This is a genomic window from Herbaspirillum sp. 1173 (assembly GCF_031455335.1).
Classification (GTDB): Bacteria; Pseudomonadota; Gammaproteobacteria; order Burkholderiales; family Burkholderiaceae_D; genus Herbaspirillum; species Herbaspirillum huttiense.
Window position 1 is genome coordinate 1 of record NZ_JAVDSP010000001.1, and the last position, 111,992, is coordinate 111,992.

Below are 111,992 nucleotides of genomic sequence, written 5' to 3' on the forward strand. Positions count from 1 at the left end.
GCAAAGCGCGCAGGCGCTTTGCTCGTGGACCCCAAAATACAAAAGGCCGACTGACTTTCGTCAATCGACCTTTTCTATTTTGGTGCCCACGGAGGACCTCGGTCACGTCCCGCGACCCCGTCCGGCCTTGCAAGGCCGGACTTTCTCGTCCCTCCCGCAAAGCGCGCAGGCGCTTTGCTCGTGGACCCCAAAATACAAAAGGCCGACTGACTTTCGTCAATCGACCTTTTCTATTTTGGTGCCCACGGAGGGACTCGAACCCCCACACCTCGCGGCACATGGACCTGAACCATGCGCGTCTACCAATTCCGCCACGTGGGCTGCGCTGTAAAGCGAAGACCGTGATTATAGACGGTCTAAAAGCGCTGTCAACAACTTTTTCGCTTCCATGGCATCATTTTCGTTGCAATACGATGCTTCACCCCTGTTTTACCCCCGTATTGCGGTTAGGTAAATGGCCGCAACTCCGTTACACTAGGCACATCCGTCCGCCTGGGCGAGCTTCGCCTTGGCATTTATAACAATTGCGCGAAACGAAACTTTTGAGCCAATTCCCCTATTCCATTCCCAGCCGGGAAGAGATCCTCGGCATCCTGCGTACTTCCTCGGGCGCGCAAAACGCTGCCGCCCTGGCCGCCGCGCTCGGCGTCAAGCCGGAAGAAATGGACGGCCTGACGCGCCGCCTCAACGCCATGGAACGCGACGGCCAGATCAAGCCGGATCGCGCCGGCAACTACAAGCTGACCCACTCGCCCGACTTCATCCTGGGCCGCGTCTCCGCCCATCGCGATGGCTTCGGTTTCCTGCTGCCCGATGAAGGGGCTGATGACCTGTTCCTGCCCGAGAAGGAAATGCAGAAGGTCATGCACGGCGACCGCGTGCAGGCCCGCATCACCGGCACCGACCGCCGTGGCCGTCCGGAAGGCACCATCGTCGAAGTGGTGGAACGCGCCAACACCCACGTGATCGGCCGTCTGCTCAATGAGAACGGCGTCTGGGTGGTCGCCCCCGAAGACAAGCGCATCGGCCACGACGTGCTGCTGGCCGGCCCCCCGGGCAAGGCCAAGGCCGGGCAGGTGGTCAGCGTGGAACTGACCGAACATCCTTCCCGCTACACGCAACCCGTGGGCAAGATCGTCGAGATCCTGGGCGATATCGACGACCCCGGCATGGAAATCGAAATCGCCGTGCGCAAGTACGGCGTGCCGCACGAATTCTCGGAAGCCGCCAAGAAGCTGGCTTCCAAGCTGCCCAGCGAAGTCAAGGCGGCCGACCTCAAGGACCGCGTCGACCTGCGTGACGTGCCGCTGGTCACCATCGATGGTGAAGACGCGCGCGACTTCGATGACGCGGTCTACTGCGAACCGGTCAAGATCGGCCGCACCAAGGGCTATCGCCTGATCGTCGCGATTGCCGACGTGAGCCACTACGTCAAGCCCAACGACGCCTTGGACGTGGACGCGCTGGAGCGCAGCACCTCGGTGTATTTCCCGCGCCGCGTGATCCCGATGCTGCCGGAAAAGCTCTCCAACGGCCTGTGCTCGCTGAACCCGGACGTGGACCGCCTGACCCTGGTGTGCGATGCCGTCATCACCGCCAAGGGCGAGATCAAGGCCTACCAGTTCTATCCGGCCGTGATCCACTCCGCAGCTCGCCTGACCTATACCGAAGTGGCTTCGATCCTGGCCAATACCAAGGGCCCGGAAGCAGCGCGCCGCATCGGCCTGGTGCCGCACCTGACGCACCTCTACGAAGTCTTCCAGGCGCTGCTGACGGCCCGCCAGGCACGCGGTGCCATCGACTTCGAGACCACCGAGACCTACATCGTCTGCAACGCCGCCGGCAAGATCGAGAAAATCCTGCCGCGCACCCGCAACGATGCGCACCGCCTGATCGAGGAATGCATGCTGGCCGCCAACGTCTGCGCGGCCGACCTGTTGAAGCGCCACGATCACCCGGCGCTCTACCGCATCCACGCCGGTCCGACCAAGGAAAAGCTGACGCAGCTGCGCACCTTCCTCAAACAGATCGGCCTGACCCTGGGCGGTGGCGACACCCCCAGCGCCTCCGATTACGCCGAGCTCATGCCCAAGGTCAAGGCACGTCCGGATGCGGTGCTGATCCAGACCATGCTGCTGCGCTCGATGCAGCAGGCGGTCTACAGCCCGGACAACATCGGTCACTTCGGCCTGTCCTATGAATCCTATGCGCACTTCACCAGCCCGATCCGCCGCTATCCCGACCTGCTGACGCACCGTGCCATCAAGGCCGTGCTGCAAGGCAAGCGCTACGAGCCCAAGGGTATCGACAGCACTGCGCTCAATACCTCGATCTCGCCCGCCGCCCGCAAGGCGCAGGCGTTGCAGCGCGCCACCGACAAGGCGGCCGGCAAGAAGCCGCGCGGCGAGAGCGCACTGGCGATCTGGGAAGCGCTGGGTCTGCACTGTTCGGCCAATGAGCGCCGTGCCGATGAGGCCTCGCGCGATGTGGAAGCCTGGCTCAAGTGCTACTTCATCCGCGACAAGCTGGGCGAGGAATTCACCGGCACCATCGCCGGCGTGGCCACCTTCGGCATCTTCGTCCAACTGGATGCGCTCTACATCGAAGGCCTGGTGCACGTCACCGAGCTGGGTGCGGATTACTTCCAGTACGACGAAGCGCGCCACGAACTGCGCGGCGAACGTACCGGCATCCGCTACCAGCTGACCGACCGCGTCACCGTGCAGGTCAGCCGCGTGGACCTGGATGCACGCAAGATCGACCTGGCACTGGTCAACGAGCCGGGCATCCGTACCCTCATCAAGAACGAAGCCAAGCGCGCTGAAAACGCCGCGCGCGGCAAGTCCGGTGGCGGCAGGCAGAGTGCCGATGAAGCTCAGCCGGCAGCCCGTGGCAAGAGGGGTGCGGCCAAGCCAGCTGCCGCTGCAGCGGGCAGCAAGCCCAAGGGTGGCGCCAAGGCCAAGGCCGGTGCCGCGCGCACCGCCACGGCACGCCCCGGCGAAGCTGACCGCAAGCGCACTGCATCCAAGGGCTACACCAAGGGCAAGAAGAAGCGATGAGCATGTCCCCGGACCTGCGCAATGCGCAGGCCGGGTTTGATGGAACGCGGGGCAGTTGCCCCGAGCAAGACGAAAGACACAAGCAGGATCTATGAAGAGCAAAATGATTTTCGGCTTCCATGCCGTGACCTCCCGCATCCGCCACGAGGCTTCCTCGGTGGAAGAGATTTACGTGGATGCCGAGCGCCGCGACCGCCGCATGCTGGATTTGCTGCATGCCGCCAAGGAAGCCAATGTGCGCATCATCCAGGCCGACGACCAGCGCCTGGCCGCCATGGTCGGCACGCGCCGTCACCAGGGTGTGGTGGCCAAGGCCGCGGCGCTGTCGCTGGCGCGCACCCTCGATGAACTGCTGGATGCCGTGGTCGGTCCGCCGCTGCTGCTGATCCTCGACGGCATCACCGATCCGCACAACCTCGGCGCCTGCCTGCGTGTGGCCGATGGTGCCGGCGCGCATGCCGTGATCGCCCCCAAGGATCGCGCCGTGGGCTTGAATGCCACGGCCATGAAGGTCTCCAGCGGTGCGTCCGACACCGTGCCCTACATCACCGTCACCAACCTGGCCCGCACCATGCGCGACCTGAAGGAGCGCGGCGTGTGGATCATCGGCACCTCCGATGATGCCGAGAAGGGCCTCTACGAAGGCGACTTCACTGGCCCCACCGCACTGGTGATGGGCTCCGAAGGCGAAGGCATGCGCCGTCTCACCCGCGAGACCTGCGACGTGCTGGTCAACATCCCCATGTTCGGTTCGGTCGAGAGCCTCAACGTCTCCGTGGCTTCCGGCGTCTGTCTGTACGAGGCGCGACGCCAGCGCTTGCCCAAGTAAGTCCGGTCATCCCGCATGACACCATCGCCGGACTTCGCGTCCGGCGATTTTTTTTGCCGTTCCATTCTTGGATCACTTCAATTTCACTTCAGTAGCCGTTTTCATTCAACGTTTCAGGAAACACACCATGTTCAGCCGACTCAGAGAAGACATCGCCAGCATCCGTGAGCGCGACCCCGCCGCGCGCAACAGCTGGGAGGTGCTGACCTGTTACCCGGGCCTGCATGCGGTGATCCTGCATCGCTGGGCCCAGGCTTGCTGGAAGGCCGAGATGAAGTGGCTGGGACGCTTCATCTCGCAGCTGGGCCGTACCCTCACCGGCATCGAGATTCATCCCGGTGCCACCATCGGCCGCCGTGTCTTCATTGATCACGGCATGGGCGTGGTGATCGGCGAGACCGCCATCGTCGGCGACGATTCCACCATCTACCAGGGCGTGACCTTGGGCGGCACTTCGCTGGCCAAGGGAGCCAAGCGCCATCCGACACTGGGGCGCGGCGTCATCATCGGTGCCGGGGCCAAGGTGCTGGGCGGCTTTACGGTCGGGGACGGGGCCAAGGTCGGTTCCAATGCGGTGGTCACCAAGGAAGTGCCGGCCGGCGCCACCGCCGTGGGCAACCCGGCGCGCATCGTCGAGCGCAATGCCGTGACGTCCGGGCGTGACCAGGCGGCGGCGCGCCTGTTTGCGGCCTACGGCGTCATGCCCAATGGCGATGATCCGCTGTCCAAGGCGCTGCACGGACTGATCAACCAGGTGGCCACCCAGGAGCAGCAACTGGAAGCCGTGCTGGCCGCCTTGCAGGGTGCGGGGATAGGGTGTCGACGCCTTGAAGAGGCCGGGCACTTCGACGCCGCGCAACTGAACCGGCTGGTCGATTGAGGAGAAGGGGCGCAGCCGGGTTCAGGCCGGCTGCGTAGTTCGCCACGGCCTGTGCCGCAGCGATGAAGCGATGAAGCGATGAAGCAGTGTACTGGGCGAGATCAGGCGATCTCGTCACCGTTCACATCATGCCGGTGCAGCGCACCGTCGGCCGTCAGGCTGATCCAGCCGCCGCGCGGCGTTTCTACGTCGTATTCCCAATCCGGCAGCACATAGCGCAACTTGCCGCCGTCCAGGCGATGCAGGGCAGGGCGGTGCGTATGCCCGTGGATGAGGACATCGGTGCCGGTCTGCGCAAAGAGCGCATCGATGGCGCCGGCATTGACGTCCATGATCGCCATGTCCTTGCTCTGGTTGGCGTCCTGGCTGTTCTTGCGGATGCCTTCGATGATGGCCTTGCGCTGGGCCAGCGGCATGGCCAGGAACTGCTGCTGGTAAGCCGGTTGCCGCACCTGGGCGCGGAAGGCCATGTAGGCCTGGTCATCGGTGCATTGCGCATCGCCATGGGCCAGTGCCAGCGTGCGGCCGGCAGCGGTGATGACGTGCGGGTCGTCGAGCAGCGTCAGCCCGGCGGCATCGGCAAACTCTTGGCCCACCAGGAAATCGCGGTTGCCTGCCATCCAGTACAGTTGCACACCTTGCCCCTGTACAGTTCGCAGTGCGTCAGCAATCAGTTGGTTGTAGGGAGCAGTACGGTCGTCGTCACCGGCCCAGTACTCGAACACGTCACCCAGCAAGTACAGTTGCTGCGTCTGTACTGCATGGCTCTGCAGGAAGGACAGAAAAGCCTCGGTGGTACGGGGCAGGGCGGCCTGCAAATGGAGGTCGGAAACAAAAAGCGCAACCGTCGGTTGCGCTTTCTGCATGAACTGGAAATCAGTCATGGTCGGTGAAGTCAGCGGTCCAGATCAGGCTCAGACCACTTCTGCCTTCTCGATCACCACATCTTCCGCAGGCACGTCGGCGAACATGCCGGCGCGGGTGGTCTTGACGCCCTTGATCTTGTCGACCACTTCAGTGCCTTCGACGACCTTGCCGAAGACACAGTAGCCCCAGCCGTCCTGGCCCGGGTAGTCCAGGAAGCTGTTGTTCTTGACGTTGATGAAGAACTGCGCCGAGGCCGAGTGCGGAGCGGCGGTGCGGGCCATGGCCAGGGTGTAGGGCTCGTTCTTGAGGCCGTTCTTGGCTTCGTTCTCGATCGGCTCGCGGGTTTCCTTCTGCTTCATGCCGGGTTCGAAGCCGCCGCCCTGGATCATGAAACCGTCGATGACGCGGTGGAAGATGGTGCCGTTGTAATGGCCGGCGTTGACGTAGGCCAGGAAGTTCTCAACGGTCTTGGGGGCCTTCTCGGCATCCAGTTCGATCTTGATGGCGCCGTGGTTGGTGGTGAGCAGAACTGCCATGATGAATCCTTTGCTTGTGGGGGAATGAAAAAAACCGGCGGGCGACTTGGGCCCGCCTTGGCTGCGTGACGGCAGGCCGGCCTTACTTGACCAGGGTGGCCGATTCGATCACCACCGGCGTGGCCGGCACGTCGCCGGCACCGGTGCGCACTTGCTTGATCTTGTCGACCACGTCAGCACCGGCGATGACCCGGCCGAAGACGGCATAGCCCCAGCCGTCCTGGCCGGGGTAGTTCAGGAAGCGGTTGTCCGCCACGTTGATGAAGAACTGGGCCGTTGCCGAATGCGGTGCCGACGTGCGCGCCATCGCCACAGTATAAACCTCGTTCTTCAAACCGTTATTGGCCTCGTTCTTGATGGGCGCGTCGGTGGTCTTCTCGCGCATGTTCTGGTCGTAGCCGCCGCCCTGGATCATGAAGCCGTTGATGACGCGGTGGAAGACGGTGCCGTTGTACTGGCCCTTCTTGACGTATTTCAGGAAATTGTCGACCGAGACCGGAGCCTTTTCGGGATTGAGTTCCAGGGTGATGTCACCCATGCTGGTCTTGAGCAGCACGCGCGGTGCATCGGCCGCCAGGACGGGTGCAGCCAGCGTGGCCGAGAGAGAGAATGCTGCGGCCATGCGCAGCAGATGACGACGGGAGAGGATCATGCGTTGCCTTCGTAAATGATTTTCCATTGCGATCCTTCACGCACCCAGTACTGGCGCTTGCGGATCGCGTTCTTGCTTTTGCCGACCGCACTTTCCTGGGTGAAAGTGCTGACGATCATGTCTTCCGGTGTGCCGGGATAGCGGAACAGGCTGACATCGCGCAGTTTGACACTGGTATAGCGCGCGCCGTTCAGGCTCTTCTGCTGGCGGCCGAACCAGGTGGCCAGGTTCTCGCCTTGGGCCGAGCGGAATTCCGGCGAGTAATACGCCAGCATCTTGTCGGCATCCGCATTCTCCAGCGACTGGCCCCATTGCTCCAGCATGGCCGAGGCGGCGTCGCGCTGTTTGGCCCATTCGCTCTTGTCGACGAACTGCACGTGCTGGCTGATCACCACCACGGTCTTGCCGACTTCGGCGGTGGAATACAGGCTCTGCAGGTCCGGATTGGCCAGCACCACGCAGCCATCCGAGGACAGGGGCGGGCGGCTGAAGTTGTCCGAGGGCGTGCCGTGCAGCCAGATACCGTAGCCACTGCGGCCATTGCGCTTGTCCCACTCATTGGGATAGGACAGCGGCAGCGCGCCTGTGCCATAGAAATCGGGCAGCTTGGGGCCGGGGATGCGGTTGTTGACGTAATACACGCCGATGGGCGTGCGCTGGTCGCCCGACTTGGTCTTGTTGGCACCGAAGCGGCCTTGCGAGACGTAGTAGTCGGTCATGTATTTCAGCTCGCCGCCCTGGTTCTCGTAGACGTACAGGCGCGAGCGCGTGGTATCGACCACCAGCACGTTCTTCTGGTCCTCGCCGACTTGCAGCACGGCCTTGGGGATCAGCTTGGGATCCGGTTTTTCCTGCAGGGAACGGATGCGCACCATGGCTTCGTCGCGCAATTCCTTGAGCTTGTCGCCGGGTCCGTCGGCCATCGCGCCGAAGTTGCGCACCGGGCGGGCATGCATCAGCAGCAGGTCGCCGCGCACCAGATGGCCGAGGCGGAAGGTCGGATAGGCCGCGACCAGGGCGTCGGCCTTGGCCTGGGCTTCGCGCAGGCGGTTGGCACCTAGGTCCTTGTAGATATCAATGAGCAGGGCTTCCGGATCCGGCTTGGCAGCGGGTGCGCCGGCCGTATTGCCTTGCGGCGGAATGGAAGAAGAGGATGCCTCGCTGCCCATCGCAGGCAGGCCCGCCAGGCACAACATCAGCAGGCGTCCCAGCATGCGCGCGGGACGCCCTTGCAAAGCGCTAGCCACCAATTACCCTCCCGATCGTTCCTGTTTGATCAGCCATCGATTGCCCTGTTTGACGAAGATCAGGGTCTTGCGGCTGTCCACCGTCAGCCGATCCGAATTATATATCTGGCGATAGCGCACGGTCGCGATGTTGCCATTGATGCTCACCGTGGCATTGCTGACCTTGACACTGATGCGGCCCTTGTCCTCGATGCGGGCGCGGCGCTCTTCGGCCCATTCCTTGCGGGAGGCGCCACGGGGCGTCTCGAAGTCGCTGGCGTAATGGCCGAGGTAGCTGCGCACGTCCTTGTCGCTCCAGGCCTTGGCCCAGCCATTCAATGCTGCCAGCACGACCGCCTTGTCCTGTTCGGCGCTGGCCTCGGCCTTGGCCTTTTCCTTGTCGGCACGGGCCTTGTCGGCACGGGCCTTCTCGGCCGCGGCCAGTTTCTCGGCCTTGGCCTTTTCTGCGGCGGCCAGTTTCTCCGCCTTGGCCTTCTCGGCCGCAGCCAGCTTCTCGGCTTGCGCCTTCTCGGCGGCAGCCTGGGCGGCCTTGTCCTTCTCGGCGCGGGCGGCTTGTTCGCGGGCCAGTTTGTCGGCTTGCTCCTTGTCCCTCTGCGCCTGCAGTTCCTTCTGCTTCTGCTCGGCGGCAGCCTTGTCGGCTGCGGCCTTCTGGGCGCGCGCCTGTTCGGCGGCCAGTTGCTCGGCGCGTGCCTTCTCGGCCTTGGCACGTTCGGCGGCGGCCCGGTCTGCTGCTGCCTTCTCTGCTGCGGCCTTGTCTGCGGCGGCCTTGTCGGCAGCGGCTTTCTCGGCTGCGGCTTTTTCCTTCTCGCTGGTGGCCTTGGAGATGGCGGTCTTCTCCGCTTCGGCCTTGTCGGCGGCTGCCTGCTGCGCCAGTTTCTCGGCCGCCAGGGCACGATTGCGTTCCTGCTGTTCGGCCGCTGCCGCTTCGGCCTTGGCCCTGGCGTCGCGCTGGGCCGATGCGGCCGACGCCAGGCGCGGCACCGTGCCACCGGTAGTGTTGCCGTTGAGCGAGCGCAGCAAGGTCAGCTTGGGCTGCGGCACGTTGGCACCCGGATCGATCTGCAGCGCCTTGTCATAGGCCTGGCTGGCCAGCTTGGCATAGACGTCGCCCAGGTTTTCCAGTGCCGTGGCATAGGTCGGGTTGGTGCGCATGGCCATGTCCAGCGCCGCGCGCGCCTTGTCGTACTGGCCGTCGGCTGCATACAGCACGGCCAGGTTGTTGTACGGCTCGGGCAGGTCGGGGAAGTCTTCGGTCAGCTTGCTGAACACCGCGATGGCCTCGGCAGAACGGTTTTGTTCTGCTAAGATCAGCCCCTTCGTGAAACGCAGTTGCGCATCGCGCGGGTGTTTCGCCAGCACGGCATCGGTCTTGGTCAGTGCATCGGCATACTGTCCGGCCCGCATCAGCTTGTTGATGTCAGACATTTCGCTGGCATGCGCAAGCGTGGCGGGCACCCCGAACAGGGCAGCCACCAGGCTGGACAACACTGCCGTCTTGTGGGCAGTCTTGCTGATCAAACCGCGCAAACCATGAATGGATGTCTGTTCTTGTGATTCTGGGGCCATGGTTTTATCGATGCTATACTCGAAGAAATTCGAAGAAAGCTGGCATTTTATATCAAACAAGTAAGACAAAAAGAGGTTTGGCTACCGTGACCCGTTCATGTTGCAACTGCTGCTAGAACAATGAAACCCGGCAGGGGCCTGCCAGCGCCACGCTTGTTCACGGTGCCGGCCCCAGGTAGTGCATGAACCCGTCGCCCGCAGCGGCAACGCCAACCCCAGAATTCCCATCCCATGAGCGAGCTCAAGATTTACAACACGCTGGCGCGTGACAAGCAGACCTTTACCCCGATCGAACCCGGCAAGGTGCGCTTGTACGTGTGCGGCATGACCGTGTATGACTACTGCCATATCGGCCATGCGCGCGTGCTGGTGGTGTTCGACATGGTGCAGCGCTGGCTGCGCGCCTCCGGCTACGCCGTGACCTATGTGCGCAACATCACCGACATCGACGACAAGATCATCCATCGCGCCGCCGAGAACGGCGAGACCATCGCCCAGCTGACCAATCGCTTCATCGATGCCATGAACGAGGATGCCGCCGCCCTGGGCGTGCAGCGTCCCGATCATGAACCGCGTGCGACCAAGTACGTGCCGAAGATGCTGGACCTGATCGGCAAGCTGGAAAAGCACGGCCTGGCCTACAAGGCCAGCGATGGCGACGTCAATTACTCCGTGCGCGATTTCCCCGGCTACGGCAAGCTCTCCGGCAAGTCGCTGGACGACCTGCGCGCCGGCGAGCGGGTGGATGTGAACACCGGCAAGCGCGATCCGCTGGACTTCGTGCTCTGGAAGGCGGCCAAGCCCAGCGAGCCGGACGAAGCCAAGTGGGACTCGCCCTGGGGCTGTGGCCGTCCGGGCTGGCACATCGAGTGCTCGGCCATGTCCAGCGACCTGCTGGGCGACCATTTCGATATTCACGGCGGTGGCCAGGATCTTCAGTTCCCGCACCATGAAAATGAAATCGCCCAGTCCGAAGGCGCGCACCAGCACACCTTCGTGAATTACTGGATGCACAACGGTTTCGTGCGCATCGACAACGAGAAGATGTCCAAGTCTCTGGGCAACTTCTTTACGATTCGCGACGTGCTCAAGAAGTACGACCCGGAAGTGTTGCGTTTCTTCATCTTGCGCGCCCACTACCGCAGCCCGCTGAACTACTCGGATGCCCATCTGGACGATGCCCGGCAGGCGCTCACCCGCCTGTACACGGCCTTGAAGGATGTGCCGCCGGAAGCCGGCGCTCTGGTGGCCGATGAAGCGCATGCACAAAGGTTCACAGAGGCCCTGAACGACGACTTCAACACGCCGGTCGCGATCTCGGTGCTGTTCGAACTGGCCAATGAGGTCAACCGTGACCGTTCGCCGGCACAGGCGCGCCAGTTGAAGGCGCTGGCCGGCATCCTCGGCCTGCTGCAGCGCGAGCCGGCGGAGTACCTCAAGGGCGGCGTGGCAGCAGCAGACGGTCTGGGCGAAGCCGAGATCGAAGCCCTGATTGAAGCACGCAAGGCGGCCAAGGCGGGCAAGAACTTCGCCGAAGCCGACCGGGTCCGTGCCGAGCTGACCGCAGCCGGCATCATTCTGGAAGACAAACCGGGCGGCCTGACCGAGTGGCGGAGAGCTTGATTTGAATACCAACCGAAAAGCCAGCGAAGCCGATCCCAGCCTGATCGTGCCGGCCTACTGGGAAGAGGCCAAGGCCGAGCTGATGAAGCGTGACCGCATCATGCGCAAGATCATCCCGCATTTCGGGGATCTGCAGCTGACGGTGCGCGGCGACGCCTTCACCACGCTGGCGCGTTCGGTGATCGGCCAGCAAATCTCGACCAAGGCCGCCAATGCGGTCTGGCAGCGCTTCCTGGAAGCCTGTCCGCGCTGCACGCCGGGCCAGGTGATGCGCACCGGTCCGGAAGGGCTGGCGGCGTGCGGCCTGTCCAAGCGCAAGGCCGAATACATCCTCGATCTGGCGGCCCACTTCAAGGCCAAGACGGTACATCCCGACAAATGGGCGGAGATGGAAGACGAAGCCGTCATTGCGGAGATGATCCAGATCCGCGGGATTGGCCGCTGGACAGCCGAGATGTTTTTGATATTTAATCTGCTGCGCCCGAACGTGCTGCCGCTGGATGACCTGGGATTGCTCAAGGGCATCAGCATCAGCTATTTCTCGGGCGAGCCCGTCTCGCGCAGTGATGCGCGGGAAGTCGCCGCGAATTGGGAACCGTGGCGCACCGTGGCGACCTGGTACCTGTGGCGCAGCCTGGATCCGCTGCCGTCCGATTATTGATCCAAGAGGAAGAGGGTGCGCCCGGCGCTGCTGCGCCGGGGCCGTGCTGGTGTATACTCCGCACCTCCCAAGATTTGAAGGCAAACCGATGCAACCGGGGATCATCGCGCCGCAACCCGCACCGGGCCGGCATTGTCAGCGATTCTCGCCACATCATCGGACTTGTTGAAAAAGGAACACAATGAGTAAATCGACAACGACTTTTCTGGGCTTCGAGCAGGCCATCGCCGAGCTGGATGCCAAGATTGAAGAGTTGCGTTTTGTACAGGATGACTCGGCCGTCGACATCTCCGAAGAGATCGAGCGCCTGGTCAAGAAGAGCCAGCAGCTGACCAAGGACATCTACGCCAAGCTCACGCCCTGGCAGGTCTCGCAGATTGCGCGCCATCCGCAGCGTCCCTACACCATGGACTACGTGCGCGAGATCTTCACCGATTTCCACGAACTGCATGGCGACCGCACCTTCGCGGACGACCAGTCCATCGTCGGCGGCCTGGCCCGTTTCAACGGCCAGGCGTGCATGGTGATCGGCCACCAGAAGGGGCGCGACACCAAGGAACGCGCCATGCGCAACTTCGGCATGCCCAAGCCGGAAGGCTATCGCAAGGCGATGCGCCTGATGAAGGTGGCCGAGAAGTTTGGTTTGCCGATTTTTACCTTTGTCGATACCCCGGGCGCATTCCCCGGCATCGATGCCGAAGAGCGCGGCCAGTCCGAAGCCATCGGCCACAACCTGTACGTGATGGCCGAACTGAAGGTGCCGCTGATCGCCACCATCATCGGTGAAGGCGGTTCCGGCGGCGCGCTGGCGATCGCCGTGGGTGATTCGGTGCTGATGCTGCAATATGCGACCTACTCGGTGATCTCGCCGGAAGGCTGCGCTTCCATCCTGTGGAAGACCGCCGACCGCGCCGCGGATGCGGCTGAAGCGCTGGGCCTGACCGCTCATCGCCTCAAGGCCATCGGCCTGATCGACAAGATCGTCAACGAACCGCTGGGCGGTGCCCATCGCGATCCCAAGCAGATGGCCGGTTTGCTCAAGCGCGCACTGTCGGATTCGCTGCGCCAGTTCCAAGGCATGAAGACCAAGGACCTGCTGGCTGCGCGTCACGAAAAGCTGATGGCTTATGGCAAGTTCAAGGAACTGAATTCGGCCGAATAATTTTCGGTTCGCATTTTCTTCTTCCCGGACGCCAGCGATTGCTTCGCTGGCGTTTGTCTTTTCTGGTGCCGGTTTCCCATGTCCGATCATTCCTCTTCTTCTCCTTCCTCCGGCAAGATCACCGGCAAGCTGTTGCAGGCATTGCACGCCACGCTGGCCGCGACTGCTTTCGATCCCGCGCAGGACACGCTGGCTGTGGCCTTCAGCGGTGGGCTCGATTCCACGATGCTGCTGGAAGCGGCCGCGCAGTGGCAGCGTGAAACCGGCGGGCGCGTGGTGGCCCTGCATGTGCATCATGGACTCTCGCCCAATGCGGATGCTTGGCTGGCCCATGCCGAGCAGGAGTGCGCGCAGCGCGGCATTACCTGCGCGCACGAGCGCGTGCAACTGGAACGGGTGGCCGACAGCGGTGTGGAAGAAGCGGCACGGCTGGCGCGTTATGCCGCACTGGGGCGGCTGTGCCGCGCCCATGGTGCGCGCCTGCTGCTGACGGCCCATCATCTCGACGACCAGGCCGAAACGGTGCTGCTGCAACTGCTGCGTGGCAGCGGGCTGGCGGGCCTGTCCGGCATGGATCAATGCAATGCCGCGCCTGGTTTGCTGGGCGATGCGGACACGCTGATCGCACGGCCTTTCCTGGCCATCCCGCGTGCGCAGCTGGAAGAGGGCGCACGCGCCTGGTCGCTCGCCTGGATCGAGGATGAATCCAACAGCGATCCGCGCTACACGCGCAACGCTTTGCGCCATCAGGTGATGCCGGCATTGGGCCAGGTTTTCCCCGGCTACCAGCAGCGTCTGGCGCGTGCGGCCGGGCATGCGCAGGGTGCGCAGGATTTGCTGCACGAAGTGGCCGAACAGGATCTGGCGCAATGCGGTGAAGGCGATCACCTGCGCATGCCTGCGCTGCGTGCCCTGAGCGAACAGCGCTTCCTGAACCTGATGCGTCACTGGTTCGGACTGCGCGGCATGCGCATGCCGTCATCGGCGTGGATGCAGGAGATGCGCGCCCAACTGCTGGAGGCCGATGTGGAAGCGCAGCTGTGCGTCTCTCACCCTGACGGCGAAGTCCATCGTTACCGCGAGCGCGTCTTCCTGGCGCCGCGCCGCCGCCTGCCCGATGAGGGCGCCTCACTGTCGCTGCGCTGGAGCGGGCAGGCGCAGGTCCATGTGCCGGTCTTCCACGGCACCCTGCAGTTCGAGCCCATTCCCGCTGGCGATGCGCGGCCGGGCTTCGATGCCGCTTGGCTGCGTGCGCAATCGCTGCTGGTGTGTGGACGCAGCGGGGGAGAGCGTATCAAGCTGGCGCAGAATCGTCCGGCGCGCAGCCTCAAGCAGCAGTACCAGAGCGCCGATGTCCCTGCGTGGGAGCGGCCTTATCTGCCGCTGGTGTGGGCGGGTGAGGATCTGCTGTTCGCGGCGGGCGTAGGCATGGACTGCGCGCATTTTGCGGCGGCGGGGGAACGCATTGCCCTGCGGTGGCAGCAGGATTGATCTGCATCGGGCGTGTCGGCGTGAGTGGACAGCCGAAGCTAAGCAAACCATTTAAATGATATAAAAAATATCGCCCCCGGACCTGACGGTGCGGGGGCGATATCCCTGTCATCCCTGACATGTCCGGGCTTCAGACGGATCCGATGCCCGGGGTGCTGCTCCTTGCGGACGCCTTACTTGGCGGCGGCGTCAGCGGCCGGCTTGGCTTCAGTACCGGCAGCGGCCTTCTTCTCGCTCTTGCCTTCCGCCTTCTTTTCCGACTTCTTGTGCTTGGCGTGATGTTCCGCCTTGGCCTTCGGCGCGGTCTCGGTCTTGGCGGCTTCAGCCTTGGCCGGAGCAGCCGGGGCGGCAGCGGCGCCGGTCTGGGCGAACACCGGCAGGGTCAGGGCCGACAGCAGGGAAGCAACGATGATGGTCTTGGTCTTCATGGTGATGTCCTTTCAACGACTAGTGTCTGGTCAGTGTCAGTAGTACTGTGTGCACGGTGTGTGCTGTGTGTCTGCTATGTGTTTGCTACGTGTACCGGGCGCTGGCCCGGTACGGTCTTGCCTGGATTACTTGGTCTTGGCAGCGGTGTCGGTGGCGGCCGTCTTGGTGTCCGCAGTGCCGGCATCCTTCTTTTCAGCCTTGGCTTCAGTCTTGGTATCGGCCTTCTTCTCCGATTTTTCGGACTTCTTGTGCTTGGCGTGATGCGTGGCCTTGGCCTTCGGTGCGGTCTCGGTCTTGGCGGCTTCCGCCTTGGCCGGGGCGGCGGTGGTGGCAGCCGGGGCGGCAGGAGCGGCGGCTGCACCGGTCTGGGCGAACACCGGCAGGGTCAGGGCCGACAGCAGGGAGGCAACGATGATGGTCTTGGTATTCATGGTGATGTCCTTTCAGAGACAAGTGTCTGTTTGCGTCAGTAGTACGGTGCGTACGGTGTGTGCTGCGTGTCTGCTACGTTACTGCTTTGTATCTGCTATCTGTACCGGGACTGGCCCGGTACGGTCTTACTTGGTCTTGGTCGCTGTATCGGTAGCGGCCTTGGTGTCGGCCTTGGCTTCGCTCTTGGCGTCAGCCTTCTTCTCTGCCTTTTCCGCCTTTTCCGACTTTTCGGACTTCTTGTGCTTGGCGTGATGGGTGGTCTTGGCCTTGGGCGCGGTGTCGGTCTTGCCGGCTTCCGCCTTGGCCGTGGCTGCTGCTGGCGCGGCCGGCGCAGCGCTGCCGGTCTGTGCGAACACCGGCAGGGCCAGTGCGGTCAGCAGGGAAGCGACGATGACGGATTTGGTTTTCATGGCAATTTCCTTTAGAAAGTGGTTGTTACGCTCGGCGCTTGATTTTGCGTAATCGCTTCATCATGTCGTGTCGCCTTGCTTCCTATAACGAGCCGCCGACGTGAAAGACGACGTGAAAGTGTTTCAATTCATCGTGTATTTGTAAGCATTCGTTGCTGCTTTGCTTATAATGGTCAACACGTTGGTGCAGCCTTGTTTCAGCGCTGTTTCCGGGCTTCGCCGCTGCACTGCGTGCCTTGCCGGTGGTCTTGCCGTTTCTTCTTTCCTGTTGCCTCATCGAGTTTTCTCATGGCCTATCAAACCTGGTTTGCATTTTTCCTCGCCGCCTGTGTCATCGCCATCTCGCCCGGATCGGGCGCGGTGCTCTCCATGAGCCACGGCCTCAATTACGGCCTGCGCCGTACCACGGCCACCATCCTTGGCCTGGAAATCGCGCTGGTGGTGGTTCTCATCATCGCCGGAGCCGGTGTGGGTTCGCTGCTGGTGGCCTCCGAAACCGCCTTCAATGTGGTCAAGATCGCCGGTGCCCTGTACCTGATCTACCTGGGCTTCTCGCAGTGGCGCGCCCGCGTGCCCTCGGAGCAGGAAGGCGAAGCCCTCGACAACGCCAATGCCGTGGCACGCGCGCAGCGTGGCCAGCACTGGTGGCAGCGTTGCATGACGGGCTTCCTCACCAATGCCACCAACCCCAAGGGCATCGTCTTCATGGTGGCGGTGCTGCCGCAATTCATCGATCACGAACGGCCGCTGTGGCTGCAGCTGCTGGTGCTGGCCGTGACCATGGTGGCGGTGGACCTGGTGGTGATGCACGGCTACGCCTTTGCGGCCAGCCGCCTGCAACGCTTCTTCCGCAGCCAGAAGGCGATCAAGGCGCAGAACCGTTTCTTCGGTGGCGTGCTGATGCTGGTGGGCGCCGGGCTGTTCTTCTTCAAGCGCACGCAGCACTGATTGCAGCACCGCCCAGACAACAAAAAACCCGCAAGGCAGCTTGCGGGTTTTTTGTTGGGCGTCCCGGCCGGGTTGGCGGGGACGTGAAGGAAAATTACTTGTCCTTCTTCAGGCAGGACGACATGAAGGCTTTGCGCTCATCGCCCTTCTTGCCGGCGGCATCGGCGTTACATTGCTTCATCTTGTCCTGCTGGGTGGCCGGCTTGGGCTGTTCCTTCTTCAGGCAGGAGGACATGAAGGCCTTGCGTTCATCGCCTTTCTTGCCGGCGGCGTCGGCGTTGCATTGCTTCATCTTGTCCTGCTGGGCATTCTGCGCCATGGCGGGGGAACCCAGCAGCAGCGGGGCGGCCAGTGCGAACGAGGTCATGGCGAAGAGCATTTTTTTCATGAGAGACTCCCTGGGGCAAGGTGGATTCGTGGGTCTGATCGCGTCTGATTCTTCAGACGCGAGCATTACAGCATGAAAGATAATGTTCTGACTAGCGCACGCAGTTGAGATCGCCTTCCTGGCAGCCTGCCAGATTCTTCAGTTCGTCCGCACGCTGGCGGGTCTTGTCGGCCAGGCAGGTTTGCAGCGCAAGTGAAGCTGCAGACCCGCCGGCGCTGGCCGAGCTCTCAAAGCGGCAGGACAGGTCGCGATACTTCAGCCAGGCCAGCTGCACCTCGCGCAACTGGTTCTGTTGCGCCTTGTTGAGCTTGTCGCGATAGGCCATGTAGGTGGCGTTGAGATCGGCATCGTTCTGGGTCAGGGTCTGCGAAGCGCAGGCATTCATCTCGGCCTGGGTGGCGGCCTTGGTGCAATCGGCAGCGAAGGCACTGCCGGCACACAGCAGCAGGGCGGCTGCCAGCAGGGACAAGGGGGCTTTCATGGGACTGGACTCCTGTTTCTCAGGGGACGAGGCTGCATGGCCTCCGGTGGGCAAGGTCGTTCTGGCGACCTTGGGAAGGCTTGCAGCTTGTCGGGATAAAATGACATTTTGCCTGTCTTAGAAGAAGACAGAGCAGGCCGGTTCGCCCGTTTCTGCAACGAAATTGCAACAAGCCGTATCTGATTTACCTTATCCAAATCTTTTTCAGGAGTAGCGCAGATGGGATTGAGCTGGCTGTCCGCCATCAAACTGATTCCCTGGGGCGACGTGGTCCAGGCCACCCCCGGCATCGTCAAGGGCGCGCGTGACCTGTGGTCGCGCACCCGCAAGGCCAAGACCGCAGTCGATGCCGCGCCGCCCGCGCCGGTCACCGGCGACGTCGGCCAGCTGGCCCAGCGTATCGTCCAGCTGGAAGCCGAGCAGCTCGAAGCCAGTCAGTTGATCAACACCCTGGCCGAGCAGAATGCGCAACTGGTCGCCACCATGGATGCCATGCGCCGCCGCCTGCGCATGCTGGGCGCTTTCTGCGTGCTGCTGGCGGTGGGCGTGGTGGCGGTGTGGCTGCGCTGACGCTTTCTTGCATTTTTCTGAACCCTGATTCCTTGACGACTGGCCCTGCATGTTCCAACAAGCATTGCGCATGACCCTGCGCGACTGGCGCACCGGTGAACTCCGTTTCCTGCTGATCGCCTTGATCGTGGCGGTGGCGGCACTGTCCTCGGTCGGTTTCTTCGTCGACCGCATACGCGCCGGCATGACGCGCGATGCGCACCAGTTGCTGGGGGCCGATCTGCTGGTGGCGGCCGATCAGCCACTGTCACCGCAATGGCTGCAGCAGGCCGCCACGCAAGGCTTGCAGCAGGCGCAGACCCAGGTCTTCCCCAGCATGGCGCAAGCCGGGGAGGGGGATGCGGCCCGCTCGGTACTCTCATCCATCAAGGCCGTCACGGCGGGCTATCCCTTGCGCGGCCAGTTGCGGCTGCAGGGCAGCGATGGCCGCGACCGGCCTGCCGACGGGATTCCGCAGCCGGGGACCATCTGGGTGGATCCGCAGATCCTGTCCCAGCTCGACGTGAAGGTCGGCGATACCCTCAGGCTGGGTGATCTGGCGCTGAAGATCGCCGCCGTGATCGCGATCGAACCGGATCGCGGCAGCGCTTTCGTCAACTTCGCGCCGCGCGTGATGCTCAATGAGGCCGACCTGGCCGCCACGCACCTGGTGCAGGTCGGGTCGCGCGTGACCTATCGCCTGTTGATCGCCGGACCGCCCGAGGCCGTGCAGCGCTACCAGCAGCAGATCGAACGCCAGATCGAGGCCGACAGGCTGCGCGGCGTGCGCCTCGAATCGCTGGAAAACGGCCGCCCGGAAATGCGCGCCACGCTGGACCGCGCCGAGCAATTCCTGTCGCTGGTCGGGCTGCTGTCGGCCATGCTGGCCGCGCTCGCCGTGGCTATGGTGGCGCGCCGCTTCATGCTGCGCCATCTGGATGCCTGCGCCATGCTGCGCTGTTTCGGCATGACGCAGGCGCAGGTGACCACGCTCTATCTCACCGAATTCATTCTCATCGGGCTGGCAGCCAGCTTCATCGGCATGCTGGTCGGCTTTGCCGCCCACTTCGCGCTGCTGCAATGGCTGGGCAATTTCCTGCCGACCGCCTTGCCGCCACCGGGTTGGGCACCGGCGCTGCAGGGCGTGGCCACCGGTTTGTTGCTGCTGGTCGGGTTTGCCTTGCCGCCCATCCTGCAATTGCGCAACGTGCCGCACAACCGCGTGATCCGGCGCGACCAGGGCGCACCGCAGGCGCTGACGGTCGGGACCTATGTGCTGGGCACGCTGGTGTTTTCCGGCTTGCTGCTGTGGCAGGCGGGCGATCTCAAGCTGGGGCTGCTGACCATCGCCGGTTTCCTCGGCGGCTTCGGTCTCTTCGCACTGGTGGCCTGGCTGTGCCTGCGCGCGCTGCGTTCGCTGCGCGGGCTGGTGGATCGCCAGAGCTGGCGCTTCGCCATCGACGGCTTGCAGCGTCGTCCGGCGGCGGCCGTGATGCAGGTGGTGGCGCTGGGCCTGGGGCTGATGGCGCTGCTGCTGCTGACCGTGATCCGTGGCGATCTGGTCGGTGCGTGGCGGCAAGCCACGCCGGCGGATGCGCCCAACCGCTTCATCATCAACATCCAGCCGGATCAGCGTGAGGCCGTGCAGCAGGCGCTGCGCCAGGGCGGGGTGCAGGATGCGGCGCTGTATCCGATGATTCGCGGGCGGCTGGTGCAGATCAACGGGCGCGCGGTCAATCCCTCGGACTATCAGGAAGACCGCGCCAAGCGCCTGGTGGACCGCGAATTCAATCTCTCGACCATGCGCGACATCCCGCCCGGCAATGGCATCGTGGGCGGCCGCTGGTACGACGACAGCCACCCGGAAGCCTCGGTGGAACGCGGGCTGGCGCAGACCCTGGGCATCAAGCTGGGGGACAAGCTGCAATTCGACATCGCCGGCCAACTGGTGGAAGCCCCCGTAACCAGCCTGCGCAAGCTGGAGTGGGGATCACTGCGGGTGAATTTCTTCGTCATCCTCAACCCGACGCTCATGCGCGATACGCCGCAAAGCTGGATCACGGCGGTACACCTGACGCCGCAGCAGGAGGCCTTGGGCAACACGCTGGCGCGTGACTTCCCCAATCTCACCGTTGTGGACATAGGAAGTGTACTGGCACAGATTCAGGAAGTGGTCGGTCAAGTGATTGCAGCTGTAGAGTTCCTGTTCCTGTTCACTTTGTGTTCAGGTGTACTGGTACTGTACGCTGCACTGGCAGGGTCCCAGGATGAACGTGTACGGGAAGCTGGCCTGTTGCGTGCGCTCGGTGCGACCCGGCAGGAGCTCTCCCGCGCCCAGCGCATCGAGGTGCTGCTGGTGGGTTCGCTGGCAGGGCTGCTGGCCGCCAGCGGCGCGGCCGGCATTGGCTGGGCGCTGGCGCATTACGTCTTCAATTTCGACTGGAGTTTCAGCCCGCTGGTGTGGGTGGCCGGCATGGGGCTGGGCGCGGCTTGCTCGGCGCTGGGCGGCTGGGCCGGATTGCGTCACGTGCTGCGCCGTCCGCCGCTGCAGACCTTGCGCGAGGCCTGATCCGATACAGGTCAAACAACGCTGGCAATCACAGCCGGGCGGCCCGACGCGGCCGTCCGGCTGCGGTATCATGGCGGTCTTATGCAAATCGAAGATCCCAACCAACCGACCACGTTCGAACTCATTGGCGGCGCAGAGAAGCTGCGCGAGATGGTCGACCGTTTCTATGACCTGATGGACCTGGAGCCGGAGTTCGCCGGCATTCGCGCGCTGCATCCGCCTTCGCTGGACGGTTCGCGCGAGAAGACTTACATGTTCCTTTCCGGCTGGACCGGCGGTCCCAGCCTGTACATGGAAAAATTCGGCCATCCGCGCCTGCGGGCGCGCCACCTGCCTTTCCCCATCGGCATCTCCGAGCGCGACCAGTGGCTGCGCTGCATGACCTGGGCCATGCAGGACGTCGGCCTGCCGGAAGACCTGATGAAGCGCCTGCTGGCGGCGCTCTACCAGACCGCCGACTGGATGCGCAACAAGCCCGAGTAACACGCACTGGATTGGTCCCATGTCCCTTTTTGAAATGATCCTTACCGGCCTGGTCGTGGTCGGCGTCGTGCTGCAAGTGCTGATCCTGCTGCGCGGTAGCCAGCGGCAGGAGGACGACACTGCGCTGGTGATCGAAGACGCGCTGCTGCAGGTCAAGCAGGACCTGCAACGCCATCAGCAGGAGACCGGCGAGCGCATCGAGCGCGAGCTGCGTAGCCAGGTGCAGGCCAGTGCCCAGAGCACGCGCCAGGAACTGGGCGCGAACTTTGCCCATCTGCAGCAGACGCTGGCCACGCAGCTGACGAGCGTGGCGGGTTTGCAGAACCAGCAGATCGATGGCTTCGCGCAGCAACTGGTCAAGCTCAACGAAAGCAATACGCAGCAGCTGGAAAGCATGCGCCAGTCCATCACGCTGCAGGCCCAGGTGAACCGCGAAGAGCAGGCGGTTTCGCTCAAGCGCTTCGGCGATACGCTGAATCAGCAATTGTCGGCGCTGACCGAATCCAACGCCCAACGCATGGCCGAAGTGCGCGCCACGCTGGAAGCCAAGATCAAGGACCTGCAGAACGACAATGCGCAAAAGCTGGAAGAGATGCGCAAGACCGTGGACGAAAAACTGCATGCCACGCTGGAGCAGCGGCTCGGTGAATCCTTCAAGCTGGTCTCGGACCGGCTGGACAAGGTGCACCAGGGCCTGGGCGAAATGCAGCAGCTGGCCACCGGCGTGGGCGACCTGAAGCGCGTGCTGACCAACGTCAAGACGCGCGGCACCTGGGGCGAAGTGCAGCTGGAAATCCTGCTGGAGCAGATGCTCACCCCCGACCAGTACGCCAAGAACGTGGAGACCGTCCCGGCCAGCGGCGAGCGGGTGGAATTCGCCATCCGCCTGCCGGGCGCCAAGGAAGACGCGGGCCAGGTCTGGATGCCCATCGACGCCAAATTCCCCAAGGAACAGTACGAACGCCTGGTCGATGCCGCCGAGCGCGCCGATGCCGACGGTGTGGCCACGGCCGGCCGCGAGCTGGAGCGGGCAGTGCGCGGCGAGGCCAAGACGATTGCCGAGAAATACCTGTCGCCACCGCTGACGACCGACTTCGCCATCCTCTTCCTGCCCACCGAAGGACTGTATGCGGAAGTGATGCGCCGGCCCGGCTTGTCGGATGAATTGCAGCGCACCTGCCGGGTCACCATTGCGGGGCCGTCGACCTTGTCGGCGCTGCTCAACAGCCTGCAGATGGGCTTCCGTACGCTGGCACTGGAAAAGCGTTCGTCGGAGGTGTGGCAGGTGCTGGGCGCGGTCAAGACCGAGTTCGGCAAGTTCGGCGAAGTGCTGGCCGCCACCAAGACGGCGCTGGAGCGCGCGGCCAAGAACATCGACCAGGCCGAGACCCGCACCCGCCAGATGACGCGCAAGCTCAAGTCGGTGGAGGCACTGCCGGTGGAGAATGCGCAGAAGCTGCTGGGGACCGGGGAGCTGGATTTGGGCGAGGATGCCGAGGGCGTCTGATTTGCTTCTTCCTTCACCTGCAGAGGTGGCTCAAGCGGCTGGAAAACAGAAGGGACGGCTTGCCGTCCCTTTTTCTTCATCTGCGCCTGAAAGCCGTCATACCAAGCCGTCGAACAGCACCACCGTCACCTCTTCACCTGCAGCGACCTCACCGCGTTCGTGTTCCAGTTCGATGATGCAGTTGGCGTCTGACATCGAGCGCAGGATGCCGGAACCCTGCATGCCGGTCAGCCGCACTTGCCACTGACCGTTCACGTCCGGGGACAGGATGCCGCGCTGGTATTCAGTGCGGCCGGCCTTCTTGCGAATGGCGGTGGCTGTCTTCACGCGCAGGCGCGGTAGCGGATTGGCTTCGGCTCCGGCCAGGCGCAGCAGCGCATCGCGCACGAAGAAGGAAAAACTCACCTGCACCGCCACCGGATTGCCCGGCAAACCGAACAGATAAGCCTCCCGTCCGCGCGAGCGGATGCGGCCGAAGGCCAGCGGGCGGCCGGGGCGCATGGCGATCTTCCAGAACGTCATCTCGCCCAGGCTGGCCATGATCTGCTTGGTGTAATCGGCCGCACCGACCGACACGCCTCCCGAGGTGATGACCGCATCGGCCTCTTCGCAGGCACTGCGGAACGCCGCGTCCAGGGCGGCCGGATCGTCCGGTACCACGCCCATGTCCAGCACTTCGCAACCGAGGCGCGTGAGCATGCCGTGCAGGGTGTAGCGATTGGAGTCATAGACGCAGCCGGCATCGAGCGGTTCGCCGACCGAACGCAACTCGTCGCCGGTGGAGAAGAAGGCCACACGCAGACGGCGCTGCACCGGTACTTCGGCAATGCCCAGCGAGGCCAGCAGGCCGATGTCGGAGGGCCGCAACACGCGGCCGCGCGGCAGGGCCACGCTGCCCAGGGCCAGGTCTTCGCCACGCAGGCGGCGATTGTCGCCGGGACGCACGCGGCCGGCAGGCAGGGTCACGCCGTGCGCGTCGGCGTCGGCGGTCAGTTCCTGCGGGATCACGGTGTCGCAGCCCTCGGGCATGGGTGCGCCGGTCATGATGCGCACGCACTGGCCGGGGCCGATGCTGCCGGCAAATTGTTCACCCGCGTGTACCGCGCCGATGATCTGCAGGCGCACTTGCTGGCCCTCGGCCACGTCCTCGCCACGCAGGGCATAGCCGTCCATGGCCGAGTTGTCGTGCGCCGGGACGTCGATGCGGGAAATGATGTCGCGCGCCAGCACGCGCGAGAGGGCGCTGCGGATGGCCAGCTTTTCGACGGCCTCGATGGGCGTGATGAATTCCTGGATCACGGCTTGCGCGCGTGCCACCGTCATGGCGTTGGGGTCATAGCCGCTGATGCAGCTGACGATGTCGTGGAGTGTGGCGGTGTGGGTCTCGGTCATTGTTCTGCTTCGAGCTGTTGCAAATCCAGCCCGGTGTTGATGTTGCTGAAGGCGCGCTCGTCAGGGAAATCCACTTCGACGCAATCAAGGCTGGCAAACCAGTGGTCCATCTTGCGTTCGCCCGCCGCCAGGAAGGCGTCCAGCGAGGCGCGAGTGCTGGTCTGCAGCAGCGAGCATACAGGATGCCGCTGGCGCCCGTGTACGCCCTCGGTGACCGCGATGGCGGCCTGTGCACCGCTGGCGGTGAGGGCATCGTACAGGTGCGCTACCAGGTCATAGGGGATCAGCGGCGAGTCGCACGGGGCAGTGGCCAGCAGCGGCGTGTGGCAATGGGCCAGGCCGCATTGCAGACCCGCCAGCGGGCCGGGGAAATCCCCCTGCAGGTCATGCCAGACCGGGTAGCCGAAACGGGCGTACTCCAGCTGGGAGCGGTTGGCGTTGATCGCCAGCGTACCGACCTGCGGTGCCAGGCGTTCCAGCACATGCTGCACCAGCGGCTTGCCGTGCAGGACTTGCAGGCCTTTGTCCACGCCGCCCATGCGCGTGCCACGGCCACCGGAGAGGACCAGGCCGGTGATGTGACTGGCGGCGGTGGCGGGGGAAGACATGGTACGGAAAAGTAAGGAGCAGGGCAGGCGTACCGGATCAGCCGCCGATGTAGGACATCTCGACCTTGCGCGCCGGAGTCGCCTGCATGGCGCTGCGCAGCTCGGAATAACGGTCGCCGCGCTGGCCCCAGAGGGCGGCGATGGCACCGGCAATCTCGGCATCGCTGCTGCCATTGCGCACCAGGCTGCGCAGGTCGTGGCCTTCGCTGGCGAAGAGGCAGGTGTAGACCTTGCCTTCGGTAGAGAGGCGCGCGCGTGAACAGTCCTGGCAGAAGGCCTGGGTCACGCTGGAGATCACGCCGATCTCGCCGCTGCCATCCACATAGCGCCAGCGCTCGGCGGTCTCGCCGGTGTAGTTGGGGTCGGCCACTTCCAATGGCATCTCGTCAGCGATGCGGCGGACCACTTCGCGCGAGGGCAGCACTTCGTCCATGCGCCAGCCGTTGGAAGAGCCCACGTCCATGTATTCGATGAAGCGCAGGATGGCCGGGCTGCCCTTGAAGTAGCGCGCCATCGGCAGGATCTGGTCGTCGTTGACGCCCTTCTTGACCACCATGTTGATCTTGATCGGACCGAGTCCGGCGGCGTGTGCCGCTTCGATGCCTTCCAGCACGCGCGCCACCGGGAAATCGACGTCGTTCATGCGGCGGAAGCTCTCGTCATCCAGCGAATCCAGCGATACCGTCACGCGCCTGAGCCCGGCCGCCTTGAGCGCCTGGGCCTTTTGCTTCAGCAGCGTGCCGTTGGTGGTGAGGGTCAGGTCGATTTCTTCGCCCTCCGGGGTGCGCAGGGCGGCCAGCATGGCGATCAGGGTCTCGATGTTCTTGCGCAGCAGCGGCTCGCCGCCGGTCAGGCGGATCTTGCGCACGCCATGCGCCACGAACTGGGCTGCCACGCGGGTCAGCTCCTCGAAGGTCAGCAGGTCCGAGTGCGGAAGGAACTGGTATTGCTTGTCGAAGACATCCTTGGGCATGCAATAGACACAGCGGAAATTGCAGCGGTCAGTCACCGAAATGCGCAGGTCGTGCAGCGGACGTCCCAGACTGTCGCCCAGCCAGCCGGTCGGCTCGACCGCAACCGGCGTCAGCAGGCCGGCCGCACTGGCGATCGGGGCTTGCCGGACATCGACGATGGGGATGACGCGCTTGTTCATACGATCTGACGATAAAAGGTGTGTAACGATAGCACGCCTGAGGCCGCCGCGCAGATGCACAATCATGCATATAGTGTATGCGCGCAACTGCATCTCGCGCCTGCCGCCGCCCGCCGTGCGGGACTGCTGGCATCAGGCTTGCAGCGTCATCGCATGCTGCCGTGACTGTATCGTGACGGCGAGCGGGCAACTGTCACCAAATAGGAGGTCGTTTGCCGATGGGCGGTGAAGGCAAAGGCTTCATTTGGAAACCGATAGACATGAAAAAGGGAGCCGAAGCTCCCTTGTTCATTGCCGATTTTTACTGCCTCCGGGCCACCCTGCGGCAGGGTGGCCGGAACCCTACTTAACGGCGGGTTTCGACCTGCACCAGCGGTTCGGTCGACTGCGGCGGCAGCGGCTTGCGCTCGCGCGGCACGTGCGGTGCCGGGACGAAGGCAGCAGCGGCTTCCTGGGCCGCGCGCAGCTTGACCGGGTCCGTGGTGGCCAGGGTCAGGCCGGCTTGCGACAGCATCTGCTCCAGCGACTCCGAACGGGCAGCGTTGCCGGTGCTGGCCGCCACTGCGGGGGCAGGGGCAGCAGGGGAAGCCGGTGCGGCCTCAGCCACCACCGGAGCCAGTTCGACGGCTACCGGTGCCGGGCTGGCTTCGACGGCGTCCAGCAGGCTGATCTGTTGCGGCACGGCCGGGGCTGCGGGCGCAGCGTGCACCACCTCGACCGGGGCTTCCGATGCGGCCGGAGCAGCAACGGGGGCCTGCACCGGCTCGAAGGCCGGGGTCGGGGCGAAGCTGGCATCGATCGACGGGGCCGCCGGTTCGATGGCCGGCTGGTTCGAGAACACGGCCTGGGTCGCTTCGGCAGCGGCAGCGGCGACGGCTTCCACCGAGTTCACACCGCTTTCCACGTGCACGGCAGCTTCAGCCGGGGCTTGTTCCGGGACCGGGGAGGCGGCGAACGAAGCTTGCGCCACAGCGGCTTGGGCCACTTCCACCGGAGCCGCCGAAGTCTCGGCAGCAACGGTCTCGACGTTCACGCCGGTAGCAGCGGCGCTGGCCACGACTACGGTGTCGACGCCTTCGGCGGCTTCGGATTGCTCCGATCCTTCACCTTCGCCGTTGTCGATCACGTTACCGTTTTCATCACGTTCGCGACGATGACGGTTGCGGCCACCACGGCGACGACGACGACGCGGCTCGGTGCCGCCTTCGGCAGCTTCCGCACCGTCGACGCCATCAGCGCCTTCGGAACCTTCGACTTGAGCAGCTTCCACCTTGGCGGCTTGCTCGTCATTGGACAGGGCCACGGCACCAGCAGCAACCGCTACGCCTGCGGTGGCTGCACCGGCAGCCAGAGCGGCTTCCAGCGGCAGGCCTTCCTCGGCCTTGGGGTCCTTGCGTTCACCACGCGGGGCGCGCGGTTCACGCGGCTGGCGCGGTTCACGGCCTTCACGACCCTCGCGCGGCTCGCGGCCTTCGCGCGGTTCGCGGGGCTCACGGGCTTCACGCGGTTCGTTGCGGCGGGCTTCCTTCGGTTCCTGGCCTTCGCGGGCTTCGCGCGGCTCACGGCCCTCGCGCACCTCACGGCCTTCACGCGGTTCGCGACCTTCCTTGGGTTCGCGCGGACCACGAGGCGGGCGAGCCTGCTTGGCTTCCGCAGCATCGCCGGTCTTCAGTTCGACGGCGGCCGGGCCGCGGGGTGCGCGCTGCTCTGCATTGCGCTCGCCACGTTCGGCGCGATCGCCACGCTCACCGCGTTCACCACGGTTGCGGTTGCGGCCATTGCGGTCGCCGCCACGGCCATTGCGATCACCTTCGCGCTTGGCCGGCGCCTTGGCTTCGACCGGGGCCGGCACTTCCACCGGAGCAACCGGCTTCTTGCGGAAGAAGGCGAAGATCTTGCCCAGCAGACCCGATTCCGGCGCCAGGGTCGGCGGCGGCACGGGGGCAGCCACCGGTTCCGGTGCCTTGCGTTCGACGATCGGGGCCGGTTGGTCGGGGGTGATGCCCTTGACCACGGCTTCCTGGCGCGGACGTTCTTCTTCCTTCTGGCGCTTGCTGTAGCCGATGTCGGTATCGGCCTGCTCGGCCATGGTGTAGCTGGCTTGGGCGTCGTCCAGGCGCGGATCGTCGTGCTTGATCCGTTCCATCTTGTAGTGCGGGGTTTCCAGGTGCTTGTTGGGGATCATGATGACGGTGACGCGATGGCGCGTCTCGATCTTCAGGATTTCGCCCCGTTTTTCATTGAGCAGGAAGGCGGCCACGTCCACCGGCGCTTGCACGTGGATGGCGGCTGAATTTTCCTTCATCGCCTCTTCCTGGATGATGCGCAGCACCTGCAGGGCGGAGGATTCGGTATCGCGGATGTGGCCGGTGCCGTTGCAACGCGGGCAGGTCACGTGGCTGCCTTCGGAGAGCGACGGACGCAGGCGCTGGCGCGACAGTTCCATCAGGCCGAAGCGGGAGATCTTGCCCATCTGAACGCGGGCGCGGTCGTGGTGCAGGGCGTCCTTCAGACGGCCTTCCACTTCGCGCTGGTTCTTGGAGTTCTCCATGTCGATGAAGTCGATCACGATCAGGCCGCCCAGGTCGCGCAGGCGCAACTGGCGGGCCACTTCATCGGCGGCTTCGAGGTTGGTGTTGAAGGCGGTGGTCTCGATGTCGCTGCCACGGGTGGCGCGCGCCGAGTTCACGTCCACCGACACCAGGGCTTCGGTGTGGTCGATGACGATGGCGCCGCCGGAAGGCAGCGGGACCGTACGCGAGTAGGCGGTCTCGATCTGGTGTTCGATCTGGAAGCGCGAGAACAGCGGCACGTCGTCGCGGTAGCGCTTGACGCGGTGAACCATGTCCGGCATCACGTGGGCCATGAACTGCTGGGCCTGGTCGTGGATGTCGTCGGTATCGATCAGGATTTCGCCGATGTCGGGCTGGAAGTAGTCGCGGATGGCGCGGATGACCAGTGACGATTCCTGGTAGATCAGGAAGGCGCCCGAGCCGGACTGACCGGCGCCTTCGATGGCGCGCCAGAGTTGCATCAGGTAGTTCAGGTCCCACTGCAGTTCATCGACGTTGCGGCCGATGCCGGCGGTGCGGGCGATGACGGACATGCCGTTGGGCAGGTCCAGCTTGTCCATGGTTTCGCGCAGTTCCTGGCGGTCTTCGCCTTCGACACGGCGCGACACGCCGCCACCGCGCGGGTTGTTGGGCATGAGCACCAGGTAGCGGCCGGCCAGGGAGATGAACGAGGTCAGGGCAGCGCCCTTGTTGCCGCGTTCTTCCTTCTCGACCTGGACGATGATTTCCTGGCCTTCGCGCAGCGCTTCCTTGATGCTGGCGTTGCGGACGTCAATGCCTTCCTTGAAATAGGTGCGGGCCACTTCCTTGAAGGGCAGGAAGCCGTGGCGTTCTTCGCCGTAGTTGACGAAGCAGGCTTCCAGCGAGGGCTCGATGCGGGTGATGACGCCCTTGTAGATGTTGGACTTGCGCTGCTCGCGTCCGGTGGTTTCGATGTCGATGTCGATCAGTTTCTGACCGTCAACGATCGCTACGCGCAGTTCTTCCTGCTGCGTGGCGTTGAACAACATACGTTTCATGTTTTCACTCCGGGATCCGAAGATCCTTCAAATGGCCCGTCCGTATGTGGTAGCGGGCCAAAAGTACAGGGGATGTACGCGAGAACGAAGTGATTGGGGAGGGAATTGCCTTGATTGTGTGAGTGCGCCTTAGCGGGCGCTCCAGCACAAGGGGGCGCGGATGCGGCAGACGGGAACGCCGGGCAGCACCGTATCCGCGCCGCGCGCTCCGCCATAGGCGGTCGCGCAGGCAACTGCGGACGGTAAGCTGGTCTGTGGAGCCAAACGTAACATGGTGATGGGTTGGCGACGGCGATCGGGTTCTGTTGCATCAACCGGCAAGCTTCGCGATGCTTCGGCCAGGACTGCGGCATGGCCCGGGCAATGCGCTGCATGAGGGGCGGGCGGATGAGCCTGCCGCCGGATGCGCTGCAAGATACTGCTTTGCCGGGGGCTGTGCGCTGCGGACCTGAACCGGAACACCGGATGCGAGTCTTGCCAGACTTTTATCCTGATGATCCAAACAATTCTGTTCCACTTCCAGGCGCGCTGTCCGATTGCAACTGCGGTGCAAACTGGAATCGCGCAGGGAAGGTGCGTACTCGTTTCGAGGCCTTTACGTGGACCAGGCAAGCGGCATGATCGGCTGTATTGTCAACCGTTGCAGCGCTTTTATTGCGTCTGCGATGCCGCGCGTCGTGGTTTTCGGGGCCCCCTCCGTCTATTTTGCAAATGAGCGAGGCTGACGAAGTCTCCTCTTGTGTAGAATGTTCCTTTTTATTCTACTGACGCTGATTTTTTGTTCAGCGTCGAACGATTATATATTCAAAATGAAGGACTTAGCGAGATTTTCTAGGGGGGCTTCTGAAAGCGCCGCAACCGCGCCTGCCTCCCGGAGCGAAGCCGCCTCGCAGAACCTTCCCCAGGTGCAGTTGCTGACCATTTCCGACGAAGAAGCCGGGCAGCGGATTGACAATTTCCTGCTGCGTATCTGCAAGGGTGTTCCCAAGAGCCATATCTACCGTGTCCTGCGTTCGGGCGAGGTGCGCGTCAACAAGGGCCGCATCGACCAGACCTATCGACTGGCCGAAGGGGACGTGGTGCGCGTGCCGCCAATACGAGTTGCCGAGAAACAAGAACAGGTGGTCCCGGGCGCGGAATTCCGCATCCTGCTGGAAGACAGCCACATGCTGGTCATCGACAAGCCGGCCGGCGTGGCCGTGCACGGCGGCTCGGGCGTGAGTTATGGCGTGATCGAACAGCTGCGTGCGGCGCGGCCGCAGGCCAAGTTCCTGGAACTGGTGCACCGCCTGGACCGCGATACCTCGGGCGTGCTGCTGATCGCCAAGAAGCGTTCGGCCCTGACCAACCTGCACGACCAGATGCGCGAAGGCACCACCGACAAGCGGTATTTCACCCTGGTGCAGGGCGACTGGAAGAATGCCCGCCAGCACGTGAAGTTGCCGCTCTTCAAGTACAGCACCCCGGACGGCGAGCGCCGCGTGCGGGTGCAGGCCGATGGCCAGCCTTCGCACACCATCTTTTCGCTCTTGCGCCGCTTCGGTGAATTTGCCCTGCTGGAAGCTGAACTGAAAACCGGCCGCACCCATCAGATCCGGGTGCACCTGTCGTCCAGCGGTTTCCCCATCGTGGGCGATGACAAGTACGGCGATTTCACCCTCAACAAGTCGCTGCAGAAGGCCGATGGCAATCGCGTGGCCTTCAAGCGCATGTTCCTGCATGCCTGGCGCATCAGTTTTCGCCATCCGGAAAGCGGCGAGACAGTCACCCTCAAGGCCGGCCTGCCCGAGGAATGCGCGCGCTTCCTGCGCAGCCTCGAAGGCGGCGCCGAGGGCGACCTGCTGCCCCACAACATGCTGGCCGGAACCGAAGAGTGAAGGGATGCGCGCAGACGGCCGGGATGTGATACTTTCTGCCCGGCATTAACAGAAACGCATGCTCATCTGGCAATTGCCACAATGGCAACCGAGTCGGAAGCATGCCAGCGGAAAGAGCTCAGCACATGGCAAGAAAGCAATTCGACCTGATCGTCTTCGACTGGGACGGCACCCTGATGGACAGCACCTCGACCATCGTGCGCTGCATCCAGGCGGCCGCGCGCGACCTGGGGCTGCCCATTCCCGACAAGAGCGCGGCCTCCTACGTGATCGGCCTGGGCTTGCAGGACGCGATGCAGGCCGCCATTCCGGATGTGGACCCGAAGTACTATCCACGCATCGTGGAGCGCTATCGCCATCACTATCTCGGGCAGGACAAGGACCTCACGCTCTTCGAGGGCGTGCCCGAGATGCTGGCCGACCTGTCGCAGCAGGGCTATTTCCTGGCCGTGGCCACCGGCAAGAGCCGGGTGGGGCTGAACCGGGCCATGAACAGTACCGGCCTGCTCTCCAAGTTCGATGCCACGCGCTGCGCCGATGAAACCTTCTCCAAGCCGCATCCGGCCATGCTGCAGGAACTGACCCGCGAACTGGGCCAGGACATGCACCGTACCGTCATGATCGGCGACACCACCCACGACCTGCAGATGGCCATCAACGCCGGAGCCAAGGGGGTGGCGGTGGAGTTCGGCGCGCATCCGCCGCAGCAGCTGCAGACTTTGGCGCCTCTTTATTCAGCCCGCTCCATCCGCGAGCTGCATCAATGGCTCAATGACCACGCCTGAAGCGGCTTGCCATGACGACGCCTGAAGAAATCTTCATTTGCCCCTCAAGCGCCCTCCAGGAAGGCGGCCTGGGCAAGCGCTTCCCGGTGCAGGTACACGGGGATGAGACCACCGGCTTCGTGGTGCGCTACGGCGGCGTGGTGTATGGCTACCTGAATCGTTGCGCCCATGTGCCCGTCGAACTGGATTGGGCCGAGGGCGAATTCTTTGAATCCAGCGGCCTGTATCTCATGTGCGCAACACATGGCGCGGTTTATGCGCCCGATACCGGAAAATGCGCAGGCGGACCTTGTACCGGTGCGCATTTGCGTAAGATCATGGCGGTGGAACGCGACGGCCAGGTGTTCTGGCGTCCGGATGACATCGTCCAGCCCGTCGAGGCATGAGCTTCGCGGAAAAAACCAGTGCAGCGCGATGGCGCTGCCCAGAGTGAGCCTATGAGCAACAACGAATCTGACAACCCGCAAGACCGCCCCCCTCAGTCTTCTTCGTCTTCCCCGGCCTCCCCGCCGCCTGCTGCACCGTCTTCTTCCATCCCCGCCAGCGTGCGCGAGGACAAGAAGAGCGGGTGGGAGCGCGACGTCCTGGAAAAGCTGGCCCTGTTCGCCGTCAAGGAGCAGCGCGCCCGCCGCCGCTGGGGCATCTTCTTCCGCATCGCCATCCTGGTGGTGATCGTGCTGGGCGGCTGGATGGCCTTCACCTACAACAAGATCGAGAGCGAGCCGCTGGGCACCCATACTGCCCTGGTCGAGATTCGCGGCACCATCGAATCCGAAGGGCAGGGCTCGGCCGGCGTGGTCATTCCGGCGCTCGACAAAGCCTTTGCGGCCAGCGACTCGGTGGGCGTGATCCTGAAGATCAACAGCCCCGGCGGCAGCCCCGTGCAGGCCGGCATGATCAACGACGAGATCACCCGCCTGCGCAAGGCCTATCCCAAGAAGCCGATCTATGTGGTGGTGGAAGAGATGTGCGCTTCCGGCGGCTATTACATCGCGGTGGCGGCCGACAAGATCTACGTCAACAAGGCCAGCCTGATCGGTTCGGTGGGCGTGCTGATGGATGGTTTCGGCTTCACCGGCCTGATGGACAAGCTGGGCGTGGAGCGCCGCCTGCTGACGGCGGGCGAGAACAAGAGCTTCCTCGACCCCTTCAGCCCGCAAAGCCCCAAGCAGCGTGAATATGCGCAATCGATGCTGCAGGAGATCCACCAGCAGTTCATCGAAGTGGTGCGCCAGGGTCGTGGCACGCGCCTGAAGGAAACGCCGGATACCTTCTCGGGCCTGGTGTGGACCGGCTCCAAGGCCGTCGAACTGGGTCTGGCCGATGGCTATGGCACGGTCGACAGCGTGGCGCGCGATGTGATCAAGGCCGAAGATGTAGTCGATTACACCCAGACAGAGAATCTCTCCGAACGCGTGCTCAAGAAATTCGGTGTGGCCTTCGGTGCGGGCTTTGCCAAGACCCTGATGTCGGCACCATTGTCGCAGTTGCGCTGAGCGACTCCGCAGCATCCAAGCAAAAGGCCGGTTGCTGATGCAACCGGCCTTTGTTTTTTTGTGATGCCTATTCCGCCAGCAGCAGGAACACCGTCGGCTTCTTGTGGAAGTCCGGCGCCTTGTTGGCAGCCAGCGCCGCCTTCCATTGCGTGGCGGTCTGCGTGCGTACCGTTTCGGTGGGCAGCGAAAGATCGGTCGCCACACAGATCAGCGTGCCCGGCTGGCAGGACTGCGCCAGCGCTTCCAGCATGGCACCGTTGCGATAGGGCGTTTCGATCAGCAGCTGGGTCTGCTTCTCCTTGCGGGAACGATCCTCCAGCTGGCGGATGCGCTTGCTGCGCGCCTCGGCGTCGGTGGGCAGGTAGCCGTTGAAGGCGAAGCTCTGGCCGTTCAGGCCGCTGGCCATCACCGCCAGCAACAGGGACGACGGCCCGACCAGCGGCCGCACCTGGATGCCGTGCTGATGCGCCAGGCGCACCAGGTTGGCACCGGGGTCGGCTACGGCCGGCACACCGGCTTCCGAGATCAGACCACCGTCGCGGCCTTCCAGCAGCGGTGCCAGCAAGGCGGGCAGGGCGGCGGAAGGCGTGTTGACGTTCAGTTCGCTGATCTGGATTTCCTGGATGGGCTTGGCCAGTGCGGTGCTGCTGCCCAGAAGCTTGAGGAAGGCGCGTGTGGTCTTGGCGTTCTCGGCCACGAAATAATCCAGGCGCGCCGCGATGGCCTGCACCTGGCGCGGGATGATGGACTCCAGCGGATGCAATGCGTCAGTGTCGGCGGGAAGCTCGGTCGTTCCCAGCGTGTTGGGAACCAGGTAAAGAATGCCGGGCATGGAAGGGAAAATGGGATAAATTGTATAAAATAATATGTGCAACGCAGCACGACTTCGCTGAGCCGCCATTCTACAGGGTGCAAGCTGTCATCAAAGTGTAATGCGCGGCCATTATCTTGTCGGCTGGGAGACAGGATGCGGTTTAAATTATTTAGCAATTGCTGCGTGCCGCCCGGCCCGGAGCCTTTGCGAAAGGAAATGCATGTTTGCTGCGGTAGATCTCGGTTCCAACAGTTTTCGCTTGCACATCGGCAAGTACGAGGACGACAGCATACGCGTCATCAAGAGCGCGCGTGACCCCATCCGCCTGGCGGCGGGCATCGACAAGAGCGGCAACCTCACGCCGCAGGCCTGTCAGAGCGCCATCGATTCGCTGACCCGTTTTCGCTCCGTCCTGCGCGACTATCCGCTGACCGCCGTGCGGGTGGTGGCCACCAATACCTTGCGCGTGGCCAGGAATGCCGCCGAGTTGTTGCCGGAACTGGAGCGCGCCATCGGTTATCCGGTCGAGATCATTTCCGGCGAGGAAGAAGGGCGCCTGATCTACATGGGGGTGGCCGGCGTACTCGCTGATGCGGGCGAAGAACGCATGGTCATCGACATCGGCGGTGGTTCCACCGAAGTCATCCGTGGCTTGGGCGAACATATCCGCCACGTTGAATCCTTCGGCATCGGTACCGTCAACCAGAGCCTGGCCTTCTTCCCCGATGGGGCGATCACGGCAGCGGCCTTCGAGCGGGCCATCATCTCTGCGCGTTCGCATGTGGAAGATGCGGTGCACCTGTTCAGCTTCGACGCGGCCGCCGTCAATGTCTATGGATCGTCCGGCACCATGCGGGCCATCGCCGATACCATCCGCCGCAACAACATGGGCGATGGCCGCGTCACGCTGCCCAGCCTGGCCGACCTGATGCAGCGCCTGATCGATTTCGGTCACGTCAGCCAGATTTCACTCGATGGCATGAAGCCGGACCGTGCCGGCGTCATCATGGGTGGGCTCGCCGTGCTGATCGGTTTCATGCAGGAGTTCGGCATCGAGGTGATCACGCCGGTGGAAGCCGGCCTGCGCATGGGTGTGATGTGGGACCTGCAGTTGCGCGCCACCAAGGCCGATCGCCGCGACCGTTCGGTGGAAGAATTTGCTCGCCGCTTCCACGTCGATGCGGCACGCGCCCATGGCGTGGCCGATACGGCGCTGGGCTTTTTCGAGAGTTTGAAACCGGCCACTGATTCGTATGTGCGCTATCTCTACTGGAGCGCGTTGCTGCACGAGACCGGCCTGGTGGTCTCGCCGACCGGATATCACAAGCATTCGGCCTACATGATCGCCAATGCCGACTTGCCCGGTTTCACCACGCGCGAGCAGCGCCTGATGAGCACGCTCATCCTCGGGCAAAAGGGCAACCTCAAGAAGATCAGCGAGATGCTGGCCGATGTCGATTTCGCCAAGGCAGTGTTGGCCTTGCGGCTGGCGGTGATGTTCCGCCATGCGCACATCACGCTGGACCTGGAGAAGGTGCGGGTCAAGCTCAAGAGCCGCATCGACCTGGAGATCCGCCGCGATTACATCAAGGAGCATCCGAGCATTTCCTTCTGGTTCCAGAAGGAGCAGGAATGGTGGGCCGGCATCGGTGTGGACTTTGCGGTCAAGGTCATCTGATTTCTTCACTTCGTCTCCGAAACGCCCTTGCCGAGCGGCTGCCGGCAAGGGCGTTTTTCATGGCGGCCTGCGCGATGTGCATACGCGCAGATGATAATGCTTCTTGTTTGTGATATAGTCGCCAGCGGTCTATGAACCGCACTGCCATGGCGTTAGCGCCATGCGCCCACAACGAGGTGATCCCGAGATCGCCCACTGCGACAGCCAAGTCCGATATCCCGGGACCGCCTTCCGCGCCAAAAGAAAACGCCGTTTCCACGACGGCGGTCGTTCACTCTTTTTGAAAAGGATGGTCCATGTTCCACCGTCAACTCGCCGTCGGCGCCGTGCTGGCTGCCATTGCCGCTTCCAGCTTCGCGCAGGAGAAGGTCATCAATCTCTATTCGGCGCGCCACTACCAGACTGACGAAGCGCTCTACGCCGATTTCACCAAGGCCACCGGCATCAAGATCAACCGGGTCGACGGTGACGATGCAGGCATTCTCGCGCGCTTGAAGAGTGAAGGCGCTTCCAGCCCGGCCGACGTGATCCTGCTGGTGGATGCGGCCCGCCTGTGGAAGGCGCAGAGCGAGGGTCTGTTCCAGCCGGTCAAGTCCAAGCTGCTCGATGAGCGCATCCCTGCCAACCTGCACAGCAAGGAAGGCAGCGACGGTACGCAGTGGTTCGGTTTCTCCACCCGTGCCCGCGTGATCGTCTACAACAAGGCCAGCGTGAAGCCGGAAGACGTGGATACCTATGAAGCCCTGGGCGACCCGAAGAACAAGGGCAAGCTGTGTACCCGCAGCGGTTCGCACCCTTACAACGTGTCGCTGTTCGGCGCATTGCTGGAACATGACGGCGCGGCCAAGACCGAAGCCATTCTGAAGGGCATGGTCGCCAACCAGGCGCGCCAGCCGGTCGGTGGCGATACCGACCAGATCAAGGCGGTCGGTTCGGGTGAGTGCGGCGTGGCCATTTCCAATTCCTATTACGTGGCGCGCCTGCTGCGTTCCACCAAGCCGGAAGATGTGGCGCTGATGGAAAAGGTTGGCATTGTCTGGCCCAACCAGAAGAGCTACGGTGCGCACGTCAACATCGCCGGGGGCGGTGTGGCCAAGAACGCGCCGCACAAGGCTGAAGCTGTGCAGTTCCTGGAGTACCTGGCCAGCGATTCGGCGCAGCGCTATTTTGCTGAAGGCAACAATGAATGGCCGGCCGTCAAGAGCGTAAAGACCGAGAACCCGGCACTGGTGAAGATGGGCCCGTTCAAGGCCGAAGTCATCAATGTGGGTGCGGTCGGTGCCAACCAGCAGAAGGTGTTGCAGATGCTGGATCGCGTGGGCTATAAATAATTAAAAGGATTTAAACGATTTAAATCGTTTATATTTTTTGATGAGGCCGGTCCGTGTGATGCGCGGGCCGGTTTTTTTATGTCTGCGAGAGGAGGGCGAATCAGCGCGGCGCATCCCGGAAAGGATTGTGCTCATTCAGCTCCGAGATATAGCCATCGATGCCATTGCTTTCACGCGACAGGAAATGTTCCACCGCATCATAGAACCCCGGATGCGCCAGCCAGTGCGCCGACCAGGTCTTCTGCGGCAGGAAGCCGCGCGCCATCTTGTGCTCGCCCTGGGCGCCGCCTTCGAACCAGGTGATCTTCTCGGCGATGCAGAATTCCAGCGGCTGGTAATACGCGGTCTCGAAATGCAGGCAGGGCAAGTGTTCCAGCGCGCCCCAGTAGCGGCCGTAGAGCGTGTCGGCGTCATACACCGTCAGCGAGGAAGCGATCGGCTCATCCCCCCGCAGCGCCACCGTCAGCAGCAGGTGCTGCGGCATGGTTTCACCGATGCGGCGGAAGAAATCCAGGTTCAGGTAAGGCGTGGAATAGTGCGCCGCATAGGTATGCCGATAGCAGCGGTTGAAGAAGCGCCAGTGCGCCTCCGTGATCTCGGCCCCGCGCAGCCAGACGAAGCGCACGCCTTGCTCGGCCACCTTGCGCCGTTCGGCCAGGATGTTCTTGCGCTTCTTGCGGTCCAGCGTATCGACGAATTCCGAAAAATTGCCATACCCTTCATTGTGCCAATGGAACTGCACGCCGCTGCGCAGCAGGTATCCCGCGTCAGCCAGCTGCTGCGCCTGTTCCGGCGGGGGATAGAGGATATGCGTGGAGGAAACTTCATTTCGCTCCTGCAGCGCCCGTAGTGCGGCCACCAGCGCGCCGCGTGCTGTCTCATCGACAGCCATCAGGCGCGCACCGCGCACCGGCGTGAAGGGGATGGCCGAGAGCAGCTTGGGGTAGTACTCCACGCCATGCCGCTGGTAAGCCTCGGCCCAGGCCCAGTCGAAGACGTATTCGCCATACGAGTGAAACTTGCGGTACAGGGGCAGGGCGGCCACCAGTTGCTCCTGCTGGCCCTCGCCCTGCCACAGCGTCAGGTAATGCGGCTCCCAGCCGGACTCGGGACTGGCGCTGCCGCTCTCATGCAGCGCATGCAGGAAGGCATAAGAAAGGAAGGGATTGCCCTCGGCCTGGGCGGCCACCAGCGCATCCCAGCGGGCCGGGCCGATCTCGGCCAGAGAAGAAACGATTCGCGTGCGATAATCCATGGACTGCGAGTGACCTGCGAAAGTTGGCGCGGCCCTCGGCCCCGCTGGAACAGGCATTCTACGCAAAATGAACAGAACGCGTCGCCGCCATGGCGAAGAGCACGGAGTCCAACACACGCTATGCCTAGCCCCTTCTTCAATCTCTACAACCACGGTTTCGCCCGCGTCGCCGTAGCGGTGCCGGACTGCAAGGTGGCCGATCCCGGCTTCAACGCCGAGCGCACCATCGCCCTGGCCGAACAGGCCGCCGCCCGTGGCGCGGCCCTGGTGTCCTTCCCCGAACTGGGCCTGTCGGCCTACAGCTGCGAAGACCTGTTCCAGCAGCGCGCCTTGCTGGAGGCTTCCCTGCAGGCCCTGCAATCGGTGCTGCAAGCTTCCCTGCGCATCGCCCCGGCACTCATCGTCGGCCTGCCGCTGAAGGTCGATCACCAGCTCTACAACTGCGCGGTGGTCGTGCATGCCGGCCGCATCCTGGGCGTGGTGCCCAAGAGCTACCTGCCCAACTACAGCGAATTCTACGAAGCGCGCCAGTTCAGCAGCGCCGATTGCGCCGTCACCCGCCGCACCCGCCTGCTGGGCCAGGACGTGGACTTCGGCAGCCATCTGCTGTTCGAGATCGGCAATATCCCTGACTTCCGTTTCCATATCGAGATCTGCGAAGACGTCTGGGTGCCGATCCCGCCGTCTTCCTTCGCCGCGCTGGCCGGTGCCACCGTGCTGGTGAACCTGTCGGCCTCCAACATCGTGGTCGGCAAGTCGGGCTACCGCCATCAGCTGGTGTCGCAGCAATCGGCGCGCTGCCTGGCGGCCTATCTGTATTCGTCGGCGGGCAATGGTGAATCCACCACCGACCTGGCCTGGGATGGCCAGGCCCTGATCTGCGAGAACGGTGAACTGCTGGCCGAGTCCGAGCGCTTCGCCGAAGGCGGTCACGTCATCTATGCCGACATCGACCTGGAGCGCCTCTCGCGTGAACGCTTCCACCAGACCACGTTTGGGCAGTCCGTGCGCCGCCATGCGGAGGAAGTGCGCCGCTTTGAAGTGGTGCGCTTCGACGTGCAGGTGCCGCTGGACCAGGATTTGCCGCTGCAGCGCCGGGTCGCGCGCTTCCCCTATGTGCCGGCCAACGCCGAACAGCGCGAACTGCGCTGCCGCGAGGTCTATAACATCCAGGTGCAGGCCCTGGTGCAGCGCCTGTCGTCCTCCAACATCAAGAAGGTCGTCATCGGTGTCTCCGGCGGTCTCGATTCGACCCATGCGCTGCTGGTCTGCGCCAAGGCCATGGACAAGCTGGGCCTGCCGCGCGCCAACATCCTGGCCTATACCATGCCGGGCTTCGCCACCAGCAGCCGCACGCTGGTGCAGGCGCATCAGCTGATGGCGCAAGTGGGGTGTTCGGCGCAGGAGATCGATATCCGTCCCAGCTGCGAACAGATGCTGAAGGATCTGGATCACCCGTATTCACGCGGCGAGCCGGTCTATGACATCACCTTCGAGAACGTGCAGGCCGGCGAGCGCACCAATCACCTGTTCCGCCTGGCCAATCATCACGGTGCCATCGTCATCGGGACCGGCGACCTGTCCGAACTGGCGCTGGGCTGGTGCACCTACGGCGTGGGCGACCACATGTCGCATTACAACGTCAACGCCAGCGTACCCAAGACCCTCATCACCCACCTGGTGCGCTGGGTGGCGGAATCCGGTTCGCTGGAACTGAAGCAGCCGGAAGTGCTGATCCACATCCTCGAAACCGAAATCAGTCCGGAACTGGTGCCGGGCGCCTCCGACGGCGAACCGGGCCAGCGCACGCAGGATTTCATCGGCCCTTACGAGCTGCAGGATTTCAATCTCTACTACATCTTGCGCTATGGCTTCACGCCGGCGAAGGTGGCCTTCCTGGCGCACAGCGCCTGGCAGGACCGCAGCATCGGCCACTGGCCCGATGGCCTGCACGGGGCGCGCAACCAGTACACCTTGCCGCAGATCAAGAAAAACCTGGGCATTTTCGTCTATCGGTTCTTCAAGACCAGCCAGTTCAAGCGCTCCTGCGTGCCCAATGCCCCCAAGGTCGGTTCGGGCGGCTCGCTCTCGCCGCGTGGCGACTGGCGCGCACCCAGCGATGGCGAGGCCACCGTCTGGCTGCAGGATCTGGAGCGCATTCCCGATCTGGAGACCTGAAAAACGGCTTTTTATGGCCCGGCTGGCTCAAGAAGGTTGAAAGCCGGGCACGCCTGATTGACAATGTGCAAGTGGGCAGGACGCCACGGTCTTGCCAGTAAAATAAGAACAAAGGTTGTATCCGCTATTCAATAGATCGTTGAGATCGTTTCTTTACGACATACCAAGAGAGGAATTGCCATGAAACAAGTGACCGCCATCATCAAACCGTTCAAGCTGGACGAGGTGCGTGAATCCCTCGCCGAAGTCGGCGTCACGGGCCTGACGGTCACCGAAGTGAAGGGCTTCGGACGGCAGAAGGGCCACACCGAACTCTATCGCGGTGCCGAATACGTGGTCGACTTCCTGCCCAAGGTCAAGATCGAGGTCGTGGTGGACGACAAGGTGGTCGAGCAGGCCGTGGACGCCATCATCAAGGCCGCCCGCACCGGCAAGATCGGCGACGGCAAGATCTTCGTGCAGGAAGTGGAGCAGGTGATCCGTATCCGTACCGGCGAAACCGGCCCGGATGCCGTCTGATCCACAGATCTCCGCGCATTGCGAAAAACCGGCCACTGGCCGGTTTTTTTACGTCCTCAGAAAAGCGCTCAGGGTGTGGCAGGCTGTTGCTGCACGCTGTCCCAGGCTGCGCCAGATTGACACAGCGTGACACTGGCGCTGGCGCAAGAGCCGCTTGCAGAGCGGGTTTGCAGGCTGGCATGCGATTTGCCATCTTGAGGGGTGAACGTCCGCTGCGGCCATGATCGCGGCGGGATTTCAACCATAACCCGAACGGAGACGACATGAACCTGGCAGACATCAGCAAACTCGGCGTACGCGATCCCTTCAAGCAACGTTACGACAACTTCATCGGTGGCAAATTCGTGCCGCCGGTCAAGGGCGAATACTTCGAGAACATCAGCCCGGTGATCGGCCGCGCCTTCTGTGAAGTGGCGCGTTCCAGCGCCGAAGACGTGGAACTGGCGCTGGACGCCGCCCACGCCGCCAAGAAGAGCTGGGGCAAGACTTCCCCCGCCGAGCGCGCCAACGTGCTGCTCAAGATCGCCGACCGCATGGAAGCCAACCTGGAATTGCTGGCCACCGCCGAAACCCTGGACAACGGCAAGCCCATCCGCGAAACCATGGCCGCCGACATCCCGTTGGCCATCGACCACTTCCGCTATTTCGCCGCCGCCGTGCGCACTCAGGAAGGCAGCATCTGCACCATCGACAGCGACACCTACGCCTATCACTTCCATGAACCGCTGGGCGTGGTCGGCCAGATCATCCCGTGGAACTTCCCCATCCTGATGGCGGTGTGGAAGCTCGCTCCGGCGCTGGCCGCCGGCAACTGCGTGGTCCTGAAACCGGCCGAGCAGACGCCGGCTTCCATCATGGTCCTGATCGAACTGATCGCCGACCTGATCCCGCCGGGCGTGGTCAACATCGTGCAGGGCTTCGGTGTGGAAGCCGGCAAGCCGCTGGCCTCCAACAAGCGCATCGCCAAGATCGCCTTCACCGGCGAGACCACTACCGGCCGCCTGATCATGCAGTACGCCTCGCAGAACCTGATCCCGGTGACCCTGGAGCTGGGCGGCAAGTCGCCCAACATCTTCTTCGCCGACGTGCTGGACAAGGACGACGAATTCTTCGACAAGGCCCTGGAAGGCTTCGCCATGTTTGCGCTGAACCAGGGCGAGGTCTGCACCTGCCCCTCGCGCGTGCTGGTGCAGGAATCGATCTATGAGCGTTTCATCGAACGTGCCTTGAAGCGCGTGGCCGCCATCAAACAGGGCAACCCGCTGGACAAGAGCACCATGATCGGCGCGCAGGCCTCGCAGGAGCAGTTGGAAAAAATCCTCTCCTACATCGACATCGGCAAGCAGGAAGGCGCCAAGGTGCTGGCCGGCGGCGGACGTGAAGAACTCGGCGGCGACCTGGCCACCGGTTACTACGTCAAGCCGACCGTCTTCCAGGGCAACAACAAGATGCGCATCTTCCAGGAAGAAATCTTCGGCCCCGTGGTGTCGGTGACCACCTTCAAGGATGAGGAAGAAGCCCTGGCCATCGCCAATGACACCTTGTACGGCCTGGGTGCTGGCCTGTGGACCCGCGATGGCACCCGTGCCTTCCGCATGGGCCGCGAAATCCAGGCCGGCCGCGTGTGGACCAACTGCTATCACCTGTATCCGGCGCATGCGGCCTTCGGTGGCTACAAGCAATCCGGCATCGGCCGCGAGAACCACAAGATGATGCTGGATCACTACCAGCAGACCAAGAACCTGCTGGTCAGCTACAGCCCCAAGGCGCTGGGCTTCTTCTGATCACGTAATTTCGTTTGACTCCTTGCAGCAAGGCAGCTTCGGCACCGGTCCGCAACTCGCGCGGCCGGTGCCGCTTTTATTGGCAGATCCAGACTCAACAGGAGAGCGGCGAATGAATGCATTGCCCAGGGTGACGGCCACCGAGGCCACGGTGGAGTTGCTGCGCCAGTTGAAGGCGCGGCATGGCGAGCTGATCTTTTTTCAATCCGGTGGCTGCTGCGATGGCAGTGCGCCGATGTGCTATCCCGCCGGCGACTTCACGCTGGGCGATACCGACGTGCATCTCGGGGAGATCGATGGCGTGCCGTTCTACATCGGCGCCGACCAGTTCGAATACTGGAAACACACGCAACTGATCATCGACGTGGTCAGCGGCAACGGCGGCATGTTCTCGCTGGAGAACGGCAGCGGCAAGCGCTTCCTGACGCGCTCGCGGCTCTTTACCGATGAGGAATACGACGCGCTTGCCCCGCTCAGTGCCCGCGTGACTTGAAGCGGCGATAGAGCGTATTGCGCGACACCCCCAGCGCCTTGGCGGCGGCGCTGACGTTGCCGTCATGGGTGCGCAGGGCGCGTTCGATGGCGGCCCATTCGCTGTCGTGCATGGAGAGCGGCTTTTCGTCCGTTTCTTCATGCGCTGCCGGGGCCGGCATGCCGCAAGCCGCCTGCAGCGGCGCTGCCTCGTCCAGAAAGTCATCTGGCAGGTGTTCCACCCCTATCCAGGCCTCGCCATCGGCCATGGCCAGGGCGGTGCGGATCAGGTTGGACAGTTGCCGCAGGTTGCCCGGCCAGCGGCTGGATTGCAGCAACGCCAGGGCCTGGGCATCGAAGCGCGGCGCGTGACGGCCGCCTTCCTGTTCCAGGATGCGGTCGATCAGGGCGCCCAGGTCGCTGCGCTCGCGCAAGGCGGGCAGTTTTACCGGCAAGCCATTGATGCGGTAGTACAGGTCTTCACGGAAGGCATGGCGCGCCGCCATTTCTCGCAACGGCTGGTTGGTGGCGCATACCAGAGCGAAGTCCACCGGAATCACGCGCTGGCTGCCCAGCGGCGTCACCGCGCGTTCCTGCAGCACGCGCAGCAGGCGGCCCTGCAGGGCCAGCGGCATGTCGCCGATTTCATCGAGGAAGAGAGTGCCGCCCTGGGCTTGCGCGATCTTGCCCAGTGCGCCTTTGCGGCGGGCGCCGGTGAAGGCGCCGTCTTCATAACCGAAGAGTTCGGCCTCGATCAGGTTCTCGGGAATGGCCGAGCAATTCACGGCCACGAAGGGCGCGGCGCCGCCCCGGGTTTGCGTGGTGTGGAAGCGCGCGCTTTCGCGGTGGATGGCCTGGGCCAGCCACTCCTTGCCGGTGCCGGTTTCGCCGGTGATGAGGACCGGGATGTCGCGGTCGATCACCTTGCGCAACTTGGCGATGATGGCGCTCATGCGGGCGTCCCCGGTATCGAGGGCTTGCAGTCCGCCGCGCGGCTGGCCCGGATGGGGGCGCACAGGTGGGGCCGGACGAGCAGATGGGCTGGCGGGCAGTACTTCCGGTGCCTCGGTCACGGCTTCCCGCGCATTCTGGAAATGCTGGTCGCGCAGCCGCAGTTCGGCGCGGCCATGGATGCGGATGCCGTTGTGCAGGCACAGCTCCAGCAAGCCCGAGGCGGCCTTGCGATGGTGTTCGAACAGCAGCGACAGCGGCACCCCGAAGAGCGACGCAAAGGTATGCGACTGCAGCGCCGCGAGTGTCAGCCCCAGCTGGAACTGCGCACTGCGGTTGGCCGCCAGGAAACGCCCGCCGGGCGTGAAGCTGACGATGCCTTCGACCAGCGTACCCACGAATTCGGCGCGGCTGTGGAAGTGCAGGGTGATGCAATCGGGGAAGCTGCCGGCCAGCAGGTGGTTTTCAATCATCTGCGCCGACATGCGGACCAGCGCCATGGTGTGCTTGTGGAAGCTGCCGCATTCGCCCGAGACATCCAGCACTCCCAGCACCTGGCCGCGATGGTCGAAGATGGGGGCTGCCGAACAGGTCAGAAAGCGGTTGGCATCCAGATAGTGCTGCTGGGCGTGCACGGTAGTGGGCTTCTGCTCGAAGAGGGCCGTGCCGATGGCATTGGTGCCGCGCAATTGTTCGGACCAGCGTCCACCGGGCCCGAGGGACACACGGTCGGCCTTGGCCAGGAAATCGCTGTCGCCCAGCGTATGCAGGATGGTGCCTTCGGCGTCCGAGAGGATGACCATGCTGTGGGTATTGCGGATCTGGTCGTAGAGGGTTTCCATGACCGGGCGGGCATGGCCGGAGAGGGCCTGGTTGGCTTCCAGCGTCTGGGCCAGGTCGGCGCGCGAGAGTGAATCCAGGTCGGGCCGCTGGCCGCGCGTGATGCCGTAGGACGAGCTGCGCTGGTGCGAGCGTTCGATGGCCTGCAGATCCGGCACGCCATCGGCGCTGGCCTGCACCAGGGGCGAAGCGCCCAGCAATGCACCGGCACCGGGCCGGTTTGCCTGGTATTGCATCCTTGTCTCCTTGGGACCTCTGGCGGTCCTTGTTCCCCCTTGTGTCGGCTTTCTTCTCTGATGGGAAGCTGAGGGTGAACAAGCATAACCGATTAATGTGGCAGCCGGACAAATTGAAACAGCATTTGCAGCGCATCCGAAGTGAAGGCAAAATACTGTATATAAATACAGTATTGATGAGCTTTACGTGGCTTCCTTCCCTAAATTTCCGCAGGGCATTGCCCGGCCTTTTCCAGAGCAGCCGACCCGGTCGGCCGCCTCCGGCGAGGACGACGCGACCCTGACGCCAGAAACCTTCATCCATCGCGATCAGACCGCCCAGAAGGGCCGGGGCGCGGTGACCAACCTGCGTGGGCGCTATGAATCGGTGGCGCGGGAAGAGTTCGACGATGGCTGGCAGGCCGTCCATTTTGCCGAGGCCGGGCCGCAGGCGGCAGAGAGTACCGAGGAGGATGAGCCACCCCGCCTGAAGACCATCGTCACCGAGGAAGACGCCCGATCCATCATCACCCGCAACAGCTCGCCGGATTTGCCGTTTTCGCTTTCGCTCAATCCCTACCGGGGCTGCGAGCACGGCTGCATTTACTGCTTCGCGCGGCCTTCTCACAGCTATTTGGGCCTGTCCCCGGGGCTGGATTTCGAAAGCCGGCTGGTGGCCAAGCGCAATGCCCCCGAGGTGCTGCTGCGCGAACTGGCCAAGCCGTCCTATGAACCCGACACCATCACGGTGGGCATCAATACCGACGCCTACCAGCCCATCGAGCGCGAACGCCAGCTGACCCGGCGCATCCTGCAGATCCTGCACGATTGCGAGAATCCGGTGGCGCTCATCACCAAGTCCTCGCTGGTCGAGCGCGATATCGATTTGCTGGCCCCGATGGCGGCCAAGGGGCAGGCCATTGTTGCGGTGACGATCACCACGCTGGATGCGGCCATCGCGCGCACGCTGGAACCACGCGCGGCCAGCCCGGCGCGGCGATTGCGGGTGATCCGCACGCTGGCCGAGGCGGGCATTCCGGTGAGCGTGTCGATTGCGCCGGTGATTCCCTTCGTCACCGAACCGGACCTGGAACGCGTCATGGAAGCGGCCGTGGAGGCCGGGGCGCGCCAGGCGGGCTACATCGTGCTGCGGCTGCCCTGGGAAGTCAGCCCGCTGTTTCGCCAATGGCTGCAGGCGCATTTCCCCGACCGTGCGGCACGGGTGATGAACCGCATCCAGGACATGCGTGGCGGCAAGGATTACGACGCCGATTTCGCCACCCGCATGCGCGGCACCGGCGTCTGGGCCGATTTGCTGCACCAGCGCTTCGAGAAGGCCAGCCGGCGCCTGGGCATCGATCATCGCAATCGGGCTTTTGCCACCCTGGATGCCAGCCGCTTCAAGCGGCCCATGGTGGTGCCGGCGGGGCAGGGGCGCCCGGCGGGCGATGCCCAGCTGGATTTGTTCTGAGGCAGACGGCCGGCGGCTGGTAAGATCCGCGTTTTAGTCCGTTTCTTCACTTCTTTGCATGCACACTCTGGAACAACTGCGCAGCGGCGCGCTGGAAGGCATTACCCGCCTGTCTCTCTCGTGCGGCCTGCGCGAATTCCCGCCAGAAATCTTCACCCTGGCTGAAACCCTTGAGATTCTGGACCTCAGCGGCAACGAACTGACCGCCTTGCCCGACGACCTGCCGCGTTTGCACCGGCTGCGCATCGTCTTCTGTTCCGACAATCCCTTCACCGAATTGCCCGCCGTACTGGGCCGCTGCCCGTCGCTGGAGATGATCGGTTTCAAGGCCAACCGGATCGAGCATGTACCTGCCGAATCGCTGCCACCCACGCTGCGCTGGCTGGTGCTGACCGACAACTGCATCGAACAGCTGCCATCGAGCATCGGGCAGTGCCTGCGCCTGCAGAAGCTGATGCTGGCTGGCAACCGCCTGCGCGCGCTGCCGCCGGAACTGGCGGCCTGCCGCAACCTGGAACTGCTGCGCCTGTCGGCCAATGCGCTGGAGGCGTTTCCGCATTGGCTGCTGACGCTGCCGCGCCTGAGCTGGCTGGCCATGGCGGGCAATCCCTGGTGTGAAGCGGTGGAAGAATCTGCGGATTGCAATGCGCAAGTCGCGGCCATCGACTGGGATGATCTGGCCTTGGGCGAAAAGCTGGGGGAAGGCGCCTCCGGTGTGATCCACGCTGCCCGCTGGACCGTGGAAGACAGGTCGCAGCCTGTGGCGGTGAAGCTCTTCAAGGGCGCGGTCACCAGCGATGGCCTGCCCGAGCGCGAGATGGCGGCCTGCATCATGGCCGGTAGCCATCGCGGTCTCATTCCCGTGCTGGGGCGCTTGCAAGGTCATCCGCAAGCGGTGCAAGGACTGGTGATGCCGCTGATCGATCCCGATTTCAAGGTACTGGCCGGTCCGCCCAGCCTGCAATCCTGTACGCGCGATGTGTATGCGCAAGGCTTCACGCTCGCCTGGCGTCAAGTGATCGCCATCGCACGCGATATCGCCTCGGCAGCCGCCCACCTGCATGCGCAGGGCATCGTGCATGGCGACCTCTACGGTCACAACATCCTGCATCGGGATGGCGAAGCCCTGCTCGGCGATTTCGGCGCGGCCTGGTTCTACGATGTCCAACAGCCGCATGCCTGGGGCGTGCAGGCCATGGAAGTGCGGGCCTATGGCTGTCTGCTGGAAGAGTTGCTGGCGCATGCCCAGCCGGAAGATGAATCCGGCAAGAAGCAGCGTGCGGCCCTGGCCGGGGTGCGCCAGGCTTGCCTGAGCGCCGATGCTGCCGCCCGGCCGCATTTCGAGGCCATCGTGGCCATGCTGGACAATCTGACTGCGGACTGAAGCGGCGTTCAGACCCGTTCGCTCGAACGCAGCAGCACCACCAGCGCGCCCGCACCGCCATCGGCTGCGCGCGCCTGGCAGAAGGCCATCACTTCATCCTTCTGCGCCAGCCAGTTGCGGACCTTGTGCTTGAGCACGGGCTCCTTGTTCACCGAACCGAGTCCCTTGCCGTGGATCACCCGCACGCAGCGCAGGCCGCGGCGGCGTGACTGGCGCAAGAATTCACCCAAGGCCTCACGCGCCTGGTCGCGGCGATAGCCGTGCAGGTCCAGCTGGGCCTGGATCACCCAGTTGCCGCGCCGCAGCTTGCTCAAGACATCCATGCCCACGCCGGGGCGGGCGAAACTGAGGTTTTCGTCGCTGTCCATGAGCGTGTCGACGGTGAACTCGTCGGAGAGCGACTCCAGCAGCGCGGCCTGTTCATCGGCCAGGTGCTGGCGGGGAATGGGGAGGGGAGGTTCCGGCAGGTAATGGGCCTTGTCGACCACTTCCGGGCGCAAGGGCGCCACCTGGCCTATGCTGTTGCGGAAGATGTTGGCTTCCTCGCGGGCTGCCGCTTCCTGGCGCTGGCGCTCGGCCAAGGCCAGTGCGCGCGCTTTTTCCTGTTCCTGCAGATCGCGGCGCAATCCCTGGAGCGCCGAGAAATCCTTCATTGTCGCCATGACAGCCACCCAACCCTGTAGCGGTTTGTTCCCTAAGTGACTACTTTAGCAGAAGCAGGCGAGCTCTTCAGCCGCAGGCCACCTTGATGATCACCAGGCCCGGATCGACGTGCAGATTGAGGCGGCGCGGGTTGAAGTCCATGGTGGCGGCGTCGTCCGGCTTGAGCACGCGGATGTCGGTGGCACCGGATTCGGCCAGTGCCTGGCGCTCCACGTAGCCGCTGTAGTTTTCGCCGATCAGGTGATCGGCACGCGAGGCATCGCATTGGCCGGCCGTGGCGTCGGCCACCGGGGTTTCGCGGGAAGCACTGCAGGCGACCAGCACGGCACCCAGGCTCATGGTGGCCAGCACGGCCTTGAGCACCGGCGAGCGGCGACCGTCGCGGGAAGGGGATGAGTAATAGGGCACGATGCTTTCCTCGGTCTTGATGATTCTGATATGGGATTGCTCGAGTGAAACAAAAAAGCCGGGACGACAACTCGTCACCGGCTTTTGGAGTGCCCGTTGCGTTGCGAGTTCTCGCAGCGCAGCATTTTACATCTCTTTACCTGCTTATTCGAGGCCTTCCAGATAGCGTTGTGCATCCAGTGCTGCCATGCAACCCGTACCGGCGCTGGTGATGGCCTGGCGGTAGATGTGATCCTGCACGTCGCCGGCGGCGAAGACGCCGTCGATGCTGGTGGCGGTGGCAAAGCCTTCGGTGCCGGTGCGGGTCTTGAGGTAGCCGTTCTGCATCTCCAGCTGGCCGTCGAAGATGCTGGTGTTGGGCTTGTGGCCGATGGCGATGAACAGGCCGTGCACCGGGATCTCGGTGATGGCGCCGTCCTGGGTCGACTTGATCTTGATGCCGGTCACGCCGCTGTCGTCGCCGACCACTTCATCCAGGGTGGAATGCCACTGGATGGCGATCTTGCCTTCGGTGACCTTGTGCAGCAGGCGGTCGATCAGGATGGGCTCGGCGCGGAACTTGTCGCGGCGGTGCACGATGGTGACCTTGCTGGCGATGTTGGAGAGGTACAGCGCTTCTTCCACGGCGGTGTTGCCGCCGCCGACCACGGCCACTTCCTTGCCGCGGTAGAAGAAACCGTCACAGGTGGCGCAAGCCGACACGCCACGGCCCATGAAGGCCTGTTCCGAGGGCAGGCCCAGGTATTGGGCCGAGGCGCCGGTGGCGATGATCAGGGCATCGGCCGTGTACTCGCCGCTGTCGCCGATCAGGCGGAACGGGCGCTCGGAGAGCTTGGTGGTGTGGATGTGATCGAAGATGATCTCGGTATTGAAACGCTCGGCGTGCTGCAGCAGGCGCTGCATCAGTTCCGGGCCTTGCACGCCCAGCGGGTCGCCGGGCCAGTTCTCGACGTCGGTGGTGGTCATCAGCTGGCCGCCTTGCTCCACGCCGGTGATCAGCACCGGGTTCAGGTTGGCGCGCGCGGCATAGACGGCGGCGCTATAGCCGGCGGGGCCGGAGCCGAGAATCAGGACCTTGGCATGTTTGGGCGTGCTCATAAGCTACTCATCAAATGTTGTGGGATCGCTTCTGCAAATGAGGCGACTCCCGGGGATTTCAATTCCCGGCCGGTCAGGCAGTTCAGCCAGACCGGCCGGCACAAGCGGGGCGGTTGCCAGCGCACAAGTTTGCGGTTTGCCGCGCTGCAAAACGGGTAAGATTATAGTCCATGCCCTCAACGGGGCTCATGGAATTACGCTATGCCGGTGATAGCCGCCGGCGTGGCAGACAGTAGCAGCAACGCTGTCGAAAATATGAACAAAATGACAGCACCCCCAGAACGATAGCGGTCAATCAAGGTCAGTGCAGCGGGTTTCCCGCCGCCCAGCGCAAAACCGCGAAGCGCCAAGTCAATGCCGTTACAATGACGGCTAGTTTTTTTTGTACGGAAGTTATGTCCAAGACGAGTCAAGCCCACATCCGCACCAACAAGACGCCGGCACCTCCCATGCCCAACCGTCTGGTACGGCTGTTATCGGAGGCGCGCTGGCTGGCGCTGGCGGCCTTGCTGGCCTATCTGGCGCTGATCCTGCTGAGCTATGCCAAGACCGACCCCGGCTGGTCGGTGGCCAGCTCGGTGCCGCGCGTGGGCAACTGGGGCGGCCGCGTCGGTGCCTGGATGGCCGACTTGCTGCTCTACATCTTCGGGCTCTCCGCCTGGTGGTGGTGCGTCTTGCTGGGGCGCTCGGTGTGGACCGGCTACCGGCGCCTGTCGAATCGCTTCCTGGTGGCCCAGCCGGTGGAGCCGGAGCATCACCAGGAGCCGCTGATCCGTGCAGTCGGCTTCGTCTTCATGCTGACCGGCAGCATGGGCATCGAATTCACCCGCATGCAGCGCTTTGCGCCCAAGTTGCCGCATTCGTCCGGTGGCGTGCTGGGCGAGATGATCGGTTCGGCCATGCAGCCGACCTTCGGCTTCACGGGCTCCACCTTGTTGCTGCTGCTGCTGTTCGGGCTGGGCTTCTCTCTGCTGTTCCAGGTCTCCTGGCTGGCGGCGGTGGAGCGCATCGGCGGCATGATCGAGGATGGCCTGTTCTGGGTGCGCGACTTCTTCGCCGCCCGGGCCGATCGCCGTGCCGGCCAGGAAGCCGCCGTCAAGCGCGAGGAAACCGTGGTGCAGGAACGCGCCAAGATCGTCGAGGCGCCGCCGATCCGCATCGAGCCCCAAATCGTCGAAGTGCAGAAATCCGACCGCGTCCAGAAGGAGAAGCAGACCAGCCTCTTCGATGACCTCAACAGCGAATTGCCGCCGTTGTCGCTGCTGGATGAAGCACCGCCGGCGCAACAGACGGTCTCGGTGGAAACCCTGGAATTCACCAGCCGCCTGATCGAAAAGAAGCTGGCCGACTTCGGTGTCGAGGTCAAGGTGGTGGCGGCCTATCCCGGCCCGGTGATCACCCGCTATGAAATCGAACCGGCCACGGGCGTCAAGGGCAGCCAGATCGTCAACCTGGCGCGCGACCTGGCGCGCTCGCTGTCGCTGACGTCGATTCGCGTGGTGGAAGTCATCCAGGGCAAGAATTTCATGGGCCTGGAGCTGCCCAATCCCAAGCGCCAGATCGTGCGCCTGACCGAGATCCTCGGCTCCAAGGTCTACAACGACAGCCATTCCAGCCTGACCGTGGCGCTGGGCAAGGACATTGCCGGCAACCCGGTGGTGGCCGACCTGGCCAAGATGCCGCACTTGCTGGTGGCCGGTACCACCGGTTCGGGCAAGTCGGTGGGGATCAACGCCACCATTCTTTCGCTGCTGTACAAATCTTCGCCGCGCCAGGTGCGCCTGATCCTGATCGATCCCAAGATGCTGGAACTGTCGATCTACGAAGGCATTCCGCACCTGCTGGCGCCGGTGGTGACCGACATGCGCCAGGCCGGCCATGCCCTGAACTGGGCGGTGGAAGAGATGGAGCGCCGCTACAAGAAGATGTCCAAGCTGGGCGTGCGCAACCTGGCCGGTTACAACCAGAAGATCATCGATGCCGAGAAGCGCGGCGAGAAGATCCCCAATCCTTTCAGCCTCACCCCGGATGCGCCGGAACCGCTGGAGCAGCTGGAAACCATCGTCATCATCATCGACGAGCTGGCCGACCTGATGATGGTGGTGGGCAAGAAGGTGGAAGAACTGATCGCCCGCATCGCCCAGAAGGCGCGCGCGGCCGGCATCCACCTGATCCTGGCCACGCAGCGCCCGTCGGTGGACGTCATCACCGGCCTGATCAAGGCCAACGTGCCTACGCGCATTGCCTTCCAGGTCTCGTCCAAGATCGACTCCCGCACCATCCTTGACCAGATGGGCGCCGAAGCCCTGCTGGGCATGGGTGACATGCTCTACAACGCCCCGGGTACGGCCTTGCCGGTGCGGGTGCACGGCGCCTTCGTCTCGGATGATGAAGTGCATCGCGTGGTGGAGCACCTGAAAGCCCAGGGGGAACCGAATTACATCGAGGGCATCCTAGAGGGAGGCGTGCTGGAGGACGCTGACGCTGACGGTGGCGGTGGCAGCGGTGCTGCGGCCGGTGCCGGTGGCGGCGAAGGCGACGAGATGTACGACCAGGCCGTGGCCGTGGTCCTGAAACATCGCCGGGCCTCGATCTCGCTGGTGCAGCGTCACCTGCGCATCGGCTACAACCGCGCGGCGCGCTTGCTGGAGCAGATGGAGCAAAGCGGCCTGGTCTCCACCATGCAATCCAATGGCAACCGTGAAATCCTGGTGCCGGCAGGTGCCGGCGATGCGGCTGAATAAGCCGGGTTCCGATCCAGTTGCGCGCCAGATTGCATCCCGTCATCAACAGCACGCCCTGAAGGCCGGCCACTGTCGCGCCGGCCGCCACCTTGCAGGTGGCATCCGTCAAGAAGGAATCGAATAACATGGACAATTCCAGAAACGCTTTCCGCTCGCGCACTGCGCAAGCCCGCACGTTCAACCTGCGCCGCCTGGTCATGGCGGCCGGTCTGTCGGCACTGGCGGTGGCCGGTGCCATCGCCATCACCGCGCTGACCCCGGGCCGCGCTTCGGCCGCCGCCCTGGACCAGTTCAAGCAGTTCGTCAGCAGCACGCAATCGGCCAAAGGTGCCTTCACCCAGCGCATGGTGCGGGTCGAGAACGGCAGCTCCAAGGTGGTCAATACGTCCAGCGGCAGCTTCGTGTTTTCGCGTCCGGGCAAATTCATCTGGACCTACCAGAAGCCCTATGAGCAGGTGATCCAGGCTGATGGAGAAAAACTCTTCATCTACGACAAGGACCTCAACCAGGTCACGACCAAGAAACTGGGCAATGCGCTGGGTTCTTCGCCGGCTGCCATCCTTTTCGGCAGCAATGATCTTGAAAAAAACTTCACCCTGAAGGAAGCCGGCACCAAGGATGGCCTGGAATGGCTGCAAGCCGTGCCCAAGAGCAAGGACACGACCTTCGACAACATCGGCATCGGCCTGAAGAACGGCACGCCGGTGGCCATGGAACTGCATGATTCCTTTGGCCAGGTGTCGGTGCTGAGCTTCGACAGCTTCGAGAAGAATCCCCCGCTCAAGGGCAACAGCTTCAACTTCACCGTGCCGAAGGGTGCGGACGTGTTCGAGAACTGACCGGCTTCCCCTTTACGTCAAACAGCCCCGCAGGCTTGCGCTTGCGGGGCTGTTTTCATGTGAGGTGATGCGCCTCAGGGCTCGGGCATCTTCAGCAGTGGCAGCTTGCCGGTAACGTCCTTCCACTGCGCGTGATCGGGCAGGGGCGGCTGGGCCTTGGTGATGGGTTTCCAGCCGGGCAGCTTGGCGAGGCGGGCGTTGAGGTCCTCGAAGTGCGACAGGGCGGCGGGCAGGTCGGTGGCGTTGTAGATGGCGCCGACCGGGCATTCCGGCACGCACATGGAGCAGTCGATGCAGCCGTCCGGATCGATGGCCAAAAAATTAGGGCCTTCCACGAAGCAGTCCATGGGGCAGACGCTGACGCAATCGGTGTACTTGCACTGGATACAGGAATCGGTGACGACGAAGGGCATGGAAAGCAGGGGAAAGGGCAGGTAAAAGGGCGATGTGAAGTAAAACGCGCAGGCCGCATTTTAACCGCTGCGCCCGATGGCTGCAGGCGCAGCCCGTCATCGCGCCATTGCCCTCGCAGCGGCCTGCTGCGTTAGACTACGGCCTTTGGTGAACGCGCCTTGCAATCCGGCGCTGCGCCCGCATCCTGATGACTATGAACTTTATTTCCCTGGCCGCCCTGTGGCCGTCTTCTTTGCCTGTTGATTCCCGCTGCCTGCAGGAGGCTGCCCATGGCTGACCTGTTCGCGCAAGAGCCGGCTGCGCCGCTGGCGGAGGCCCTGCGGCCCAAGACGCTGGACGAGGTGATCGGGCAGTCGCACCTGCTGGGTGAAGGCAAGCCGCTGCGCCTGGCCTTCCAGTCCGGCAAGCCGCATTCGATGATCTTCTGGGGCCCGCCGGGCGTGGGCAAGACCACGCTGGCGCGGCTCACGGCCACCGCCTTCGACTGCGAATTCATCGCGCTCTCGGCGGTGTTTTCGGGCGTGAAGGATATCCGCGCGGCCATGGAGCAGGCCGAGCAGAATCTGGCGCTGGGCAAGCACACCATCCTGTTCGTCGATGAAATCCATCGCTTCAACAAGTCGCAGCAGGATGCGCTGCTGCCCTATGCAGAAAGCGGGCTGGTGACCTTCATCGGGGCCACTACCGAGAATCCTTCCTTCGAGGTCAATTCGGCGCTGCTGTCGCGTGCGCAGGTCTACGTGCTGAAGTCGCTCACCGATGAGGAGCTCAAGCAGCTGCTCAAGCGTGCGCAGGACAAGGCGCTGGGCGACCTGCAGTTCGACGACCAGGCCACGGAGACCATCATCGGATACGCCGATGGCGATGCGCGGCGTTTCCTGAACCTGCTGGAGCAGACCCAGACTGCTGCGCACACGACCGGCACCCAGGTGGTCACGGCGGAATTCCTGCAGAACGCGTTGACGCTCAACAGCCGCCGTTTCGACAAGGGCGGTGACAATTTCTACGATCAGATTTCAGCGCTGCACAAGTCGGTGCGCGGTTCGCATCCGGATGCTGCGTTGTACTGGTTGACGCGCATGCTCGACGGCGGTGCCGATCCGCGCTACCTGTCGCGGCGCATCGTGCGCATGGCGTGGGAAGACATCGGCCTGGCCGACCCGCGCGCCATGCAGATCGCCAACGATGCTGCGCTGACCTATGAGCGGCTGGGCAGCCCCGAGGGTGAACTGGCGCTGGGGCAGGCGGTGATCTACCTGGCGGTGGCGGCCAAGAGCAATGCCGGCTATAACGCCTACAACGCCGCGCGCGCTTTCGTGAAGCAGGACAAGAGCCGCGAAGTGCCGGTGCATCTGCGCAATGCGCCGACCAGGCTGATGAAGGAATTGGGGTATGGGCATGAATATCGGTATGCCCATGATGAGCCCAATGCTTATGCGGCGGGGGAGACTTATCTGCCGGACGGTATTGCCGAGCCGGGGTGGTATCAGCCTGTGCCGCGGGGGTTGGAAATCAAGATTGGTGAGAAGCTGACCCTGCTGAAGAAGTGGGATGAAGAGGCGGGGCAGAATTAAGAAAAAAAGCACCTGATCAGGTGCTTTTTCAACAAAGCGCGGCCGCTTTTCATCGATGAGATTTTCCCTTCACGCGATATTTCTCGATATCGCCGCCCGCATCCATGATCTCCTTGACCCAGCCCGGCTTGCGGCCACGGGCAGCGCCTGACCAGGTGAGATCGCCATTTCGGTACATCACCACCGCCGTTTTGGCGGCAGCTTTCTTGACGGTTTTCTTTCTGGCAGGCGCCAATCCAAGCTGTTCCGCTGTCAGGCCGTATTCAGCGATTTGCTGCTTGATACCGGCGATAACGCTTTCCAGTTCTTTTGCCTTCTGCTTTTCAGCTTGGTCTTGCAGCTTCTTGATTTGCGCTTGGAGATCTGCGTAACTTGTCATTTTTTTCCTTTAATGAAGGAGTGGATCGGGTTGAAATTCACTACGCATCATTGATAGCTCTTTTTTGAGCCAAGTTGCTTAACTTTTAAAATAAATATTTGGCTTTCAATCTATCAATGAGGGATGGCGGCATCGCAATTACGTGGTCCTCCTGCTCTTCATCGTCCTGATAGGTGATGTGGTCATTTCCGATTGCCAGTGGCTCATGTCCGGGTTTGCCATCCCATACGATGACATAACGCCTTTTTACTAGTAGCTCTCCCTGTTCATTTGTAATCGTCAGTTCAACCAGGTCCGGTGCATCATCAGAAAGAATTCCTCCGTGACTTGTCCCGCTTCCACAAATCTTGATCGCGTACCTTTGATTCTGAAATTCCTTGATGCCGCCATTTAATTCATTGGTGTAGTCATACCTGCTGCAATCGAATTTTCTGCTGTTTGCAGCAAGGTAGTTAGTAATTAAAAATATAAAAACAAGAGAAAATGCCAGCCAGAAAATGATGGCCGGTATCATTTTTGGAAATTCTTTTCTTAAGTCATTTCCTTTTGCATTGAGGCCAAAAGCTTTGTTTCCAAAGAAAATCAGAATCAAAAATATGATACCAAGGGCGGTATATTCTTTGAAATACAAAAGAAGGAATAATATTTTTCCTGCTAGTTGGAATTTGCCAATTTGCGAAAGTGCCAATAATCCCGAAGTCACGATAAAAATAAAAATCAGGATGATGGCGATATTCTTTATTGACCAGATAAAGTATTTTCGTATGGACGGCATATTGTTCCAAGACGGAGCGTGATGGGTTTGTTGAGTGCGTAAAGCTCAGGCTGGCTGTAGATCATGAAATCCTGACCACGCTCCTTCTTTTTTCTCCATTCGTTAAACGAACTATTGTAGACGGGCCAGTACACATCCTTCTTCAGAAGCTTTTTCCAGAAACTGGTTCTTGTATCAATTGGATATTTAATTTCATCGCCAAAAGAAAGGTAATCCCAGTCAATATGCAGGCGCTCTTCATTATCAGCCTTGATAGTCGTCTTCCATTGAGAGTTGACAAGGCCGAGGAACTCATTGGCATTCATTAAATAGCTGGTGATCATTCCAGCCTCGTTCCAGTGCCCAAGATATTGGCTTTTGGAGGGGTCTTCATCATTGAATGAGTAATTGTCTTTTAAATAGATGTAAACATGCGTCAGGATTGCCTCTGCGTCCATGCAATATTCATAGGGAGTTTTTTTGTAATTGAAATAGCGTTCTCCTTGGATTTCAAATCTTCCCACTGCGGCATATAAAGCGAAATTTCCTAACGCCGCCGTCACTTCTGTTGGAGTTAGCCAGCTGGATCCATGGAAGGTATTGACCTTTTTTCTCTGGAATTGCCAATCGAGGTGAAATTGCCTTATGTCCGAATTGATAATTCGGGTTGTAAAGCTGGAAGTCGGCCGCGCGCTCCTAGTGCTCCGAAATTCTTCGCTCACTTGTCTGAGAATTTTATTCTTCAGTAGCGCTACAGCCTTGTCCGAATAAATGTCGTCGACAAGCAGATCTCTAAGCTTCGTCTGAACACCTTCGTTTCTGAGAGCCCATTGGAGGGTAACTATTTTGTCGTCCCATGGCTGCTCTGAATCCGGCTTGTTATTGAAGATATGGCTAGGGCCTGCGAACCATTTCCTTGCAAGGTGTGCGGCAACAGGCCAGCCCATTTTGTCCATCGCTTCAGGAACGTCTTGCAGGTCAAATTCGGGAATTTTCTCGTGTGTTTCAGCGTCCAGAATCTGCGCCCCCGGCTCTCGTGGTTGAGTTTGAGGAGATTCCTGCTGTTTCCGCTTTTGAGCTTGCTCTGCAAGTTTCAGCTGTCTTGCCGCTTCCAGCTTTTGTTGGCGCGCCTGCTCGCGCGAGGGCTTTCGTGGCTTGATCTTCTCTGGTGGTGCTGCCCCCGGGGCGGGGCGATCAAAGGAAATCTGTTGCGGGGTGTTGATAGCGACTGCGCCAGCATGCTTCTTCCACTGCGCGCCGCCGAACAAGGTTTTTTCAATCGTGTAGTAAGGAAGCCGTCTTGCCTTTGCCATCGTCACCCCTGAGCATGGTCAAAAAGCTCAGACGGTACGTGCGTGGACTTGCGTTAGAAATCGTCCATAGGTGCGGCATTGGACTCGACGGAGAGAAATGCCCGATTTATTTCAGTCATTCCAAAACGAATTTGACTCCATATTCGGTCGAGTCAGATTTGCACTCAGCCGATGACGTCATACCGGACCAACGCCTCCCCCTTCTTGATCCGCACCGATTCAATCCGAACCTGTCCGATCTCCCCCAGCGCCGCCACGTGCGTCCCGCCACAAGGATAGGCGGGCAATTCGCCAAAGCCGATCTGACGCAAGCCATTTTCCATGGCCATCACACAGGGCAGATCCTGCGCCAGCAATTCATTGCAGCGGCGCTCCAGTTCTGCTGGCACCAGTTCCTGCGCCGTGCCATCAGCTGCAGCACCCACGCCCACCACGCGCGCTTCTCCCGGCCAGTGATGGGCTTTGGTCGGCTTCCATCCCAGTTCCGCCATCACTTGCCCGATCACATGGCCTGCCGAATGCAAGCGGGCATGCAACCGGCGCGGCTCGGCGTCGACGGCCGCCACGGCCGGGCCCGCTGCAACAGGGGCTGCGGTGTAATGAACGATGCCTTCACTTTCGCTGACCACGCGCAGCACTTCCACGTCGCCGATGCGGCCGGTATCGCTGGGTTGGCCGCCGCCCTGAGGATGAAAGGGCGTGGCCGACAGGCGCACGGCGTAGCGGCCATCGTCCTGCGGGGTGCAGTTCAGCACGTGGATGTCGGCGCGCAAGGCGCGGTCGGTCAGGTAGAGGCGTTCAGTCATGGCGAGGCTTTCAATGTGGCTTGCTGCGAGTGTCGTGCATTGTAGCGGCCGCACGAAGTTGCGATAATCCGGCATCGACGCAAAGGATCTTTGCATCATGAGCACAAATCAAAGCATTGCCCTCCTGAACGAAATGGCCGTCTTCGCCAAGGTGGTGGAGACCGGCAGTTTCTCCGAAGCCGCACGCCAGCTGGGCGCCACGCCCTCGGCCACCAGCCGCGCCATCGCCCGCCTGGAAAAGGCGCTGGGTACGCAACTCCTCCAGCGGACCACCCGCAAGCTGCGCCTGAGCGCGAGTGGCGAGGAAATCCACGCCCGCTGCCGCGATATGCTCAATGCCGCGCAAGCCGTGCTGGCCGTCTCCGCTGCCTTCGATGCCGAGCCGCAAGGGCAGGTGAGGGTGAGCGTGCCCAAGGCGGTCGGCCATGCGCTGGTGCATCCGCATATGCCGGATTTCCTGGCCGCCCATCCCAAGGTGGACGTGCTGTTGCGGCTGGAGGACCGCTACATGGACCTCATCGACGATCAGGTCGACCTGGCCATCCGTATCACCGACCAGCCGCCGCCAGGCCTGATGGGCCGGCGCCTGATGCGCATCGACCATCTGCTGTGCGCCACGCCGCACTACCTGCAGCAGCACGGGGCACCTGCGCACCCGCAGGCCTTGAAGGAGCACAGCTGCATTTACTTGGGTGAATCACCGGCGGACGCACGCTGGCGCTTTCGCCGGCAGGGCAAGACCGTCAATGTCGAAGTGCGGGGAAGGTATGCGGCCAACCATACCGGGGTGCGACTCGATGCCACGCTGCGGCATCTGGGCATGGCCAGCCTGCCGTATTTCATCGCCAGGCCGGCATTGGAGGAGGGGAGGCTGGTGCAGGTGCTGCCCCAGTGGAGTTTCAAAACGCGTTATTGCGGTGAGCTGTGGGCACTGTATCCGGCTACGCGCCATCTACCGCCGCGCCTGAGCGCCTTTGTGCAGTTTCTTGCGCAGCGGCTGGCGCAGGAGCCGGCCCTGGCACCGGGCGCCAAGCCGGTGCGCTGAAGGGATCAGGCCGCAGGGCGGTGCCAGATGTGGAAGCTGCCTTCCATGGCGGACATGGCGGCGATCACGGTTTCATAGTTCTTGTCATCGTCGTAGCCGGGCAGGCGCGTCTTCATGGCTTCCATCAAGGCTTCCAGACCATCGGCGTCATTCGGGACCAGCACGCCCTTGATGCCCTCGGCGTCCTTGCCGGCCAGGATCCATTGCGGTTGCGGCAGGGCATCGTCGCTGATACGGATGGTGACGTCATCGATTGCACTCCAGGCGATGCCTTCGCGCTTGGCCCCGCGCACCATGGTGCGGATTTCTTCATCATCGAATTCCACGCTGATCTTGCGTGCCTGCTGGGCCGCCACCCGCGTGGGCGACAGCTCGGCAGCGCCCGGTGCCTGCACTTTCCAGTCAGTCTTGCGGACCTTGGGCGGCACCAGGCGGTTCTTGATCTGCTGGCCGAAGGCGAAGGTGGCACCGAAGGAAAGCCCGGCGATCAGCCCGTAGAACAGGCTGGCCTCGTTGGACATGTAGTGGATGCCGGCCCACAAGCCCACGGCCAGGGCGGCGACCAGGCCCAGCAGGGAAAACAGGACGGGGACTTCGCGCGGCGGGCGGGATTCGGGCTGGACGGACATGGGCAAACGGGTCTCATGAGGGATGCAATGGGCCGCATGGTAACCCGCATGGGCGGTGGCGGCTACCGCTGCGGCCGGATTTTATTGCGGGCACGGCGCACGGGAGGCCCGTGGCGGGCGCGCGACTTGGTACAATCGCGGTTTCGAGCATCAACCCTATCGTAATTTCTTCCCATGATCGACATTCAACTCCTCCGTAAAGACATCGAGAACGTCGCAGCCCGCCTGGCGGCCCGCAAGTTCGTCCTGGACGTGGCCGGCTTCAATGCGCTGGAAGCCGAGCGCAAGCAGATCCAGACCCGTACCGAAGAACTGCAGGGCAAGCGCAATTCGCTGTCCAAGCAGATCGGCATGCTCAAGGGCAAAGGTGAAGACGCTTCCGCCGTCATGGCCGAAGTCAATGGCATCGGCGACGAGTTGAAGGCCTCCGCCACCCGCCTGGAAGAAGTGCAGCAGCAGATGACCCTGTTCCTGCAGGCTGTGCCCAACCTGCCGCACGAATCCGTGCCGGCCGGCAATGACGAAAGCGGCAACGTCGAGCTGCGCAAGGTCGGCACGCCCCGCAGCTTCGACTTCGAGATCAAGGATCACGTCGACGTCGGCGCGCCCCTGGGCCTGGACTTCGATACCGCCACCAAGCTGACCGGTTCGCGCTTCGCCGTACTCAAGGGCGGCATCGCCCGCCTGCATCGCGCGCTGGCGCAGTTCATGCTCAACACCCACACCATGGAGCATGGCTACACCGAGTGCTACACCCCCTACATCGTCAACGCCGACAGCCTGCGCGGCACCGGCCAGTTGCCCAAGTTCGAGGCGGACCTGTTCGCGGCCAAGAAGGGCGGCCAGGAAGGTGAAGCCGAAAACGCCGCACTCTATCTGATCCCGACGGCTGAAGTGCCGCTGACCAACTTCGTGCGCGATGAAATCGTCGCCGGCGACACGCTGCCGCTGAAGTTTACGGCGCACTCGCCTTGCTTCCGCTCGGAAGCCGGTTCCTACGGCCGCGATACGCGCGGCATGATCCGCCAGCACCAGTTCGACAAGGTGGAAATGGTGCAGATCGTCCATCCCGAGAAATCCTACGAAGCCCTGGACGAGATGCTGGGCCACGCCGAGACCATCCTCAAAAAGCTCGGCCTGCCATATCGCGTCATCACCCTGTGCACCGGCGACATGGGCTTTGGTGCGGCCAAGACCTATGACATCGAAGTCTGGCTGCCGGCGCAGAACACCTATCGCGAGATCTCCTCGGTCTCCAACTGTGAAGCCTTCCAGGCGCGCCGCATGCAGGCCCGCTTCCGCAATGCCCAGGGCAAGCCTGAACTGCTGCATACCCTGAACGGTTCCGGCCTGGCTGTGGGACGCACCCTGGTGGCCGTGCTGGAAAACTACCAGCAGGCCGATGGCAGCGTGGAAATCCCCGAGGTGCTGCAGCCCTACATGGGCGGCGTGACCAAGCTGGTGCCGGGCGTCTGATTCAGTTTTCCAGAGTGCCAAATGAAGACGGCTGCCTTGCAAGAGGCAGCCGTTTTTTTATCGTCGCACCGGGCGAGAAAACGTTTTCGTGAGGAGCCTTGCTAAGCGTCCTTGAGCGCCCAGGAGAAGGTCGTCGGGATGCGGCGCTCGATGAAGAGGCTGTTGCCCTGGATCTTCTTGGCTTCCTTCTTGGCGCGGGTGGCGGCCGAGGCGATCTGGTGCGGTGAGGAGTATTGCGAAGGTTCGATCTTCACCGAGCCCAGCGACAGCGAGACCAGCGGGTGGAACACCCGGTTGCCCTGGCGATCCTCGGTGTAGTAGCCATTGCGCTGCACGTCTTCGTCGTAGTAGAAGGCGCGGGTCTCGGCTTCGAAGGTATCGAGGATGGTGCGGCAGCGCTTTTCCCAATCCTCGCTCTGGAACAGGATGAGGAAATCGTCCCCGCCGATGTGGCCGATGAAGTCCAGGTTGGGGTCGCAGGCCTGCTGCAGCACGCGGCCGGTGGCCTGGATCATGTCATCGCCCTTGCGATAGCCGTAGACATCGTTGAAGGGCTTGAACTGATCGAGGTCGCAGTAGCAGATGCAGAATTCCACCCCGCTTTGCAGCAGGTATTCGATGTGATCGTTGATGGGCACGTTGCCCGGCAACTGCGTCAGCGGATTGGCATGGCGGGCAGCGTCTATCTGCATCTGCGTGATCTCGCGCAGCAGGTCGTGGCCGGTGCCCAGCCCGACGTACTGGCCGCGGTCGGTGATGATGAAGCCGTTGGAGAGATGGTGCGATTCGGCATGCACCAGCAGGTTGGAGAGGTCCTGCAGGCTGGTGTCCTGCTCGGTCAGGATGGGATTGGGGTCCATGAAGAAGGCGCAGGACTTCTTGCCATACAGTTCGCGGCCGTACAGGCGGGCAAAGCGCTCCACCATGCTGTAGCGGTTGATGAGCCCGATCGGCAAGCCATTGCTGACCACCGGCAAGGCCTGCAGCTGCGGATCGTTGACGAACATGTCGTAGGCCGCATCATTGGTCACTTCCGGGCTGACGTACTGGGTCTCGCGCAGCAGCTTGGCGACGGTGGCGCTGCGCTTGCCGGGGCCATACTTGTTGGCGGCCAGCGGGACCTTGTCGCGCCGCAGGGTTTTGGTGACATCGTCCGAGATCGAGACCGGCGGCTCCGGTAGCGGACGCGAGATGTGATAGCCCTGGCCGCAGGCAATGCCGAGGTCGCGGATAGTCAGCAGTTCGGCCTGGGATTCGATGCCTTCGGCGATGACGATGGAGCCGGACTTTTCGGCAATCTCCTGGATCGAGCGCACGAACTGCAGCTTCATCGGATCATGGTTGATCCCTTGCACGAAGTGCATGTCCACCTTGACGTATTCCGGCTGCAGCTCCGACCACAGGCGCAGGCTGGAGAAACCTTCACCCAGATCGTCGATGGCGATCTGGAAGCCCATGTCGCGGTAATGCATGGCCGCATTGCGCAGCAGGGCATAGTCGTAGGTCGGCTCGTTCTCGGTCAGTTCGATGATGATGCGCTGCGGATTGACGCCCAGCTTTTCCAGATAGCGCAGGGTCTCGCCCTGGATCGCCTCCGGCTGCATCAGTGCCCCCGGCGACACGTTCAGGAACAGATTGCCCGGCAAGCCCAGTTGCGCGAAGCGGGTCATCACGATGTGGCGGCACAGATATTCCATCTGTACCGACAGGTTGTGCGCGCGTGCCACCTTGAACAGCGCCAGCGGCGAATGCAGCGGGGTATTGGAGGGGCCGCGGATCAAACCTTCATATCCCAGGATCTCGCCGTTGCGCATGCGCACGATGGGCTGGAACAGCGCCGACAACTTGCGTTGAGCAATGATCTCATGCAGCAATGACAACATCGGATCGTCGGCGCCGCGCAGGGCCGCACCGGAGGCGCGGGCGATCAGATCGACGACTTCGGCGCCGAGCGGAAAGATTGGATTGGAGAGGGGAGCCATCTGGCTGAATCCGGATTCGAGAGAGTCAAAGAACGGCAATGCATCGCAAAATAGTTTACGGATCCTAGAAGTGATTTATGACAAGATGATGATAAGCAATTCAGCTTGATGGTTTTATGTATGAACTTTGCTTCTGCTAGTCTGTCCGGCGGGAGATGCAATGACGAGGAGATAAGTTTTTTGAATATTTTTTAAAAAATAGTTCCACTCTGAAAATAGTTCTGCTATAGTCGCTGTCTTCGCTGCACCACGCAGTGAAACGACCGAAGTTGACCGGAGAGGTGGCAGAGTGGTCGAATGTACCTGACTCGAAATCAGGCGTACGGTTTCCCGTACCGTGGGTTCGAATCCCACCCTCTCCGCCAGTTGGCTCAAGTGTTGTGAAGCTGTAGAGATAAGGCTCTGATTTTGTCAGGGCCTTATTTTTTTTGTCCGTCGGTTCCGCGCTGGAGGGAGTGCGGTCGGCGGCAAATCATTGACTGGTCACCGGATGTTTTTCGAGGGGGAGAACATCGGCGTTGCGCCAGAGCCGTCCCATGTACTGGGAGGGTTCCTGCCGGTTTCGTGGCATCGCCGCGATAGTCCGGACAAATTTCTTCCCGCTCGCGAAGTCGCCGCGCCACCCTTGGCTGCGGCTTGATATATTCGTCTCATGCATCTGCGTTTGCTTTCCATGGCGGGCTCATCATGTCCCTGAATCGTCTGTTCCGGCTGATCTCGGTCGCCTTGCTGGCGCTGTTCCTGGCGTTTGCGGTGGCCCTGGTCTGGACGGAGTGGAGCACCTACCGCAGCGGTGCCAACAGCGTGCCGGCCTTGCGCAAGCTGCGCCTGGCGCTGCTGGCGATGGAAAAGATTTCCGCCGAACGTGGTCCGGCCAACGCCGTCATGGGGGCCGGTGCCTCGCTGCCGCCGGAGCTGCAGGCCAGGCTGGCCAATGCCCGCGCCCAGAGCGATGCCGCCCTGAGCCAATTGCGCGCTGCGCTGGAGGCGGATGCCAGGCTGCGGCAGTCGTGGGCCATGGACAAGGTGCGGCTGGTCCAGCAAGGCCTGGGTCCGGCGCGGGCCAATGTTGACCGGGTGGCGCGCCTGGCGCCGCAGGATCGCAGCGACGTGCTGGTGGTCTCGGCCGTCAGCAGCATGGTCGATCTGATGCCGTTGATGGTGCGCGTGGTGAGTGATCTGAGCAATGAGGCTGACCGCGCCGATCCCTTGCTGCGTGATGGCCTCTCGGCCGTGCGCGCGGTTGCCAGCCTGCGAGAGTATGCCGGGCAGGTCGGGTCGCGTTTCGTCGCCCCACTGATTGCGCATCGTCAGCTGACCCAGGATGAAGTCATCGAAATCGGACGCCTCTATGGCCGCATCGAGTTGTTGCGCAACTTCATCGCCGGCCAGTTGGGCAGTTACAGTCGCGCCCCGGAATTCGCCGCGGCCCTGGAGCGGGTGGAGAAGGAATATTTCGACAGTGGCTTCCAGTTCCTCGATTTCCTGCTCCAGATTGGCCTGAAATCCGGTGACTTCGGGGTCACGCCCTCCGATCTCTTCAAGTTCTATGTGCCCTCGATGGCCTCCGTCACCGATCTGCGCGATCTGCTGCTCGATGATCTGCTGGAGCAGGCGGAGCGCCACAATACGCGGGCCCGCAACCTGTTGATTCTGGTGGTGAGCCTGACGCTGGTGGCTTGCCTGTTCTTCCAGATGCTGGTGGTGCTGATCGGGCGGCGTGTGGTGCGTCCGCTGGTGCAGGCGACCGATCTGGTGTCGGGTCTGGTGGACGGCAAGCTGGAGCAGGAAATCCCCGAGGCCCGCCATCAGGATGAGATCGGCGCGATGATGCGTGCGCTGCGCGTGCTCAAGCAGCGCATGCGCGAGCGCAACAGTCTGGCCAAGGAGCGCGAGGCGCTGATCACGCAATTGCAGACCTCATCCAATACCGATTTCCTGACCGGCGTATTGAACCGCCGCGCCTTCTACGCCCATGCCGATCAGCAGCTGGGTGTGGCGCAACGCTATGGGCGGGCGGTGTCGGTGGTGCTGTTCGACATCGATCATTTCAAGCGCATCAACGACAGCTACGGTCACCAGGCCGGCGACGCCATCCTGATCGGCGTGAGCCAGTGTGTGGCGCAGCTGCTGCGCAAGGTGGATGTGCTGGCGCGCTATGGCGGCGAAGAATTCATCATCCTGCTGCCCGAATCCGATCTGGCGCAGGCCGCCGCCGTGGCTGACAAGCTGCGGGCGGCGCTGGAAGAGCGCGTGTTCGAGACCGAAGGGGATCGCCGTATCAATGTGACGGCCAGTTTCGGCGTGGCTACGCTGGCCGGAGGAGAGGCGCTGGACAAGCTGACCAAGCGCGCCGACATCGCGCTCTACCGCGCCAAGCGGCTGGGGCGCAATCGGGTCGAGCTGGCCGGGGATGAGCTGGAAGAGCCCTGATCAGGCGCTGTCGCGTTCCAGGATGGAATAGCCCAGATCGCACACCGCTTGCGCGACCGGCTGGCTGTCGAAGCGGGTGAGCAGCATCTCCGCTGCCGTGACGCCGATCTGGTGTGCGCTGATCTGCACCGTGGTAAGGGCGGGCAGGACTTCCGTGGCGATCTCCAGATTGGCGAATCCGGCCAGGGCGATGCGCTTTGGCACCGCGATGCCGCGCCGTGCGCATTCCAGGGCTGCTCCGGCGGCCATGACGTCATTGCTGAAGAAGGCGGCCTCGATGTCCGGCTGCAGCGCCAACAGGCGGCAGATCGTCTCGCGTCCGGCCTGCAGGAAGCTGCCTACCGGCACCACCAGATGCACCGGCTCCGGCGCGCCCTGCGCCAGCAGCGCCTCCCGCATCCCGGCAAAGCGCGCCAGGCCGCGCGGATCATCCCCGCCCACGAAGGCCATGCGGCGATAGCCCTTGCGCACCAGATACTCCCCCATGGCCTGCCCGGCCGCATGGTTGTCGAAGCCGACCAGCATGTCGATGGGCTGCGGGCTCATGTCCCAGGTTTCCACTACCGGAATGCCGGCCGCCTTGAGGCGCTGGCGCGTGCGCGCCGAATGTTGTACGCCGGTCAGCACCAGGCCATCCACCCGGCGGCCGATGAAGGCTTCCACCAGGCCGGTTTCCGCGTCTTCCGAATAATTGGTTTGCCCCAGCAGCAACTGGTAGCCCTGCAGGCTCAGTTGCTCGGACAGTCCGCGCACGGTCTCGGCAAAGATCGAATGGCTGATGGTCGGCACGATGGCCGCCACGATGCGCGTGCGCCGCGACGCCAGGCCGCCGGCCAGCATGTTGGGGATATAGCCCATGCTGCTGATGAAGGATTCGACCCGTTCGCGCGTGGCGGGGGACACCTTTTCCGGCGTATTGATGACCCGCGAGACCGTGATATGCGATACCCCCGCAGCACGCGCCACGTCTTCCTTGGTGATGGCGCGGGTAGGTGCTGCGGCAGGATCGGTTTTGCGGGTCATGGGAAAGGCTGGAGAGAAGTTGTCGCAAGCATAACAGCAGCTGGCCCCGGCCGGTCTTGCGGACATCCACAAGACCGTTGCTGCAAGATGGGTGGCCGCGTTCAGTCGCGGTCGTTGAAGGCCGAGATGTGCGATACCTGGAATACGCCCGACAGTGAGTGCAACTCATTGCGATGCAATTGCGCCAGGCGATGCAGGTATTGCTCGCCCAGTTCGGTCAGGCGCACCTGGACCAGGCGCTTGTCGCGGTCGTCCGGGGTGCGCGTGACCAGGCCGGCTTTCACGCAGCGCGTGACCAGGGCCACGACGCCGTGGTGCTGGGCCTGCAGGCGCTCGGCCAGTTCGCTGATGCTGGCCCATTCGCGGCCGGGATAGCCCTTGATGTGCAGCATGAGCAGGTATTGCAGGGGCGTCAGGCCTTCGCTCTGGGCGGCATCCTCCGAGAAGCGCAGGAAACGGCGCAGCTGGTAGCGAAATTCCGACAGGGCTTCGAAATCGTCTTTTTGCAGGCGGGGCGTGGCATTCATCGGAATGCACCTTCGCTGTGAAGTAAAAGGGAGGGGGGGGCAAACGGGACATATATATCATCTTGTGATGTAATTGTGGCTTTGGCGCGGGCGCTGTCACGCCGCGTGCCGTGTTGAAGACCCGTCGTCACGGAAGGGATATGCCCGATTCTATCTTGCTGTGGTTGAAAAGTTTTATTCCTGCCAAGACCAATGTCGATCGCTTCGAGCGCATGCGTGCTTGCGCTGGCAGTCTGTTCGGCATCCTGCTGGTCGGCCTGACCAGCTATGCGCTGCTGCCGCATGAGGCGCGCACCATCTGGCTGATCGCGCCCATGGGGGCGTCTGCCGTGTTGCTGTTTGCGGTGCCGTCCAGTCCGCTGGCCCAGCCCTGGTCCATCCTGGGCGGCAACCTCTGCGCGGCGCTCATCGGTGTGACCTGCGCGAAGCTGGTGCAGGAGCCGGCCCTGGCGGCGGCGCTGGCCATCGCGCTGGCCATTGGCGGCATGTTCCTGCTGCGCTGCATTCATCCGCCCAGCGGGGCGGTGGCCTTGACGGCGGTGCTGGGCGGGCCGGTGGTGCATGACATGGGCTATGCCTTCGTGCTTTCGCCGGTGCTGCTCAACTCGGCGCTGCTGCTGGCGGCCGCGCTGTTCTACAACAACGCCACCGGACGCCGCTACCCGCATGCCCAGCACAGCGCCGCACCGCATCCGCACCAGACCCGGGATGAATTGCCGATCACGCGGCTGGGGTTCTCGCATGAAGATCTGGACGCAGTCCTGAAGGATTTCAATCAGGTGCTCGACATCGGCCGCGACGATCTTGAAGAAATCTTCCTGCAAACCGAAATACGGGCCTATCACCGCCGCTTCGGCCAGACTCTGTGCGCCGCGGTGATGTCGCGCGATGTGGTCGCGGTGGAATTCGCCACTGGCCTGGACGAGGCCTGGCATCTGTTGCGGCAGCACCGGTTGCGGGCCTTGCCGGTGCTCGATCGCGGGCGGCATGTCATCGGGATCGTCAGTCGTACGGATTTTCTGGAGCATGCCGGCGTGGAAGTGCATACGGGCCTGGCCGCGCAGTTGCGCCGCCTGCTGCATCGGGTGCCGTTCACGCATTCGGACAAGCCGGAAGTGGTCGGCCAGATCATGAGCCGCCCGGTCATTACCGCCCAGGTCGATACGCCGGTGCTGGAACTGGTGCCGCGCATGGCCGATGGCTTGCACCAGATTCCGGTGGTGCAGGCCGATGGCAAGCTGGCCGGCATGCTGACGCAGTCGGATATGATCGCGGCCCTCTATGAGAAAAACCTGGCGGCTACCCGCGCGCTACCGGTAGCCGGCGCGGTGAGCAGCCTGCGTAGCGCCGCCTGATCGGCTTGACAGACGGGCAGGGCGGGCGGAAGGTGGCATTCTTTGCAAGGGAATTCATTCCGGGAGACTGTGATGAGAACGAATGCGCTGATTTTGCTGGGGATCGCTCTGTTATTGTCATTGCAAGCCTGTGACCGCAAGGGCGGCAATCCGCCCAAGCCGATGACGTCGGCGGTGCAGGGTGATTTGCGGATGGGGTGAACGCCGGATGGTGCGGCGGATGCTTGTTGTGGGGCGGTTCTGACGGCAGATATGAAGAATGTGAATATCTGCTATTGCCACAATAAAGCAGACTCGGCCGGGGTGCATCGCTATAGTTGCGCCTGTCTCCTCCAATCTCCTTAAGAAATTGGATTCAAGCCCGCACCTCTTGGTCGCGGGCTTTTTTTTGCCTGTCGGTTTGGTTCGGGGGTGATGAACTCTTCATATCCCTTCTATCAGCAGGGAGAGCTTGCCTTCGGTTCTTGGTAAGATGCGAAGTATCGCGTTGTTGGCCAAGTGAAGGTTTTTGTCCGTATTCCGTTGGGATCCGGGCGGGCCGCTTGCGCAATGCTTCATCTTCCTCATTCAGATTCACTCAATGTCTTCCAGCTCTTCTTCGCAGTCCGCCGTTCCGTCCGCACCCGAGCGCCCCGACACGCCTTGCGTGGCCGTGTGCTCCACCACCTTTGACGATGTCTGCCGCGGCTGCGGCCGAACCGTCGATGAAGTGGCGCAATGGGTCTTCATGGACAAGGATCAGCGCGAAGTGGTGTGGCAGCGCATCCTGGCCGAAGGCTATCCGCGCCGTAATTACTGAGCCGCGCGGCCGGCGCTGAAAAATGGAACGCCGGCCCGGCGCAGCATGCCGGTCAAGGCGATCAGCGGCAGGCCGGTGAGAGCGGTGGGATCGTCGCTGCGAATGCTCTCCAGGATGGCGATGCCCAGGCCCTCGTTCTTGGCGCTGCCGGCACAGTCATAGGGTTGCTCGATACGCAGGTAGGCATCGAGTTCGGCATCTTCCAGGTCGCGGAAGCGCACCACGGTCTGTACATTGCGGACCTGCGCAGCGGCGGCGGCATTGCTTTGGCGGCCATCCCACAGGCACAGCGCCGTATGGAAGATCACTTCGCGCCCGCGCATCAGCTGCAATTGCTTCAAGGCATTGGCGTGATTGCCGGGTTTGCCGATCTGCAGGCCGTCCAGCGTGGCGACCTGGTCCGAGCCGATCACCAGGGCAGGGCCGACCCGGACGGCAATGGCGGCGGCCTTCTCGCGCGCCAGTCGCAAGGCCGTGGCTTCCGGGGTTTCGCCGGGTTGCGGGGTTTCGTCGATGTCCGGGGCCATGGTCTCGAAGGGCAGGCCGAGGCGGCCCAGTAATTCCTTGCGATAGACGGAACTGGAGCCGAGGATCAGGCGGGGCAGGGTGGAATCGGTGCGGTGTTGTGTCATGGTGAAGGCGCGCCACGCGCCGTGCTGAAACAATAAAACCCGGATTTTGGCGGAAATTCGCCACAAAAGTGAGAGTGCTTCCTCCGATGAAGCCATTTTTCGCGAGAATTTCGCAAGCAAGGCGCTAAGGCTTTGACTGGTAAGGAAATTTTCTGTTATGATCGCAGGTTTTCCGGATTCTGCTTTGGCTATGAATGCATTTGTTATCGACGCGTTCGAATTCTGCAGGCTGAAACAGCAGGCGCAGGGTGAGATTCCGGTTGCTGAATTAGGTCGTCTGGCGCAAGAGACGGTTGACCGTTCCGGCACGATTCACTGGGCTCTGTCCGGCGATATCGACAAGCTGGGACATGCTCAACTCAGTCTGGCAGTGTCGGGTGCAGTTAATCTGATCTGTCAGCGTTGCCTGACGGCATTGAATTTCGAGATTGATTCGAAGTCGCTGCTGGTATTGGCAAAAGATGAGGCGCAAGCCGACACCATCGAAGAACTGCTGGATGATGACGAGATCGATGTCATCGTCGGTTCGGCAGCCTTCGACGTGAACTACCTGATCGAGGACGATGCGCTGCTGGCCCTGCCGGTGGCACCCAAGCATGACGTCTGTCCTGACGGTAGCGTGGCGGCCGAGGCCAAAGGTGCTGAACGGGCTTCCCCGTTTGAGGTACTGAAGAAGTTGAAGCAGTAACAAGTATTGTTGGGGAATGTCTGGCAAAGGCCGGGCAGCGGCACAGCGGGGTTGGAGAAACACCGATCCGATGTGTTAAAATTTTCAATCTTAAGTAAGGTTTAGGAGTAATCATGGCCGTTCAACAGAACAAAAAGACCCCGTCCAAGCGCGGTATGCATCGTGCACACGACTTTCTGACTGCACCCCCGCTGGCTGTGGAGCCGACGACTGGTGAAACCCACCTGCGTCACCACATCAGCCCCAACGGTTTCTACCGTGGTCGCAAGGTGCTGAAGACCAAGAACGACGAGTAATCTCATTCATTGAGCTTGCTGTTTTTGGAGAAAAGCGGCGCAATGAGCTTCTGTTTCAGGAGGTTCATTTTGCGCCGCTTTTTTATGTCCGCGACATCCGTCAGCGGACCTGCCTGCCTGCTTGCGTGAAGCTTCATCTGGCGCGCTGTCCGAGTGTGCCATTTTGAAGGCTTTGCAATCTGCCTCATAATGTGGGCTGGCAAGGCTTTGAATCAAATCGATGACCATCAAAATTTCAATCGACTGCATGGGTGGCGATCATGGCCCGTCAGTCACGCTCCCGGCCGCTGCCTCCTTCCTCAAGCGCCAACCTGATGCAGAGCTGATCCTGGTCGGCCAGGAAGCCGTGCTGCAGCCGCTGCTGAAGAAATACAAGCTGGCCGGCGAAGCCCGCATCCGCATCCACAATGCCTCCGAAGTGGTGACCATGGACGACCCGATCGAGGTCGCCCTGCGTCGCAAGAAGGATTCTTCGCTGCGCGTGGCCGTGACCCTGGTCAAGGAGGGGCAGGCCCACGCCGCCGTCTCGGCCGGCAATACCGGTGCCCTCATGGCGGTCTCGCGCTATGTGTTGAAGACCCTGCCGGGCGTGGATCGTCCGGCCATCTGCACCATCCTCCCCAATCAGAAGGATGGTCCCACCTACATGCTCGACCTCGGCGCCAACGTCGACTGCGAGCCACAGCATTTACATCAATTTGCACTCATGGGCTCGGCCCTGGTCGCGGTCATGGAAGGCAAGGCCAAGCCGACCGTGGGCCTGTTGAACGTGGGTGAGGAAGACATGAAGGGCAACGAGCTGGTCAAGGCGACTGCCGCCCTGCTGCGGGCCGATCATGAGAAGGGTATCCTCAACTTCTACGGCAACGTGGAGGGCAACGACATCTTCGAAGGCACGACCGACCTGGTGGTGTGCGACGGTTTCGTGGGCAACGTCACCCTGAAGGCTTCAGAAGGCCTGGGGCGCTTCGTCAAGCAGGTGCTCACCAGCGAATTCAAGAAGGGCATCATCAACAAGCTTGGTGCCCTGATCGCCTATGGTGCCATCAAGGCGCTGTCGCGCCGCCTCAATCCTTCCCGCTACAATGGCGCCAGCTTGCTGGGCCTGAAGGGCCTGGTCTTCAAGAGCCACGGCGGTGCCGATGTGTACGCTTTCGAATGGGCCATCCGCCGCGCGTATGATGCGGCCAAGTATGATGTGCTCGCCCGTATTGCCGCCAGCATGGCGGAGCTGATGCCCCAGGAGCAGGGGCGCACGGCCGAGGCCGCTGCCAAGGCTTTCGAGCCGGCGCCGGTCTCGCTGGATCAACCGAACTAACAGAGCAAGAAGACGGCATGACCACTTACAGCAAAATCGTTGGCACCGGCAGCTACCTGCCGGCCAAGCGCGTCACCAACCATGAGCTGGCCGCACAGCTGGCCGAGCAGGGCATCGAGACCTCGGACGAATGGATCGTCACACGCAGCGGCATCTCCGCGCGCCACTATGCCGAGCCGGGTCAGCTTTCCAGTGATCTCGCCCTGCAAGCGGCGCAGCGCGCCCTGGAAGCGGCGGGCATGCAGGCCAATGACATCGATCTGATCATCATGGCCACCTCCACTCCGGATCACCTGGGTGGTTTCCCGAGCACCGCCTGTGTGGTCCAGCGCAAGCTGGGCATCACCAATGGTGCGCCGGCCATGGATGTGCAGGCCGTCTGCAGCGGCTTTGTCTACGCCATGTCGGTGGCGGACAGCTTCATCAAATCCGGTGCCCACAAGAACGTTCTGGTCATTGGTGCCGAAGTGTTCTCGCGCATTCTGGATTTCAAGGATCGCACCACCTGCGTGCTCTTCGGCGATGGTGCCGGTGCCGTCGTCATGAGCGCCTCGCAGGAGCCGGGCGTGCTGGCGACCAAGCTGCACGCCGATGGCAGCCACGGTCACATCCTGTGCGTGCCGGGCAGCGTCAACAACGGCGCCGTCGCTGGCAGCGCCTACCTGTACATGGATGGCCCGGCGGTCTTCAAGCTGGCCGTTTCCTTGCTGGACAAGGTGGCGCGCGAAGCGCTGGAAGCGGCCAAGATGCAATCCACCGAGGTGGATTGGCTGGTGCCGCACCAGGCCAATATCCGCATCATGCAGGGCACGGCCAAGAAGATGGGGCTGCCGCTGGAAAAGATGGTCGTCACGGTGGCCGAGCATGGCAATACTTCCGCAGCCTCGATTCCCTTGGCGCTGGACCAGGCGGTGCGCGATGGCCGCATCCGGCCGGGGCATACCGTCATGATGGAAGGCGTCGGCGGTGGCTTCACCTGGGGCGCCGTGCTGGCGCGCATGTAAAGCGGGCAGGGGGCTGCTGCGGCAGTCCTTTCGTTCACTGATCTCTTCGATTTCCTGCATTTTCATCCAAATTATCTACTTCCAAGCATGACAACATTCGCTTTCGTCTTCCCGGGCCAGGGTTCGCAGGCCATCGGGATGCTCAATGGTTTCGCCGACAATGAAGTCGTCCGCCAGACCGTCGCAGAAGCTTCCGATGCCCTGCAGTTCGACCTGGGTAAGCTCATCGCTGAAGGTCCCAAGGAAGACCTGGACCTGACCACCAACACCCAGCCCGTCATGCTGACGGCTGCCGTGGCCTTCTATCGCGCCTGGCTGGCTGCAGGCGGCAAGGCACCGGCGCTCGTCGCCGGCCACAGCCTGGGCGAATATTCGGCACTGGTCGCCGCCGGCGTGATCGCCTTCAAGGATGCGGTACCGCTGGTGCGCTTCCGCGCGCAAGCCATGCAGGAAGCGGTGCCGGTCGGGCAGGGTGGTATGGCCGCCATTCTCGGTCTGTCTGATGAAGACGTGCGTGCTGCCTGCGCCGAAGCGGCGCAAGGTGAAGTGGTCGAGGCCGTCAACTTCAATGCCCCCGCACAAGTCGTGATCGCCGGCCACAAGGCCGCTGTCGGCCGTGCCTGCGACATCGCCAAGGCCAAGGGTGCCAAGCGCGCGCTGCCGCTGCCGGTGTCGGCGCCGTTCCACTCCTCGCTGCTCAAGCCGGCTTCGGACCGCCTGCAAGCCTATCTGGCCAACGTCGCCTTCGCCGCGCCGCAGATTCCGCTGATCAACAACGTCGATGTGGCCGTGGTCAACGATCCGGCTGCCATCAAGGATGCCCTGGTGCGCCAGGCGGCTGCGCCGGTACGCTGGGTCGAGACGGTGCAGAAGATGGGCGCCGACGGCGTCACGCACCTGATCGAATGCGGTCCGGGCAAGGTGCTGACCGGCCTGACCAAGCGCATCAATGGTGACCTGGTGGGTGAAGCGATCGTCGACCAGGAATCCCTGAACAAAGTATTGGAGTTGCTGAAATGAGTGCATTGAATCTGCAAGGCCAGGTCGCCCTGGTGACCGGCGCTTCGCGCGGCATCGGCCGTGCCATCGCCACCGAACTGGCCCGACAGGGTGCCAAGGTGGTCGGTACGGCGACCTCGGAGTCGGGCGCTGCCGCCATCACCGAATACCTGGCGGCGCTGGGTCCGGAAGCCGGCCGTGGTGCGGTGCTCAATGTCAATGATGCCGAAGCCAGCGTGGCGCTGGTGGAGCAGGTGCAGAAGGAATTCGGCGCGCTCTCCATCCTGGTCAACAACGCCGGCATCACCCAGGACCAACTGGCCATGCGCATGAAGGACGAGGAGTGGGACAGCGTGATCGCCACCAACCTGACCGCCGTCGGCCGCCTTTCGCGCGCCGTGCTGCGTGGCATGATGAAGGCCCGCACCGGCCGCATCATCAACATCACCTCGGTGGTGGGCGAGGCCGGCAATCCCGGCCAGATGAACTATGCCGCTGCCAAGGCCGGCGTGGCCGGCATGAGCCGCGCGCTGGCGCGTGAGATCGGCAGCCGCAACATCACCGTCAATTGCGTGGCGCCCGGCTTCATCGATACCGACATGACCAAGGCGCTGAACGAGCAGCAGTCCGCCGCCATCCTGCAGCAGATTCCGCTGGGACGCCTGGGTGCGGCTGAGGAGATCGCCTATGCGGTGGCCTTCCTGGCCTCGCCGCAAGCGGCCTACATCACCGGCACGACGCTCAATGTCAATGGCGGCATGTACATGGGTTAAGTAAGTCTTGGGGGCTTGATTCAAGTCCTTTTGACGACTTTTGTTTGCAGTTAAGCTGGACTTGGCACAATCTTGCCAGGAATAGTTAAAAGTAAATTTTCCGCGCGCAAACCTGCTAAAATGCGCGCACTTTTGTAACCTATCATCCCTCTGGAGGAACACTATGTCCGATATCGAACAACGCGTGAAGAAGATCGTCGCTGAGCAACTGGGCGTCGCCGAAGCCGACATCAAGAACGAATCGTCGTTCGTGGACGACCTGGGCGCCGACTCGCTGGACACCGTCGAGCTGGTCATGGCACTGGAAGATGAGTTCGAAATGGAAATCCCCGACGAACAAGCTGAAAAGATCACCACCGTGCAACAGGCGATCGACTACGCAAAGTCGCAAGTCAAGGCCTGATAAGGGCTTTGGTCAAAGTTTCAGGAGAATTGCTTGAGCCGCACTCGTGAACGTCGTGTAGTCATTACCGGCCTGGGATGCATCTCGCCTGTCGGCAACAACGTCGCCGATACGTGGAGTGCCATCAAGGAAGGCAAGTCCGGCATCGCTACCGTCACCAAGTTCGACGCAACCCCCTTCACCACGCACTTCGCCGGTGAAGTCAAGGGCTTCAATATCGAGGATTACATCCCCGCCAAGGAAGCGCGTCATATGGATACCTTCATCCACTTCGGCATGGCCGCCGGTATCCAGGCCATCCAGGACAGTGGATTGACGGTGACCGATGAGAATGCCGAGCGCATTGGCGTCATGATCGGTTCGGGCATCGGCGGCTTGCCGCTGATCGAAGAAACCCACGCCGAACTGACCAACCGTGGTCCGCGCCGCATCAGCCCCTTCTTCATTCCGGCCTCGATCATCAACATGATCTCGGGCAACTTGTCCATCAAGTTCGGTCTGAAGGGCCCCAACCTGGCGATCGTCACCGCCTGCACCACCGGCCTGCATTGCATCGGCTCTGCCGCACGCATGATCATGTACGGCGATGCGGATGTGATGGTGGCCGGCGGCGCTGAATCCAGCGTTTCGCCGCTGGGTATCGGTGGCTTCGCTTCGGCGCGCGCACTGTCGACCCGCAACGACGATCCCGCGACTGCGTCCCGCCCCTGGGACAAGGATCGCGACGGCTTCGTGCTGGGCGAGGGTGCCGGCGTGATGGTGCTCGAAGAGTACGAACACGCCAAGGCCCGTGGCGCCAAGATCTATGCAGAACTGCTCGGCTTCGGCATGAGCGGCGATGCTTACCACATGACTGCGCCCAACCTGGATGGTCCGCGCCGCTGCGTGCTCAATGCACTGCGCGATGCCGGCGTCAATCCGGATGAAGTGCAGTACCTGAACGCGCACGGTACGTCGACCCCCTTGGGCGACAAGAACGAATCCGACGCGATCAAGGCCGCATTCGGCGACCATGCTTACAAGATGGTTGTCAATTCGACCAAATCCATGACGGGTCACCTTCTGGGTGGTGCCGGTGGCCTGGAAACGGTGTTGACCGTGCTGGCAGTGCACAATCAGGTGTCGCCGCCGACGATGAACATCTTCAACCAGGATCCGGAGTGCGATCTGGATTACTGCGCCAACCAGGCGCGGGACATGAAGATCGATATTGCCGTCAAGAACTCCTTCGGGTTCGGCGGCACCAACGGTACCCTGGTCATCGGCAAGATGTAAAATGCAAGACCCGGCTTCCTTACCGAAGCCGGGTTTGTCGTTTTTATGCTGCCCGTTGTTGCGGGTGCGCCTTGCTTCCGGGTATCTCATGTCGATCGCCGTTTCCGCAGATATCAAACCTTCCCGCTTGTTGCTGCTGGTGACGGCTTTCGCTTGCCTGTGCGTGGCCCTGACGGGCGTGGTGCTGGCGTTCGGGATGCCGGGTTCGCTGTCCTGGGTGGCGCGCATCGCGCTGGCCATGGCCTGCGTCCTCGCTGCCGCACTGGCCCTGGTGCTGGTGTTGCGTGATCGCAAAGTCATTTGGTTGCACATTTCCGGCACCGGGCAGATCCGCGTGGTGGAACACTTGCTGCCCTCGGCGCGCGCCAAGCCCCAGGTGATGAAGGCCGGACTGGCCCAGCTGCTGGCCGGCAGCACCATCTGGCCGGGCATGCTGTTCCTGCGCCTGCGGCTGGAAAACGGCAAGATACGTACCATCCCCATCCTCACGGATTCCGTCTCTGAAGATACATTCCGTGCACTTTCCGTGGCGTGCCGCTGGCTGATCAGTCACAATACGGCCAAGGCAAGACTGCTGGAAAAATGAGGCCGTCGGGCTTGAAAATTGCCGAGCTGGAAGCATCTGCCAAAGGCAATGACGATAAAACAATACGGCCATAAAAAACAAGGAATCCGGTTTGACGACAGAACGCGAAATAGACCAACAGCTTGTTGAGCGCGTCCAGCGTGGCGACAAGAAGGCGTTCGAGCTATTGGTAGTCAAGTATCAACGCAAGCTGATGCGCCTGGTGTCACGCCTGGTGCGTGACCAGGCCGAAGCCGAAGACGTGGTGCAGGAAGCCTTCATCAAGGCTTATCGCGCGCTGCCGCAATTCCGCGGCGATTCGGCCTTCTATACCTGGCTTTACCGCATCGGCATCAACACTGCCAAGAACTATTTGGTCACCATGGGGCGCAGGGCGCCAACTTCGACAGAAGCAGATGCAGAAGAAGCTGAAACTTTTGACGATGCAGACCATCTGAGGGACATCAACACTCCAGAGTCGATGTTGGCCACCAAGCAGATTGCTCAGACGGTCAACGTGGCGATGGAGGCATTGCCGGAAGAATTACGTACTGCCATCACGTTGCGCGAGATCGAGGGGTTGAGCTACGACGAGATTGCAGATGCGATGAATTGTCCGATCGGCACCGTGCGCAGCCGCATTTTCCGCGCCCGGGAAGCTATTGCCGAGAAGCTGCGCCCATTGCTGGATACGGCAGCGGACAAGCGCTGGTAATGAGGCCACAAGCCTGTTGTCAAAAAGAAAATAATAAAGCGGGTATGGAACTAAGATATTTGCCGGGTGACTGCACATGGATACCAAAGTAACGACCAAAGAACAGATCTCAGCCCTCGCCGATGGTGAGCTGAGCACTGAAGAAATGACCCTTGCCTTCGCGGCCCTGCGTTCTTCCAAGGACGCCCAGGACGCTTGGGAGGATTACCATCGCATCGGCGAGGTGCTGCGTTCAGAGGAGATGGATGTCTCCCTGAGTGCCGGCTTCTCGGCCAAGATGAGCGCGCTGCTCGATGCCGAACCGACCATCGTTGCCCCGCAGGCCGCAGTGGCCGAGCCGGTCAAGGCAGCCGCGGCTGCTCCGGTGGTGCAAGCTGTGGCGGCTGCCAATGGCGACCATCGCGCGAGCCGTCCTGGCCGCCTGGTGCGTTTCCTGATGCCTAGCGCCGCAGCGGCTGCTGCTGCCGTGGCCGCCGTGTTCGTGGCCATGCCGCAGCAAGCGGTGGTGACGGCGGACGCCAAAGTGGCTGCACCGGTGGCCCAGGTGGCGTCGGCTCCGGTCAATGTGCCTTCGGCCATTGCTACCGTGGCTGACACCAACGGCAATCCGCAGAACGTGAATCAACTGAGCTCGCTGGCCCAGCAGGGTGAAGTCAAGCGCGATCCGCGCATCGACGACTACCTGTTCGCTCACCAGCGCTTCTCGCCTTCCTACAGTTCGGCGCAATACGCCCGTTCCGCAGCCTTCTCCTCGGACGCAGACAAGTAAGATGCATCTGACGGGGCGTCTGTACGGCGTACTGTGCTTGCTGGCCACGTTGTTAGGGTTCTCCTTGACGCCATCCGCTCAAGCGGCGGATGGCGTTTCTACAACTGCGGCCAGTGAAGCCACCACTTCTTCCGCATTGCTGGTGCAATTGCAAAAAATGCAATCTGCTGCCCAGCGTCTCAATTACTCAGGCAGTTTCGTCTATCAGCAGGCGGCGCAGATGCGCAGCTCGCGGGTCACCCATGTGGTAGCCGGCAAGAGCGAGCTGGAAAAGCTGGAGCTGCTCGATGGCAAGCCGCGCGAATTCGTGCGCGACAACGAGGATGTGGCCAGCTATGACCCCGACCAGCGCATCGTGCGCCGGGAAAAACGGGTCACGCGCGACACCTTCCCGGCCATCGTCGATGCGCGCCCGGAGGACCTGGCGCGCTTCTACCGGTTGCAGTCCGATGGCGATGAACGTGTCGCCGGCCGCAGCTGCCAGGCCATCGTGCTGGCACCGCGCGACAAGCTGCGCTACGGCTACCGTTTCTGCGCCGACCAGGCCACCGGCCTGCTCTTGCGCGCGCAGACGCTGGATGGCCGCGGCGAGGTGATCGAACAGATCGCCTTTACCCAGATCGACATCGGGGGGATTGATCGTGCCCGGGTCAACCCCACTTACAAGGACACGCGCGGTTGGCGCGTCGAGAAGGCGGCCCTGGTGCCGGCCGACCTGTCGGCCTGGCAAATCACGCCGCCACCGGGTTTCCGGAAGATCCAGCAGGTGCGGCGCGTGATTTCCGATAGTGGTGAAGCGGGTGCGGCACCGGCACAGAACCGTCCGGCTGAGCGCGAAGTCTCGCAGATCGTGTTTTCTGACGGGCTGGCGGCCATTTCGGTCTTCATCGAGCCGGGCAGCCAGGGCCGGGAAGAGGGTACGATACAACAGGGTGCCATGAACATCCTGGGCCGACGCCAGGGCGATTACTGGCTGACCGTCGTTGGAGAAGTGCCCGCCGCTGCAATCCGTCAGGTAGCCAATTCCATTGAACTGAAATCCAAATAAAAGAGACCGTTGCAATGACTCCCATGAAGAACACCCTTGCCGGCGCCTTGCTGGCCGCTTCCGTCTTCGCTGCAGCACCGGCCGTGCAGGCCGCGCCTCCCGTGGCTTCGCCCGCGGTGGCGGCCCTGCCTGACTTCGCTGACATCGTCGAGCGCACCGGTCCGGCGGTGGTGAATATTCGTACTACCGAGCGCGTACGCCAGAATGCCCAGGGGCAGGGTGGCGGCATGGATGATCCGGAAATGCAGGAATTCTTCCGCCGCTTCTTCGGTATTCCCATCCCGCGTCAGCAGCAGCCGGGTACCCCGCGCGGCAATGGCAAGCAGGGTGGCCAGGGCCAGCAGGAAGAAGTGCCGCGTGGCGTGGGCTCGGGCTTCATCATCTCGGCCGATGGTTTCATCATGACCAATGCGCACGTGGTGGATGGGGCCAGCGAGGTCTACGTGACCCTGACCGACAAACGTGAATTCAAGGCCAGGATCGTGGGTTCGGATACCCGCACCGACGTGGCCGTGCTCAAGATCGATGGCAGCAACCTGCCGCGCCTGAACATGGGCGACTCCGACAAGATCCGTGTCGGTGAGTGGGTGCTGGCCATCGGCTCGCCCTTCGGCCTGGAAAATACCGTGACCGCCGGCATCGTCTCGGCCAAGGCGCGCGACACCGGTGACTACCTGCCTCTGATCCAGACCGACGTGGCGGTCAACCCGGGCAACTCGGGTGGTCCGCTGATCAACCTCAAGGGTGAAGTGGTCGGCATCAACTCGCAGATCTACAGCCGTTCCGGCGGCTTCATGGGGATCTCCTTTGCGGTACCCATTGATGAGGCGCTGCGGGTAGCCGACCAGCTCAAGGCCAGCGGACGCGTCACGCGCGGCCGTATCGGCGTACAGATCGGTGAAGTGACCAAGGATGTGGCCGAATCGCTGGGCCTGGCCCGCGCGCAAGGCGCGCTGGTGCAACGCGTGGAAGCCGGTGGCCCGGCTGACAAGGCGGGCCTAGAGGCAGGCGACATCATCCTGAAATACAACGGTGCGGCCATCGAGCGCCCCAGCGACCTGCCGCGCATGGTCGGTGCCACCAGGCCGGGTGCCAAGGCCACCGTCAATATCTGGCGCAAGGGCAGCGCCCGCGACGTCAGCGTGACCGTGGTCGAGCTGGAAGCCGACAAGCCCAAGCAGGCCGAGGAAAAGAAGGCCAAGCCCGACAACACCCCCAACTCCCTGGGACTGGTGGTGAGCGACCTGAGTGATGCGCAGAAGAAGGAGCTGAAGGTCGACAACGGCGTGCTGGTGGAAAACGTCAGCGGTGCCGCTGCCGCCGCTGGCATCCGTCCGGGCGATGTCATCCAGCGCCTCAACGAGGTCGATGTCAACGACAGCAAGCAGTTCGGCCAGCTGGTGGCCAAGCTCGATGCCAAGAAGCGGGCAGCGGTGCTGGTGCGCCGTGGCGACTCTTCGCAGTTCGTGCCGCTGCGTCCGAACGGCGGCAACTGAGGCCGGGCCATTTTTCCGTAAAATTGCCTGATACTTCAACATGAAGGCTGCGGCTCTCTGGGGCCGCAGCCTTTTTCCTTGGTTCGCGTCGGGCTGAGGGAAGAAACTTTCATATGAGCCTATGACCACCCCTTCTTCGCCCTCAGCCGCAGGGCAAGCCTTGCACTTCATCATCTATTCGCGCAGCTACTGCCACCTGTGCGAAGACCTGCGTGACGCCTTGCGCCAAGCACTGGGCGAGATCCCGGCCGACATCGAGATGGTCGATGTGGACGCCGATGAGGCGCTGGTGGCGCGTTACGACGAGCTGGTGCCGGTGTTGATGGGGCAGGGGCGCGATGGCCAATGGCAGGAGTTGTGTCATTACCATCTGGATAAGGCGCGCCTGCAGACGTTTGTTGTTGAAATGAAATAAGTTGTGTTGTCGCAGCCAGGTCCGGCTGCGCGGCCTGGCACCGGAAAGTCGGGCTTGTCCCTGTGAATTCCGGTAAAATGCCGGGTCGAATAAGCTGTTGCAAAGGCGCTCGGCTGGGCAAAGCCCGCTACAGAGCGCCTTTTTTCATCGTTTCCAGTCTGTTAATGAACAATATCCGTAATTTCTCGATCATCGCCCACATCGATCACGGCAAGTCCACGCTCGCCGACCGCATCATCCAGTTGTGCGGGGGCTTGTCCAACCGCGAGATGGAAGCCCAGGTGCTGGATTCGATGGATATCGAGCGCGAGCGCGGCATCACCATCAAGGCCCAGACCGCAGCCCTGGCCTACAAGGCCAAGGATGGCCAGATCTACAACCTCAACCTGATCGACACCCCGGGTCACGTCGACTTCAGCTATGAAGTCTCGCGCTCGCTGTCGGCCTGCGAAGGCGCGCTGCTGGTGGTCGACGCCTCCCAAGGCGTGGAAGCGCAGACGGTGGCCAACTGCTACACCGCCCTGGACCTGGGCGTGGAAGTGGTGCCGGTCTTGAACAAGATCGACCTGCCCTCCGCTGATCCTGACAACGCCAAGAGCGAGATCGAAGACGTGATCGGCATCGACGCCTCCGACGCCACTCCCTGCTCGGCCAAGACCGGCCTGGGCGTGGAAGACGTGCTCGAAGCCATCGTGGCCAAGGTGCCGGCCCCCAAGGGTGACCCGGATGCACCGCTGCAGGCGCTGATCATCGATTCCTGGTTCGACAACTACGTCGGCGTGGTCATGCTGGTGCGCATCGTCAATGGCACCTTGCGTCCCAAGGACAAGATCCTGCTGATGGCCACCGAGACCCAGTACCTGACCGAAAGCATTGGCGTGTTCACGCCCAAGTCGCAATCACGCGACTCCCTGACGGCAGGGCAGGTCGGTTTCGTCATCGCCGGCATCAAGGAACTGAAGTCCGCGCGCGTGGGCGACACTATCACCTTGGCTGGCAAGCCGGCCCCGGCACCGCTGCCCGGCTTCAAGGAAGTGCAGCCGCAGGTGTTTGCGGGCCTGTTCCCGGTAGAAGCCAACCAGTACGACGCCCTGCGCGATTCGCTGGAAAAATTGAAGCTCAATGACGCCGCCCTGATGTATGAGCCGGAAGTCTCGCAGGCGCTGGGCTTCGGCTTCCGCTGCGGCTTCCTGGGCCTGCTGCACATGGAAATCGTGCAGGAACGGCTGGAGCGCGAGTTCGACATGGACCTCATCACCACCGCGCCGACGGTGGTGTACGAAGTGCAGCAGCGCGACGGCACCATGCTGATGGTGGACAATCCGTCCAAGATGCCGGAAGTGTCCAAGATTGAGGAAATCCGCGAACCCATCGTCACCGTCAACCTGTACATGCCGCAGGAATACGTAGGCTCGGTCATCACCCTGTGCACGCAGAAGCGCGGCATCCAGATGAACATGAGCTATCACGGCAAGCAGGTGCAACTGACCTATGAAATGCCGATGGCCGAGATCGTGCTGGACTTCTTCGATCGCCTGAAGTCCACCTCGCGCGGCTATGCCTCCATGGACTACGAGTTCAAGGAATACCGTGCGGCAGACGTGGTCAAGGTCGACATGCTGATCAACAGCGAAAAGGTCGATGCGCTGGCCATCATCGTGCACCGTGCCGCAGCCCAGATCCGCGGTCGCCAGGTGGCGGCCAAGATGCGTGAGTTGATCCCGCGCCAGATGTTCGATGTGGCGATCCAGGCGGCCATTGGTGCGACCATCATCTCGCGCGAAAACGTCAAGGCCATGCGCAAGAACGTGCTGGCCAAGTGCTACGGCGGCGACATCTCCCGCAAGCGCAAGCTGCTGGAAAAGCAGAAGGCCGGCAAGAAGCGCATGAAGCAGGTGGGCTCGGTCGAAATTCCGCAGGAAGCATTCCTGGCAATCTTACAAGTGGACGATAAATAACATGCAGGCTTTGTTGGGCAACTTCGCACTCATTCTGTTCGTGCTGATGCTGGTGACCGGCGTGATCTGGTTCGCCGACACCTTCTTCCTCTCCAAGCAGCGCCGCGCCCGCGCCGACGCCGCCCTGGCCGAGTTCGACGCCGCTGTCGCGCGCGACCAGGCGCAAGGCGTCAAGCGTGACGGTACCGTCGCCACCGCCCGTGCCGACCTGCAGGCGCGCCACCTGAAGCAGCCGGCCTGGATCGAATATTCCGGCAGCTTCTTCCCGGTGATCGCGCTGGTGTTCTGCCTGCGCTCCTTCCTGTATGAACCGTTCAAGATCCCGTCCAGCTCGATGGTGCCGACGCTGCTGGTGGGCGACCTGATCCTGGTGAACAAATTCACCTACGGTATCCGCCTGCCCATCATCAACAAGAAGATCATCGAAGTGAACCAGCCGCAGCGCGGCGACGTCATGGTCTTCAAGTACCCGAAGGACATGTCGGTGGACTACATCAAGCGCGTGGTGGGCGTGCCTGGTGATAAAATAGTCTATAAAAACAAGCGCTTAACGGTTAATGGTGAACAAATTTCTTACAAAGCGCTGCCGGATTATCTGGATGACGAAAATCTGACGTACTATAAGCAATGGCAGGAAAACCTGACCGGCGTGGAGCACAAGATTCTCACTGATGAGCGTGCTCCCAACTTCGTGCCCAATCCCGATGCCTTCCCGCATCATGAGCTGTGCACCTACAACGCCGAAGGTTTCGCCTGCACGGTGCCGCCGGGTGAATATTTCATGATGGGCGACAACCGGGACAACAGCCTCGACAGTCGCTACTGGGGCTTCGTGCCGGACCAGAACATCGTCGGCAAGGCCTTCTTTGTCTGGATGAACCTGGGCGATATCAAGCGGATCGGCAGCTTCCACTGAGAGCGCGCCGCATCCTGGTCCAGCAGCTTGCGCAGTTTCTGCAGTTTCCAATTGGCAACTTTGCATTGTGGAGGCAGACCCGGAGCAGTTTTCAGCTTTGCTTTGAACCGATCCCGCTGACTGGTCAGGCTGGTAATCCCCGATCCACGCGCCACTGCGCGTATCGGGGCGGCAGACTGAATGACGGATGAAAAAATGGATCCTCAACTCTTGCAACAACGGCTAGGCCACCCATTCAAGGATGCTTCGCTCCTGCAGCAGGCCTTGACCCACCGTAGCCATAGCGCCTTGCATAACGAGCGGCTGGAATTCCTCGGCGATTCGGTGCTGAACTGCGTGGTGGCCTCGCTGCTCTTCGAACGCTACGACAAGATCGACGAAGGCGACCTCTCGCGCCTGCGCGCCAACCTGGTCAAGCAGCAATCCCTGTATGAAATCGCCCAGCGGCTGGAGCTCTCGCAGTTCCTGCGCCTGGGTGAAGGCGAACTCAAATCCGGCGGCTTCCGCCGTCCCTCGATCCTGGCCGATACGCTGGAGGCGCTCTTTGGCGCGATCTTCCTGGATTCCGGTTTCGAGGCAGCGCGTGCGGTGATTCGCTCGCTCTATGTCCCGGTACTGGAACACGTCGATCCCAAGACCCTGGGCAAGGATGCCAAGACCCTGCTGCAGGAGTTTTTGCAGGGCAAGAAGATCCCGCTGCCGCAGTACAACGTCATCGCCACCCATGGTGCGGCCCACAGCCAGGAATTCGAGATCGAATGCCTGGTACCCAAGCTGGACATCCAGGTCTTCGGTACCGGCGGCAGCCGCCGCGCCGGCGAACAGGCCGCCGCCAAGCTGGCCCTGGAAGCGGTGCAACTGGCACTGGCCAAAACGCCGTCTGCCGGCCGCAAGCCGCGTGCTCGCACCACCCAGCTGAAACTGGCCGGCATTGCCACCATCCAGCCGGATGCCCCCGAACACGATGCGGGCAAGGGCAATCGTCCCGACGCCTCGACGGCCAATGGCAGCAAGCCTGCCAAGCCAGCCAAGGAGCAGAAGGAACCCAAGGAACAGAAGGGTGCGCCGGTTGCGGCGCGCAACGAAGGCAAGACCACCGGCGACCGCACTGAAACGGCCGCAGCAGAACCCATTTCGGCGGCTTCATCCGCCTCGCAATCCAGAACAGCATGACAGATTCCCCCATGGCCGATGACGCATCGGCGCAGACCCCCGAGAGCGATTACCGTTGCGGCTACATCGCCATCGTCGGTCGTCCCAACGTTGGCAAGTCGACCCTCATGAACGTGCTGGTCGGCGCCAAGGTCAGCATCACTTCGCGCAAGGCCCAGACCACGCGCCACCGCATCACCGGCATCCAGACCATCGAGAATACCCAGTATGTCTACGTCGACACGCCGGGCTTCCAGACGCGTCACAGCAATGCCCTGAACAAGACCCTGAACCGCACCGTCACCAATACCCTGACGGCGTCGGACGTGATCCTGTTCGTGATCGAAGCCGGTACCTTCGGCCCGGCTGACAAGCAGGTGCTCGATCTCCTGCCGGCCAACGTGCCCTGCATCCTGGTGCTGAACAAGGCGGATCGCAACAAGGACAAAACCACGCTCATGCCCTTCGCCCGCGAAGTGGCTTCGCACCATGATTTTGCGGCTGTGGTGCCGGTCTCGGCCAAGCAGCGCTTCCAGCTTGATCGCCTGCAGGAAGAAGTGCGCAAGCTGCTGCCGCAGAATCCGCCGATGTTCGACGAAGACGACATCACCGACCGCAGCGAGAAATTCCTGGCCTCCGAAATCGTGCGGGAGAAGGTGTTCCGCTTCGTCGGTGAAGAATTGCCCTACACCAGCACGGTCCTGATCGAGAAGTTCGAGCAGGAAGGCAACCTGCGCCGCATCTTCGCGGCCATCCTGGTCGAGCGCGACACCCACAAGGCCATGGTGATCGGCCAGAAGGGCGCCCGCCTGAAGGAAATTTCCACGCAGGCGCGCCTGGACATGGAGCGCCTCTTCGGTGGTCCGGTCTATCTGGAGATCTGGGTCAAGGTCAAATCGGGCTGGGCCGACAACGAAGCCGGCCTGCGCGCCTACGGCTACGAGTGAGCCCGCGTGCGGCCTTCTGCGGGCTGCGCGCAATCCCTGCATAATCATGGCATTACGCCGCGCCCCAACGACGTGGCTTCACGCATTCAGGACGGATATCCATGACCACCATGCTCAACGAACCCCAGCTCGACGGCCAGGTAGCTGATCCGGCCGCGCCGGTCGCGCCCCAGGCACCGGCCAAGGCCCCGGCGCGCAAGCCGGCTGTGCCCCGTGCGCGCAGCCGCACGGTGCCGGAGAAGGAGCACAAGGTCCTGGCGCAGCCGGGCTTCGTGCTGCACAGCTATCCCTACAAGGAAACCAGCCTGATCATCGACGTGTTCTCCCGGGATCACGGCCGTATCGCCTTGGTGGCCAAGGGGGCCAAGCGTCCGCATTCCAAACTGCGTGGAGCCTTGCAGACCTTCCAGCCGCTGTCGCTGTCGTGGAGCGGCAAGTCCGAAGTGCGCACGCTGACCGATGCCGAATGGGTAGGCGGTCTGCTGCCGCTGGAAAAATCAGCGCTGCTGTGCGGTTTCTACCTCAATGAATTGCTGGTCAAGCTGCTGGCGCGCGAAGATGCGCACCCGGCGCTGTTCGACCATTACGTGGCCACCCTCAACAAGCTGGCCCATGGCGAAAATGCTCCCATCGTGCTGCGCCAGTTCGAACGCATCCTGTTGAAGCAGACCGGCGTGGCCGGCAACTGGAGCCATTGCGTGACCAGCGGCAAGACCGTGCAGCCCGATGGCATCTACGTCGTCGATCCGGAGCAGGGCACGCGTCCTGAACGCATTTCCGATCGTGCCCCCAAGGTCTCCGGCAAGACGCTGCTGGACATGGAGCGCGAAGACTACAGCGACCCCACCACGCAATTGCAGAGCAAGTTCCTGATGCGCTACCTGCTGTCGCATCACCTGGGCGGTGCGCAGCTGAACACGCGCCAGATCCTGATCGACCTGATGCAGCTGTGATGCGCGGCGGCTCCTCTGCCGCGGGCCAGAACATGCTGCCAATTGATCCCGTCTGTTCCCGCGTGCGATCCCGAGCCGCTACAATCCGGAACTGGCTGCACGGTTCTTCACGTGCAGCCTTGAGCACATCCCGACATCATTCCAACGAAGCTTCCTGACACCATGAGTTTCCTGCAGCCTGCCGGCCCGGTCATCGACCTGGGCATCAACATCGATCACGTCGCCACCTTGCGCAATGCGCGCGGCACTCGTTACCCCGATCCCATCCGCGCCGCGCTGGAAGCCGAGGAGGCTGGTGCCGATGCGATCACCCTGCACCTGCGTGAAGACCGTCGCCACATCCGCGATGAAGACGTCAAGGCCATTCGTCCGCTGCTGCAGACGCGCATGAACCTCGAAGCCGCTGTCACGAAAGAGATGATCGATTTCGCCTGTGGCATCCAGCCGCAGGATGTCTGCCTGGTGCCGGAGAAGCGCACCGAAGTCACCACCGAAGGCGGCCTGGACGTGCGCGGCCATTTTGCCGACGTGCAGGCGGCGATCCGCCAGTTGCAGCAGGAGAGCATTCGCGTCTCTTTGTTCATTGATCCGGATGTGGAGCAGATCCAGGCCGCCGCAGAATCGGGCGCCCCCGTCATCGAACTTCATACCGGCCGTTATGCCGATGCCACCAGCGAGCGTGAACAGCAGGAAGAGCTGGAGCGCATCCGCATCGCCGTGCAGGCTGGCGTCAAGCTCGGCCTGAAGGTCAATGCCGGCCACGGGCTGCATTACACCAACGTCCAGGCCATCGCCGCCATCCCCGAGATCGCTGAACTCAACATCGGCCACGCCGTGGTCGCCCATGCGGTCTTTGCCGGCTGGCGCAATGCGGTCTCCGAGATGAAGGCCATCATGGTCAAGGCCCGCCTGGACGTCCTGAAGGCCAAGGTTTGAGGCGCGCCGCATGATCTACGGCATCGGTACCGACATCCTCCAGATCTCGCGCCTGGAGGCGACCCTGGGACGTCACGGCGACCGCTTCGCCGCCAAGATCCTGGGCCCGCAGGAAATGGAAAAATATCTGCGCCGCAAAGCCAAGGTGGAAGCGCGCGGTGTGCGTTTCCTGGCCACCCGCTTCGCCGCCAAGGAAGCCTTTTCCAAGGCCATCGGCATGGGCATGCGCATGCCCATGACCTGGCGCGCCATGCAGGTATTGAACGCGCCCAGCGGCAAGCCGGTGGTGGTCTGCAGCGGCGCCTTGCAAGAATGGATGGAAGAGCAGGGGCTGAGCGCCCAGGTTTCCGTCACCGACGAAGTGGAATACGCCGTCGCCTTTGTCATCGTGGAGAAGTCATGAATCAAGCCGTCAAGCCGCTCGGTCCGGTGATGCTGGACGTGGTCGGCACCACGCTGGACGCCGCCGATATCGCGCGCCTCCAGCACCCGCTGACGGGCGGGGTCATCCTGTTTGCCCGCAACTATGAAAACCGTGCGCAGCTGGTTGCGCTGACCGATGCCATTCGCCAGGCGCGTCCCGGCATCCTGATCGCCGTGGACCACGAAGGCGGCCGCGTGCAGCGTTTCCGCACCGATGGTTTTACGCGTCTGCCGGCCATGGGCCAGCTCGGCCAGCTCTGGGATCGCGACGTGCTGCAAGCCACCAAGGTGGCCACGGCCACCGGCTTCGTGCTGGCCGCCGAACTGCGCGCCTGTGGCATCGACCTGTCGTTCACCCCGGTGCTCGATCTGGATTACGGCGTCTCCAGCGTCATCGGCGACCGTTCGTTTCATCGCGATCCGCGCGTGGTCACGCTCATGGCCAAGAGCCTCAATCACGGCCTGGCGCTGGCAGGCATGGCCAATTGCGGCAAGCATTTCCCCGGCCATGGTTTCGTCACGGCCGACTCTCACGTGGCCATTCCGGTCGATGAACGCGGCCTCGATGAGATCCTCGGCGACGATGCCACCCCTTATGATTGGCTGGGCATGAGCCTGGCCGCCGTGATGCCGGCGCACGTCATCTACCCCAAGGTGGATGCGCAACCGGCCGGTTTCTCCAAGGTCTGGCTGTCGATGCTGCGCGAGCGCTTCGGCTTCCAGGGGGTGATCTTCAGTGACGACCTCAGCATGCACGGTGCCAGTGTCGCCGGTGGTCCGCTGCAGGCGGCACAGGCGGCACTGGATGCAGGCTGCGATGTGGCGCTGATCTGCAATTCGCCGGACAAGGCCGATGCCATTCTCGCCGGTCTGCATGGTGGCACCGACGCTGCCTCTGCCGCGCGCCGCGCGACCTTGCTGCCCTGTGGCGAGGCGCTGGCCTGGGATGCGCTGCAAGCCGATCCGCGCTACCTGGCCGCCCGCGCGCTGGTGCAGTCGCTGTAAGTTCTTCGCTTTCGCTCATGTCCGAAATTCCTGCATCTCCGCTCCCCGACCCGCGTGAAGTCGTGCTGGAGACGGTTGCCCGGCTGCCGCACCTGCCGGGTGTCTATCGCTACTTCGACGCTGAAGACAACGTGCTCTACGTGGGCAAGGCGCGCGACCTCAAGAAGCGCGTCTCCAGCTATTTCCAGAAGACCCTGACCAGCCCGCGCATCGCCATGATGGTCGAGCGCATCGCGCGTCTGGAAACCACGGTCACCCGCAGCGAGGCCGAAGCGCTGCTGCTGGAAAACAATCTCATCAAGACGTTGCGTCCGCGCTTCAACATTCTCTTTCGCGACGACAAGTCCTATCCCTACCTGAAGATCACCGGCCACGCCTTCCCGCGCATGGCCTACTATCGCGGCGCGGTGGACAAACGCAGCCAGTATTTCGGCCCGTTCCCCAATGCCGGGGCCGTGAAGGAATCGATACAGATCCTGCAGAAGGTGTTCCTGCTGAGGACCTGCGAAGACACCGTCTTCACCAACCGCACGCGGCCCTGCCTGCTGCACCAGATCCACCGCTGCAGCGGTCCCTGCGTGAACCTGGTCAGTCGCGAGGATTACGCGCTCGACGTGGAGAATGCCTCCAAATTCCTGCGCGGCCGCCAGAGCGAAGTGATGGAAGCGCTGGAGCAGAAGATGCACGCCTTCGCCGCCGACCTGAAGTTCGAGCAGGCCGCTGCCGTGCGCGACCAGATCGGTTCACTCTCCAGCGTGCTGCACCAGCAGAGCATGGAGACGGTCAGCGATGCCGACATCGACATCATCGCCGTGACGGTGCAGGGCGGACGTGCCTGCGTGAATCTGGCGATGGTGCGCGGCGGCCGCCATCTCGGGGATCGCGCCTATTTCCCTACGCACGTGGATGATGCGATGGATACCGCCGAGGAGAGCATCGAGGTTGAAGTGCTCAAGGCCTTCCTGGCCCAGCACTACATCGACAAGTTCATTCCCGGCTCGCTCATCGTGGGTACCGAGTTCGATGATCCGGCGCTGATGATGGCCTTGATGGAGCAGTGCGGTCACCGCATCACGCTGACCTTCCAGCCGCAGGGCCAGCGCCGCCAGTGGCTTGAGATGGCCGCGAAGGGGGCCGAGATCGCACTGGCGCGCCTGCTGTCCGAGCAGGGCTCGCAACAGGCCCGCACGCGTGCACTGGCTGAAGTGCTGGAGCTGGAACGTGAAGATCTGGACGAACTGCGCGCCGAATGCTTCGACATCAGCCACACGCAAGGTGAAGCCACGCAAGCCTCGTGCGTCGTGTTCCATCACCATGCGATGCAGAACGGTGAATATCGCCGCTACAACATCAACGACATCACGCCCGGCGATGACTATGCCGCCATGCGCCAGGTACTTACGCGCCGCTACGAAAAGGTGGCCAATGGCGAAGGCGTGATGCCGGATATCGTCCTCATCGACGGCGGCAAAGGCCAGGTCGAGATGGCGCGTCAGGTGCTGACCGAACTGGGTCTGGACATCAGTCTCATCGTCGGCGTAGCCAAGGGGGAAGGGCGCAAGGTCGGCCTGGAAACCCTGGTCTTCGCCGATGGCCGCGCCCCCAAGGAACTGGGCAAGGAATCGGCTGCACTGATGCTGATCGCCCAGATCCGCGACGAAGCGCACCGCTTCGCCATCACCGGCATGCGCGCCAAGCGCGCCAAGGCACGCCAGACCTCGCGCCTGGAAGAGATCGAGGGCATCGGTGCCAAGCGCCGCCAGCGCCTGCTGGTGCGCTTCGGTGGCCTGCGCGGGGTGGTCGATGCCAGCGTGGATGACCTGGCTTCCGTCGAAGGCATCTCGCGCCAGCTGGCCGAAGAAATCTACCGCCAGTTGCACTGAGTTCGTTCACTCGGCTGACCCGTTGCTGCGCGCGCTGACGTAAAGGCGGGCGCAGCAGGGGACGACTCTGCTACTATTCGGTAAATTTTTTTTCGTGTACGCCGCTCCAACCCTCCAAGACGTATGCCTTTCAATATTCCGATTCTGCTGACCTGGTTGCGGGTGGCGCTCATTCCTCTGGTCGTCGGGGTCTACTACCTCCCTGAGATTGGCCTGAACCGCTACGAGCAAGGCATCGCCGCCACGGCCGTGTTCATCGTCGCGGCCGCCACCGACTGGTTCGATGGCTTCCTGGCGCGCCGCTGGAACCAGACCTCCGCCTTTGGTGCCTTCCTCGACCCGGTGGCCGACAAGCTCATGGTCACCGGTGCCTTGCTGGTGCTGGTGCATCTGGACCGCGTGCATCCGGTGATCGCCTTCATCATCATCGGCCGCGAGATCGCCATCTCGGCGCTGCGCGAATGGATGGCCCAGATCGGTGCCTCCAAGTCGGTGGCGGTCAGTTCGCTGGGCAAGATCAAGACCACCGCACAGATGATCGCCATCCCCATGCTGCTGTACTACGACAGCCTGTTCGGCTTCATCGATACGCGACTGTGGGGCAGCCTGCTGCTGCTGGTGGCAGCGGTGCTGACGGTATGGTCGATGCTGTACTACCTGCGCCGCGCGATGCCGATGATCAGGGAAGCCGATGCTGGGAACAGAAAAAAATAATTAAATAATTAAGATCGATAGTTGACAAATGCCAACGCTGCCTTATAATAGCGTTCTGTTTTCGATGCGGGAGTAGCTCAGTTGGTAGAGCGATACCTTGCCAAGGTATAGGTCGAGAGTTCGAGACTCTTCTCCCGCTCCAAGTTACTTGGAAAAAAGGAAGCCTGAACAAGCTTCCTTTTTTTATTGTGATAGGTGAGCGAGCATTGAAAGTTTGGCTGCGGCGCAAGTCGAAAAAAGTCAAAAAAGATGTTTGCAAACAACACGTGTTTTAGGTAGTATGCGTGTCCCCAAGGCGGGGTAGCAAAGTGGTTATGCAGCGGCCTGCAAAGCCGTCTACGCCGGTTCGATCCCGACCCCCGCCTCCAAAACGCTCCATGCGGGAGTAGCTCAGTTGGTAGAGCGATACCTTGCCAAGGTATAGGTCGAGAGTTCGAGACTCTTCTCCCGCTCCAGATTCAAGGCAGGCAGCTTCGGCTTCCTGTAGCAGTAAAGTGGTGGTTCCCATGCGGGAGTAGCTCAGTTGGTAGAGCGATACCTTGCCAAGGTATAGGTCGAGAGTTCGAGACTCTTCTCCCGCTCCAGTTTCAAACCAGGCAGCTTCGGCAGCCTGTGGCAGTAGATGTAAAAGTCCCATGCGGGAGTAGCTCAGTTGGTAGAGCGATACCTTGCCAAGGTATAGGTCGAGAGTTCGAGACTCTTCTCCCGCTCCAAATTGAAAGAGGAAGCCTTCGGGCTTCCTCTTTTCATTTCTGCGCCGCATTTCCTGCTTTTCTTGCAGGCACGTCGGCCATTCCTCCCGTCTGCTGCATATTGTTTACGCGCCTGTTTTTAGTCTCACCGTGCCGCCGTTTCGGCCCAGGCGGGACGGTGCGTCTCTCCTGGCGCGGCCAGCGTGGTATTTCGGTATACGCAGCATTGGCAAAAATCAAAAATGTCGGCTATAGGCGATTGCCTGATTGCCACGGCCATGTTTCCCCACTACATTGCTGAGTCAGGCTTTTCGCCTGTCACCATCATTTGCATCCGGGGGAGGGGGCATGGACAATTTTCAGAAAGAGATTGACGAAAGAACCAATCTCACCGCATCCAACAAGTTCGAGCTGCTGTTGTTCCGTCTGGGGGCGGATCCACATGGCGAGCGCTCCGAGCTGTTTGGCATCAACGTCTTCAAGATCCGCGAAATCGTGCCCATGCCGCCTGTGACCAAGGCGGCCGGTACGCAATCGCCGATGCTGGGCATGGTCAACATCCGCGGCCAGATCATTTCGGTGATCGACTTGCCGGCCGTGGTGGGCTGTGTGCCCAAGACCGGCCTCAACATCCTGCTGGTCACCGAATACGCGCGCAGCACGCAGGCCTTTGCGGTCGAGTCGGTGGACGAGATCGTGCGCCTGGAATGGAGCCAGGTCCTGTCGGCGGAAACCAGCAGTGGTGGCGCCTTCGTCACCAGCATCGCGCGCCTCGACCAGGACAAGGACACCAGCCGCCTGGCCCAGGTGCTGGACGTGGAGCAGATCCTGCACGAGATCATGCCCAGCGACCGCAACATGAAAATGGAAAACCTGGAAAAGAGCGCCGGCCATGGCATGCGCCCCGGTGCGGTGGCCATTGCCGCCGACGATTCCAAGGTGGCCCGTTCGCTCATCGAGCAGGGCTTGCGCGCCATGGAGATTCCCTTCGAGATGCATGTCACCGGCAAGGATGCCTGGGACAAGATCCAGAAACTGGCCAAGGAAGCACGCGCCGAGGGCAAGCCGATTTCCGACAAGATCTCCTTCGTGCTGACCGACCTCGAAATGCCGGAAATGGATGGTTTTACGCTCACCCGCAACATCAAGCGCGAGGATTTCCTGAAGAACATCCCGGTCATCATCCACTCCTCGCTGTCCGGCTCGGCCAACGAGGACCACGTCAAGAGCGTGGGCGGTGATGCCTACGTTGCCAAGTTCGAAGCCAATGAACTGGCCTCGACCATCTTCGGCGTGCTCGACCGCGCTGCAGCCAAGGCCTGAGGTATACACACGCTGCACTCATCATCAAGGGAGCCTCCGGGCTCCCTTTCTTTTTGTTCTCGCCGTTATCTGTCCTGCCGCAGCCAGCGGCGATCTCGTATACTGGCGCTCCCTTGATCCTGCCGCAGCCAGCGGCGCAGAGCCTTTTCTCATGCAGATTCCCGCCATTGCCTCCCCGTTCGATGCCAGCCTGGCCGCCCGGCTGGAAGCGCGCATCAATGACAAGACCAAGCCTCTCGGCAGCCTGGGTGCACTGGAACGCCTGGCGCGCCAGATCGGCCTGATCCAGGGCAGCGACCATCCGGTGCTGCGCCAGAGTGCCATCGTGGTCTGTGCCGGGGACCATGGCGTCACCGCAGAAGGCGTCTCGGCCTACCCGCAAAGCGTGACCTGGCAGATGGTGGAGAACTTCCTGGCCGGAGGTGCCGCGATCAACATCTTCGCGCGCCAGAATGAATGTGCGCTGTATATCGTCGATACCGGCGTCAATCACGATTTCGGCCCGCGCGATGGCCTGCTGGACCGCAAGATCGCCCCCGGTACCGCCAACTTCTGCCAAGGCCCGGCGATGACGGCGCAGCAATGCCAGGCTGCGCTGCAGGCCGGGTTCCAGTTCGCTGAATCGTTGCAGGCCGATGTACTGGGCTTTGGTGAAATGGGGATCGGCAATACCACTGCCGCCGCCGCATTGATGGCCGCCTTTACGGGCGTGCCGGTGCAAGAGTGCGTCGGGGCCGGCACCGGCCTCGATGCCCAAGGCGTCGCCCGCAAGGCCGATGCGGTGACGCGTGCGCTGCGCCTGCATGCGCAAGCGAGCGCACCGCTGGAGCGACTGGCGGCCCTGGGCGGCTTCGAGATCGCCTTCATGACGGGGGCCATGCTCGGTGCGGCACAGCGCCGCAAGGTAATACTGATCGATGGCTTCATCGTCACCTCGGCGCTGCTGGTGGCAGCCGCCTTGCAGCCGGCCGTGCTGGAGTACTGCGTGTTCTCGCATTGCTCGGATGAGGCCGGCCATCGCCGCATGCTGCAGTACTTGGGTGCCACGCCCCTGATGCAGCTGGACCTGCGCCTGGGCGAGGGCACCGGCGCCGCACTGGCCTTGCCGCTGCTGCGTGCGGCGGTCAATTTCCTGGAACGCATGGCGACCTTCTCCTCGGCCAGCGTCAGCGAAAAGCATGTCTGAAAAAGACTTCACATCACCGCCACCGCCCCGCAGCGACGGCCCGCTGTACCAGGTGCGCCTGTTCTTCACGGCGCTGCAATTCTTCACACGGCTTCCTATCCCGCGCTGGGTGGGCTTCCAGCCGCACTGGCTGCAACATGCCACGCGCTATTTCCCGCTGGTCGGCTGGATCGTGGCTTGGGCCTGCGCCCTGGTCTACCTGCTGGCCGTGCAGTTCTGGCCGCAGATGGTGGCGGTGCTGCTGTCCACTGTAGCCGGGATCTGGCTCACCGGCGCCTTCCACGAGGATGGTTTTGCCGACGTCTGCGATGGCCTCGGTGGTGCAGTCAGCCGTGAACGTGCGCTGGAGATCATGCGGGATTCGCGCCTGGGCAGTTATGGCGTGATCGGTATCGTCGCGCTGTTGCTGGCCAAACTGGCGGCCTTGCAGGCGTTGCTGCCGTTGCAGGTGCTGGCCGTGCTGGGGATGGCCCATCCGCTGTCGCGCTGGCTGGCCACTTGTCTCATCTGGCGCATGGAATACGTGCGCGAAGAGGGCAAGGTCAAGCCGCTGGCGCAGCAGATGGGGCAGGGCGAATTCCTGCTGGCGACCTTGTTTGCGGTGCTGCCGGTGATCGGGGTGATCGCGCTGGGCATGATGTCCTGGCAGCGCATTGCCGCCGGCGTGGTGCTGGCAGCCGTGGCGACGCTCTGGCTGGCCGCGCGTTTCCGGCGTCGCCTCGGCGGCTATACCGGGGATTGCCTGGGCGCGGTTCAACAGTTGAGCGAGACCGCCTTTTATCTCGGTGCGCTTGCCTCGCTGCCGTCCTGGTGGAATCCCTGAGCCATGCTGCTGAATCTGATTCGCCATCCCCAGCCGCTGGTGGACAAGAGCACCTGTTACGGACGCAGCGATATCGCGGTCGCGCCCGAGATGCTGGCGCAGAGTGTGGCGCAACTATTGCCCCAGTTGCAGGCGCTGCCACCTGAATGGCCGCTGGTAAGCAGTCCGCTGCAGCGCTGCGCGCAGCTGGCGCAGTCCCTTGCGCAGGCCATGCATCGACCCGCACCGGACGTGGATCCGCGGCTGCAGGAAATGGATTTCGGAAAGTGGGAGCTGCGCCCCTGGGATGACATTCCCTGGGCCGAAGTCGAGGCTTGGAATGCCGATCTTGCGCATTACGCACCCGGCGGCGGCGAGACATTGACCGAGGTGGCAAGCCGCATGTGGCAAGCCTTCAACGACCTGCTGGCCACGTCCGCCGAAGGCGCCATCGTGATTTGTCATGCCGGCACCATCCGCATGCTGCACGCCTGCGCCGCATGGCGTGCAGGGCAGGGGGAGACTGCCCGGCCCGATGCCGCAGCCCTCAGTGACATCGCCCTGCGTGCCGCAGCCCATCGCGCCGAGATCCCCCATGCCCGCCTGCTCGCACTGGACGTCTCCGTCAGTCCGAAGCGCTAGCCTGCCCCGCGCGACTCCACCGCAAATTTGATCAGTTCAGCCTGGCCATCGATATTGAGCTTGCGCTTGATGTTGAGCCGATGGGTTTCCACCGTGCGTACGCTCAGGTCCAGTTCGCGGGCAATCTGCTTGTTGGATTCGCCATTGGCGATGTGCTGCAGCACTTCGCGTTCACGCTGCGTGAGCAACTCGCGCACCGGCAGCGGCTGGGTCAGCTGGCGCGCCAGTGCGGCGCTGTAGTAGATCCCGCCCGAACGCACCGTTTCGATGGCATGCACGATGTCCTGGCTGGGTGCGTCCTTGAGCACATAGCCGCGCGCACCGGCCTGGATCGATTGCATCACGTATTCGGCCTTGTCATGCATGCTCAGGATCAGCACCGCAATCTCCGGATGCAGCGCATGAAAGCGCGCCGTCAGCTCGATGCCGTTGATGCCGCGCATGTTGATGTCCATCAGCGTGAGATCGATTGGATGGCGGGCAGCGGCGGCCAATGCTTCCTCCGCATTGCCGGCCTCGGCCACCACTTCCAGTCCGGGCACGGTTTCCAGTCGTGCGCGCAAGCCGTCGCGCACCAGCGGATGATCGTCGATGAGCATGATGCGCGTCGTGGCAGGGGCGATGGGCGGGGCGGTATCAGACATGGGGTGAAGGCAAAAGAGAAGAGCGGGGAATGATGGCGCTGATGCTGGTGCCGGCAGCCGATGAATCGATACCCAGTTCGCCACCTACGGCTTCCATGCGCTCGCGCATGTTGCGCAGGCCGATACCATGGCGCGAATGATCGTCGACTTGGCCGGGATCGAAGCCGCTGCCGTTGTCCTGCACCTGCAGCATCAGCAGGTTGTGGCCGTCATAGAGACGCATGCTGATCTGGCTGGCGTTGGCATGGCGCGCGATGTTGGTCAGCGCTTCTTGCGCCACGCGGAACAGCACGGTGTTGACCACGTCCGGGAGCGCAGCGCCGTCCTCACGCTGGCGCTCGTGCTCGAAGACGATCTGTGTCTGCGGGCTGCTTTCGCGCCACTCACCGCACAGGTGTTCCAGTGCCGCCGCCAGTCCGAGATCATCGAGGATGGCCGGCCGCAAATCATGCGAGATGCGGCGCACTTCGGCCAGCACGCCGTTGATCTGGGTGGCGGTCTTTTCAAAGCCGGCGCGGGCTGCCGCCGCCTGTTCGGGCGTACCGCGCAGGCGTTCCAGCGCGGCTTCGATCTGCAGTTTGATGGAGACCAGCCACTGGCTGATGCCGTCGTGCAGGTCGCGCGAGAGGCGCGCGCGTTCTTCTTCCTGCGAACGCACCACGCGCTGGGCCAGCTGGCGCAGCTTGGCATCGGCCACGCGATGCTCGCTCAGGTTCAGCAGCAGGCCGGCCAGTCCCACCGCCAGCGCGCTGGACAACGCGATGATTGCAATGAGCAGCATGGTCTGGTGCAGGTAGCCGGAATTCTGGTGATCGACCTGGGCCAGTGCCGCTTCCACATCATCCAGATAGATGCCGGTACCGATCACCCAGCCCCAGCGCGGCAGGGCGATCACGTAGCCCAATTTGGGTGCCACCGTCTTGCTGGAAGGCTTGCGCCACAGATAGCGTTCGAAACCACCACCCTGATGGGCGCGTTCGATCAGATGCCGGATGGTCGGGCTGCCGGAGTCATCGCGCCAGTCCCACATCTCGCGTCCCACCAGTTCCGGCTGGCGCGGATGCATGATGCTGCGGCCCTGGTCGTCGTAGACGAAGAAATAGCCATCATCCCCGAAGGCCAGGTCGGACAGGATGCGCCGGGCTTCTTCCTTGATGGCGTCATCGGTGCGTCCGGTGTCGTAGAGATGGGCCAGCGCATGCTGGGCCAGATCCACATAGTGGCGCAGCTCGGTATTCTTGCTGGCCAGGTAGGCGGCCTCGATGGTGGAACGCTGCTGGCGCGCCAGTTCCACCGCCTGGTAACGCACCACCAGCGCGATGGCCGCAAAGGCCAGGCACAGCGGGACGATGGCGAGGAAGATGATTTTCTGGCGCAGTTTCATGCCCGCGATTCTACCCAAAGCCTCTGGGTGCCCGCGTAAATCTTCATATCGTTTTCCCGCCGCTTATCACCCCGAAAGAAAATCCCTTCACCCTGCGTAATTCTACGTAGCGGCTCTGCGTAGTGCTGCGCTTGTGGGGCAGGAGGGGCATGCCGATACTGGCGGGCATCCTGCGCAGTGCGTCCGTTCAATCGGTTTCATTCACGTGGACCCGGACGGGGACGCACTGACGACAACAAGATTTCCCACAACAATTCATATCCGCAAGGAGGAGAACAATGAACCGCTTGGTTTCCAGACTGGGCTGGCTGGCTGTCGCCCTGGGCGGCGCCGGGGCCTGCGCCTACGTCGCATTGCAGCGCGGCGAATCGATCAATGCCGTCTGGCTGGTCGTGGCCTCGGTGTGCGTCTACCTGATCGCCTATCGCTTCTACAGCAAATTCATCGCCGAGCGCGTGCTGGGCCTGGATGGCGCACGCATGACGCCGGCCTACAAGTTCAACGATGGCCTGGACTACGTGCCCACCAACAAGTACGTGCTGTTCGGCCACCACTTCGCCGCCATCGCCGGCGCCGGTCCGCTGGTGGGCCCGGTGCTGGCCGCGCAGATGGGTTATCTGCCGGGCATGCTGTGGATCCTGGCCGGCGTGGTCTTTGCCGGTGCCGTGCAGGACTTCATGGTGCTGTTCATCTCCACCCGCCGCGACGGCCGCTCGCTGGGCGACCTGATCAAGTCCGAACTGGGCCAGGTGCCGGGCGTGATTGCGCTCTTCGGTGCCTTCATGATCATGGTCATCATCCTGGCGGTGCTGGCGCTGATCGTGGTCAAGGCCCTGGCCGAGTCGCCGTGGGGCACCTTCACCGTGGCCGCGACCATTCCCATTGCGCTCTTCATGGGCGTGTATTCACGCTACATCCGCCCGGGCCGCATCGGCGAAGTCTCGTGGATCGGCTTCGTGCTGCTGATGCTGGCCATCGTCGGTGGCCAGTATGTGCAGGAACATGCCGTGCTGGGGCAGATGTTCACCTTCAACGGCAAGCAGCTGACCTGGATGCTGATCGGCTACGGCTTTGTCGCCTCGGTGCTGCCCGTGTGGCTGCTGCTGGCGCCGCGCGATTACCTGTCCACCTTCCTGAAGATCGGCACCATCGTGGCGCTGGCGCTGGGCATCATCTTCATCGCCCCGCACCTGAAGATGCATGCGGTGACCCGCTTCATCGACGGCAGTGGTCCGGTGTGGTCGGGGTCGCTGTTCCCGTTCCTGTTCATCACCATCGCCTGCGGTGCGGTCTCGGGCTTCCATGCGCTGATTTCGTCTGGCACTACCCCCAAGCTGCTGGAAAACGAGAAGCACGCCCGCTTCATCGGCTATGGCGCGATGCTGATGGAATCCTTCGTGGCCATCATGGCGCTGATTGCGGCGTCCTGCATCGAGCCGGGCATCTACTTCGCCATGAACAGTCCCGCTGCGCTGATCGGCACCACGCCCGAGAACGTGGCCCAGGTGATCTCGCAATGGGGCTTCCACATCACCCCCGAGATGCTGACCCACACCGCCCAGGCCGTGGGTGAACATACCATCATCTCGCGCGCCGGCGGCGCGCCTACCCTGGCCGTGGGCATGGCCCAGATTCTCTCCGGCGTGACGGGAGAAGCGATGATGGCCTTCTGGTACCACTTCGCCATCCTGTTCGAAGCACTGTTCATCCTGACGGCCGTGGATGCCGGTACCCGTGCCGGCCGCTTCATGCTGCAGGACCTGCTGGGCGCGTTCATCCCGCCGATGAAGCGTACCGATTCCTGGGCGGCCAGCCTGATCGCCACCGGCCTGTGCGTGACCGGCTGGGGCTACTTCCTGTACCAGGGCGTGGTCGATCCGCTGGGTGGCATCAATACCCTGTGGCCGCTGTTCGGCATCTCCAACCAGATGCTGGCCGGTATCGCCCTGATCCTGGCGACCTGCGTGCTGTTCAAGATGAAGCGCGACCGCTTCGCCTGGGTCACCGTGGTGCCCACCACCTGGCTGCTGATCTGCACCCTGACCGCCGGCTGGCAGAAGGTGTTCGATGCCAATCCGCGCGTGGGCTTCCTGGCGCATGCGCAGAAGTACCAGGCAGCGCTGGATGAAGGCAAGCTGCTGGCCCCGGCCAAGTCCATCGAGCAGATGCGCCAGGTGATCTTCAACGACTACGTCGATGCCGGTCTGGCTGCAATGTTCATGCTGGTGGTGGTGAGCGTGCTGGTGTTCGGCATCCGTACCGTGCTCAAGGCACGTGCGGCGCACCAGCCCAGCGTCAAGGAATCGGCCTACGAAGCATTGCCCTCCAGTGCCGTAGCTCCGCAATGAAGCTTTTTGCAGCAAGGAGAACAGCATGAGCAAACCTGGCGCCCTGGCGCAACTGATGGCCTGGCGGCGCCAGGTCGGCCGCACGCTGAACCTGATGGTTGGCATGCCCGAATACGACACCTATGTGGCGCACATGAAAGCGGCTCACCCGGATCACTGCGTGATGACCTATGAAGAGTTCTTCCGCGAGCGGCAGGAAGCGCGCTATGGCGGCAAGGGGCGGGTGGGGCGGTGCTGTTGAAATACGCCGTTTTCCCGCTGGCCAGAACTGCCACCGAGGCCAATGAGAAAGAGATCTTCGGGTCTCTTTTTTTATGGCGTTTCCATGACGCAGGTTATTTCTTATCAGGAATTCCCTCATACGAAGGATGTTGCTTTTGACTTATCATTTTTGAACGCATGACAAGACGTCAGCATTCTTCAGTTTTTTGATGTTCAAGGTGATTCAAGATGGCAAGCAACGATAGCGGCAAGACCCTTCTCATTGTCGACGACAGCAAGGTCTCGCGCATGGTGATCAAGGCCAACGTGCTGGCCGTCCACCCGGACTGGCAAGTGATGGAAGCCGGCACCGGCGAAGAGGCCATTGCCCTGGTCGGGCAATCCGTGCCCGACTACTGCACGATGGACATCAACATGCCCGGCATGCTGGGCACCGATGCCGCCGCGCAGATTCTGCAGGCGCATCCGTCGGTACGCATCGCCATCTTCTCGGCCAACATCCAGGAAGCCGTGCAGACCCGCGCGCAGCAACTGGGGGCACTGTTCGTCGCCAAGCCGGTCACGGAAAAATCGATCGGGCAGGCCCTGCTGCATTTCCGGGGCCCGCTGTGAGCATCCTCAACGAGATCGAACGCGACGCCCTCACTGAAATCTTCAACGTGGGTGCCGGACGTGCAGCGCAGAGCCTGTCCGAGATCGTGGGCGACGAGGTAAGACTGTCGGTGCCCTCAGTGGAAGTGCTGCGTTCGGGTGCCATTGACGAACAGGTGCTGCCGCGCACGCGCGGGCGCTTTGCCACGGTGAGCCAGAATTTCGATGGCCCGTTCGATGCGGAAGCGGTGCTGCTGTTCACCGAGGATCGTGCGCTGTCCATCGTGCGTGACATGATGGGCTCGCAGATGAGCCTGGACGAGCTCGCCGAGTTCGAGCGCGAAGCCATGTGCGAATTGGGCAACATCATCCTCAATGCCTGCCTCTCGGCCATGGCCGACATGCTGGAAATCACCCTCAACAGTTCGCTCCCGCAGTATCTGGTGTCGTCGCCCGACGATATCTCGGCGCGGCTGGCGAGCGCGCAGGGCGATGAGAGCTATGTGCTGGTGCTGCACATCGACCTGGTGATCGAGAAGCATCAGACTGACGGCCATCTTATTTTCCTGCTCAGTTCCTCCTCGCTGCATGCGCTGGTGGAGCACGTGCAGCGTTACCTGGGCAAGATCGGTCTGGCATGAGCACTGCCGTGGTACCCCGCTTTCGCGCCGAGGACGTGCTGGACCAGCTGCATGGCGGGCTCATCCTGCTGGACGCCGGACTGCACATTCTGCTCTGGAATGCCTGGGTGGCGCGTTACAGCCGCGTGCCGACGGGCCAGGCGCTGGGCGCACGCTTCGAACAAGTGTTTGACGAGCGCGTCTCGCCGGCGCTGCTGCGGGCCATCGACAACACCCTGGGCTACGGCTTGCCGGCCGTTCTCTCCAGCGCGCTGCACCGGGCCCCGTTGCCGCTTTATCCGGATCATGGGGCAGCCCCGGCGGCAGGCCCGCTGGCCGCACCGGCCCGCATGGTGCAGTCGGTGGTGCTCACGCCCCTCGACAGCCCCGAGGGCGAGCGCCTGTGCCTGATCCAGATCAGCGATGCCAGCAACTCGGTACGCCGCGAGAAGATGCTGCAGTCGCATTCCGATGTGCTCAAGCGCCAGGTCGGCACCGATGGCCTCACCGGCATTCACAATCGCCGGCATTTCGATGAACATTACGCCCAGACCTTGCACCGCGTGGGACAGTCGGGCGGGACGCTGTCGCTGTTCATGGTCGACGTCGATTTCTTCAAGCAGTACAACGACCACTATGGCCATGGACCTGGCGACCAGGTCCTCAAGCGTGTGGCAGCGGCCCTGCAGGGGCAGTTGCAGCGGCCCGGTGATCTGCTGGCGCGCTATGGCGGTGAAGAATTCATCCTGCTGATGGAAGGCCTGTCGCCTCGTCAGGCCGCCGAGGTCGCCGAAGCCCTGCGCGAGACCGTGTACGGCCTCGCCGAGCCCCATGCCAAGTCGCTGGTGGCACACCGCGTGACCATCAGTGTCGGGGTGTGCACACGTGCAGTGCCGGAGGGGATGGATGGACGTCTGCTCATGTCGGCGGCCGACGCCGCGCTGTACCGCGCCAAGCTGGGCGGGCGCAACAAGGTGGTGGCGACCGACTGATTCGGCGTGTGGGCATGCCTTGTGGAAATTTCTTCACTTTTGTGTAAAACAAGGGCAATTTATAGGAAACCCTTGCTGAGCAAGCATGTCAGAAATGGTCAGTGTGCTTATCAACAGGCTTGTTCACAGTTTTTGTGGATAACTTGCCGGAGGGCTTGGTTTTCCGGGGGGAACAAGCGGGCAGGGCGGGCTGGCAATTTTGCGTATAATGCGCATCCGTTCATGCTGACAATGGCCTGACAAAAGGCCGCAGCCTGATTTCCGTGGCACACACGGGTTTTCTCCACTTTTTCATTCATCAAGGGTTTGATGCGCCGACTGCTGCTCCTGCTGCTGACTCTGCTGATCCCGCTGCAATTGCTGGCAGCCACGGGAGAGGTACAGCTGCGTGAACAGTTGCGCGAGCAGTTGCAGGTCGCCGCGCCGATGCAGCTGCATGCGCATGCGCAGGACCCGGCGGCTGCGCATCATTGCGCGGCTTCTGCAGCTGTTTCTGCAGCCCTGCATCTGCCTGCCGACCTTCTCGCATCGGGCAGCCTGTCCGGCGATGACCAACCCGCTGGCATCGATGACGATGACCAGCCCAGCGCCCAGGGCGAGTTGGAAGATCCGGCCTTGCCGGCGGCCATCGCCACGCCCGGACTGCACTGGTTTCCGTTTCCCCACGCCTTTCCGGCAAGCCTGAGCTGGTCGTCCTACCTGCGCGACCAGCTGCGTCCTCCTCCGTTGGCATAAGCCCCGCCAAATGCGCACCTGCCGCGGGGCAGGGCGCAAGCGCGGTGGCCGCTTCGTGCGCCAGCGCGCTGCTCTGTACTGAACCCATCGTTTGACCCGCCGTGGCGCTGTGCGCACGGCACACTTTTGTCCATCAGGAAAAACCATGAAACGCATCGTTCTGTTCCTCGTCACCAACCTGGCCGTGATGCTGGTCTTGAGCTTCACCGCCAGCCTGCTCGGCGTGAACCGTTACCTCACTGCCAACGGCCTCAACTTCGGCATGCTGCTGGTGTTCTGCGGCCTGATGGGGTTTGGCGGCTCCTTCATTTCGCTGTTCATGTCCAAGGCCATCGCCAAGTGGTCCACGGGGGCGCGCGTGATCGAGCAGCCGCAGAATTCCACCGAACTGTGGCTGTTGCAAACCGTCCAGACCCTGGCCACCCGTGCCCAGCTGCCCATGCCGGAAGTGGCGGTCTATGACGGCCCGCCCAACGCCTTTGCCACCGGTGCCAGCAAGAGCAATTCGCTGGTGGCGGTCTCCACCGGCCTGCTGCAAGGCATGACCAAGGAAGAAGTGGAGGCCGTGCTGGCCCACGAAGTGGCCCACATCGCCAACGGCGACATGGTCACGCTGACCCTGATCCAGGGCGTGGTCAACACCTTCGTGATGTTCTTCGCGCGCATCGTCGGCTACTTCGTCGACTCTTTCCTGCGCAGGAACAACGAAGAAAACAGCGGTCCCGGCATCGGCTACATGGTGACCGTGTTCGTCTGTGAAATTGTCTTCGGCATCCTGGCCAGCATCATCGTCATGTACTTCTCGCGCCAGCGCGAATACCGCGCCGACGCCGGTGCCGCAGCCCTGATGGGTTCCAAGGTGCCGATGATGAATGCGCTGCGCCGCCTGGGCGGCTTGCAGTCCGACGGCCTGCCGCAGAATCTGCAGGCTTCCGGCATCTCCGGCCGTGAATCCTGGCTGGGCCTGTTCTCCAGCCACCCGCCGCTGGAGTCGCGCATCGCCGCCCTGCAGGCCGCACGCTGATGCCCGGGTGGCGGGCCGTACCGCGCCAAGTGCGGCCCGCCATCGACGGCGCCTGCGTGGCTGTCATGCCCGCGTATTCATGCGCGTGTTAGTCTTTGTGAAGGTTCGTGCCTGCGTTTGCGCGCAGGCATGCAGCCGGCCGACAGCCAGTGACACAGTCATCTCCAACAAATTCATCCACCTTAGAAAGGAACCCTGACTGATGCCCCATCACACTCCCCTGATCGCCACCATTGTCGGAGGCCTGGTCCTGGCCTTCATCTTCGGGACCCTGGCCCATCGCCTGAAAATGCCGCCGCTGATCGGCTACCTGGTGGCTGGTATCGCCATCGGCCCGTTCACGCCCGGCTTCGTCGGCGATGCCGACCTGGCCCAGGAACTGGCCGAGATCGGGGTGATCCTGCTGATGTTCGGTGTCGGTCTGCACTTCTCCCTGAAGGACCTGCTGTCGGTCAAGAACATCGCCATCCCCGGCGCCGTGGCCCAGATCGCCATTGCCACCTTGCTCGGCATGGGCCTGGGCTGGCTGCTGGGCTGGCCATTCGGCGAGGGCTTCCTGTTCGGCCTGGCGCTGTCGGTGGCCAGTACCGTGGTGCTGTTGAAGGCGCTGCAGGAACGCCGTCTGGTGGAAACCCAGCGCGGGCGCATCGCCGTGGGCTGGCTCATCGTCGAGGATATCGCCATGGTGCTGGCGCTGGTGCTCATTCCGGCGCTCTCCGGCATCCTGGGTGGCAAGGGCGAGGCGCTCTCCGGCAATGCCGTGCTGCTGACCCTGGGGCTGACGCTGGGCAAGGTGGTGGCCTTCGTGGCCGTGATGCTCATCGTCGGGCGCCGCGTCATTCCGTGGATCCTGGAGCGCATCGCCGATACCGGCTCGCGTGAACTGTTCCGCCTGGCCGTGCTGGCCATCGCGCTGGGCTTTGCGCTGGGGTCGGCTTATGTGTTCGGGGTGTCCTTCGCGCTGGGGGCCTTCTTCGCCGGCATGATCCTGTCCGAATCCGAACTGAGCCACCGTGCCGCCGAAGAATCGCTGCCGCTGCGCGATGCCTTCTCCGTGCTGTTCTTCGTCTCCGTGGGCATGCTGTTCGATCCGTCGATCCTGGTACGCGAACCGCTGCTGGTGGTGGCCACCGTGCTCATCATCGTGGTCGGCAAGTCGCTGGCCGCCTGGCTGATCGTGCGCGCATTCGGTCACCCGAATTCGACGGCGCTGACCATTTCCGCCAGCCTGGCGCAGATTGGTGAATTTTCTTTCATCCTCGCCACACTCGGCCTGTCGCTGGACCTGCTCTCGCCGATGGCGCGCGACCTGATCCTGGGCGGTGCCATCCTGTCGATCCTGATCAATCCCTTGCTGTTCTCGCTGCTCGATCGCTACGAAGCGCGTCACGCCGAACCTGCCGACGTGCAGGATGTACCGCCCACGGTCGACCTGCAGGATCACGTGGTGCTGGTCGGCTACGGCCGGGTCGGCCGGGGCATCGGCGAGCAGTTGCGTGCGCAGGGCAAGCCTTTCGTGGTGATCGAGGCGCAGCGCGAACATCTGGATGCATTGCGCCAGGATGGTGTGCCGGCGCTATACGGCAATGCCGCCCAGAGCGAGCTGCTCAAGGCCGCCGCTGTGGAGCGCGCACGTTGGCTGCTGGTGGCGATACCGGAAGTGTTCGAGGCCGGGCAGGTGATCGAAAATGCGCTGGAGCTCAATGCCGGCTTGAAGGTAGTGGCACGCGCCCATTCCGATGCCGAGATCGAGCACCTGGAAAAGCATGGTGCCCAGCGCGTCATCATGGGCGAGCGCGAGATTGCGCGCGGCATGCTGGAGTCGGTGGGGCAGGGTGCCTGACGCCGGCCGAGCGGATTTGCGCTGCGCGCCTGCAGCATTTTTGTTCACGTGCTAAAGTCGCGGCTGCTGTTGCGGCGAACTCTTTGTCCGCTGCGCGGCAACAAGTTCTCGGGGCGGGGTGAAACTCCCCACCGGCGGTAATCAGGCGGCACCTGGCGGTGTTGCGTGTAGCCCGCGAGCGCCCGGCCTGTCGCCACGACGAGCCGGGGTCAGCAGACCCGGTGTGATTCCGGGGCCGACGGTCATAGTCCGGATGAAAGAGAACGGGATGTCCGGTGTCGTGCCGCTTTTTTGCGGTGCGCGCGGCCGCGCATTCCCACGCCCTGTTTATTCATCGAACAGGAGTCCTGAACCATGTCGCAATCGCATCAATCGCATCTGTCTGCCGTCCCTTCCCACCACGGTCAACGTATCGCCTTCGTCCAGGCCAGCTGGCACAAGGACATCGTCGACCAGTGCCGCATCGCCTTCACCGAGGAAATGGCCAAGCTGGGCTGGCCCACCTCCAGCATCGATTTCTTCGAACTGCCCGGTGCCTTCGAAATCCCCCTGCACGCCAAGGTGCTGGCCAAGACCGGCAAGTATGCCGGCATCGTCGCCAGCGGCCTGGTGGTCGATGGCGGCATCTACCGTCATGACTTCGTGGCGCAATCGGTCATCTCGGCGCTGATGCAGGTGCAGCTGGAGACCGAAGTGCCGGTCTTCTCGGCCGTGCTGACCCCGCATCACTTCCACTCGCACAGCGAGCATCACGATTACTTCCACCAGCATTTCCTGGTCAAGGGACGTGAAGCCGCGCACGCTTGCGCCACCACGGTCGCCAAGCTGGCGGAAGTCCGCGCAGCCGATGCTGCGCAGCGCAGCCTGAACGCGGCCTGAGGCCCGGCCCCGGCCGTCTGCGCTTCTGATGCAGGCGGCTGAAGCAGCGATTTCGGGCGATCCGTCGGTAACGCCCGCCAGGCGCGGAGGTGGGCAAATTTTGCTTCACATTGTGATTAACATTTGTGAAGCATTTGCTTACAACCCTTACGGCTTTCGCCTAGAGTTGTCAGGATTCGGGGGATATAGTCACGCTACGTCATTCAGAACAACGAGGAGCTATCGTGAAAAAGTCGATTTCCCTGATTGCCGGCATGGCTGTCTTTGCCGCCGTCGCCGGTCTGTCCGCAGCACCGGCCATGGCCGGGCATGTCTCCATCGGCGTCAATATCGGCGTCCCGGCCTACGTGGCTCCGCAGCCTGTGTACGTGCAGCCGGCCCCGGTCTATGCCCCGCCGCCGCCGGTGTATGTGCGCCCGGCACCGGTCTATTACGCACCGGCCCCGGTGTATGTGGAGCGCGAGTATTACCATCGCGGCCATCATCGTCACTGGCACCGTCCGCCGCCGCCGCCTCCGGGCTACGGCTACTGGGGGCGTTGATCTCCAGGCAGCAGGCAAGAAAAATGGCGGCTTGAAGGCCGCCATTTTTTCGTTCCTACAACGCGTTCATTCAACGCTGTGCCATCGTGCATTGCTGAAATCAGGCATCCCTCATTTCTTCGCCGGTGCGGTGTCGTCATCGACATCCACCAGGAGATAGCGCTCGGCCGCGCCGAAAAAGCGATCGTAGAAGTCCGGCGAGCGGATGGTTTCGCTGGAGACGCGCACCATTGAATCATCGCTGGCGGCAAAGGGCATCGACACCGACCCCAACACGCTCACGCCCAGGCTGGCCGAGCTGTTGCTCTTCTTGATGCCGTAGCCATCCTGGGTGGCACTGGCGAACATGGTCGAGCTTTTGCCGTTGCCATTGGACGCGCAGACCACGTGGAAGGCGATTTCCATGTGTTTGTCGCTGGCGGGTTGGAAGCTCTTGTTGCCATCCAGGGTGTTGTCGGTGGACTTGCTGATGACGTAGCCCTGGCCCAGCAAGGCGCGGCGGGCGGCTTCGCAGACGGCTTTTTCACTGCCGGGGAAGCTGCGCGAGAAGGCGCTGGTATCGTTGAATTCCTCCTGATGATAGAAGGCGGTCTTGCCGGTGGTGCAGGCGGTCAGGCCCAGCGTGGCGGCAGTGATGACGAAAAACGGGACAGAAAAACGCGGGCGCGGCATGCAGCGGATCTCCAGCAACAGTGAGGGGTGGCGTGAATTGTAAAGGATTCAGCTGGTACAGAGTTTGGGCGGATGGTAAAGATCCGTAACAGATGAAGTATCACCTGATGAGAACAGTCCATGAAGACGCGCGCAGGGCGGCGCCATGAAGGTAAAATCACTTGTCGAATTGCCTGACTGAAAGTAATGTTAGGAAATTCTAGGGAGTGGTCTTCCATCGGGACGATCATGAATCTGCGCGGCAAGCCGTGCACATTCGCAAACGGCCTCGTCAAGGAACATGGATAAAAATCAAAAAGCGGAATTGGAGCGCATCCAGAAGGAGCTGGTGGACGCACACAATAAGGCTGCGTGGCAGATGGCCGCAACGATCATCAAGGCCTCACTGGTCAAGAACGGCATGGACCAGCCGCCCACCCCGGCCGAGCTGGCCGACCTCAATGCCACCATCACCAATCTGCGCAGCGTGGCGGAGGATGCGCTGGAGTTGCTCAAGCGTTGAGCGCCTTGCGCGCATGCGCCATGCCTGCGCCCTCAAAGGCAGGCCTCTCGCCTGCTTCATCGGGTCTGAACGCAGCGCTTCTGCTGCCGCGTTTCCTGTGTTTTCCTAACTTTTCTTGCCTTTTTCGGTGCGTCGCTTCAGGTAGAACAGGGCTGCTGTTGCGATGCTCAGTCCAAAGGCCCAATTGACCAATTGCGAGTGGGTCTGCGTCAGCCGGCCAGGGGAGCTCATGAAAACGGCAA

The 111,992-nt window shown here is 62.6% G+C and carries 107 protein-coding genes, 7 tRNA genes and 1 riboswitch (1 of these 115 running past the window's edge); of the genes, 78 read left to right on the forward strand and 36 right to left on the reverse strand.

Annotated elements, in window-relative coordinates; all coding sequences use genetic code 11:
- Positions 1-236: 236 nt before the first annotated feature.
- Positions 237-321 (reverse strand) — tRNA-Leu (locus tag J2X56_RS00005).
- Positions 322-542: 221 nt separating this feature from the next.
- Between J2X56_RS00005 and rnr the strand changes: the two genes are divergently transcribed.
- The 3 genes from rnr (at position 543) to cysE (ending at position 4,768) form a co-directional block, all read left to right on the forward strand.
- Complete coding sequence (rnr, locus tag J2X56_RS00010) at positions 543-3,059, forward strand: ribonuclease R (RefSeq protein WP_310157045.1); 2,517 nt, start codon at positions 543-545, stop codon at positions 3,057-3,059.
- 91 nt (positions 3,060-3,150) lie between these two features.
- Entirely contained in the window at positions 3,151-3,888 is a 738-nt protein-coding gene (gene rlmB, locus J2X56_RS00015; protein WP_121039396.1) for a 23S rRNA (guanosine(2251)-2'-O)-methyltransferase RlmB, read from the forward strand.
- 127 nt (positions 3,889-4,015) lie between these two features.
- Positions 4,016-4,768 carry a serine O-acetyltransferase gene (cysE, locus tag J2X56_RS00020; protein ID WP_310157054.1) on the forward strand — a complete coding sequence of 251 codons (753 nt, stop codon included), beginning with the start codon at positions 4,016-4,018 and terminating at the stop codon, positions 4,766-4,768.
- A gap of 101 nt (positions 4,769-4,869) precedes the next feature.
- Here cysE and J2X56_RS00025 read toward each other — a convergent pair whose 3' ends face one another.
- The 5 genes from J2X56_RS00025 to J2X56_RS00045 all read right to left on the reverse strand — a co-directional run bounded on the left by J2X56_RS00025 (position 4,870) and on the right by J2X56_RS00045 (position 9,636).
- Complete coding sequence (locus J2X56_RS00025) at positions 4,870-5,652, reverse strand: UDP-2,3-diacylglucosamine diphosphatase (RefSeq protein WP_310157056.1); 783 nt, start codon at positions 5,650-5,652, stop codon at positions 4,870-4,872.
- A 30-nt stretch (positions 5,653-5,682) separates the two neighbouring features.
- Positions 5,683-6,171 (reverse strand): peptidylprolyl isomerase, encoded by a 489-nt coding sequence (locus tag J2X56_RS00030; RefSeq protein ID WP_121039405.1) that lies wholly within the window; start codon positions 6,169-6,171, stop codon positions 5,683-5,685.
- Between the two features lie 82 nt (positions 6,172-6,253).
- Positions 6,254-6,823: a peptidylprolyl isomerase gene (locus J2X56_RS00035; RefSeq protein ID WP_204725333.1), complete on the reverse strand. Its 570-nt coding sequence runs from the start codon at positions 6,821-6,823 to the stop codon at positions 6,254-6,256.
- Positions 6,820-8,037 carry a L,D-transpeptidase gene (locus J2X56_RS00040; RefSeq protein WP_310159327.1) on the reverse strand — a complete coding sequence of 406 codons (1,218 nt, stop codon included), beginning with the start codon at positions 8,035-8,037 and terminating at the stop codon, positions 6,820-6,822. The genes J2X56_RS00035 and J2X56_RS00040 overlap by 4 nt, the downstream gene beginning before the upstream one ends.
- A gap of 36 nt (positions 8,038-8,073) precedes the next feature.
- The gene (locus J2X56_RS00045; RefSeq protein ID WP_310157059.1) at positions 8,074-9,636 is read right to left on the reverse strand and encodes a tetratricopeptide repeat protein; all 1,563 of its coding nucleotides are present in this window, start codon (positions 9,634-9,636) and stop codon (positions 8,074-8,076) included.
- A 231-nt stretch (positions 9,637-9,867) separates the two neighbouring features.
- Between J2X56_RS00045 and cysS the strand changes: the two genes are divergently transcribed.
- The 4 genes from cysS (at position 9,868) to tilS (ending at position 14,573) form a co-directional block, all read left to right on the forward strand.
- On the forward strand, positions 9,868-11,259 hold the full coding sequence (gene cysS, locus J2X56_RS00050) for a cysteine--tRNA ligase (protein WP_209568312.1): 1,392 nt from the start codon (positions 9,868-9,870) through the stop codon (positions 11,257-11,259).
- 1 nt (position 11,260) lies between these two features.
- A complete protein-coding gene (locus tag J2X56_RS00055) occupies positions 11,261-11,920 on the forward strand; it encodes a DNA-3-methyladenine glycosylase (protein ID WP_310157064.1) in 660 nt (219 codons plus the stop codon).
- A gap of 181 nt (positions 11,921-12,101) precedes the next feature.
- A complete protein-coding gene (locus tag J2X56_RS00060) occupies positions 12,102-13,082 on the forward strand; it encodes an acetyl-CoA carboxylase carboxyltransferase subunit alpha (RefSeq protein WP_008327848.1) in 981 nt (326 codons plus the stop codon).
- Positions 13,083-13,160: 78 nt separating this feature from the next.
- A complete protein-coding gene (gene tilS, locus J2X56_RS00065) occupies positions 13,161-14,573 on the forward strand; it encodes a tRNA lysidine(34) synthetase TilS (protein WP_134135160.1) in 1,413 nt (470 codons plus the stop codon).
- Between the two features lie 173 nt (positions 14,574-14,746).
- Here the strand turns inward: tilS and J2X56_RS00070 are convergent, their stop codons facing one another.
- The 3 genes from J2X56_RS00070 to J2X56_RS00080 form a co-directional block, all read right to left on the reverse strand.
- Entirely contained in the window at positions 14,747-15,001 is a 255-nt protein-coding gene (locus J2X56_RS00070) for a hypothetical protein (protein ID WP_134135161.1), read from the reverse strand.
- 126 nt (positions 15,002-15,127) lie between these two features.
- On the reverse strand, positions 15,128-15,433 hold the full coding sequence (locus tag J2X56_RS00075; protein ID WP_121039426.1) for a hypothetical protein: 306 nt from the start codon (positions 15,431-15,433) through the stop codon (positions 15,128-15,130).
- Between the two features lie 126 nt (positions 15,434-15,559).
- Entirely contained in the window at positions 15,560-15,844 is a 285-nt protein-coding gene (locus J2X56_RS00080) for a hypothetical protein (protein WP_121039429.1), read from the reverse strand.
- A gap of 288 nt (positions 15,845-16,132) precedes the next feature.
- On the opposite strand from J2X56_RS00080, the gene J2X56_RS00085 reads away from it, so the two are divergent.
- The gene (locus J2X56_RS00085) at positions 16,133-16,792 is read left to right on the forward strand and encodes a LysE family transporter (RefSeq protein WP_034339732.1); all 660 of its coding nucleotides are present in this window, start codon (positions 16,133-16,135) and stop codon (positions 16,790-16,792) included.
- A 94-nt stretch (positions 16,793-16,886) separates the two neighbouring features.
- Here J2X56_RS00085 and J2X56_RS00090 read toward each other — a convergent pair whose 3' ends face one another.
- Both J2X56_RS00090 and J2X56_RS00095 read right to left on the reverse strand, forming a co-directional pair.
- Positions 16,887-17,180: a PsiF family protein gene (locus tag J2X56_RS00090; RefSeq protein ID WP_083859824.1), complete on the reverse strand. Its 294-nt coding sequence runs from the start codon at positions 17,178-17,180 to the stop codon at positions 16,887-16,889.
- 91 nt (positions 17,181-17,271) lie between these two features.
- Positions 17,272-17,661 carry a lysozyme inhibitor LprI family protein gene (locus tag J2X56_RS00095; protein WP_088754281.1) on the reverse strand — a complete coding sequence of 130 codons (390 nt, stop codon included), beginning with the start codon at positions 17,659-17,661 and terminating at the stop codon, positions 17,272-17,274.
- 219 nt (positions 17,662-17,880) lie between these two features.
- Between J2X56_RS00095 and J2X56_RS00100 the strand changes: the two genes are divergently transcribed.
- The 4 genes from J2X56_RS00100 to rmuC all read left to right on the forward strand — a co-directional run bounded on the left by J2X56_RS00100 (position 17,881) and on the right by rmuC (position 22,769).
- Positions 17,881-18,231 carry a hypothetical protein gene (locus J2X56_RS00100; RefSeq protein ID WP_121039432.1) on the forward strand — a complete coding sequence of 117 codons (351 nt, stop codon included), beginning with the start codon at positions 17,881-17,883 and terminating at the stop codon, positions 18,229-18,231.
- A gap of 49 nt (positions 18,232-18,280) precedes the next feature.
- Positions 18,281-20,779, forward strand: coding sequence for an FtsX-like permease family protein (locus J2X56_RS00105; protein WP_310157089.1), 2,499 nt, complete (start codon positions 18,281-18,283; stop codon positions 20,777-20,779).
- A gap of 81 nt (positions 20,780-20,860) precedes the next feature.
- A complete protein-coding gene (locus tag J2X56_RS00110; protein WP_034339751.1) occupies positions 20,861-21,262 on the forward strand; it encodes a group II truncated hemoglobin in 402 nt (133 codons plus the stop codon).
- Positions 21,263-21,281: 19 nt separating this feature from the next.
- Complete coding sequence (gene rmuC, locus J2X56_RS00115; RefSeq protein ID WP_199725014.1) at positions 21,282-22,769, forward strand: DNA recombination protein RmuC; 1,488 nt, start codon at positions 21,282-21,284, stop codon at positions 22,767-22,769.
- Positions 22,770-22,865: 96 nt separating this feature from the next.
- On the opposite strand, the gene glp is transcribed toward rmuC, so the two are convergent.
- The 4 genes from glp to J2X56_RS00135 all read right to left on the reverse strand — a co-directional run bounded on the left by glp (position 22,866) and on the right by J2X56_RS00135 (position 29,514).
- Positions 22,866-24,161, reverse strand: coding sequence for a gephyrin-like molybdotransferase Glp (gene glp / locus J2X56_RS00120; RefSeq protein ID WP_310157093.1), 1,296 nt, complete (start codon positions 24,159-24,161; stop codon positions 22,866-22,868).
- Positions 24,158-24,769, reverse strand: a complete 612-nt coding sequence (gene mobA / locus J2X56_RS00125) for a molybdenum cofactor guanylyltransferase MobA (RefSeq protein WP_121039441.1) — start codon at positions 24,767-24,769, stop codon at positions 24,158-24,160. Before mobA ends, glp begins: the two co-directional genes overlap by 4 nt.
- A 37-nt stretch (positions 24,770-24,806) precedes the next feature.
- Positions 24,807-25,922 carry a GTP 3',8-cyclase MoaA gene (moaA, locus tag J2X56_RS00130; protein ID WP_121039444.1) on the reverse strand — a complete coding sequence of 372 codons (1,116 nt, stop codon included), beginning with the start codon at positions 25,920-25,922 and terminating at the stop codon, positions 24,807-24,809.
- A 346-nt stretch (positions 25,923-26,268) separates the two neighbouring features.
- Positions 26,269-29,514, reverse strand: a complete 3,246-nt coding sequence (locus J2X56_RS00135; RefSeq protein ID WP_310157098.1) for an Rne/Rng family ribonuclease — start codon at positions 29,512-29,514, stop codon at positions 26,269-26,271.
- An 809-nt stretch (positions 29,515-30,323) separates the two neighbouring features.
- Here J2X56_RS00135 and rluC point away from each other — a divergent pair.
- The 4 genes from rluC (at position 30,324) to J2X56_RS00155 (ending at position 33,672) form a co-directional block, all read left to right on the forward strand.
- On the forward strand, positions 30,324-31,391 hold the full coding sequence (gene rluC / locus J2X56_RS00140) for a 23S rRNA pseudouridine(955/2504/2580) synthase RluC (protein ID WP_088754288.1): 1,068 nt from the start codon (positions 30,324-30,326) through the stop codon (positions 31,389-31,391).
- Between the two features lie 125 nt (positions 31,392-31,516).
- The gene (locus J2X56_RS00145) at positions 31,517-32,176 is read left to right on the forward strand and encodes an HAD-IIIA family hydrolase (RefSeq protein WP_034331648.1); all 660 of its coding nucleotides are present in this window, start codon (positions 31,517-31,519) and stop codon (positions 32,174-32,176) included.
- A gap of 11 nt (positions 32,177-32,187) precedes the next feature.
- Positions 32,188-32,562: a Rieske (2Fe-2S) protein gene (locus J2X56_RS00150; RefSeq protein WP_134135173.1), complete on the forward strand. Its 375-nt coding sequence runs from the start codon at positions 32,188-32,190 to the stop codon at positions 32,560-32,562.
- A 51-nt stretch (positions 32,563-32,613) separates the two neighbouring features.
- Positions 32,614-33,672, forward strand: coding sequence for a S49 family peptidase (locus J2X56_RS00155; RefSeq protein ID WP_034332211.1), 1,059 nt, complete (start codon positions 32,614-32,616; stop codon positions 33,670-33,672).
- 67 nt (positions 33,673-33,739) lie between these two features.
- Here J2X56_RS00155 and J2X56_RS00160 read toward each other — a convergent pair whose 3' ends face one another.
- Positions 33,740-34,504: an SAM-dependent methyltransferase gene (locus J2X56_RS00160; protein WP_310157114.1), complete on the reverse strand. Its 765-nt coding sequence runs from the start codon at positions 34,502-34,504 to the stop codon at positions 33,740-33,742.
- A gap of 202 nt (positions 34,505-34,706) precedes the next feature.
- Here J2X56_RS00160 and J2X56_RS00165 point away from each other — a divergent pair, with 202 nt between their 5' ends.
- Together J2X56_RS00165 and J2X56_RS00170 are read left to right on the forward strand one after the other, a co-directional pair.
- A complete protein-coding gene (locus J2X56_RS00165; protein ID WP_310157117.1) occupies positions 34,707-36,164 on the forward strand; it encodes a Ppx/GppA phosphatase family protein in 1,458 nt (485 codons plus the stop codon).
- Positions 36,165-36,460: 296 nt separating this feature from the next.
- Positions 36,461-37,495: an extracellular solute-binding protein gene (locus tag J2X56_RS00170; protein WP_134135179.1), complete on the forward strand. Its 1,035-nt coding sequence runs from the start codon at positions 36,461-36,463 to the stop codon at positions 37,493-37,495.
- A 100-nt stretch (positions 37,496-37,595) separates the two neighbouring features.
- Here the strand turns inward: J2X56_RS00170 and J2X56_RS00175 are convergent, their stop codons facing one another.
- The gene (locus J2X56_RS00175) at positions 37,596-38,750 is read right to left on the reverse strand and encodes a GNAT family N-acetyltransferase (protein ID WP_227022619.1); all 1,155 of its coding nucleotides are present in this window, start codon (positions 38,748-38,750) and stop codon (positions 37,596-37,598) included.
- Positions 38,751-38,870: 120 nt separating this feature from the next.
- Between J2X56_RS00175 and J2X56_RS00180 the strand changes: the two genes are divergently transcribed.
- The 4 genes from J2X56_RS00180 (at position 38,871) to J2X56_RS00195 (ending at position 43,724) form a co-directional block, all read left to right on the forward strand.
- On the forward strand, positions 38,871-40,928 hold the full coding sequence (locus tag J2X56_RS00180) for an NAD(+) synthase (RefSeq protein ID WP_134135182.1): 2,058 nt from the start codon (positions 38,871-38,873) through the stop codon (positions 40,926-40,928).
- A gap of 180 nt (positions 40,929-41,108) precedes the next feature.
- Positions 41,109-41,447, forward strand: coding sequence for a P-II family nitrogen regulator (locus tag J2X56_RS00185; RefSeq protein ID WP_006463535.1), 339 nt, complete (start codon positions 41,109-41,111; stop codon positions 41,445-41,447).
- A 263-nt stretch (positions 41,448-41,710) separates the two neighbouring features.
- Entirely contained in the window at positions 41,711-43,231 is a 1,521-nt protein-coding gene (gene adh, locus J2X56_RS00190) for an aldehyde dehydrogenase (RefSeq protein ID WP_121039464.1), read from the forward strand.
- Between the two features lie 112 nt (positions 43,232-43,343).
- Complete coding sequence (locus tag J2X56_RS00195) at positions 43,344-43,724, forward strand: DUF779 domain-containing protein (protein ID WP_034340949.1); 381 nt, start codon at positions 43,344-43,346, stop codon at positions 43,722-43,724.
- Here J2X56_RS00195 and J2X56_RS00200 read toward each other — a convergent pair.
- The gene (locus J2X56_RS00200; RefSeq protein WP_310157128.1) at positions 43,705-45,729 is read right to left on the reverse strand and encodes a sigma-54-dependent Fis family transcriptional regulator; all 2,025 of its coding nucleotides are present in this window, start codon (positions 45,727-45,729) and stop codon (positions 43,705-43,707) included. The genes J2X56_RS00195 and J2X56_RS00200 overlap by 20 nt on opposite strands.
- A gap of 187 nt (positions 45,730-45,916) precedes the next feature.
- Here J2X56_RS00200 and J2X56_RS00205 point away from each other — a divergent pair, with 187 nt between their 5' ends.
- The gene (locus J2X56_RS00205; protein ID WP_134135184.1) at positions 45,917-47,179 is read left to right on the forward strand and encodes a PA0069 family radical SAM protein; all 1,263 of its coding nucleotides are present in this window, start codon (positions 45,917-45,919) and stop codon (positions 47,177-47,179) included.
- Between the two features lie 58 nt (positions 47,180-47,237).
- Positions 47,238-48,563 (forward strand): leucine-rich repeat-containing protein kinase family protein, encoded by a 1,326-nt coding sequence (locus J2X56_RS00210; RefSeq protein WP_310157137.1) that lies wholly within the window; start codon positions 47,238-47,240, stop codon positions 48,561-48,563.
- A gap of 8 nt (positions 48,564-48,571) precedes the next feature.
- Here J2X56_RS00210 and J2X56_RS00215 read toward each other — a convergent pair whose 3' ends face one another.
- From J2X56_RS00215 to trxB, 3 genes are all read right to left on the reverse strand, one after another.
- On the reverse strand, positions 48,572-49,225 hold the full coding sequence (locus tag J2X56_RS00215; protein ID WP_199725016.1) for a Smr/MutS family protein: 654 nt from the start codon (positions 49,223-49,225) through the stop codon (positions 48,572-48,574).
- Between the two features lie 67 nt (positions 49,226-49,292).
- Positions 49,293-49,634 (reverse strand): I78 family peptidase inhibitor, encoded by a 342-nt coding sequence (locus J2X56_RS00220; RefSeq protein ID WP_209569133.1) that lies wholly within the window; start codon positions 49,632-49,634, stop codon positions 49,293-49,295.
- 144 nt (positions 49,635-49,778) lie between these two features.
- Positions 49,779-50,732: a thioredoxin-disulfide reductase gene (gene trxB, locus J2X56_RS00225; protein WP_034331799.1), complete on the reverse strand. Its 954-nt coding sequence runs from the start codon at positions 50,730-50,732 to the stop codon at positions 49,779-49,781.
- Positions 50,733-51,127: 395 nt separating this feature from the next.
- Between trxB and J2X56_RS00230 the strand changes: the two genes are divergently transcribed.
- Positions 51,128-53,476 carry a DNA translocase FtsK 4TM domain-containing protein gene (locus J2X56_RS00230; protein WP_310157147.1) on the forward strand — a complete coding sequence of 783 codons (2,349 nt, stop codon included), beginning with the start codon at positions 51,128-51,130 and terminating at the stop codon, positions 53,474-53,476.
- A 125-nt stretch (positions 53,477-53,601) separates the two neighbouring features.
- On the forward strand, positions 53,602-54,315 hold the full coding sequence (gene lolA / locus J2X56_RS00235) for an outer membrane lipoprotein chaperone LolA (RefSeq protein ID WP_134135188.1): 714 nt from the start codon (positions 53,602-53,604) through the stop codon (positions 54,313-54,315).
- Positions 54,316-54,389: 74 nt separating this feature from the next.
- Here the strand turns inward: lolA and fdxA are convergent, their stop codons facing one another.
- A complete protein-coding gene (fdxA, locus tag J2X56_RS00240; RefSeq protein ID WP_088753639.1) occupies positions 54,390-54,728 on the reverse strand; it encodes a ferredoxin FdxA in 339 nt (112 codons plus the stop codon).
- A gap of 270 nt (positions 54,729-54,998) precedes the next feature.
- Between fdxA and J2X56_RS00245 the strand changes: the two genes are divergently transcribed.
- Positions 54,999-56,303 (forward strand): replication-associated recombination protein A, encoded by a 1,305-nt coding sequence (locus J2X56_RS00245; RefSeq protein WP_310157157.1) that lies wholly within the window; start codon positions 54,999-55,001, stop codon positions 56,301-56,303.
- 49 nt (positions 56,304-56,352) lie between these two features.
- Here the strand turns inward: J2X56_RS00245 and J2X56_RS00250 are convergent, their stop codons facing one another.
- From J2X56_RS00250 to J2X56_RS00265, 4 genes are all read right to left on the reverse strand, one after another.
- Positions 56,353-56,682, reverse strand: coding sequence for an H-NS family nucleoid-associated regulatory protein (locus J2X56_RS00250; RefSeq protein WP_034331785.1), 330 nt, complete (start codon positions 56,680-56,682; stop codon positions 56,353-56,355).
- An 85-nt stretch (positions 56,683-56,767) separates the two neighbouring features.
- A complete protein-coding gene (locus tag J2X56_RS00255) occupies positions 56,768-57,457 on the reverse strand; it encodes a hypothetical protein (protein WP_209569129.1) in 690 nt (229 codons plus the stop codon).
- The gene (locus J2X56_RS00260) at positions 57,421-58,749 is read right to left on the reverse strand and encodes a DUF6402 family protein (RefSeq protein ID WP_310157162.1); all 1,329 of its coding nucleotides are present in this window, start codon (positions 58,747-58,749) and stop codon (positions 57,421-57,423) included. Before J2X56_RS00260 ends, J2X56_RS00255 begins: the two co-directional genes overlap by 37 nt.
- 164 nt (positions 58,750-58,913) lie before the next feature.
- A complete protein-coding gene (locus tag J2X56_RS00265) occupies positions 58,914-59,555 on the reverse strand; it encodes an alanyl-tRNA editing protein (RefSeq protein WP_204725356.1) in 642 nt (213 codons plus the stop codon).
- Positions 59,556-59,652: 97 nt separating this feature from the next.
- Between J2X56_RS00265 and J2X56_RS00270 the strand changes: the two genes are divergently transcribed.
- Positions 59,653-60,600 (forward strand): LysR family transcriptional regulator, encoded by a 948-nt coding sequence (locus tag J2X56_RS00270; protein ID WP_310157166.1) that lies wholly within the window; start codon positions 59,653-59,655, stop codon positions 60,598-60,600.
- A gap of 5 nt (positions 60,601-60,605) precedes the next feature.
- Here J2X56_RS00270 and J2X56_RS00275 read toward each other — a convergent pair whose 3' ends face one another.
- Positions 60,606-61,229: an anaphase-promoting protein gene (locus tag J2X56_RS00275; RefSeq protein ID WP_134135195.1), complete on the reverse strand. Its 624-nt coding sequence runs from the start codon at positions 61,227-61,229 to the stop codon at positions 60,606-60,608.
- A 174-nt stretch (positions 61,230-61,403) separates the two neighbouring features.
- Here J2X56_RS00275 and serS point away from each other — a divergent pair, with 174 nt between their 5' ends.
- A complete protein-coding gene (gene serS / locus J2X56_RS00280) occupies positions 61,404-62,705 on the forward strand; it encodes a serine--tRNA ligase (RefSeq protein ID WP_134135196.1) in 1,302 nt (433 codons plus the stop codon).
- Positions 62,706-62,806: 101 nt separating this feature from the next.
- Here serS and J2X56_RS00285 read toward each other — a convergent pair whose 3' ends face one another.
- Complete coding sequence (locus tag J2X56_RS00285; RefSeq protein ID WP_134135197.1) at positions 62,807-64,687, reverse strand: GGDEF domain-containing protein; 1,881 nt, start codon at positions 64,685-64,687, stop codon at positions 62,807-62,809.
- A gap of 275 nt (positions 64,688-64,962) precedes the next feature.
- On the opposite strand from J2X56_RS00285, the gene J2X56_RS00290 reads away from it, so the two are divergent.
- Positions 64,963-65,052, forward strand: a tRNA-Ser gene (locus J2X56_RS00290).
- 322 nt (positions 65,053-65,374) lie between these two features.
- On the forward strand, positions 65,375-67,120 hold the full coding sequence (locus J2X56_RS00295) for a diguanylate cyclase (protein WP_310157173.1): 1,746 nt from the start codon (positions 65,375-65,377) through the stop codon (positions 67,118-67,120).
- On the opposite strand, the gene J2X56_RS00300 is transcribed toward J2X56_RS00295, so the two are convergent.
- Positions 67,121-68,143: a LacI family DNA-binding transcriptional regulator gene (locus tag J2X56_RS00300; RefSeq protein WP_121039511.1), complete on the reverse strand. Its 1,023-nt coding sequence runs from the start codon at positions 68,141-68,143 to the stop codon at positions 67,121-67,123.
- A gap of 101 nt (positions 68,144-68,244) precedes the next feature.
- On the reverse strand, positions 68,245-68,670 hold the full coding sequence (locus J2X56_RS00305) for a MarR family winged helix-turn-helix transcriptional regulator (RefSeq protein ID WP_121039514.1): 426 nt from the start codon (positions 68,668-68,670) through the stop codon (positions 68,245-68,247).
- A gap of 140 nt (positions 68,671-68,810) precedes the next feature.
- Here J2X56_RS00305 and J2X56_RS00310 point away from each other — a divergent pair, with 140 nt between their 5' ends.
- The 3 genes from J2X56_RS00310 (at position 68,811) to J2X56_RS00320 (ending at position 70,824) form a co-directional block, all read left to right on the forward strand.
- On the forward strand, positions 68,811-70,025 hold the full coding sequence (locus tag J2X56_RS00310; protein WP_310157189.1) for an HPP family protein: 1,215 nt from the start codon (positions 68,811-68,813) through the stop codon (positions 70,023-70,025).
- A 72-nt stretch (positions 70,026-70,097) separates the two neighbouring features.
- Positions 70,098-70,226 (forward strand): hypothetical protein, encoded by a 129-nt coding sequence (locus tag J2X56_RS00315; protein WP_256497641.1) that lies wholly within the window; start codon positions 70,098-70,100, stop codon positions 70,224-70,226.
- Positions 70,227-70,605: 379 nt separating this feature from the next.
- A complete protein-coding gene (locus J2X56_RS00320) occupies positions 70,606-70,824 on the forward strand; it encodes a DUF1289 domain-containing protein (protein WP_034331679.1) in 219 nt (72 codons plus the stop codon).
- Here the strand turns inward: J2X56_RS00320 and J2X56_RS00325 are convergent.
- Positions 70,818-71,456 (reverse strand): Maf-like protein, encoded by a 639-nt coding sequence (locus J2X56_RS00325; protein ID WP_310157199.1) that lies wholly within the window; start codon positions 71,454-71,456, stop codon positions 70,818-70,820. The genes J2X56_RS00320 and J2X56_RS00325 overlap by 7 nt on opposite strands.
- Positions 71,457-71,613: 157 nt before the next feature.
- Between J2X56_RS00325 and J2X56_RS00330 the strand changes: the two genes are divergently transcribed.
- On the forward strand, positions 71,614-72,144 hold the full coding sequence (locus J2X56_RS00330; protein ID WP_121039520.1) for a DUF177 domain-containing protein: 531 nt from the start codon (positions 71,614-71,616) through the stop codon (positions 72,142-72,144).
- Positions 72,145-72,257: 113 nt separating this feature from the next.
- The gene (gene rpmF / locus J2X56_RS00335; RefSeq protein WP_006463510.1) at positions 72,258-72,440 is read left to right on the forward strand and encodes a 50S ribosomal protein L32; all 183 of its coding nucleotides are present in this window, start codon (positions 72,258-72,260) and stop codon (positions 72,438-72,440) included.
- 6 nt (positions 72,441-72,446) lie between these two features.
- Here the strand turns inward: rpmF and J2X56_RS00340 are convergent, their stop codons facing one another.
- Positions 72,447-72,689, reverse strand: coding sequence for a hypothetical protein (locus tag J2X56_RS00340; protein ID WP_157845740.1), 243 nt, complete (start codon positions 72,687-72,689; stop codon positions 72,447-72,449).
- On the opposite strand from J2X56_RS00340, the gene plsX reads away from it, so the two are divergent.
- The 31 genes from plsX to J2X56_RS00495 all read left to right on the forward strand — a co-directional run bounded on the left by plsX (position 72,661) and on the right by J2X56_RS00495 (position 98,752).
- The gene (gene plsX, locus J2X56_RS00345) at positions 72,661-73,758 is read left to right on the forward strand and encodes a phosphate acyltransferase PlsX (protein WP_034331681.1); all 1,098 of its coding nucleotides are present in this window, start codon (positions 72,661-72,663) and stop codon (positions 73,756-73,758) included. The genes J2X56_RS00340 and plsX overlap by 29 nt on opposite strands.
- 17 nt (positions 73,759-73,775) lie before the next feature.
- A complete protein-coding gene (locus J2X56_RS00350; RefSeq protein WP_121039523.1) occupies positions 73,776-74,762 on the forward strand; it encodes a beta-ketoacyl-ACP synthase III in 987 nt (328 codons plus the stop codon).
- Positions 74,763-74,849: 87 nt separating this feature from the next.
- The gene (gene fabD, locus J2X56_RS00355; protein WP_121039526.1) at positions 74,850-75,782 is read left to right on the forward strand and encodes an ACP S-malonyltransferase; all 933 of its coding nucleotides are present in this window, start codon (positions 74,850-74,852) and stop codon (positions 75,780-75,782) included.
- On the forward strand, positions 75,779-76,534 hold the full coding sequence (gene fabG, locus J2X56_RS00360) for a 3-oxoacyl-ACP reductase FabG (RefSeq protein WP_121039529.1): 756 nt from the start codon (positions 75,779-75,781) through the stop codon (positions 76,532-76,534). Before fabD ends, fabG begins: the two co-directional genes overlap by 4 nt.
- Positions 76,535-76,697: 163 nt before the next feature.
- Positions 76,698-76,937, forward strand: coding sequence for an acyl carrier protein (acpP, locus tag J2X56_RS00365; RefSeq protein ID WP_006463505.1), 240 nt, complete (start codon positions 76,698-76,700; stop codon positions 76,935-76,937).
- 33 nt (positions 76,938-76,970) lie between these two features.
- Positions 76,971-78,212 carry a beta-ketoacyl-ACP synthase II gene (fabF, locus tag J2X56_RS00370; protein ID WP_039786392.1) on the forward strand — a complete coding sequence of 414 codons (1,242 nt, stop codon included), beginning with the start codon at positions 76,971-76,973 and terminating at the stop codon, positions 78,210-78,212.
- A gap of 88 nt (positions 78,213-78,300) precedes the next feature.
- Positions 78,301-78,798 (forward strand): protein YgfX, encoded by a 498-nt coding sequence (locus tag J2X56_RS00375; RefSeq protein WP_121039532.1) that lies wholly within the window; start codon positions 78,301-78,303, stop codon positions 78,796-78,798.
- A gap of 91 nt (positions 78,799-78,889) precedes the next feature.
- Complete coding sequence (gene rpoE, locus J2X56_RS00380; protein WP_006463502.1) at positions 78,890-79,492, forward strand: RNA polymerase sigma factor RpoE; 603 nt, start codon at positions 78,890-78,892, stop codon at positions 79,490-79,492.
- 76 nt (positions 79,493-79,568) lie between these two features.
- Positions 79,569-80,261, forward strand: coding sequence for a sigma-E factor negative regulatory protein (locus J2X56_RS00385; protein ID WP_121039535.1), 693 nt, complete (start codon positions 79,569-79,571; stop codon positions 80,259-80,261).
- A gap of 1 nt (position 80,262) precedes the next feature.
- A complete protein-coding gene (locus J2X56_RS00390; RefSeq protein WP_310157221.1) occupies positions 80,263-81,309 on the forward strand; it encodes a MucB/RseB C-terminal domain-containing protein in 1,047 nt (348 codons plus the stop codon).
- A gap of 14 nt (positions 81,310-81,323) precedes the next feature.
- Positions 81,324-82,805, forward strand: a complete 1,482-nt coding sequence (locus tag J2X56_RS00395; protein WP_121039541.1) for a DegQ family serine endoprotease — start codon at positions 81,324-81,326, stop codon at positions 82,803-82,805.
- A gap of 121 nt (positions 82,806-82,926) precedes the next feature.
- Positions 82,927-83,220, forward strand: coding sequence for a glutaredoxin family protein (locus J2X56_RS00400; protein ID WP_121039544.1), 294 nt, complete (start codon positions 82,927-82,929; stop codon positions 83,218-83,220).
- Between the two features lie 164 nt (positions 83,221-83,384).
- Positions 83,385-85,178 carry a translation elongation factor 4 gene (gene lepA, locus J2X56_RS00405; RefSeq protein WP_121039547.1) on the forward strand — a complete coding sequence of 598 codons (1,794 nt, stop codon included), beginning with the start codon at positions 83,385-83,387 and terminating at the stop codon, positions 85,176-85,178.
- 1 nt (position 85,179) lies between these two features.
- Positions 85,180-86,094: a signal peptidase I gene (lepB, locus tag J2X56_RS00410; protein ID WP_121039550.1), complete on the forward strand. Its 915-nt coding sequence runs from the start codon at positions 85,180-85,182 to the stop codon at positions 86,092-86,094.
- 195 nt (positions 86,095-86,289) lie between these two features.
- Positions 86,290-87,267 (forward strand): ribonuclease III, encoded by a 978-nt coding sequence (rnc, locus tag J2X56_RS00415; protein ID WP_121039553.1) that lies wholly within the window; start codon positions 86,290-86,292, stop codon positions 87,265-87,267.
- Complete coding sequence (era, locus tag J2X56_RS00420) at positions 87,264-88,193, forward strand: GTPase Era (RefSeq protein ID WP_088753666.1); 930 nt, start codon at positions 87,264-87,266, stop codon at positions 88,191-88,193. The genes rnc and era overlap by 4 nt, the downstream gene beginning before the upstream one ends.
- 101 nt (positions 88,194-88,294) lie before the next feature.
- Entirely contained in the window at positions 88,295-89,146 is an 852-nt protein-coding gene (gene recO / locus J2X56_RS00425) for a DNA repair protein RecO (RefSeq protein ID WP_310157238.1), read from the forward strand.
- Between the two features lie 162 nt (positions 89,147-89,308).
- A complete protein-coding gene (pdxJ, locus tag J2X56_RS00430) occupies positions 89,309-90,082 on the forward strand; it encodes a pyridoxine 5'-phosphate synthase (protein WP_121039559.1) in 774 nt (257 codons plus the stop codon).
- Positions 90,083-90,092: 10 nt separating this feature from the next.
- Complete coding sequence (gene acpS / locus J2X56_RS00435; RefSeq protein WP_088753669.1) at positions 90,093-90,485, forward strand: holo-ACP synthase; 393 nt, start codon at positions 90,093-90,095, stop codon at positions 90,483-90,485.
- A complete protein-coding gene (nagZ, locus tag J2X56_RS00440) occupies positions 90,482-91,510 on the forward strand; it encodes a beta-N-acetylhexosaminidase (RefSeq protein WP_204725368.1) in 1,029 nt (342 codons plus the stop codon). The genes acpS and nagZ overlap by 4 nt, the downstream gene beginning before the upstream one ends.
- A gap of 17 nt (positions 91,511-91,527) precedes the next feature.
- A complete protein-coding gene (gene uvrC, locus J2X56_RS00445; RefSeq protein WP_209569123.1) occupies positions 91,528-93,393 on the forward strand; it encodes an excinuclease ABC subunit UvrC in 1,866 nt (621 codons plus the stop codon).
- A gap of 123 nt (positions 93,394-93,516) precedes the next feature.
- Positions 93,517-94,107, forward strand: coding sequence for a CDP-diacylglycerol--glycerol-3-phosphate 3-phosphatidyltransferase (gene pgsA, locus J2X56_RS00450; RefSeq protein ID WP_039786370.1), 591 nt, complete (start codon positions 93,517-93,519; stop codon positions 94,105-94,107).
- A 66-nt stretch (positions 94,108-94,173) separates the two neighbouring features.
- Positions 94,174-94,249 (forward strand) — tRNA-Gly (locus J2X56_RS00455).
- A 152-nt stretch (positions 94,250-94,401) separates the two neighbouring features.
- Positions 94,402-94,475 (forward strand) — tRNA-Cys (locus J2X56_RS00460).
- An 11-nt stretch (positions 94,476-94,486) separates the two neighbouring features.
- Positions 94,487-94,562 (forward strand) — tRNA-Gly (locus J2X56_RS00465).
- Positions 94,563-94,615: 53 nt separating this feature from the next.
- Positions 94,616-94,691, forward strand: a tRNA-Gly gene (locus J2X56_RS00470).
- Positions 94,692-94,744: 53 nt separating this feature from the next.
- A tRNA-Gly gene (locus J2X56_RS00475) sits at positions 94,745-94,820 on the forward strand.
- 327 nt (positions 94,821-95,147) lie between these two features.
- Entirely contained in the window at positions 95,148-96,122 is a 975-nt protein-coding gene (locus J2X56_RS00480) for a chemotaxis protein (protein WP_121039568.1), read from the forward strand.
- Between the two features lie 151 nt (positions 96,123-96,273).
- Positions 96,274-97,308 (forward strand): nicotinate-nucleotide--dimethylbenzimidazole phosphoribosyltransferase, encoded by a 1,035-nt coding sequence (gene cobT / locus J2X56_RS00485; RefSeq protein ID WP_121039571.1) that lies wholly within the window; start codon positions 96,274-96,276, stop codon positions 97,306-97,308.
- Complete coding sequence (locus tag J2X56_RS00490) at positions 97,301-98,131, forward strand: adenosylcobinamide-GDP ribazoletransferase (RefSeq protein WP_121039574.1); 831 nt, start codon at positions 97,301-97,303, stop codon at positions 98,129-98,131. Before cobT ends, J2X56_RS00490 begins: the two co-directional genes overlap by 8 nt.
- A gap of 3 nt (positions 98,132-98,134) precedes the next feature.
- Positions 98,135-98,752, forward strand: coding sequence for a histidine phosphatase family protein (locus tag J2X56_RS00495; protein WP_134135206.1), 618 nt, complete (start codon positions 98,135-98,137; stop codon positions 98,750-98,752).
- On the opposite strand, the gene J2X56_RS00500 is transcribed toward J2X56_RS00495, so the two are convergent.
- On the reverse strand, positions 98,749-99,396 hold the full coding sequence (locus J2X56_RS00500; protein ID WP_034334115.1) for a response regulator transcription factor: 648 nt from the start codon (positions 99,394-99,396) through the stop codon (positions 98,749-98,751). The genes J2X56_RS00495 and J2X56_RS00500 overlap by 4 nt on opposite strands.
- Positions 99,389-100,780 carry a cache domain-containing protein gene (locus J2X56_RS00505; RefSeq protein ID WP_121039580.1) on the reverse strand — a complete coding sequence of 464 codons (1,392 nt, stop codon included), beginning with the start codon at positions 100,778-100,780 and terminating at the stop codon, positions 99,389-99,391. Before J2X56_RS00505 ends, J2X56_RS00500 begins: the two co-directional genes overlap by 8 nt.
- Positions 100,781-101,058: 278 nt before the next feature.
- On the opposite strand from J2X56_RS00505, the gene J2X56_RS00510 reads away from it, so the two are divergent.
- The 10 genes from J2X56_RS00510 to J2X56_RS00555 all read left to right on the forward strand — a co-directional run bounded on the left by J2X56_RS00510 (position 101,059) and on the right by J2X56_RS00555 (position 110,576).
- The gene (locus J2X56_RS00510) at positions 101,059-103,128 is read left to right on the forward strand and encodes a carbon starvation CstA family protein (RefSeq protein ID WP_209569122.1); all 2,070 of its coding nucleotides are present in this window, start codon (positions 101,059-101,061) and stop codon (positions 103,126-103,128) included.
- Between the two features lie 55 nt (positions 103,129-103,183).
- On the forward strand, positions 103,184-103,369 hold the full coding sequence (locus tag J2X56_RS00515; RefSeq protein WP_034334124.1) for a CstA-like transporter-associated (seleno)protein: 186 nt from the start codon (positions 103,184-103,186) through the stop codon (positions 103,367-103,369).
- Positions 103,370-103,578: 209 nt separating this feature from the next.
- On the forward strand, positions 103,579-103,962 hold the full coding sequence (locus tag J2X56_RS00520) for a response regulator (protein ID WP_034334120.1): 384 nt from the start codon (positions 103,579-103,581) through the stop codon (positions 103,960-103,962).
- Positions 103,959-104,582 (forward strand): chemotaxis protein CheC, encoded by a 624-nt coding sequence (locus J2X56_RS00525; RefSeq protein ID WP_039786354.1) that lies wholly within the window; start codon positions 103,959-103,961, stop codon positions 104,580-104,582. The genes J2X56_RS00520 and J2X56_RS00525 overlap by 4 nt, the downstream gene beginning before the upstream one ends.
- The gene (locus J2X56_RS00530; protein ID WP_310157268.1) at positions 104,579-105,553 is read left to right on the forward strand and encodes a GGDEF domain-containing protein; all 975 of its coding nucleotides are present in this window, start codon (positions 104,579-104,581) and stop codon (positions 105,551-105,553) included. The genes J2X56_RS00525 and J2X56_RS00530 overlap by 4 nt, the downstream gene beginning before the upstream one ends.
- A 309-nt stretch (positions 105,554-105,862) precedes the next feature.
- Complete coding sequence (locus tag J2X56_RS00535; protein WP_134135213.1) at positions 105,863-106,288, forward strand: hypothetical protein; 426 nt, start codon at positions 105,863-105,865, stop codon at positions 106,286-106,288.
- A 145-nt stretch (positions 106,289-106,433) separates the two neighbouring features.
- Positions 106,434-107,312 carry a protease HtpX gene (gene htpX, locus J2X56_RS00540; protein ID WP_204725375.1) on the forward strand — a complete coding sequence of 293 codons (879 nt, stop codon included), beginning with the start codon at positions 106,434-106,436 and terminating at the stop codon, positions 107,310-107,312.
- Between the two features lie 202 nt (positions 107,313-107,514).
- The gene (ybaL, locus tag J2X56_RS00545; RefSeq protein ID WP_134135214.1) at positions 107,515-109,155 is read left to right on the forward strand and encodes a YbaL family putative K(+) efflux transporter; all 1,641 of its coding nucleotides are present in this window, start codon (positions 107,515-107,517) and stop codon (positions 109,153-109,155) included.
- 100 nt (positions 109,156-109,255) lie between these two features.
- A riboswitch (FMN riboswitch) is annotated at positions 109,256-109,424 on the forward strand.
- Between the two features lie 85 nt (positions 109,425-109,509).
- Positions 109,510-110,034, forward strand: coding sequence for a 6,7-dimethyl-8-ribityllumazine synthase (locus tag J2X56_RS00550; RefSeq protein ID WP_121039592.1), 525 nt, complete (start codon positions 109,510-109,512; stop codon positions 110,032-110,034).
- Between the two features lie 224 nt (positions 110,035-110,258).
- Positions 110,259-110,576 carry a hypothetical protein gene (locus J2X56_RS00555; protein ID WP_134222112.1) on the forward strand — a complete coding sequence of 106 codons (318 nt, stop codon included), beginning with the start codon at positions 110,259-110,261 and terminating at the stop codon, positions 110,574-110,576.
- Between the two features lie 111 nt (positions 110,577-110,687).
- Here J2X56_RS00555 and J2X56_RS00560 read toward each other — a convergent pair whose 3' ends face one another.
- Positions 110,688-111,248 (reverse strand): DUF2242 domain-containing protein, encoded by a 561-nt coding sequence (locus tag J2X56_RS00560; RefSeq protein WP_121039598.1) that lies wholly within the window; start codon positions 111,246-111,248, stop codon positions 110,688-110,690.
- Between the two features lie 328 nt (positions 111,249-111,576).
- On the opposite strand from J2X56_RS00560, the gene J2X56_RS00565 reads away from it, so the two are divergent.
- Entirely contained in the window at positions 111,577-111,750 is a 174-nt protein-coding gene (locus J2X56_RS00565; protein WP_227022621.1) for a hypothetical protein, read from the forward strand.
- Between the two features lie 105 nt (positions 111,751-111,855).
- Here J2X56_RS00565 and J2X56_RS00570 read toward each other — a convergent pair whose 3' ends face one another.
- On the reverse strand, positions 111,856-111,992 hold the 3' portion of the coding sequence (locus tag J2X56_RS00570) for a hypothetical protein (protein ID WP_310157283.1). 769 nt of this gene lie beyond the right edge of the window; 137 of the gene's 906 nt are visible here — the last part of the coding sequence; the start codon falls outside the window, past its right edge; its stop codon occupies positions 111,856-111,858.

Excerpts from the sequence above, each read along its gene's own strand:
- rlmB (WP_121039396.1), top strand. The coding sequence starts at position 3,151 with ATGAAGAGCAAAATGATTTTCGGCTTCCATGCCGTGACCTCCCGCATC.
- cysE (WP_310157054.1), top strand. The coding sequence starts at position 4,016 with ATGTTCAGCCGACTCAGAGAAGACATCGCCAGCATCCGTGAGCGCGAC.
- J2X56_RS00025 (WP_310157056.1), bottom strand. The coding sequence starts at position 5,652 with ATGACTGATTTCCAGTTCATGCAGAAAGCGCAACCGACGGTTGCGCTT.
- J2X56_RS00030 (WP_121039405.1), bottom strand. The coding sequence starts at position 6,171 with ATGGCAGTTCTGCTCACCACCAACCACGGCGCCATCAAGATCGAACTG.
- J2X56_RS00035 (WP_204725333.1), bottom strand. The coding sequence starts at position 6,823 with ATGATCCTCTCCCGTCGTCATCTGCTGCGCATGGCCGCAGCATTCTCT.
- J2X56_RS00040 (WP_310159327.1), bottom strand. The coding sequence starts at position 8,037 with ATGCTGGGACGCCTGCTGATGTTGTGCCTGGCGGGCCTGCCTGCGATG.
- J2X56_RS00045 (WP_310157059.1), bottom strand. The coding sequence starts at position 9,636 with ATGGCCCCAGAATCACAAGAACAGACATCCATTCATGGTTTGCGCGGT.
- cysS (WP_209568312.1), top strand. The coding sequence starts at position 9,868 with ATGAGCGAGCTCAAGATTTACAACACGCTGGCGCGTGACAAGCAGACC.
- J2X56_RS00060 (WP_008327848.1), top strand. The coding sequence starts at position 12,102 with ATGAGTAAATCGACAACGACTTTTCTGGGCTTCGAGCAGGCCATCGCC.
- tilS (WP_134135160.1), top strand. The coding sequence starts at position 13,161 with ATGTCCGATCATTCCTCTTCTTCTCCTTCCTCCGGCAAGATCACCGGC.
- J2X56_RS00070 (WP_134135161.1), bottom strand. The coding sequence starts at position 15,001 with ATGAAGACCAAGACCATCATCGTTGCTTCCCTGCTGTCGGCCCTGACC.
- J2X56_RS00075 (WP_121039426.1), bottom strand. The coding sequence starts at position 15,433 with ATGAATACCAAGACCATCATCGTTGCCTCCCTGCTGTCGGCCCTGACC.
- J2X56_RS00080 (WP_121039429.1), bottom strand. The coding sequence starts at position 15,844 with ATGAAAACCAAATCCGTCATCGTCGCTTCCCTGCTGACCGCACTGGCC.
- J2X56_RS00085 (WP_034339732.1), top strand. The coding sequence starts at position 16,133 with ATGGCCTATCAAACCTGGTTTGCATTTTTCCTCGCCGCCTGTGTCATC.
- J2X56_RS00090 (WP_083859824.1), bottom strand. The coding sequence starts at position 17,180 with ATGAAAAAAATGCTCTTCGCCATGACCTCGTTCGCACTGGCCGCCCCG.
- J2X56_RS00095 (WP_088754281.1), bottom strand. The coding sequence starts at position 17,661 with ATGAAAGCCCCCTTGTCCCTGCTGGCAGCCGCCCTGCTGCTGTGTGCC.
- J2X56_RS00100 (WP_121039432.1), top strand. The coding sequence starts at position 17,881 with ATGGGATTGAGCTGGCTGTCCGCCATCAAACTGATTCCCTGGGGCGAC.
- J2X56_RS00105 (WP_310157089.1), top strand. The coding sequence starts at position 18,281 with ATGTTCCAACAAGCATTGCGCATGACCCTGCGCGACTGGCGCACCGGT.
- J2X56_RS00110 (WP_034339751.1), top strand. The coding sequence starts at position 20,861 with ATGCAAATCGAAGATCCCAACCAACCGACCACGTTCGAACTCATTGGC.
- rmuC (WP_199725014.1), top strand. The coding sequence starts at position 21,282 with ATGTCCCTTTTTGAAATGATCCTTACCGGCCTGGTCGTGGTCGGCGTC.
- glp (WP_310157093.1), bottom strand. The coding sequence starts at position 24,161 with ATGACCGAGACCCACACCGCCACACTCCACGACATCGTCAGCTGCATC.
- mobA (WP_121039441.1), bottom strand. The coding sequence starts at position 24,769 with ATGTCTTCCCCCGCCACCGCCGCCAGTCACATCACCGGCCTGGTCCTC.
- moaA (WP_121039444.1), bottom strand. The coding sequence starts at position 25,922 with ATGAACAAGCGCGTCATCCCCATCGTCGATGTCCGGCAAGCCCCGATC.
- J2X56_RS00135 (WP_310157098.1), bottom strand. The coding sequence starts at position 29,514 with ATGAAACGTATGTTGTTCAACGCCACGCAGCAGGAAGAACTGCGCGTA.
- rluC (WP_088754288.1), top strand. The coding sequence starts at position 30,324 with ATGAAGGACTTAGCGAGATTTTCTAGGGGGGCTTCTGAAAGCGCCGCA.
- J2X56_RS00145 (WP_034331648.1), top strand. The coding sequence starts at position 31,517 with ATGGCAAGAAAGCAATTCGACCTGATCGTCTTCGACTGGGACGGCACC.
- J2X56_RS00150 (WP_134135173.1), top strand. The coding sequence starts at position 32,188 with ATGACGACGCCTGAAGAAATCTTCATTTGCCCCTCAAGCGCCCTCCAG.
- J2X56_RS00155 (WP_034332211.1), top strand. The coding sequence starts at position 32,614 with ATGAGCAACAACGAATCTGACAACCCGCAAGACCGCCCCCCTCAGTCT.
- J2X56_RS00160 (WP_310157114.1), bottom strand. The coding sequence starts at position 34,504 with ATGCCCGGCATTCTTTACCTGGTTCCCAACACGCTGGGAACGACCGAG.
- J2X56_RS00165 (WP_310157117.1), top strand. The coding sequence starts at position 34,707 with ATGTTTGCTGCGGTAGATCTCGGTTCCAACAGTTTTCGCTTGCACATC.
- J2X56_RS00170 (WP_134135179.1), top strand. The coding sequence starts at position 36,461 with ATGTTCCACCGTCAACTCGCCGTCGGCGCCGTGCTGGCTGCCATTGCC.
- J2X56_RS00175 (WP_227022619.1), bottom strand. The coding sequence starts at position 38,750 with ATGGATTATCGCACGCGAATCGTTTCTTCTCTGGCCGAGATCGGCCCG.
- J2X56_RS00180 (WP_134135182.1), top strand. The coding sequence starts at position 38,871 with ATGCCTAGCCCCTTCTTCAATCTCTACAACCACGGTTTCGCCCGCGTC.
- J2X56_RS00185 (WP_006463535.1), top strand. The coding sequence starts at position 41,109 with ATGAAACAAGTGACCGCCATCATCAAACCGTTCAAGCTGGACGAGGTG.
- adh (WP_121039464.1), top strand. The coding sequence starts at position 41,711 with ATGAACCTGGCAGACATCAGCAAACTCGGCGTACGCGATCCCTTCAAG.
- J2X56_RS00195 (WP_034340949.1), top strand. The coding sequence starts at position 43,344 with ATGAATGCATTGCCCAGGGTGACGGCCACCGAGGCCACGGTGGAGTTG.
- J2X56_RS00200 (WP_310157128.1), bottom strand. The coding sequence starts at position 45,729 with ATGCAATACCAGGCAAACCGGCCCGGTGCCGGTGCATTGCTGGGCGCT.
- J2X56_RS00210 (WP_310157137.1), top strand. The coding sequence starts at position 47,238 with ATGCACACTCTGGAACAACTGCGCAGCGGCGCGCTGGAAGGCATTACC.
- J2X56_RS00215 (WP_199725016.1), bottom strand. The coding sequence starts at position 49,225 with ATGGCGACAATGAAGGATTTCTCGGCGCTCCAGGGATTGCGCCGCGAT.
- trxB (WP_034331799.1), bottom strand. The coding sequence starts at position 50,732 with ATGAGCACGCCCAAACATGCCAAGGTCCTGATTCTCGGCTCCGGCCCC.
- J2X56_RS00230 (WP_310157147.1), top strand. The coding sequence starts at position 51,128 with ATGTCCAAGACGAGTCAAGCCCACATCCGCACCAACAAGACGCCGGCA.
- lolA (WP_134135188.1), top strand. The coding sequence starts at position 53,602 with ATGGACAATTCCAGAAACGCTTTCCGCTCGCGCACTGCGCAAGCCCGC.
- fdxA (WP_088753639.1), bottom strand. The coding sequence starts at position 54,728 with ATGCCCTTCGTCGTCACCGATTCCTGTATCCAGTGCAAGTACACCGAT.
- J2X56_RS00245 (WP_310157157.1), top strand. The coding sequence starts at position 54,999 with ATGGCTGACCTGTTCGCGCAAGAGCCGGCTGCGCCGCTGGCGGAGGCC.
- J2X56_RS00250 (WP_034331785.1), bottom strand. The coding sequence starts at position 56,682 with ATGACAAGTTACGCAGATCTCCAAGCGCAAATCAAGAAGCTGCAAGAC.
- J2X56_RS00255 (WP_209569129.1), bottom strand. The coding sequence starts at position 57,457 with ATGCCGTCCATACGAAAATACTTTATCTGGTCAATAAAGAATATCGCC.
- J2X56_RS00260 (WP_310157162.1), bottom strand. The coding sequence starts at position 58,749 with ATGGCAAAGGCAAGACGGCTTCCTTACTACACGATTGAAAAAACCTTG.
- J2X56_RS00265 (WP_204725356.1), bottom strand. The coding sequence starts at position 59,555 with ATGACTGAACGCCTCTACCTGACCGACCGCGCCTTGCGCGCCGACATC.
- J2X56_RS00270 (WP_310157166.1), top strand. The coding sequence starts at position 59,653 with ATGAGCACAAATCAAAGCATTGCCCTCCTGAACGAAATGGCCGTCTTC.
- J2X56_RS00275 (WP_134135195.1), bottom strand. The coding sequence starts at position 61,229 with ATGTCCGTCCAGCCCGAATCCCGCCCGCCGCGCGAAGTCCCCGTCCTG.
- serS (WP_134135196.1), top strand. The coding sequence starts at position 61,404 with ATGATCGACATTCAACTCCTCCGTAAAGACATCGAGAACGTCGCAGCC.
- J2X56_RS00285 (WP_134135197.1), bottom strand. The coding sequence starts at position 64,687 with ATGGCTCCCCTCTCCAATCCAATCTTTCCGCTCGGCGCCGAAGTCGTC.
- J2X56_RS00295 (WP_310157173.1), top strand. The coding sequence starts at position 65,375 with ATGTCCCTGAATCGTCTGTTCCGGCTGATCTCGGTCGCCTTGCTGGCG.
- J2X56_RS00300 (WP_121039511.1), bottom strand. The coding sequence starts at position 68,143 with ATGACCCGCAAAACCGATCCTGCCGCAGCACCTACCCGCGCCATCACC.
- J2X56_RS00305 (WP_121039514.1), bottom strand. The coding sequence starts at position 68,670 with ATGAATGCCACGCCCCGCCTGCAAAAAGACGATTTCGAAGCCCTGTCG.
- J2X56_RS00310 (WP_310157189.1), top strand. The coding sequence starts at position 68,811 with ATGCCCGATTCTATCTTGCTGTGGTTGAAAAGTTTTATTCCTGCCAAG.
- J2X56_RS00315 (WP_256497641.1), top strand. The coding sequence starts at position 70,098 with ATGAGAACGAATGCGCTGATTTTGCTGGGGATCGCTCTGTTATTGTCA.
- J2X56_RS00320 (WP_034331679.1), top strand. The coding sequence starts at position 70,606 with ATGTCTTCCAGCTCTTCTTCGCAGTCCGCCGTTCCGTCCGCACCCGAG.
- J2X56_RS00325 (WP_310157199.1), bottom strand. The coding sequence starts at position 71,456 with ATGACACAACACCGCACCGATTCCACCCTGCCCCGCCTGATCCTCGGC.
- J2X56_RS00330 (WP_121039520.1), top strand. The coding sequence starts at position 71,614 with ATGATCGCAGGTTTTCCGGATTCTGCTTTGGCTATGAATGCATTTGTT.
- rpmF (WP_006463510.1), top strand. The coding sequence starts at position 72,258 with ATGGCCGTTCAACAGAACAAAAAGACCCCGTCCAAGCGCGGTATGCAT.
- plsX (WP_034331681.1), top strand. The coding sequence starts at position 72,661 with ATGACCATCAAAATTTCAATCGACTGCATGGGTGGCGATCATGGCCCG.
- J2X56_RS00340 (WP_157845740.1), bottom strand. The coding sequence starts at position 72,689 with ATGCAGTCGATTGAAATTTTGATGGTCATCGATTTGATTCAAAGCCTT.
- J2X56_RS00350 (WP_121039523.1), top strand. The coding sequence starts at position 73,776 with ATGACCACTTACAGCAAAATCGTTGGCACCGGCAGCTACCTGCCGGCC.
- fabD (WP_121039526.1), top strand. The coding sequence starts at position 74,850 with ATGACAACATTCGCTTTCGTCTTCCCGGGCCAGGGTTCGCAGGCCATC.
- fabG (WP_121039529.1), top strand. The coding sequence starts at position 75,779 with ATGAGTGCATTGAATCTGCAAGGCCAGGTCGCCCTGGTGACCGGCGCT.
- acpP (WP_006463505.1), top strand. The coding sequence starts at position 76,698 with ATGTCCGATATCGAACAACGCGTGAAGAAGATCGTCGCTGAGCAACTG.
- J2X56_RS00375 (WP_121039532.1), top strand. The coding sequence starts at position 78,301 with ATGTCGATCGCCGTTTCCGCAGATATCAAACCTTCCCGCTTGTTGCTG.
- J2X56_RS00385 (WP_121039535.1), top strand. The coding sequence starts at position 79,569 with ATGGATACCAAAGTAACGACCAAAGAACAGATCTCAGCCCTCGCCGAT.
- J2X56_RS00390 (WP_310157221.1), top strand. The coding sequence starts at position 80,263 with ATGCATCTGACGGGGCGTCTGTACGGCGTACTGTGCTTGCTGGCCACG.
- J2X56_RS00395 (WP_121039541.1), top strand. The coding sequence starts at position 81,324 with ATGACTCCCATGAAGAACACCCTTGCCGGCGCCTTGCTGGCCGCTTCC.
- J2X56_RS00400 (WP_121039544.1), top strand. The coding sequence starts at position 82,927 with ATGACCACCCCTTCTTCGCCCTCAGCCGCAGGGCAAGCCTTGCACTTC.
- lepA (WP_121039547.1), top strand. The coding sequence starts at position 83,385 with ATGAACAATATCCGTAATTTCTCGATCATCGCCCACATCGATCACGGC.
- lepB (WP_121039550.1), top strand. The coding sequence starts at position 85,180 with ATGCAGGCTTTGTTGGGCAACTTCGCACTCATTCTGTTCGTGCTGATG.
- rnc (WP_121039553.1), top strand. The coding sequence starts at position 86,290 with ATGGATCCTCAACTCTTGCAACAACGGCTAGGCCACCCATTCAAGGAT.
- era (WP_088753666.1), top strand. The coding sequence starts at position 87,264 with ATGACAGATTCCCCCATGGCCGATGACGCATCGGCGCAGACCCCCGAG.
- recO (WP_310157238.1), top strand. The coding sequence starts at position 88,295 with ATGACCACCATGCTCAACGAACCCCAGCTCGACGGCCAGGTAGCTGAT.
- pdxJ (WP_121039559.1), top strand. The coding sequence starts at position 89,309 with ATGAGTTTCCTGCAGCCTGCCGGCCCGGTCATCGACCTGGGCATCAAC.
- acpS (WP_088753669.1), top strand. The coding sequence starts at position 90,093 with ATGATCTACGGCATCGGTACCGACATCCTCCAGATCTCGCGCCTGGAG.
- nagZ (WP_204725368.1), top strand. The coding sequence starts at position 90,482 with ATGAATCAAGCCGTCAAGCCGCTCGGTCCGGTGATGCTGGACGTGGTC.
- uvrC (WP_209569123.1), top strand. The coding sequence starts at position 91,528 with ATGTCCGAAATTCCTGCATCTCCGCTCCCCGACCCGCGTGAAGTCGTG.
- pgsA (WP_039786370.1), top strand. The coding sequence starts at position 93,517 with ATGCCTTTCAATATTCCGATTCTGCTGACCTGGTTGCGGGTGGCGCTC.
- J2X56_RS00480 (WP_121039568.1), top strand. The coding sequence starts at position 95,148 with ATGGACAATTTTCAGAAAGAGATTGACGAAAGAACCAATCTCACCGCA.
- cobT (WP_121039571.1), top strand. The coding sequence starts at position 96,274 with ATGCAGATTCCCGCCATTGCCTCCCCGTTCGATGCCAGCCTGGCCGCC.
- J2X56_RS00490 (WP_121039574.1), top strand. The coding sequence starts at position 97,301 with ATGTCTGAAAAAGACTTCACATCACCGCCACCGCCCCGCAGCGACGGC.
- J2X56_RS00495 (WP_134135206.1), top strand. The coding sequence starts at position 98,135 with ATGCTGCTGAATCTGATTCGCCATCCCCAGCCGCTGGTGGACAAGAGC.
- J2X56_RS00500 (WP_034334115.1), bottom strand. The coding sequence starts at position 99,396 with ATGTCTGATACCGCCCCGCCCATCGCCCCTGCCACGACGCGCATCATG.
- J2X56_RS00505 (WP_121039580.1), bottom strand. The coding sequence starts at position 100,780 with ATGAAACTGCGCCAGAAAATCATCTTCCTCGCCATCGTCCCGCTGTGC.
- J2X56_RS00510 (WP_209569122.1), top strand. The coding sequence starts at position 101,059 with ATGAACCGCTTGGTTTCCAGACTGGGCTGGCTGGCTGTCGCCCTGGGC.
- J2X56_RS00515 (WP_034334124.1), top strand. The coding sequence starts at position 103,184 with ATGGCCTGGCGGCGCCAGGTCGGCCGCACGCTGAACCTGATGGTTGGC.
- J2X56_RS00520 (WP_034334120.1), top strand. The coding sequence starts at position 103,579 with ATGGCAAGCAACGATAGCGGCAAGACCCTTCTCATTGTCGACGACAGC.
- J2X56_RS00530 (WP_310157268.1), top strand. The coding sequence starts at position 104,579 with ATGAGCACTGCCGTGGTACCCCGCTTTCGCGCCGAGGACGTGCTGGAC.
- J2X56_RS00535 (WP_134135213.1), top strand. The coding sequence starts at position 105,863 with ATGCGCCGACTGCTGCTCCTGCTGCTGACTCTGCTGATCCCGCTGCAA.
- htpX (WP_204725375.1), top strand. The coding sequence starts at position 106,434 with ATGAAACGCATCGTTCTGTTCCTCGTCACCAACCTGGCCGTGATGCTG.
- ybaL (WP_134135214.1), top strand. The coding sequence starts at position 107,515 with ATGCCCCATCACACTCCCCTGATCGCCACCATTGTCGGAGGCCTGGTC.
- J2X56_RS00550 (WP_121039592.1), top strand. The coding sequence starts at position 109,510 with ATGTCGCAATCGCATCAATCGCATCTGTCTGCCGTCCCTTCCCACCAC.
- J2X56_RS00560 (WP_121039598.1), bottom strand. The coding sequence starts at position 111,248 with ATGCCGCGCCCGCGTTTTTCTGTCCCGTTTTTCGTCATCACTGCCGCC.